The sequence below is a fragment of the Streptomyces sp. BE303 genome, from assembly GCF_036290945.1.
Classification (GTDB): domain Bacteria; phylum Actinomycetota; class Actinomycetes; order Streptomycetales; family Streptomycetaceae; genus Kitasatospora.
In genome coordinates this window covers 113,634-200,500 of sequence record NZ_JAQYWZ010000709.1, presented here as the reverse complement: position 1 = coordinate 200,500, position 86,867 = coordinate 113,634, and the positions used below count along the sequence as shown (strand labels likewise).

General features: G+C 73.3%; 76 protein-coding genes, 6 tRNA genes, 2 pseudogenes and 1 riboswitch (1 of these 85 only partly in view). Of the genes and pseudogenes, 19 read left to right on the top strand and 65 right to left on the bottom strand.

What is annotated here, in order from left to right; genetic code table 11:
* The 6 genes from PUR56_RS43510 to pyrR all read right to left on the bottom strand — a co-directional run.
* Nucleotides 1-168 (bottom strand): carbamoyl phosphate synthase preATP-grasp domain-containing protein (locus PUR56_RS43510; protein WP_443034531.1); only part of this gene is annotated, 168 nt, incomplete at its 3' end.
* Nucleotides 161-1,318, bottom strand: coding sequence for a glutamine-hydrolyzing carbamoyl-phosphate synthase small subunit (carA, locus tag PUR56_RS19410; RefSeq protein WP_329882215.1), 1,158 nt, complete (start codon nucleotides 1,316-1,318; stop codon nucleotides 161-163). The genes PUR56_RS43510 and carA, both read right to left, overlap by 8 nt.
* Nucleotides 1,315-1,878, bottom strand: a complete 564-nt coding sequence (locus tag PUR56_RS19405; protein ID WP_329882216.1) for a PH-like domain-containing protein — start codon at nucleotides 1,876-1,878, stop codon at nucleotides 1,315-1,317. Before PUR56_RS19405 ends, carA begins: the two co-directional genes overlap by 4 nt.
* A complete protein-coding gene (locus tag PUR56_RS19400) occupies nucleotides 1,875-3,179 on the bottom strand; it encodes a dihydroorotase (RefSeq protein ID WP_329882217.1) in 1,305 nt (434 codons plus the stop codon). The genes PUR56_RS19405 and PUR56_RS19400 overlap by 4 nt, the downstream gene beginning before the upstream one ends.
* Nucleotides 3,176-4,153 carry an aspartate carbamoyltransferase catalytic subunit gene (locus PUR56_RS19395; protein ID WP_329882218.1) on the bottom strand — a complete coding sequence of 326 codons (978 nt, stop codon included), beginning with the start codon at nucleotides 4,151-4,153 and terminating at the stop codon, nucleotides 3,176-3,178. Before PUR56_RS19395 ends, PUR56_RS19400 begins: the two co-directional genes overlap by 4 nt.
* A 5-nt stretch (nucleotides 4,154-4,158) precedes the next feature.
* Nucleotides 4,159-4,782 carry a bifunctional pyr operon transcriptional regulator/uracil phosphoribosyltransferase PyrR gene (gene pyrR / locus PUR56_RS19390; RefSeq protein WP_329949855.1) on the bottom strand — a complete coding sequence of 208 codons (624 nt, stop codon included), beginning with the start codon at nucleotides 4,780-4,782 and terminating at the stop codon, nucleotides 4,159-4,161.
* A 328-nt stretch (nucleotides 4,783-5,110) separates the two neighbouring features.
* Here pyrR and bldD point away from each other — a divergent pair, with 328 nt between their 5' ends.
* On the top strand, nucleotides 5,111-5,614 hold the full coding sequence (bldD, locus tag PUR56_RS19385) for a transcriptional regulator BldD (RefSeq protein ID WP_045692870.1): 504 nt from the start codon (nucleotides 5,111-5,113) through the stop codon (nucleotides 5,612-5,614).
* Between the two features lie 201 nt (nucleotides 5,615-5,815).
* On the opposite strand, the gene PUR56_RS19380 is transcribed toward bldD, so the two are convergent.
* The 6 genes from PUR56_RS19380 to PUR56_RS19355 all read right to left on the bottom strand — a co-directional run bounded on the left by PUR56_RS19380 (nucleotide 5,816) and on the right by PUR56_RS19355 (nucleotide 11,558).
* Nucleotides 5,816-6,775, bottom strand: a complete 960-nt coding sequence (locus PUR56_RS19380; RefSeq protein ID WP_329949854.1) for a hypothetical protein — start codon at nucleotides 6,773-6,775, stop codon at nucleotides 5,816-5,818.
* A gap of 329 nt (nucleotides 6,776-7,104) precedes the next feature.
* Nucleotides 7,105-7,950 carry a thioesterase family protein gene (locus PUR56_RS19375; RefSeq protein ID WP_329882221.1) on the bottom strand — a complete coding sequence of 282 codons (846 nt, stop codon included), beginning with the start codon at nucleotides 7,948-7,950 and terminating at the stop codon, nucleotides 7,105-7,107.
* A gap of 160 nt (nucleotides 7,951-8,110) precedes the next feature.
* A complete protein-coding gene (nusB, locus tag PUR56_RS19370; protein WP_329882223.1) occupies nucleotides 8,111-8,548 on the bottom strand; it encodes a transcription antitermination factor NusB in 438 nt (145 codons plus the stop codon).
* A 4-nt stretch (nucleotides 8,549-8,552) separates the two neighbouring features.
* On the bottom strand, nucleotides 8,553-9,116 hold the full coding sequence (efp, locus tag PUR56_RS19365; RefSeq protein ID WP_329882225.1) for an elongation factor P: 564 nt from the start codon (nucleotides 9,114-9,116) through the stop codon (nucleotides 8,553-8,555).
* A 55-nt stretch (nucleotides 9,117-9,171) separates the two neighbouring features.
* Entirely contained in the window at nucleotides 9,172-10,278 is a 1,107-nt protein-coding gene (locus PUR56_RS19360) for a M24 family metallopeptidase (protein WP_329949853.1), read from the bottom strand.
* Between the two features lie 119 nt (nucleotides 10,279-10,397).
* Nucleotides 10,398-11,558, bottom strand: coding sequence for a HoxN/HupN/NixA family nickel/cobalt transporter (locus PUR56_RS19355; protein ID WP_329949860.1), 1,161 nt, complete (start codon nucleotides 11,556-11,558; stop codon nucleotides 10,398-10,400).
* Nucleotides 11,559-11,590: 32 nt separating this feature from the next.
* Nucleotides 11,591-11,780, bottom strand: a riboswitch (cobalamin riboswitch).
* A gap of 81 nt (nucleotides 11,781-11,861) precedes the next feature.
* On the opposite strand from PUR56_RS19355, the gene PUR56_RS19350 reads away from it, so the two are divergent.
* Nucleotides 11,862-12,281: an ArsR/SmtB family transcription factor gene (locus PUR56_RS19350; protein WP_329949852.1), complete on the top strand. Its 420-nt coding sequence runs from the start codon at nucleotides 11,862-11,864 to the stop codon at nucleotides 12,279-12,281.
* Nucleotides 12,282-12,375: 94 nt separating this feature from the next.
* Here the strand turns inward: PUR56_RS19350 and PUR56_RS19345 are convergent, their stop codons facing one another.
* The 13 genes from PUR56_RS19345 to PUR56_RS19285 form a co-directional block, all read right to left on the bottom strand.
* Nucleotides 12,376-13,185 carry an Fpg/Nei family DNA glycosylase gene (locus PUR56_RS19345; protein WP_329949851.1) on the bottom strand — a complete coding sequence of 270 codons (810 nt, stop codon included), beginning with the start codon at nucleotides 13,183-13,185 and terminating at the stop codon, nucleotides 12,376-12,378.
* 125 nt (nucleotides 13,186-13,310) lie between these two features.
* Nucleotides 13,311-14,234, bottom strand: a complete 924-nt coding sequence (locus tag PUR56_RS19340) for an AAA family ATPase (RefSeq protein WP_443034530.1) — start codon at nucleotides 14,232-14,234, stop codon at nucleotides 13,311-13,313.
* 98 nt (nucleotides 14,235-14,332) lie between these two features.
* The gene (gene aroQ, locus PUR56_RS19335) at nucleotides 14,333-14,761 is read right to left on the bottom strand and encodes a type II 3-dehydroquinate dehydratase (protein WP_329882371.1); all 429 of its coding nucleotides are present in this window, start codon (nucleotides 14,759-14,761) and stop codon (nucleotides 14,333-14,335) included.
* An 8-nt stretch (nucleotides 14,762-14,769) separates the two neighbouring features.
* Nucleotides 14,770-15,858 (bottom strand): 3-dehydroquinate synthase, encoded by a 1,089-nt coding sequence (gene aroB, locus PUR56_RS19330; RefSeq protein ID WP_329882231.1) that lies wholly within the window; start codon nucleotides 15,856-15,858, stop codon nucleotides 14,770-14,772.
* Complete coding sequence (locus PUR56_RS19325) at nucleotides 15,851-16,372, bottom strand: shikimate kinase (RefSeq protein WP_329882232.1); 522 nt, start codon at nucleotides 16,370-16,372, stop codon at nucleotides 15,851-15,853. Before PUR56_RS19325 ends, aroB begins: the two co-directional genes overlap by 8 nt.
* Nucleotides 16,369-17,553, bottom strand: coding sequence for a chorismate synthase (aroC, locus tag PUR56_RS19320; protein ID WP_329882233.1), 1,185 nt, complete (start codon nucleotides 17,551-17,553; stop codon nucleotides 16,369-16,371). Before aroC ends, PUR56_RS19325 begins: the two co-directional genes overlap by 4 nt.
* Nucleotides 17,554-17,717: 164 nt before the next feature.
* Nucleotides 17,718-18,548, bottom strand: a complete 831-nt coding sequence (locus PUR56_RS19315) for a shikimate dehydrogenase (protein ID WP_329949850.1) — start codon at nucleotides 18,546-18,548, stop codon at nucleotides 17,718-17,720.
* Nucleotides 18,549-18,571: 23 nt separating this feature from the next.
* Nucleotides 18,572-20,365, bottom strand: coding sequence for an endolytic transglycosylase MltG (mltG, locus tag PUR56_RS19310; RefSeq protein WP_329949849.1), 1,794 nt, complete (start codon nucleotides 20,363-20,365; stop codon nucleotides 18,572-18,574).
* 285 nt (nucleotides 20,366-20,650) lie between these two features.
* Entirely contained in the window at nucleotides 20,651-21,892 is a 1,242-nt protein-coding gene (gene mltG / locus PUR56_RS19305; RefSeq protein ID WP_329949848.1) for an endolytic transglycosylase MltG, read from the bottom strand.
* A gap of 107 nt (nucleotides 21,893-21,999) precedes the next feature.
* Nucleotides 22,000-22,485 (bottom strand): Holliday junction resolvase RuvX, encoded by a 486-nt coding sequence (ruvX, locus tag PUR56_RS19300; protein WP_329949847.1) that lies wholly within the window; start codon nucleotides 22,483-22,485, stop codon nucleotides 22,000-22,002.
* Nucleotides 22,485-25,154, bottom strand: a complete 2,670-nt coding sequence (gene alaS / locus PUR56_RS19295) for an alanine--tRNA ligase (RefSeq protein WP_329882239.1) — start codon at nucleotides 25,152-25,154, stop codon at nucleotides 22,485-22,487. The genes ruvX and alaS overlap by 1 nt, the downstream gene beginning before the upstream one ends.
* The gene (locus PUR56_RS19290) at nucleotides 25,154-25,594 is read right to left on the bottom strand and encodes a DUF6167 family protein (protein ID WP_329949846.1); all 441 of its coding nucleotides are present in this window, start codon (nucleotides 25,592-25,594) and stop codon (nucleotides 25,154-25,156) included. The genes alaS and PUR56_RS19290 overlap by 1 nt, the downstream gene beginning before the upstream one ends.
* A gap of 4 nt (nucleotides 25,595-25,598) precedes the next feature.
* Nucleotides 25,599-26,075: a DUF948 domain-containing protein gene (locus tag PUR56_RS19285; protein WP_329882241.1), complete on the bottom strand. Its 477-nt coding sequence runs from the start codon at nucleotides 26,073-26,075 to the stop codon at nucleotides 25,599-25,601.
* Between the two features lie 229 nt (nucleotides 26,076-26,304).
* Between PUR56_RS19285 and PUR56_RS19280 the strand changes: the two genes are divergently transcribed.
* Together PUR56_RS19280 and PUR56_RS19275 are read left to right on the top strand one after the other, a co-directional pair.
* On the top strand, nucleotides 26,305-28,497 hold the full coding sequence (locus PUR56_RS19280; RefSeq protein ID WP_329949845.1) for an ATP-binding protein: 2,193 nt from the start codon (nucleotides 26,305-26,307) through the stop codon (nucleotides 28,495-28,497).
* A 190-nt stretch (nucleotides 28,498-28,687) separates the two neighbouring features.
* Nucleotides 28,688-28,981: a tetratricopeptide repeat protein gene (locus PUR56_RS19275; RefSeq protein WP_329882373.1), complete on the top strand. Its 294-nt coding sequence runs from the start codon at nucleotides 28,688-28,690 to the stop codon at nucleotides 28,979-28,981.
* 108 nt (nucleotides 28,982-29,089) lie between these two features.
* Here the strand turns inward: PUR56_RS19275 and rpsD are convergent, their stop codons facing one another.
* From rpsD to ppk2, 4 genes are all read right to left on the bottom strand, one after another.
* Entirely contained in the window at nucleotides 29,090-29,704 is a 615-nt protein-coding gene (rpsD, locus tag PUR56_RS19270; RefSeq protein WP_063346792.1) for a 30S ribosomal protein S4, read from the bottom strand.
* Between the two features lie 315 nt (nucleotides 29,705-30,019).
* A complete protein-coding gene (locus tag PUR56_RS19265; RefSeq protein ID WP_329882243.1) occupies nucleotides 30,020-31,369 on the bottom strand; it encodes a replication-associated recombination protein A in 1,350 nt (449 codons plus the stop codon).
* A 111-nt stretch (nucleotides 31,370-31,480) separates the two neighbouring features.
* The gene (locus PUR56_RS19260; RefSeq protein WP_329949844.1) at nucleotides 31,481-32,101 is read right to left on the bottom strand and encodes a hypothetical protein; all 621 of its coding nucleotides are present in this window, start codon (nucleotides 32,099-32,101) and stop codon (nucleotides 31,481-31,483) included.
* A 201-nt stretch (nucleotides 32,102-32,302) separates the two neighbouring features.
* On the bottom strand, nucleotides 32,303-33,091 hold the full coding sequence (gene ppk2, locus PUR56_RS19255) for a polyphosphate kinase 2 (protein WP_329882375.1): 789 nt from the start codon (nucleotides 33,089-33,091) through the stop codon (nucleotides 32,303-32,305).
* 295 nt (nucleotides 33,092-33,386) lie between these two features.
* Between ppk2 and PUR56_RS19250 the strand changes: the two genes are divergently transcribed.
* Nucleotides 33,387-34,292 (top strand): LysR family transcriptional regulator, encoded by a 906-nt coding sequence (locus PUR56_RS19250; protein ID WP_329949843.1) that lies wholly within the window; start codon nucleotides 33,387-33,389, stop codon nucleotides 34,290-34,292.
* 90 nt (nucleotides 34,293-34,382) lie between these two features.
* On the opposite strand, the gene PUR56_RS19245 is transcribed toward PUR56_RS19250, so the two are convergent.
* From PUR56_RS19245 to PUR56_RS19230, 4 genes are all read right to left on the bottom strand, one after another.
* Entirely contained in the window at nucleotides 34,383-34,889 is a 507-nt protein-coding gene (locus PUR56_RS19245) for a GNAT family N-acetyltransferase (protein WP_329882246.1), read from the bottom strand.
* A 102-nt stretch (nucleotides 34,890-34,991) separates the two neighbouring features.
* A complete protein-coding gene (gene aspS, locus PUR56_RS19240) occupies nucleotides 34,992-36,782 on the bottom strand; it encodes an aspartate--tRNA ligase (RefSeq protein ID WP_329949842.1) in 1,791 nt (596 codons plus the stop codon).
* Entirely contained in the window at nucleotides 36,779-38,041 is a 1,263-nt protein-coding gene (gene hisS / locus PUR56_RS19235) for a histidine--tRNA ligase (protein ID WP_329949841.1), read from the bottom strand. Before hisS ends, aspS begins: the two co-directional genes overlap by 4 nt.
* Before the next feature lie 11 nt (nucleotides 38,042-38,052).
* A complete protein-coding gene (locus tag PUR56_RS19230; protein ID WP_329949840.1) occupies nucleotides 38,053-38,760 on the bottom strand; it encodes an MBL fold metallo-hydrolase in 708 nt (235 codons plus the stop codon).
* 273 nt (nucleotides 38,761-39,033) lie between these two features.
* Between PUR56_RS19230 and PUR56_RS19225 the strand changes: the two genes are divergently transcribed.
* Nucleotides 39,034-39,870, top strand: coding sequence for a peptidylprolyl isomerase (locus PUR56_RS19225; RefSeq protein WP_329949839.1), 837 nt, complete (start codon nucleotides 39,034-39,036; stop codon nucleotides 39,868-39,870).
* A gap of 264 nt (nucleotides 39,871-40,134) precedes the next feature.
* Nucleotides 40,135-41,364, top strand: coding sequence for a DUF349 domain-containing protein (locus tag PUR56_RS19220; protein WP_329882253.1), 1,230 nt, complete (start codon nucleotides 40,135-40,137; stop codon nucleotides 41,362-41,364).
* Nucleotides 41,365-41,465: 101 nt separating this feature from the next.
* Here PUR56_RS19220 and PUR56_RS19215 read toward each other — a convergent pair.
* From PUR56_RS19215 to pgsA, 16 genes and pseudogenes are all read right to left on the bottom strand, one after another.
* A pseudogene (locus PUR56_RS19215) lies at nucleotides 41,466-43,790 on the bottom strand (RelA/SpoT family protein); the annotation flags it as partial.
* Between the two features lie 368 nt (nucleotides 43,791-44,158).
* Complete coding sequence (locus PUR56_RS19210) at nucleotides 44,159-44,710, bottom strand: adenine phosphoribosyltransferase (protein WP_329949838.1); 552 nt, start codon at nucleotides 44,708-44,710, stop codon at nucleotides 44,159-44,161.
* Between the two features lie 26 nt (nucleotides 44,711-44,736).
* Nucleotides 44,737-45,843: a protein translocase subunit SecF gene (gene secF / locus PUR56_RS19205; protein WP_329949837.1), complete on the bottom strand. Its 1,107-nt coding sequence runs from the start codon at nucleotides 45,841-45,843 to the stop codon at nucleotides 44,737-44,739.
* A gap of 4 nt (nucleotides 45,844-45,847) precedes the next feature.
* Nucleotides 45,848-47,677 carry a protein translocase subunit SecD gene (gene secD / locus PUR56_RS19200; RefSeq protein WP_380355381.1) on the bottom strand — a complete coding sequence of 610 codons (1,830 nt, stop codon included), beginning with the start codon at nucleotides 47,675-47,677 and terminating at the stop codon, nucleotides 45,848-45,850.
* Nucleotides 47,678-47,821: 144 nt separating this feature from the next.
* Nucleotides 47,822-48,229: a preprotein translocase subunit YajC gene (gene yajC / locus PUR56_RS19195; protein ID WP_329882256.1), complete on the bottom strand. Its 408-nt coding sequence runs from the start codon at nucleotides 48,227-48,229 to the stop codon at nucleotides 47,822-47,824.
* Between the two features lie 247 nt (nucleotides 48,230-48,476).
* Nucleotides 48,477-49,553 carry a Holliday junction branch migration DNA helicase RuvB gene (gene ruvB / locus PUR56_RS19190; RefSeq protein ID WP_329882258.1) on the bottom strand — a complete coding sequence of 359 codons (1,077 nt, stop codon included), beginning with the start codon at nucleotides 49,551-49,553 and terminating at the stop codon, nucleotides 48,477-48,479.
* A gap of 183 nt (nucleotides 49,554-49,736) precedes the next feature.
* On the bottom strand, nucleotides 49,737-50,348 hold the full coding sequence (ruvA, locus tag PUR56_RS19185) for a Holliday junction branch migration protein RuvA (RefSeq protein ID WP_329949836.1): 612 nt from the start codon (nucleotides 50,346-50,348) through the stop codon (nucleotides 49,737-49,739).
* The gene (ruvC, locus tag PUR56_RS19180) at nucleotides 50,345-50,944 is read right to left on the bottom strand and encodes a crossover junction endodeoxyribonuclease RuvC (RefSeq protein ID WP_329949835.1); all 600 of its coding nucleotides are present in this window, start codon (nucleotides 50,942-50,944) and stop codon (nucleotides 50,345-50,347) included. Before ruvC ends, ruvA begins: the two co-directional genes overlap by 4 nt.
* Before the next feature lie 157 nt (nucleotides 50,945-51,101).
* A complete protein-coding gene (locus PUR56_RS19175; protein WP_329949834.1) occupies nucleotides 51,102-51,860 on the bottom strand; it encodes a YebC/PmpR family DNA-binding transcriptional regulator in 759 nt (252 codons plus the stop codon).
* 107 nt (nucleotides 51,861-51,967) lie between these two features.
* Complete coding sequence (gene pdxT / locus PUR56_RS19170; RefSeq protein WP_329882262.1) at nucleotides 51,968-52,585, bottom strand: pyridoxal 5'-phosphate synthase glutaminase subunit PdxT; 618 nt, start codon at nucleotides 52,583-52,585, stop codon at nucleotides 51,968-51,970.
* Nucleotides 52,586-52,674: 89 nt separating this feature from the next.
* A complete protein-coding gene (gene pdxS, locus PUR56_RS19165) occupies nucleotides 52,675-53,586 on the bottom strand; it encodes a pyridoxal 5'-phosphate synthase lyase subunit PdxS (RefSeq protein WP_329882263.1) in 912 nt (303 codons plus the stop codon).
* A 323-nt stretch (nucleotides 53,587-53,909) separates the two neighbouring features.
* The gene (locus tag PUR56_RS19160) at nucleotides 53,910-54,455 is read right to left on the bottom strand and encodes a hypothetical protein (protein ID WP_329882264.1); all 546 of its coding nucleotides are present in this window, start codon (nucleotides 54,453-54,455) and stop codon (nucleotides 53,910-53,912) included.
* Between the two features lie 29 nt (nucleotides 54,456-54,484).
* Nucleotides 54,485-54,853 carry a 5-carboxymethyl-2-hydroxymuconate Delta-isomerase gene (locus PUR56_RS19155; RefSeq protein ID WP_329949833.1) on the bottom strand — a complete coding sequence of 123 codons (369 nt, stop codon included), beginning with the start codon at nucleotides 54,851-54,853 and terminating at the stop codon, nucleotides 54,485-54,487.
* Between the two features lie 103 nt (nucleotides 54,854-54,956).
* Entirely contained in the window at nucleotides 54,957-56,141 is a 1,185-nt protein-coding gene (locus PUR56_RS19150) for a glycosyltransferase family 4 protein (protein ID WP_329882381.1), read from the bottom strand.
* A gap of 42 nt (nucleotides 56,142-56,183) precedes the next feature.
* Entirely contained in the window at nucleotides 56,184-57,146 is a 963-nt protein-coding gene (locus PUR56_RS19145) for a phosphatidylinositol mannoside acyltransferase (protein WP_329949832.1), read from the bottom strand.
* Between the two features lie 15 nt (nucleotides 57,147-57,161).
* A complete protein-coding gene (gene pgsA / locus PUR56_RS19140; RefSeq protein ID WP_327683718.1) occupies nucleotides 57,162-57,809 on the bottom strand; it encodes a phosphatidylinositol phosphate synthase in 648 nt (215 codons plus the stop codon).
* A 257-nt stretch (nucleotides 57,810-58,066) separates the two neighbouring features.
* Here pgsA and PUR56_RS19135 point away from each other — a divergent pair, with 257 nt between their 5' ends.
* Entirely contained in the window at nucleotides 58,067-60,121 is a 2,055-nt protein-coding gene (locus PUR56_RS19135; protein WP_329949831.1) for an elongation factor G-like protein EF-G2, read from the top strand.
* Nucleotides 60,122-60,196: 75 nt separating this feature from the next.
* Here PUR56_RS19135 and PUR56_RS19130 read toward each other — a convergent pair whose 3' ends face one another.
* Nucleotides 60,197-60,664, bottom strand: coding sequence for a thiol-disulfide oxidoreductase DCC family protein (locus tag PUR56_RS19130; protein WP_329949830.1), 468 nt, complete (start codon nucleotides 60,662-60,664; stop codon nucleotides 60,197-60,199).
* A gap of 204 nt (nucleotides 60,665-60,868) precedes the next feature.
* Here PUR56_RS19130 and PUR56_RS19125 point away from each other — a divergent pair, with 204 nt between their 5' ends.
* Nucleotides 60,869-62,515 carry a hypothetical protein gene (locus tag PUR56_RS19125; RefSeq protein ID WP_329882270.1) on the top strand — a complete coding sequence of 549 codons (1,647 nt, stop codon included), beginning with the start codon at nucleotides 60,869-60,871 and terminating at the stop codon, nucleotides 62,513-62,515.
* A gap of 67 nt (nucleotides 62,516-62,582) precedes the next feature.
* Here PUR56_RS19125 and PUR56_RS19120 read toward each other — a convergent pair whose 3' ends face one another.
* The 4 genes from PUR56_RS19120 to PUR56_RS19105 form a co-directional block, all read right to left on the bottom strand.
* The gene (locus tag PUR56_RS19120; protein WP_329882271.1) at nucleotides 62,583-63,143 is read right to left on the bottom strand and encodes an HIT family protein; all 561 of its coding nucleotides are present in this window, start codon (nucleotides 63,141-63,143) and stop codon (nucleotides 62,583-62,585) included.
* Nucleotides 63,144-63,222: 79 nt separating this feature from the next.
* Entirely contained in the window at nucleotides 63,223-65,202 is a 1,980-nt protein-coding gene (gene thrS / locus PUR56_RS19115; protein ID WP_329949829.1) for a threonine--tRNA ligase, read from the bottom strand.
* 99 nt (nucleotides 65,203-65,301) lie between these two features.
* The gene (locus PUR56_RS19110; protein WP_329949828.1) at nucleotides 65,302-66,474 is read right to left on the bottom strand and encodes a hypothetical protein; all 1,173 of its coding nucleotides are present in this window, start codon (nucleotides 66,472-66,474) and stop codon (nucleotides 65,302-65,304) included.
* Nucleotides 66,475-66,506: 32 nt separating this feature from the next.
* Entirely contained in the window at nucleotides 66,507-67,061 is a 555-nt protein-coding gene (locus PUR56_RS19105; protein ID WP_329949827.1) for a DUF4365 domain-containing protein, read from the bottom strand.
* Between the two features lie 154 nt (nucleotides 67,062-67,215).
* Here PUR56_RS19105 and PUR56_RS19100 point away from each other — a divergent pair, with 154 nt between their 5' ends.
* Nucleotides 67,216-67,983 (top strand): exonuclease domain-containing protein, encoded by a 768-nt coding sequence (locus PUR56_RS19100; protein WP_329949826.1) that lies wholly within the window; start codon nucleotides 67,216-67,218, stop codon nucleotides 67,981-67,983.
* A gap of 94 nt (nucleotides 67,984-68,077) precedes the next feature.
* Here PUR56_RS19100 and PUR56_RS19095 read toward each other — a convergent pair.
* From PUR56_RS19095 to PUR56_RS19085, 3 genes are all read right to left on the bottom strand, one after another.
* Nucleotides 68,078-68,149, bottom strand: a tRNA-Val gene (locus PUR56_RS19095).
* 209 nt (nucleotides 68,150-68,358) lie between these two features.
* Nucleotides 68,359-68,430 (bottom strand) — tRNA-Val (locus PUR56_RS19090).
* A 156-nt stretch (nucleotides 68,431-68,586) separates the two neighbouring features.
* Nucleotides 68,587-69,111, bottom strand: coding sequence for a TIGR02611 family protein (locus PUR56_RS19085; protein WP_329949825.1), 525 nt, complete (start codon nucleotides 69,109-69,111; stop codon nucleotides 68,587-68,589).
* 194 nt (nucleotides 69,112-69,305) lie between these two features.
* Between PUR56_RS19085 and PUR56_RS19080 the strand changes: the two genes are divergently transcribed.
* Both PUR56_RS19080 and PUR56_RS19075 read left to right on the top strand, forming a co-directional pair.
* Nucleotides 69,306-69,719 carry an SsgA family sporulation/cell division regulator gene (locus tag PUR56_RS19080; RefSeq protein ID WP_030056266.1) on the top strand — a complete coding sequence of 138 codons (414 nt, stop codon included), beginning with the start codon at nucleotides 69,306-69,308 and terminating at the stop codon, nucleotides 69,717-69,719.
* Between the two features lie 411 nt (nucleotides 69,720-70,130).
* Nucleotides 70,131-70,700 carry a CGNR zinc finger domain-containing protein gene (locus PUR56_RS19075; protein WP_329882277.1) on the top strand — a complete coding sequence of 190 codons (570 nt, stop codon included), beginning with the start codon at nucleotides 70,131-70,133 and terminating at the stop codon, nucleotides 70,698-70,700.
* A 122-nt stretch (nucleotides 70,701-70,822) separates the two neighbouring features.
* Here the strand turns inward: PUR56_RS19075 and PUR56_RS19070 are convergent, their stop codons facing one another.
* The gene (locus tag PUR56_RS19070) at nucleotides 70,823-71,338 is read right to left on the bottom strand and encodes a hypothetical protein (RefSeq protein ID WP_329949824.1); all 516 of its coding nucleotides are present in this window, start codon (nucleotides 71,336-71,338) and stop codon (nucleotides 70,823-70,825) included.
* A 162-nt stretch (nucleotides 71,339-71,500) separates the two neighbouring features.
* Here PUR56_RS19070 and PUR56_RS19065 point away from each other — a divergent pair, with 162 nt between their 5' ends.
* Nucleotides 71,501-72,001, top strand: a complete 501-nt coding sequence (locus PUR56_RS19065) for a DsbA family protein (RefSeq protein WP_329949823.1) — start codon at nucleotides 71,501-71,503, stop codon at nucleotides 71,999-72,001.
* A 22-nt stretch (nucleotides 72,002-72,023) separates the two neighbouring features.
* On the opposite strand, the gene PUR56_RS19060 is transcribed toward PUR56_RS19065, so the two are convergent.
* The 3 genes from PUR56_RS19060 to PUR56_RS19050 all read right to left on the bottom strand — a co-directional run bounded on the left by PUR56_RS19060 (nucleotide 72,024) and on the right by PUR56_RS19050 (nucleotide 74,904).
* Nucleotides 72,024-72,866 (bottom strand): GNAT family N-acetyltransferase, encoded by an 843-nt coding sequence (locus PUR56_RS19060; RefSeq protein WP_329882280.1) that lies wholly within the window; start codon nucleotides 72,864-72,866, stop codon nucleotides 72,024-72,026.
* A gap of 70 nt (nucleotides 72,867-72,936) precedes the next feature.
* The gene (locus PUR56_RS19055) at nucleotides 72,937-73,767 is read right to left on the bottom strand and encodes an aminotransferase class IV (RefSeq protein WP_329949822.1); all 831 of its coding nucleotides are present in this window, start codon (nucleotides 73,765-73,767) and stop codon (nucleotides 72,937-72,939) included.
* Between the two features lie 81 nt (nucleotides 73,768-73,848).
* On the bottom strand, nucleotides 73,849-74,904 hold the full coding sequence (locus PUR56_RS19050) for a chorismate-binding protein (protein ID WP_329949821.1): 1,056 nt from the start codon (nucleotides 74,902-74,904) through the stop codon (nucleotides 73,849-73,851).
* Between the two features lie 298 nt (nucleotides 74,905-75,202).
* Between PUR56_RS19050 and PUR56_RS19045 the strand changes: the two genes are divergently transcribed.
* The 4 genes from PUR56_RS19045 to PUR56_RS19030 all read left to right on the top strand — a co-directional run bounded on the left by PUR56_RS19045 (nucleotide 75,203) and on the right by PUR56_RS19030 (nucleotide 75,607).
* Nucleotides 75,203-75,275 (top strand) — tRNA-Gly (locus PUR56_RS19045).
* Between the two features lie 40 nt (nucleotides 75,276-75,315).
* Nucleotides 75,316-75,389, top strand: a tRNA-Cys gene (locus PUR56_RS19040).
* Nucleotides 75,390-75,422: 33 nt separating this feature from the next.
* Nucleotides 75,423-75,494 (top strand) — tRNA-Val (locus PUR56_RS19035).
* A gap of 41 nt (nucleotides 75,495-75,535) precedes the next feature.
* Nucleotides 75,536-75,607 (top strand) — tRNA-Val (locus PUR56_RS19030).
* A 341-nt stretch (nucleotides 75,608-75,948) separates the two neighbouring features.
* Here PUR56_RS19030 and PUR56_RS19025 read toward each other — a convergent pair.
* Nucleotides 75,949-76,149 (bottom strand): hypothetical protein, encoded by a 201-nt coding sequence (locus PUR56_RS19025; protein ID WP_329882283.1) that lies wholly within the window; start codon nucleotides 76,147-76,149, stop codon nucleotides 75,949-75,951.
* Nucleotides 76,150-76,565: 416 nt separating this feature from the next.
* Here PUR56_RS19025 and PUR56_RS19020 point away from each other — a divergent pair.
* Nucleotides 76,566-78,032 (top strand): annotated as a pseudogene (locus tag PUR56_RS19020) (serine/threonine-protein kinase); the annotation flags it as partial.
* Nucleotides 78,033-78,818: 786 nt separating this feature from the next.
* Here the strand turns inward: PUR56_RS19020 and PUR56_RS19015 are convergent.
* On the bottom strand, nucleotides 78,819-79,625 hold the full coding sequence (locus PUR56_RS19015) for a TrmH family RNA methyltransferase (RefSeq protein WP_329949820.1): 807 nt from the start codon (nucleotides 79,623-79,625) through the stop codon (nucleotides 78,819-78,821).
* 98 nt (nucleotides 79,626-79,723) lie between these two features.
* On the opposite strand from PUR56_RS19015, the gene PUR56_RS19010 reads away from it, so the two are divergent.
* The gene (locus PUR56_RS19010) at nucleotides 79,724-82,492 is read left to right on the top strand and encodes a SpoIIE family protein phosphatase (RefSeq protein ID WP_329949819.1); all 2,769 of its coding nucleotides are present in this window, start codon (nucleotides 79,724-79,726) and stop codon (nucleotides 82,490-82,492) included.
* Nucleotides 82,493-82,550: 58 nt separating this feature from the next.
* On the opposite strand, the gene cobA is transcribed toward PUR56_RS19010, so the two are convergent.
* Both cobA and cobT read right to left on the bottom strand, forming a co-directional pair.
* Complete coding sequence (gene cobA, locus PUR56_RS19005) at nucleotides 82,551-83,813, bottom strand: uroporphyrinogen-III C-methyltransferase (protein ID WP_329949818.1); 1,263 nt, start codon at nucleotides 83,811-83,813, stop codon at nucleotides 82,551-82,553.
* A 104-nt stretch (nucleotides 83,814-83,917) separates the two neighbouring features.
* Nucleotides 83,918-86,867, bottom strand: the 3' portion of a protein-coding gene (gene cobT / locus PUR56_RS19000; protein WP_329949817.1) for a nicotinate-nucleotide--dimethylbenzimidazole phosphoribosyltransferase. Its footprint extends 884 nt past the window's final position; only the last 2,950 of its 3,834 coding nucleotides appear in the window; its start codon lies beyond the right edge, outside the window — the gene reads right to left on this strand; the stop codon is at nucleotides 83,918-83,920.

The following is an 86,867-nucleotide window of genomic DNA, read 5'->3' as shown; positions in this document are numbered from 1 at the left end:
CGTCATGATCGTCGCCGGGTTCGAGTTCACCAGCACCACCCGCAGACCCTCGGCCCGCAACACCCGGCACGCCTGCGTACCCGAGTAGTCGAACTCCGCCGCCTGACCGATCACGATCGGGCCGGAACCGATCACCAGAACGGACTTGATGTCACTGCGCTTAGGCACGCTGGCCCTCCATGAGCTTCACGAAGCGGTCGAACAGGTAGGCGGCGTCGTGCGGACCCGCTGCCGCTTCAGGGTGGTACTGCACGCTGAAGGCGGGGACGTCCAGGGCCTGGAGGCCCTCGACCACGTCGTCGTTGAGGCAGACGTGGGAGACCTCGACGCGCCCGAAGGGGGTGTCGCTCACCTTGTCCAGCGGTGCGTTCACGGCGAAGCCGTGGTTGTGCGCCGTGACCTCGACCTTGCCGGTGGTGCGGTCCTGCACCGGCTGGTTGATGCCGCGGTGGCCGTACTTGAGCTTGTACGTGCCGAAGCCCAGCGCGCGGCCGAGGATCTGGTTGCCGAAGCAGATCCCGAAGAACGGGGTCCTGCGCTCCAGCACCGCCTGCGCCACGGCGACCTGGTGGTCGGCGGTGGCCGGGTCGCCCGGGCCGTTGGAGAAGAAGACGCCGTCGGGGTTGACGGCGTAGACGTCCTCGACGGTCGAGTTCGCCGGCAGCACGTGCACCTCGATGCCGCGCTCGGCCATCCGCTGCGGGGTCATCGCCTTGATGCCGAGGTCCAGCGCGGCGACGGTGAAGCGCTTCTCACCGATCGCCGGGACCACGTACGACTCGGTCGTGGCGACCTCGGCGCACAGGTCGGCGCCCTTCATCTCGGCCGAGGACTGCACCCGGCCGAGCAGCTCGGCCTGGTCGGCCAGCGCCTCGCCGGAGAAGATCCCGCAGCGCATGGCGCCGCGCTCGCGCAGGTGGCGGGTGAGCGCCCGGGTGTCGATGCCGCTGATGCCGACGACGCCCTGTCGGACGAGCTCCTCGTCGAGCGGGCGGAGCGAGCGCCAGTTGGACGCGACGCGGGCGGGGTCGCGGACGACGTACCCGGCGACCCAGATCTGCTTGGACTCGTCGTCCTCGTCGTTCCAGCCGGTGTTGCCGATCTGCGGGGCGGTCATCACGACCACCTGGCGGTGGTACGACGGGTCGGTGAGGGTCTCCTGGTAGCCGGACATGCCGGTGTTGAAGACCGCCTCGCCGAAGGTCTCGCCGGTCGCACCGTAGGCCTCGCCGCGGAAGGTCCGGCCGTCCTCCAGGACGAGCACGGCGGGAATACGCTCCCGCCGTTGGCGCTGCGTGGTGGGGGCAGGTGCGGTCATTGCGCGGCCTCTTCCGTCTTCGTGGTCGTACGTGTGGCAAATCGAGCGATCGCCTCGACCCAGGCGGCGTGCTCGTCGGGGTGGTCGAACCGGAACCCGGAGTCCAGCTCGGTGCCCTCGTGCGTCCAGGAGACGACGAGGAGTCCGGACGGGACGACCTTGCCGGCTATCCCGGAGTCCGTACGGGCACCGGTCAGGTGGTCGGCGGGGATCCAGAAGTCGACGTCGCCGGGGCGCTGCACCAGCAGGCCGTTCGCGCCGAGGGTCAGGTCGGCGCGGCTGCGGGTGCCCAGGCCGTGCGCGACGACCCGGTCGAGCCAGTTCCCGGCGGTGGTGCTGCCGTGGTACCGGCCGCTGGTCTCCAGGATGGTCCGGCCGGCGCGCTCCGGCACGGCGGGCAGCGGCGGGATGCCGGACTGCAGCGTGCGGCGCCAGTTCCAGCCCTGGCGCATCAGCCAGTAGACGAGGCTGATCACCAGGAGCAGACCGATCGCCCAGCCGATGTAGCCGGGCCAGTTGGTGACCCTGGCCTGTTCCTGGGCCAGCAGGGCGGAGGTCACGCGAGCCCGCCCTGCTCGACCAGCTCGCCGGCCAGCACGGTCGCGGTGCCGCGCAGGAAGGTGGCGTGCACCCGTCCGGGCAGGTCGAGGCCCCGGTAGGGCGTGTTCCGGGAGCGGGTGGCGAAGCTGTCGGGATTCACGGCACCACGGTACGCGGGATCGAAGAGCACCAGGTTGGCGGGCTCACCCACCGAGATCGGCCGGCCGTGCCCGGCCAGACGGCCGATCCGGGCCGGGCGGTGCGACATCCGGTCGGCGACGCCCTCCCAGTTCAGCAGGCCGGTCTCGACCATGGTCTGCTGGACGACCGACAGCGCGGTCTCCAGGCCGACCATGCCCATCGCGGCCACGGCCCACTCGCAGTCCTTGTCCTCGGACGGGTGCGGCGCGTGGTCGGTGGCGACGGCGTCGATGGTGCCGTCGGCGAGCGCCTTGCGCAGCGCCTGGACGTCCTCGGCGGTGCGCAGCGGCGGGTTGACCTTGTACACCGGGTCGTAGGAGCGGACCAGCTCGTCGGTGAGCAGCAGGTGGTGCGGGGTCACCTCGGCGGTGACGTCCCAGCCCTTGGCCTTCGCCCAGCGGACGATCTCGACCGAGCCGGCGGTGGAGACGTGGCAGACGTGCAGCCGGGAGCCGACGTGCGCGGCGAGCAGCACGTCGCGGGCGATGATCGCCTCCTCGGCGACGGCGGGCCAGCCGCCCAGGCCGAGCTCGCCGGAGACCTGGCCCTCGTTCATCTGGGCGCCCTCGGTCAGGCGCGGCTCCTGGGCGTGCTGGGCGACGACGCCGTCGAAGGCCTTCACGTACTCCAGGGCGCGGCGCATGATCACGGCGTCGTCGACGCACTTGCCGTCGTCGGAGAAGACCCGGACACCGGCCGCGGAGTCGTGCATCGCGCCGAGCTCGGCGAGCTTCTTGCCCTCCAGGCCGACGGTGACGGCGCCGACCGGCTGCACGTCGCAGTAGCCGGACTCCTGGCCGAGCCGCCAGACCTGCTCGACCACGCCGGCGGTGTCGGCCACCGGGAAGGTGTTGGCCATGGCGTGGACGGCGGTGAAGCCGCCCTTGGCGGCGGCCTGGGTGCCGGTGAGGACGGTCTCGGCGTCCTCGCGGCCGGGCTCCCGCAGGTGGGTGTGCAGATCGACAAGGCCGGGCAGGACGATCAGCCCGCCGGCGTCGATCTCGATGTCGACCTCGGCGTCGAGGCCGGTGCCGATCGCCTGGACGATGCCGTCGGCGAGGTGGAGGTCCTGCGGGGCACCGCCGAGGATCTGGGCGTTGCGGATCAGGTAGGTGGTCACTGAGCAGTCTCCACGGAGTCGGTGCGGGGGGCGTCGTTGAGGGTGGCTCCGCCGAGCAGCAGGTAGAGCACGGCCATCCGGATGGAGACGCCGTTGGCGACCTGCTCGACGACGGTGCAGCGCGGCGAGTCGGCGACCTCGGCGGTGATCTCCATGCCGCGGACCATCGGGCCGGGGTGCATGACGATGGCGTGCCCGGGCAGCTGGGCCATCCGGGCTCCGTTGAGGCCGTAGCGGCGGCTGTACTCGCGCTCGGTCGGGAAGAAGGCGGCGTTCATCCGCTCGCGCTGCACCCGGAGCATCATCACGGCGTCCGACTTGGGGAGCACGCTCTCCAGGTCGTAGCTGACCTCGCAGGGCCAGTTCTCGATGCCGATCGGCAGCAGCGTCGGCGGGGCGACGAAGGTGACGTGGGCGCCGAGCGTGGTCAGCAGGTGCACGTTGGAGCGGGCGACCCGGCTGTGCAGGATGTCGCCGACGATGGTCACCCGGCGGCCCGCGAGGTCGTGGCCGTGGCCCGGGTTGAGGTGGCGGCGCATGGTGAACGCGTCGAGCAGCGCCTGGGTGGGGTGCTCGTGGGTGCCGTCACCGGCGTTGATCACGCTGCCGTGCAGCCAGTCGGACTGGGCGAGGCGGGCCGGCGCGCCGGAGGCGTGGTGCCGGATGACGACCGCGTCGGCGCCCATGGCCTGCAGGGTGAGCGCGGTGTCCTTGAGGCTCTCGCCCTTGGAGACGGACGAGCCCTTGGCGGAGAAGTTGATGACGTCGGCGGAGAGCCGCTTCTCGGCGGCCTCGAAGGAGGTCTTGGTCCGGGTCGAGTCCTCGAAGAAGAGGTTGACGACCGTCCGGCCGCGGAGCGTGGGCAGCTTCTTGACGGCCCGACCGGAGAGCTGGGCCAGCTCCTCGGCGGTGTCCAGAATGAGCAGCGCGTCGTCGCGGGTGAGATCGGCGGCGGAGACGAGGTGGCGCTTCACGCGGGCTACTCCGGGAGGTGCGGTGCGGACGGCTGGGCGGCCAGGGCCTGCGAGGAGCGGGCCGCGAAGTCGCGGTCCCCGACCAGGACGGCGTCCACGCCGTCGCGGTCGGCGAGCCGCACCTGGACGGCCTCGCGCAGCGAGGTGGGCAGGTTCTTGCCCACGTAGTCGGCGCGGATCGGCAGCTCGCGGTGGCCGCGGTCGACCAGGACGGCGAGCTGGACGGCGCGCGGCCGGCCGATGTCGTTGAGCGCGTCGAGCGCGGCCCGGATGGTGCGGCCGGAGAAGAGCACGTCGTCGACGAGGATGACGAGTCTGCCGTCGATGCCGCCGGGCGGGATCTCGGTGTGCTCCAGGGCGCGGGCGGGCTTCAGCCGCAGGTCGTCCCGGTACATGGTGATGTCCAGGGTGCCGAGCGGGATGTCGCGTCCGGTGATCTGGGCCAGCCGGGTGTGCAGGCGCTTGGCGAGGTGGACGCCCCTGGTGTGGATGCCGAGCAGCACGACGTCCTCGGCGCCCTTGGCGCGTTCGACGATCTCGTGCGCTATCCGGGTGACGACCCGGGCGATGTCCGTGCCGTCCAGCACCTGGTGCGGCGGTCGCGGAGCGGTCTCGTGGTGTGCGGTCATGCCGAAGCGGACCTCCTTCCCCGCCTCACGGGACGGGTCTTAAAGGATGTCTGGAAGGGCCCCGCCGACGCGGCGTGGCCTCGGTTCATCGTATCAGCGCGGCCGCCGGCTAACCGACGTCCATCATTCCGCTTCTCCGGGTTCACGCGCCGGACGCACGGCTGATGCGGGCCATTCGCACGACTGCCCCATTCGGCTTGACGCAACTACCTCACTCTACGTAACCTCACAGTGAGTTACGAGATGGGCGTCGAACCTACCGGTAGCGACGCCGGCAATCGCCCGTGACCCACCACTGAACGCGAAGCAATCTCGTCCGGGGAGATCAATGTCCAGCGACTACGCGAAGCAGCTCGGAGGCAAGCTCCGAGCCATCCGCACTCAGCAGGGGCTCTCCCTGCACGGTGTCGAGGAGAAGTCCCAGGGGCGCTGGAAGGCAGTCGTCGTCGGCTCGTACGAGCGCGGCGACCGTGCGGTCACCGTGCAGCGGCTGGCCGAACTGGCGGAGTTCTACGGGGTCCCGGTGCAGGAGCTGCTGCCCGGCGGGACGCCCGGCGGTGCGGCGGAGCCGCCGCCGCGCCTGGTCCTCGACCTGGAGAGACTGACCCAGGTCCCGTCCGAAAAGGCCGGTCCGCTGCAGCGTTACGCGGCGACCATCCAGAGCCAGCGCGGCGACTACAACGGCAAGGTGCTGTCGATCCGCCAGGACGATCTGCGCACCCTCGCCGTGATCTACGACCAGTCGCCGTCGATCCTCACCGAGCAGCTGATCTCCTGGGGTGTGCTCAACCCCGACGCGCGCCGCGCGGTGCGCGAGGAGGAGGCGGGCTGAGGCTGGCCGCACCGTCTCCCGCCGCCGCGGGAGACCGGAAGTACCCGAAGCAGCGGCCGGGTCAGTACCCAGCAGAAACGTCACGGCGCGGCTCCCCTTCCGGGAGCCGCGCCGCGGCGCGTCCTCGGCGACGCCGCACCGGCCGCCCCGGCTTCCGCCCCACCGGCCCGCCGCCCCCCGGCGGGCCGCTCGGCGGACCGCTCAGCAGACCGTCTCCAGCCGGTAGCCCGGCTCCGCGGCCACCCCGTCCAGCCGGACCGGGCCGCCCGCCGGCGCCCACACCCGGCCCTCGCTCGCCCAGGCCCAGGCCGTCGGCCGGTACTCCCCGCAGGACGCCGCAGAGCCCTGCGCGCCGTGCAGCACCGCCAGGGCCGGCAGCTCGCGGGCCAGCCCCGTGCAGAGCACCGCGCAGAGCAGCTCCAGGTCCTCGTCGTTGATCCGCACCACACCGTCCTCCCACTGGAGGACCCGGGCCGCCGCGGTGAGCCGTCCGCCCGGCGCGTCCACCGCGAGGCGCAGCTCGTAGACCCCGCTGCCGGCGCCGAGCAGCATCCGGCGGAACACCTCGGCGCCGCGCTCGTAGGCCGCCTGCACCGCCTCGTCGCGCTCCCCGTACAGCCCGCCGTCGAGCAGGAGGTCGGCATGGCGCAGCGTCAGCCCGTTCTCCCGGGCCCGGACCAGCCGGGGGACGTAGTCGCCGACCAGCTCCTCACCCTGGTAGGCCAGGAGCTGGGTCTGCAGCGGCGGGTTGACGAGGTACCGGTCGCGGGCGGCCGGCTCGGCCGGGTCGAGCCCGTGCAGCAGACAGAAGTCGGCGAAGTCCTGCGGGTGGAACATCCGGGCCCGGACGGTGTCGAAGCGGCGCCGGGCCTCGGCGAGCAGTTCGGCGGTCTCGTGCAGGTACTGCTCGTGGTCCGGGGCGTCGGAGAGCTGCCAGGCGCGGGCCCGCTCGAAGTCGGCCGCGCTGGCCAGCACGCCGATGACGAAGGCCTGGCCGCCGTTGTCGGCCCGGTGCCGGTCGCGTCCCTCGATCCGCTCGTGCCCCTCGGTCCGCTCCGCCCGGTCCGCCCGCTCGGCCCGCTCGTACCGGGAGCGCGCCCGCGGCCGGGGACCGGCGGCGGTGCAGTCGGGGGTGCGGCGGGCGCGGCCGTTGCGGCTCATCGGGACTCCTCGGGCGGGCGGGCGGCGGTCGGGTCGGCGGCGGGGGTCGCCGCCGACCGTTGTCCTCCCCAACCCCGCGTGGCGCACACGTACGGCGTGTCACAGGACTGTAACCGAGGGTGAATCGGGTGTTTGGAGTCACGCACGGTTGTGCGGACGGGCCGTCACGCCCCGCGCATCCGGCTCACGCGCCGTCGCTCGGTCACGCCTCGTACTGGCCCGATCACTCCGAGCTCAGGAGAACCGGCGCACTCGACCGGCCTCGCGCCGGCCTGCCCACTCCGCACGCCGGGCGCTCCGACACGACCGCGCGCCCGTCCCGTACAGCCTCACGCCTGGCGCGGCACCCGGGCCAACTGGCGGGACTGCGCGACCAGTCGGCCGGCCTCGTCCCAGACCTCGGCGTCCTCCTCGAAGTACCCGCCGGCCAGGTTCCGGGTGGCGTGCACGACCCGCAGCCACCCCGGAACGGGCTTGGCCCGCAGGTGCACGGTCAGTTCGACGGTCGGCGCCCAGCCCGGCATGCCGAGGTCGAAGGTGACCGGCGGCAGCGCGTCGGCGACCAGCAGGAGGAGCAGCGGGTCGGGCTCGCGCCCGTCGGCGAGCCGGAACCATCCCTGGATCCGCCCCTCCCCCGACGGCTGACCGAGCGCCCAGCCGATGGTGGACGGGTCGAGCCGCATGTCGAACCGCTCCAACAGGGCGGCCTGCGCGATGAGTTCCTTGGGCGCGTGCTCGACGCCGACGCACTGGTCCGGCGGCGGCAGCTGGGGCGGCCGGGCGCTGGTGCGCACCTCGCCCTCGACCGCGGCGAGGTCGCCGTGGGTGGCGATCACCCGCAGCCGCTCGACGCCGTCCTGGCTGAGCGAGGCGGTGCCGGTGGAGAGCGAGCGGCCGGTGCGGATCACCTCGGTCCGGACGGTGGCCGGGCCGGGCGTGGAGGCGGAGAGGTAGTAACCGCTGATCGAGACCGGGTCGGCGTGGTCGGCGCTCTCCGGGCGGGAGCCGTGCTCCAGCGCGAGCGCGTGGCCGGCCACCGCGAGAAGCAGTCCGCCGTTGACGCCGCCGCCGATCTGCCAGCCGGCGCCGAGTTCGCCGTCGTACCGGCCGGACTCGTCCGGATGCGGGGTCAGCGCGATGCCCTGGTCGAACTCGCTGCGGATCGCCGTGGTCATGGGGGTGGCCTGCCCTTCGCTGCGGGGTCGCCGACGGGCGTGGGCCGCCGGCGCACCGGGTTACTGGCGAGTAGGGCACCAACATACGCCACCACGGGAGAACGCACGACGGCCGTCGGACCGTTCCCGGTCCGACGGCCGTCGGTGACGTGGGGAGCCGCTACCGGCGGATGCCGGGCTTCAGCTCCATGAAGCGGGCGAGCAGGCCGTTGACGAAGGCCGGGGAGTCGTCCGTGGAGAACTCCTTGGCGATCTCGACCGCCTCGTCCAGGACGACCGCGTCAGGGACGCCGTCCTCCCAGATCAGCTCGTACGCGCCGAGCCGCAGGACGTTGCGGTCCACGATCGGCATCCGGTCGAGCGTCCAGCCGACCGAGTACTGCGAGATCAGCTCGTCGATGCGGCGGGCGTACTGGACGTAGCCCTCGACCAGCTCCATCGTGTACTCGCCCACCTGCGGGGTGCCCTCGTCCGGCTTGGGCTCCCGGGCCCGGGCCACCCAGTCGGCGAGGACCGTCAGCGGGTCGACCCCACGGTGGTCGGCCTCGAACAGGATCTGGAAGGCTCGCGTGCGGGCCTTGGTGCGTGCGGACGACACGGACTTACTTCACCCGGCCGAGGTAGCTGCCGTCGCGGGTGTCGACCTTGATCTTCTCGCCGGTGACGATGAAGAGCGGGACGGCGATCTCGGCGCCGGTCTCCAGCGTGGCCGGCTTGGAGCCACCGGTGGAGCGGTCGCCCTGCACGCCCGGCTCGGTGTGCGAGATGAGCAGCTCGACCGAGGCCGGCAGCTCGATGTACAGGGGGGCGCCCTCGTACATGGCGACCAGGGCCTCGAAGCCCTCCAGCAGGTACTTGGAGGCGTCGCCGACGACGGCCGGCTCGACCGGGATCTGGTCGTAGGTGTCCGTGTCCATGAACACGAAGTTCTCGCCGTCCTTGTACGAGAACTGCATGCCGCGCTTGTCGACGTTGGCGGTCTCGACCTTGGTACCGGCGTTGAAGGTCTTGTCGACGACCTTGCCCGTCAGGACCTCCTTGAGCTTGGTGCGCACGAAGGCCGGGCCCTTGCCGGGCTTGACGTGCTGGAACTCGACGACGGACCAGAGCTTGCCGCCCTCCAGCTTGAGGACCATGCCGTTCTTGAGATCGTTCGTGGAAGCCACGGGCGCACTTACTCCTGGATATAGCTGTCAAGGAACCAAGGGGTTGCGTCCTGGGTCACAGGGCGAGGAGCTCCTTGGTGGTGATGGTGAGCAGCTCGGGCCCGCCCTCCTCAAGGGGGCGCACCACGAGCGTGTCCTCGATCCGGACGCCTCCCCGGCCCGGGAGGTGGACTCCTGGACCGACGGTGACCGGCACGCGGCTGTCCAGTTTACCCATGTCCGAGGGACCGAGGCGCGGCGCCTCCCGGATCTCCAGACCGATGCCGTGACCGACCGGGCGCGGAGAGGTCTCGGTGTGCCCCGCCGCCTTGAGGATCTCCCGCACGGCCCGGTCGGGCACACACTGCTCGACGCCCGGTCCGAGCGCCTCCCGGCCGGCCCGCTGGGCGCGGAACACCAGCCGGTGCAGCTCCACCTGCCAGGGCGCGGGGGCCGCTCCGATCACGAAGGTCCGGGCCGTCGACACCCCGTACCCGCGGTACCGCGCGCCGAGCACCACGGTCAGGAAGTCGCCCTCCTCCACCCTCCGGTCGGTGGGCTGGTGCGCCTGCTGGCCCGAGTGGCTGCCGGTGCCGACCGAGACCGGGAAGGCCGCCCGGTCCGCGCCGTGGTCGATCATCCGGCGTTCGAGCTCCATCGCCAGGTGCCGCTCGGTCCGGCCGACCAGGATCGACTCCAGCAGCTCGCCGAGCGCCTGGTCGGCGATCTCGGCCGCGATCCGCAGGTCGGCGATCTCGTGCTCGTCCTTCACCACCCGCAGCCGCTCCACCGCCTGGCCCAGGTCACCGAGCCGCGCCCCCTCGGCCAGACCCGCCACCGCCCGGTGCCGGGCGACGGTCAGGTCGTGCTCCTCGACCGCCAGCCGTCCCACCCGCAGCCCCGCCACGGAGGCGGCGGCGGCCAGCGCGGTGTCGGCGCCCGCCGCGACCGGCACCTGGGTGACGTCCGGGGCGATCAGGTGCTCCCCCGTGTCGTCCGGCGGCAGGTCGTCCGGCAGTGTCAGCAGCACCTGATCCCGGGTGAGCAGCAGCGTCGCGCCGCACGGCGGGCACCCGGTCAGGTACCGCACGTTCGCCGCCCTGGTGATCAGCGCCGCGTCGGCCCCGGTCGCACTGCAGTGCTCCCGCAACCGCTCCCGCCGGCCCGCGTACGCATCAGACATGGGTCGAGCGTACGAACCCGCACCCCGATCCGCCCGCCGAACGCCCCCACCCGGGCACGCGGGCGGCGCCCGCCGGACCCGTGGAGGGGTCCGGCGGGCGCCGTCCGGTCCCGCGTCGGCTACGAGCCGTCGCCGGCCGGCTCGACGACCGGTCCGGCGGCCGGCACCGGCCGGACCGCCTGCGGGCTCCACTTCCGCTCGACACCCGCCAGCCGCCAGTACGCGATGGCCGCGGCCCAGACCACCACGAACAGCGCGACGATCGCGTAGCCGACGTTGTCCAGCGAGATCTCCGCGACCCAGCCGCTCACCGGGTCGGTGAGGTCGAGCTTCTCGTGCAGCACCCCGACCAGCTCGATCGTCCCGATGATGAACGCCACCGCGATCGACAGCCCGGTGATGGTCAGGTTGTAGTACACCTTCCGCACCGGGTTGGAGAACGCCCACTGGTAGGCGAAGTTCATGAACGTGCCGTCCAGCGTGTCGAACAGGCTCATCCCGGCCGCGAACAGCAGCGGCAGGCAGATGATCGCGTACCAGGGCAGGCCGGAGGCGGCGCCGGAGCCGGCCATCACCATCAGCGACACCTCGGTCGCGGTGTCGAAGCCCAGGCCCAGCACCATGCCGACCGGGAACATCTGCCCCGGCCGGGTGATCGAACGGGTCGCCCGGTTGAGCACCCGGGCCAGGAGGCCCCGCGCGTTCAGGTGCTCCTCCAGCTCGGCCTCGTCGTACCGCCCGGCGCGCATCGAGCGGAACACCTTGAGGATGCCGAACAGCGCGGCCAGGTTGAGCGCGCCGATCAGGTAGAGGAAGACGCCGGAGGCCGAGGTGCCGACCACGCCCAGCCACTGGTGGGTGGTGGACTCGTCGTCCATCAGCGTGCCGGCGAGCTGGGCGCCGCCCGCGACCAGGGCCGCCATCAGCACGACCATCGAGGAGTGCCCGAGGGCGAACCAGAAGCCCACCGAGACCGGCCGCTTGCCGTCCGCCATGAGCTTGCGGGTGGTGTTGTCGATCACCGCGATGTGGTCGGCGTCGAAGGCGTGCCGCATACCGAGGGTGTAGGCGGTGATGCCCAGGCCCACCCCGAAGACCTGGGTTCCGACCTCGTACTTCTCCGGCGCGACCAGGAAGATCAGGGTGCCGAAGGCCACCACGTGCATGGCCAGGATCACGCCCATCAGGCCGGCCGTGCGGAGGGTGTCCGCCCGTCTCCAGCGGAAGGTCGGCAGGGCGGCGGACACTGCGGGATCGGCGGCGGTCTCGGGCAGGGTCATCGTGGGATCACGCTCCAGCACCTCGTGGAAATACCTCGTGAGATGCCGTGGCCGGTCTCCTGGCTTACGGGCTTCCGTACCCGCCTTCCCAGGTGCGCGAGGCACCCAGTGGCGTCGTGGGCACGGACGACTCCCCCGATCACAGTGGCGAGGGCCGCTCCGGACTGGGACCTCTGGGGTCCTCCACCGGTCTTCCCGAGCACCACGGCGGGGATCAACGTAGAGGTCCCCGAACACCCGTGCAAGGCTGCGCACCTGCGCAGGTGTCAAGGATCACAGGTCGCCGGCTGCAAGAATGCGGGCATGCATCTCGTACCGGCCGACCGCGCGGGCCATCGCACCATCGACGGACACCGGGTCTGCGAGGCGATCGCGGCGATCGGCGACACCGGCCACGTCCGCGCCTGGGCCGAGCGGTTCTCCCTGCTCGCCGACCCCGGGCGGCTCTCCCTGCTGCTCGCCCTGCACCGGGCCGGTCCCCTGGCCGTCAGCGACCTGGCGGTCGCCACCGGCATGCGCGACCCGGCCGTCTCGCAGGCACTGCGCCTGCTGCGCACCGCCGCCGTGGTGGCCGGGGAGAAGGACGGACGTGTGGTGCGCTACCGGCTTGTGGACGAGGCCATGCGCCCCCTGCTCGACGAGTGCGCCGGTGACGAGCACGTCGAGTTCCCCGACCAGCCGGCCGACGGGGTGGAGCCCGGGAGCGCCGCCGCGGCCGGCTGACCGACCGGCCGGGCAGGGGGGCGACCCCGGGTCGGCACCCCGGTCGGCTGCCGGGCGGCTCCGCCCCGGAGCCCCCGTCAGCTGCCCGGAACGGCTACGCCCGCTGGCAGGACGGGCACCAGAAGAGGTTCCGCGCCGCGTGCTCCTCGGTCCGGACGTCGGTGCCGCAGACCAGACACGGCATCGCGGCCCGCCGGTACACGTAGACCTCGCCGCCGTGGTCGTCCACGCGCGGCGGGCGGCCCATCGCCTCCGGGGTGTGCTCCGGCCGGACGGTGTCGATCCGGCCCGCGCCGACACCCTCGTGCATCAGCGCGACCAGGTCCGTCCAGATCGCGTCCCACTCGGCGCGGCGAAGGTCGCGGCCGGCCCGGTGCGGGTCGATGCCGTGCCGGAACAGCACCTCGGCGCGGTAGACGTTGCCGACCCCCGCCAGCACCTTCTGGTCCATCAGCAGCGCCGCGACCGTCGTCCGGCTGCCGGATATCCGCCGCCAGGCGAGCTCCGGATCGGCATCGCCCCGCAGGGGGTCGGGGCCGAGCCGGGCGGCGACGGCCGCCTTCTCCGCACCGGTGATCAGCGCGCAGGTGTTGGGGCCGCGGAGGTCGGCGAAGTGGTCGTCGTTCTCCAGGCGCAGCCGGACCAGGCCGACCGGCACCGGAGCGGGCCCGTCGCCGAAGGTGAAGCCGCCGTACAGCCCGAGGTGGACGTGCACCCACGCGTCGTCCGCGAAGCCGAGGAACAGGTGCTTCCCGGTGGCCTCCGCCGCGACCAGCTCCTGGCCGTCGATCAGCGCGGCGCTGTCGGTGAACCGGCCCTGCGGGCTGCTGGCGCGGACCGGACGGCCGCCGAAGGCCCGGTGGTTCTCGGCGGCGAGACGGTGGATGATGTGGCCTTCCGGCACGGGCGCGGCTCCCCCCGGTGGTTCGATCAGGACCCGTCCATCATCGCAGTCGGCACCGACAGGCCGGCCGCGACGACGGAGGGCCGCACGGTCGGAGGGCCGCACGGACCGGCCGGACGGGCCGCTCAGCGCACCGGGATGCCCAGCAGCCGGGCCAGGATCACCCGGTCCAGCTCGGCGGCGGTCGCCGCGACGTCCAGGTGGGAGTTGTCGATGATCGGCAGCCCGGAGTTGTACCAGCCGGCCATCCGGCCGTGGATCCGTGCCACCTCCTCGTCCCCGAGCCGCCGGTTGCCGCCCCGCCGGGCGTTGCGGCTGAGCACCGAGTCCAGGCTGGGCAGCAGCACCACCGGGATCATGCCGGGTCCGATGTGCCGCTTCCAGCCGCCGAGGCCGATCGCCGGGCGGTCGGGGAAGACCGCGTCGTCGATGATGCAGGAGATGCCGTTGGCGAGGTAGTTGCGGCAGGCGAAGCCGCACGTCCGGCGGGCCAGCCGGTACTGCGCCTCGGAGGCGTTGTTCCAGCCGGACTGCGGGTTGGCGAAGCCGGACTGCACCCACTCGCGGACGTCGTCGAGGCTGATGTGCGCGGTCGGGCTGGGGCGCCGCTCGGCCCAGTGCCGCGCGACGGTGGTCTTGCCCGCCCCGGCAGGGCCGATCAGCAGGACCGCGATCGGGCCGGAGGGCGCGTGCGGCTGCGGCGGGTGCGCCGGGAGCTGGACGGGCGAGCCGGAGGGCAGCAGGAAGTGCCCGGTGGCGCCGGCCGGTACCGGGGACGGGGCGGGGGCCAGCCGCACGGGCGGCGGACCTGGGGGTCCCGGGGCGGGCACGGAGGCCGGGCCGGGCGCGGGCGGCACCGGGGGCGGACCGGCCGGCGGGCCCGTGGGCGGCCCGGGCCGGACCACCGGCACCGGTACGGTCGGCGGCCCCGACAGGGAGTCCTGCGAGGACGCGGACGCGACCGGCCCGGCGGCGCTACCGGGACCCGGCGGGACCGGCGGAGCGACGGGACGTGGGGGGAGCCCGCCATCCCCGGTGTACTGCGTCACGGTCACCTCCCGACTTCTTTTCAGCGGGGACACTACACGGCGGCCCGGCAGCTGACACAGTCCGCCGCCGGGCCGCCGACACGCGCGCCGTCCGCCCGTCAGCCCGTGGTGAGCTGCTCGGCGAGCGCGCGCAGGGCCAGCTCGTACGAGCCGAGCCCGAATCCGGCGATCGTGCCGGACGCCACCGCGGCGATCACCGAGGTGTGCCGGAAGGTCTCCCGGGCGTACGGGTTGGAGATGTGCACCTCGATCAGCGGCGCGGTCCGCTGCGCGGCGGCGTCCCGCATCGCGTACGAGTAGTGGGTGAACGCGCCAGGGTTGATCACCACCGGGACCCGGCCGTCGGCCGCCTCGTGCAGCCACTCGACCATCTGCTGCTCGGAGTTGGTCTCGTGCACCTCGACCTCGAAGCCCAGCTCCGTGCCGAGCGCGGTGCAGCGCTCGACCAGCCCGGTGTACGAGGTGGAGCCGTAGACGTCCGGCTCCCGGCTGCCGAGCCGCCCGAGGTTGGGGCCGTTGAGCACCATGACCCTGGTCACGAGGAGACCTCCGCGTAGGCCGCGACCAGCAGGGACGGGTCGGGGCCCTCCAGCACGGAGGTCTTGCCGAGGCCGTCCAGCACGATGAACCGGATCAGGTCGCCGCGGGACTTCTTGTCGATCTTCATCGCGTCCAGCAGCTTCGGCCAGGCGTCCGCGCGGTAGCTGAGCGGCAGACCGACCGAGGCCAGCACGCTGCGGTGCCGGTCGGCGGTCTCGTCGTCCAGCCGCCCGGCCAGCCGGCCCAGTTCGGCGGCGAACACCATGCCGATCGAGATCGCGGCGCCGTGCCGCCACTTGTACCGCTCGTTGCGCTCGATGGCGTGACCGAGGGTGTGCCCGTAGTTGAGGATCTCCCGCCGGCCGGACTCCTTGAGGTCGCCGGAGACCACGTCGGCCTTGACCTGGATGGCGCGCCGGATCAGCTCGACGGTGTGCGGCCCGGCGGGCGTCCTGGCGCCCTCCGGGTCGGCCTCGATCAGGTCGAGGATGGCCGGGTCGGCGATGAAGCCGCACTTGACGACCTCGGCGAGGCCGGACACGTAGTCGTGCTTCGGAACCGTCTCCAGGGTGCCGAGGTCGGCCAGCACGCCCACCGGCGGGTGGAAGGAGCCGACCATGTTCTTGCCCTCGGCGATGTTGATGCCGGTCTTGCCGCCGACCGCCGCGTCGACCATGCCGAGCAGCGTGGTGGGCATCGAGATCCAGCGGACCCCGCGCAGCCAGGTGGCGGCGACGAAGCCGGCCAGGTCGGTGGTGGCACCGCCGCCGAGGCCGACGACGACGTCGCTGCGGGTGAAGCCGGTCTGGCCGAGCACCGACCAGCAGTAGGCGGCGACCTCGGCGCTCTTGGCCTCCTCGGCGTTGGGCACCTGGAGGGCGATCGCCTCGTAGCCCTCACCGAGCAGGTCCTCCCGGACCGCCTCGGCGGTGGCCTCCAGCGCCTCCGGGTGGATGATCGCCACCCGCCGGGCCCGGCCGCCGATCAACGGCGCCAGCTCGCCGAGCAACTGGTGCCCGATCAGCACGTCGTACGGGTCGTGGCCGGCACTGCCGCCGACGTGGATCGTGACGATGTCAGTCATGGGGGGTCTTCAGCTCCAGTGCTTCCAGTACGGCGTCCGCGACCTGCCCGGGGGTGCGGCCGGCGGTGTCGACGACGGCGGTGGCCACCTCCAGGTAGAGGGGACGACGGGCCTCCATCAGCTCGCGCCAGCGGGCCCGCGGGTTGACGGCCAGCAGCGGGCGGGGGGCGTCGAGGCCGACCCGCTTGACCGCGTCGGCCAGCGGGACCTCCAGGAAGACCACCGGCAGCCCGCGCAGCAGGTCTCGGGTGGCGTCCGCCATCACCGCGCCGCCGCCGAGCGCGAGCACGCCGCCGTGGGTCGCGGCGGCGGCCCGCACGGCCGCCGCCTCCAGCGCGCGGAAGTGCGGCTCGCCCTCGTCGATGAAGATGTCGGGGATGGGCTTGCCCGCCTGTGCCTCGACGTCCGCGTCGGTGTCCCGGAACCCGACGCCGAGCCGCTCGGCGACGGTCTGCCCGACGGTGGACTTGCCACTGCCGGGCGGCCCGACCAGCACCACGACGGGTGCGGTCATCGGACGACCAGGTGGTCGAGGTAGCTCCGCACGTTGCGGCGGGTCTCCGACACGTGGTCACCGCCGAACTTCTCGCTCACCGCGTCGGCCAGCACCAGGGCGACCATCGCCTCCGCGACGATGCCGGCGGCCGGCACGGCGCAGACGTCGGAACGCTGGTGGTGCGCCTTGGCCGGCTCGCCGGTCCGCACGTCGATGGTGCGCAGCGCGCGCGGAACGGTCGCGATCGGCTTCATCGCGGCGCGCACCCGCAGCAGCTCGCCGGTGGAGAGGCCGCCCTCGGTGCCACCGGAACGCCCGGAGGTGCGCCGGGCGCCCTCGGGGGTCGGGACGATCTCGTCGTGCGCCTGGGAGCCGGGCACCCGGGCCAGGTCGAAGCCGTCGCCGACCTCGACGCCCTTGATCGCCTGGATGCCCATCAGCGCGGCGGCCAGACGGGCGTCCAGCCGGCGGTCCCAGTGCACGTGGGAGCCGAGGCCGACCGGCACGCCGTAGGCGAGGACCTCGACCACACCGCCGAGGGTGTCGCCGTCCTTGTGGGCCTGGTCGATCTCGGCGACCATCGCCTCGGAGGCGTCGGGGTCCAGGCAGCGGACCGGGTCCGCGTCCAGCCTCGCCTCGTCGGACGGCAGCGGCAGCACACCGGCCGGGGCCTTGGCGGCCGCCAGCTCGACCACGTGGCTGACGATCTCGATGCCGCAGGTCTCCTTGAGGAACGCGCGGGCGACGGCGCCGAGCGCGACCCGGGCGGCCGTCTCACGGGCGCTGGCGCGCTCCAGGATCGGGCGGGCCTCGTCGAGCGAGTACTTCTGCATGCCGGCCAGGTCGGCGTGGCCGGGGCGGGGGCGGGTGAGCGCCTCGTTGCGGCCGAGACCGGCCAGCACCTCGGGGTCGACCGGGTCGGCCGACATGACCTGCTCCCACTTCGGCCACTCGGTGTTGCCGACCATGATCGCCACCGGGCTGCCCATGGTCTCGCCGTGCCGGACGCCGCCGAGGAAGGTCACCTCGTCCTGCTCGAACTTCATCCGTGCGCCGCGGCCGTAGCCGAGCCGGCGACGCGCCAGCGCGTCGGCCACCACGGCCGTGGTGACCGGTACACCGGCGGGCAGGCCCTCCAGCGTCGCGACGAGTGCGGGGCCGTGCGACTCCCCCGCCGTCAGCCAGCGCAACGTACCCAACGGAGCTCCTTCATCAGCGGACCGGCCGCGCAGCCGCGACCCGCCCGGGCGTGCATGCCTTCTCCCCCGAATCCTTTCATGCCGCGGGACCACCCGGACGCACGGTCCGGGTGACGGACAGCGACCGGCCGAACGGCGGACGGGACGACCGGGGGAGGTCGGGCTCAGCGCCCGGCGAGCGCCGCCTCGCCCGCCGCGCGGACCGCCGCCAGCGGGCCGGGCACCCGCCCGGTGAAGAGCTCGTCCTGCAGCACCGCCTGGTGCACCAGCAGGTCCAGCCCGCCCAGCACGGTCGACCCGCGCTCCGCGCAGACCGCCGCCAGCTTCGTCGGCCACGGGTGGTAGAGCACGTCGAACAGCGCGCCCGGCTCGGCCGGCAGCGCGTCGGCGAAGCCGTCGGTGGCCCCGGCCGGCGTGGTGGAGACGGTCAGCGGTTCGGCCAGCGCCTCCGCACCGCGCGCCCAGTCGGCGGTCCGGACGACGACGCCGAGCCGCTCCCCCAGCTCCGCCATCTCCCGGGCCCGCTCGGGGCTGCGCACGTAGACGGTCACCTCGCGGGTGCCGATCAGGGCCAGCGCCGCCAGCGCGGAGGAGGCGGTGGCTCCGGCGCCGAGCACGGCCGCCGAGGGGACGTCGGTGACGCCGCGCTCGCGCAGTGCGTTGACCAGCCCGGGGATGTCGGTGTTGTCACCGGTCCGCCGCCCGTCGGCGGTGAACACCACGGTGTTCACCGCCTCGACCGCGCGGGCGGCGTCGCTGATCCCGTCGAGCAGCGGGATGACCGCGCGCTTGAGCGGCATCGTGAGCGAGAAGCCCGCCCACTGGGCCTCGTCCAGCCCGTCGAGGAAGGCGGGCAGGCCCTCCTCGTCGACCTCGAAGCGGTCGTAGCGCCAGCCGTCCAGCCCGAGCGCCGCGAAGGCCGCCCGGTGCAGGTCCGGCGAGAGCGAGTGGGCGATCGGCGAGCCGAGGACGGCGGCCCGGTGCTTGCTGGTCACGCTGGTGTCTCCCTGAGCAGCTGTCACTTCGTCGTGCAGTGGACGGCCACCTTGTCGAACTTCTGGCCGTTCGCCTTGCAGTACTGCTCGACGTTGGTCGCGTGCTCGGTGTCCGTGTCCGCGAACAGGGTCAGCTCCGGCGACATCGCGATGAAGTACAGCCACTTGCCGTCCGCCGGGTTCAGCGTCGCCTTGAGCGCGGCGTCGCCCGGGTTGGAGATCGGCCCGGGCGGCAGGCCCGGATTGTAGTAGGTGTTGTACTTGTTGGACGCGTCGTTGATGTCCTTCTTGTCGAGCACCTTGCGGCCCAGCGCGTACTGCAGCGTGGTGTCCATGCCGAGCTTGCCGTCGATCTTGCCCTTGTCGGCCAGCCGGTTCTGGATGGTCCGGGCCATCTTGGCGAAGTCCTGCGGGTTGTTGCCCTCGGCCTGGAGGATGCTCGCCTCGATGACCACCTCGTAGCCGTTCTTGAGGCCGATCTTGGGGGCCTCCGCGTCCAGGCTCGCATAGCGCTCGACGGCGTTCTTGACCATCTGCTTGAGCAGGTCCTCGGGCTTCATGCCCTCGGAGATCGAGTAGCGGGCCGGCCAGAGGAAGCCCTCGATGTTGCCGTTGGCGTACGCGGGCAGGCCGAGGCTGCCGACCTGGGCCTTGGCGACCTCGGCCGTGGTGCCCTTGGCCAGCTTCAGCTTGTCGTCGATCTTCACGAAGGTGGCGGTGGACGTCAGCCCCTCCTGGACGATCAGCTTCTCGCCGCCGTTCGCGTCCACGAGGGCCGCGACCGCGGCCTCGGCGGACATCTCGCGGGGGAGGGTGTAGGTGCCGTACTGGATGGTGGTGCACTTGGGGTTCTTCTCGCACGCCTTGCTGAAGGCGTCGACGCTCTTGACCACGCCGGCCGCCTTCAGCGCGGCGCCCATCTGGGCCCCCACGGCGCCCTGCTTGATCTCGACCGTCGTCGAGCCGGAACCCTGGCCGACGAAGTCCGGCGGCGGGCCGAAGTGGTCCTGGTAGAAGCCGTAGCCCCACCAGCCGGCGCCGCCCACGGCACCGACCAGCACCAGGGCGACCACCAGGCAGGCGCCGCCGTTGCGGCGCCCCGACTTCTTGCCCTTCTCCTTGCGCTTCTTCTTGGCCTCGCGGGACTGGTCCTGGTCGCCGAGGAACCCGTCCTGCTCGTCGGGCGCTTCGCCGGCGTCCTCGGAGTACTCCTCCTCGTGGCCGTCCCACTCGTCCTCGGCGTGCTCGGGGCCGGTCTCCGGCCCGTCGGCGCCGGCCTCCAGCGCGGCGGCCTCGGCCTCCCAGTCGATGCCGTCCGGGCCCGGGCCCGAGGGCTGCGCGGCGGCGGGCGCCTTCTGCTGCCGCGGTCCGGCCTGCGGGGCCCCGGCCTGCTGGGGTACGGGCTGCTGCGGTACGGGCTGCTGCGGCGTGCCCTGCGGCATCTGCTGCTGCGGGTAACCCTGCTGGCCGCCGGCGAACTGCTGCTGGCCCTGCCCCTGCGGCGGGTAGCCCTGCTGCTGACCCTGCTGCGAGTAGCCCTGCTGCTGATTCTGCTGCGGGTAACCCTGCTGCTGGTGCCCCTGCTGCTGACCCGGCTGGGGGTAACCCTGCTGCCCCATGCCCTGCTGGCCCGCGCCGGGCTGCATCTGCTGCTGCGGGTACCCCTGTTCACCGCCGCCGTACTGCGCCTGCTGGGAGTGCTGCTGCCACTGCCCGTCCTGCTGGCCGGGGACCGGCTGCTGACCGCCGTACCCGGGATCGTCCGGATTCCACGGCTCGGAGCCCTGGGGGCCGTAGCCCCGACCCAGATCGGTCATTGATCCCCTTATACCGACGGAGACGACCGGAGGATCGGCCCGGCCGTCCGGGACGGTGTCCCGGCTGATTCTCGAACCGGCGTGCTAGCGCAACACCTGGACGGAGACGCTACCGTACCGCAGACCGTCTCCCGGCCGAGCCGTCGGCCGTCGAAGGGGCCCTCCGTACGCGGCCGGTGGACCTCGGGGGAACGACCGCCGCGCCGGTCCGGCGGACCTTCACCGGACCGGCGCCGCACCACCCCCGAACCGTCACCTCACCCCCGCGGGGCAGGGACGACACCGTCAGTGCCCGGCCTCCCCGGACGGCGCCGACGCACCGGCCGACGCCGAGGAGGACTCGGACGCCGTGGCCGTCGGGCTCGCCGACACCCGGGTGGCGTTGAACTCCGCCACGTTCTTCTGCTGCACCTCGAAGCTGTCGGTGAACCGGGTGTCCCCGGGCTTCACCGTGACGAAGTAGAGCCAGTCCCCCGCCGTCGGGTCGACCGCCGCCATGATCGCCTGCCGCCCCGGGTTGGAGATCGGCGTCGGCGGCAGCCCGGCGTGCCGGTAGGTGTTGTACGGCGAGTCGAGCCGGGTGTCCGTGACGCTGGTGTTCAGCGTCGACCGCCCGAGCGCGTAGTTGATCGTCGAGTCCAGCTGGAGCGGCATGTTCTTCGCCAGCCGGTTGTAGATGACCCGGGAGACCTTGCCCATGTCCTCGGCGTTGTCGGCCTCGCCCTGGATCATGCTGGCGATGGTCACCAGCCCGTACAGGCTCTGGCCGAGGTTCTGCGCGACGACCTCCGCGTCGTCCCGGGCGAACTCCTTGCCGGCCCGCTCGACCATCTGCTGGAGCAGGTCGACCGCGTCGGTGCCCTCGGTGACGCTGTACGTCGCGGGGAAGAGGTACCCCTCGGGGCTGCCGTTGGTGAACTCCGGCAGGCCCAGTTCGGCGGCCTGCTCCTGCGCGGCCTTCTCGGTGCTGCCCTCGGGCAGCTGGAGCTTCCGGTCGATCGCCGCGTAGATCTGGCTGCCGCGCCACCCCTCGGGGATGGTCAGGCCGTTGGCGTTGGCCGGGTCGACCAGCACGGCGAGCGCGGCAGCCGCCGACATCTTCTGCCGGAGCGTGTAGGTGCCGGGCTGGATGCGCCCGGCGGCGGCGGCGCTGCCCTTGGCCGCCCGGGTGAAGGCGGTCGAGCTGGCGACGACGCCGTTGCGCACCAGCGCCGAGGCGATCTGGCTCAGCCCGGCGCCCTCCGGCACCGAGACCTGGACGGAACCGGATCCCGCGCCCGCGTAGTCCGCGGCGACCGACGGCTTGCGCTGCCCCTGGATCCAGCTGAACCCGGCCAGCCCGGCCCCGCCGAACACCGCGATCAGCGAGAGCGCGGTCAGCAGGCAGGCCAGCCCGTTGCGCCGGCGGTGCGGGTCCGGCGCGTCAGGTCTCGGGCGGGGCGCGCCCGGCGGGCGGCCCTCCGGTTCGAGCACCGGCGCACCGAGGTGGCCGGGGGTGAGTCCGGGCGTGAAGTCCAGGTCGGTCACTGCGCCCCCTCGGCGGGCCCGCGCGGAAAGCGCACGACGGCAACGGCAGAGGGGCCCGTGCGGACGCGTCCGCACGGGCCCCTCACCGGGACGTTAGACCAGGGCGGTCAGCCGTCCGCCCCGACGCTCTCACCGGGCGGGCGTCCGCTCACCCGTTCGGACTCAAGGGCGGTCTGCAGGATCACCACGGCGGCGGCCTGGTCGACCACCGAGCGGCCCTTCTTCGCCTTGACCCCGGAGGCGCGCAGCCCGTGGGTCGCGGTGACGGTGGACATCCGCTCGTCGACCAGCCGGACCGGTACCGGCCAGAGCCGGTTGGCCAGCCGGGCCGCGTAGCCCCGGACCTTCTCCGCCGCCGGCCCCTCCTTGCCGCTGAGCGAGCGCGGCAGTCCGACGATCACCTCGACCGCCTCGTACTCCTCGACGATCGCGGCGATCCTGGCCTGCGACTTCGCCCCGGCCGGGACGGTCTCGACCGGCGTGGCGAGCACCCCGTCGGGGTCGCAGGACGCGACCCCGATCCGGGCGTCCCCGACGTCGACGGCGATCCGCCGCCCGCGCCGGAAGGGCCGCTCCTCGACCTGCTCGTCCATCAGGAGGCGCGCTCCGCGACCAGGCCGCGCACGGCCGCGATGGCCGCGTCGACCGCGGCCGGGTCGGTGCCGCCGCCCTGGGCGACGTCGTCCTTGCCGCCACCGCCGCCGCCGAGGGTCTTGGCCGCGGTGCGGACCAGCTCGCCGGCCTTGATGCCGCGCCCGCGGGCGTCCTCGTTGGTGGCGATCACGGTCAGCGGGCGGCCGTTCGCCACGGTGAACGCGGCGACCACGGCCGGGCGCGAGCCCAGCCGGCCGCGCACGTCCAGGACCAGCTTGCGCAGCTCGTCCGCGCCGGTGCCGTCGCCGATCCTGGCGGCCACCACGGCGATGCCGCGCACGTCCTCGGCCGAGTCGGCGAGGCCCGCGGCAGCCGCGAGCACCTTCTCGGCGCGGAAGCGGTCGATCTCCTTCTCGGCGTCCTTGAGCTTGGCGAGCATGCCGGAGATCTTCTCCGGCAGCTCCTCCGGGCGACCCTTGACCAGCTCGGTGAGCTGGGCGACCACGGTGTGCTCACGGGCCAGGAAGCGGTACGCGTCGGCGCCGACCAGCGCCTCGACGCGGCGCACGCCGGAGCCGATCGAGGACTCGCCGAGCAGCTTCACCAGGCCCAGCTGGGCGGTGTTGCCGACGTGCGTGCCGCCGCACAGCTCCTTGGAGAAGTCGCCGATGGTGACGACCCGGACCTCGTCGCCGTACTTCTCGCCGAACATGGCGATGGCGCCGGCCTTGCGGGCCTGGTCCATCGTCATGACCTCGGCGGTGACCTCCAGCTCGCGGGTCAGCACGTCGTTGATCTTCTGCTCGACGTCGACCAGCACGCTGCCGGGCACGGCGGCGGGCGAGCCGAAGTCGAAGCGGAAGCGGCCCGGCGCGTTCTCCGAACCGGCCTGGGCGGCCGTCGGGCCGAGCGCGTCGCGCAGCGCCTGGTGGGTCAGGTGGGTGGCCGAGTGGGCGCGGGCGATGGCCCGGCGGCGCTCGACGTCGATCGTGGCGTACGCGGCGGAGCCGAGCACGACCTCACCGAACAGCACGCCGCCGGAGTGCACGACCACGCCCGGGACGGGCTGCTGCACGTCACGGATCTCGACGACCGCGCCGGAGTCCAGCCGGATCCGGCCGTGGTCGGCGAGCTGGCCGCCGCCCTCGGCGTAGAACGGGGTGCGGTCGAGGATGATCTCGACCTCGTCGCCCTCGGACGCGGCCGGCGACGGCACGCCGTCCACCAGCAGGCCGACCACGGTGGCCTCGCCCTCGGTGCGCGTGTAGCCGGTGAAGATGCTGGCACCGGAGCTGTCGGCGACCTCGCGGTAGGCGGCGACGTCGGCGTGGCCCATCTTCTTGGCCCTGGCGTCCGCCTTGGCGCGGTCCCGCTGCTCCTGCATCAGGCGGCGGAAGCCGCTCTCGTCGACCTGGAGGCCCTGCTCCTCGGCCATCTCCAGGGTGAGGTCGATCGGGAAGCCGTAGGTGTCGTGCAGCTTGAAGGCCTGGTCGCCGGAGAGCACCGCGCCGCCGGCCTGCTTGGTCTCGGTGACCGCGGCGTCCAGCAGGCTGGTACCGGCCTTCAGGGTCTGCAGGAAGGCCGCCTCCTCGCCGACGACGACCGTCTCGATGCGCTTGCGGTCGGCCTCCAGCTCCGGGTACTGCGGGGCCATCGCCTTGATGGCGACGTCGGTGAGGTCCTTGGCGACCACACCGGTGGCGCCCAGCAGCCGCATGTTGCGGATGGCGCGGCGCAGGATGCGGCGCAGCACGTAGCCGCGGCCCTCGTTGCCGGGGGTGACGCCGTCGCCGATCAGCATCAGGGCGGTGCGGATGTGGTCGGTGACCACGCGCAGCGAGACGTCCGAGCGGCGGTCCGCCCCGTAGGTGTGGCCGGTCAGCTCGGCCGCCCGGTCCAGGATCATCCGGCTGGTGTCGATCTCGAAGAGGTTGTCGACGCCCTGGAGGATGGCGGCGAGGCGCTCCAGGCCGAGGCCGGTGTCGATGTTCTTGCTCGGCAGGTCGCCGAGGATCTCGAAACCGTCCTTGCCGTCGCCGTGGCCGCGCTCGTACTGCATGAAGACCAGGTTCCAGATCTCCAGGTAGCGCTCGCCGTTGACGGCCGGGCCGCCCTCCTCGCCGTACGCGGGGCCGCGGTCGTAGTTGATCTCCGAGCACGGGCCGCACGGGCCGGGGACGCCCATCGACCAGAAGTTGTCCTTCATGCCGAGCCGCTGGATGCGCTCGGACGGGACGCCGATGACGTCACGCCAGATCTGCTCGGCCTCGTCGTCGTCCTGGTAGACGGTGATCCAGAGCTTCTCCTTCTCCAGGCCGTAGCCGCCGTCCGCGACGGAGCCGGTGAGCAGCTCCCACGCGAACTTGATGGCGCCTTCCTTGAAGTAGTCGCCGAAGGAGAAGTTGCCGCACATCTGGAAGAAGGAGCCGTGCCGGGTGGTCTTCCCGACCTCCTCGATGTCCAGGGTGCGGACGCACTTCTGCACGCTGGTCGCGCGCGAGAACTGCGGCTTGACCTCGCCCAGGAAGTACGGCTTGAACGGCACCATGCCGGCGTTGACCAGCAGCAGGGTGGGGTCGTCGGCGACCAGGGACGCCGACGGAACGACGGTGTGGCCGCGCTCCTCGAAGAAGCGCAGCCAGCGGCGGCGGATCTCTGCCGACTCCATTAGTGGTCCTTCCGGTCAGTACCGCCCCGCGGCGGAAGCGCACGTCGGGGCGTCTTTTCGATGGCTTGGGGGGTGGTGCGGGCACCGTCGGACGGTGCGCGGGCGCTGCTGGACGGAGGCAGGGCGGCGGCCGGGCTGCCGGGCGCCGCCGAGATAGCTCGGTACTGGGGCTCGCCGCGCAGGACGCGGCGGTGACGGGGCTCCACGACGGCGGTGCCGTCCAGTCCGAGGTCCTCGCGCAGCTGCTCCTCGCGCTCGGCCATCCCGGCCTTCACGTCCAGCGCGAACCGCTTGGCCGCGTCACCCAGGTTCAGCGCGCCGCGCGCGGCGGTGCCGGAGAGGCTGTCCGGGGTGATCCGGTGGACCGCCTCGTTGGCCTTGTTCATGGCCCAGACGGTGGCACCGGCGCCGACCGCCATCCAGAAGATGCGTCGCACCATGCCGTCAGCTCCTCACCGCACGCCGGACCCGCGCGAGCAGGCCGCTCTTGGGGACGGTCGCGGCGCGCACCTCGGCCCGGATCAGCCGGGCCAGCTCCTCGCGCTCGGACGGCTGGGTGGGCAGGACCGGTCCGCCCTGCTGCTTGGCGACGGCCTTGCGCACGCCGTAGCTGAAGGCGGCGACCTTGACGAGCGGCCCGCCCAGGGTGGCCGCGACGGTGGAGGAGAGCGCGTTGGCGTTGGCGGCGGCGTCCTGCACGTTGGCGGTGATCTCGTCCACCCGCTCCAGCTGCTCGTTGGCGCTGCGCACGGCCGCTCCGGCGTCGGTCAGCAGCGGCACGGCCTGCTCGGTGACGGCGGAGACCAGGACGGTGGCCTCCTTGAGCACCCGCGAGAGCCGGACCAGCACGACCGCGAGCAGGGTGACCAGGACCGCCCAGAACACGGCGACGAGCAGACCGGCCAGCTCTCCCACGGACACTTCGACGCGCTCCCTCGCCTTGCGGTTCTCCAGGGGAACCCTATCGCGACCACGCCCGGTTTCCGGACCGGGTTGCCGGGACGGGACCGCCCGGCGATCCGGTCGGGTGTGCGATCCGCGCGCGTAACCTACCCGCCGGTCACCTCGTTCTGCCAGGCAGGCCGCCATCCACGCGGCCCGACGGACGCCCGGACCGCAGGCCCGGGCCGGGACACACGGGGAGCAGCGCTTGGACGGGGAATCCACACCGCGGCCCGGGGCGACCGCACCGGGGCGGCTGCCGGCGGAGGTCACCAGCTTCGTCGGCCGGCAGCCGGAGCTGACCGAACTCGCCCGGCTGCTGGCCGGGCAGCGGCTGGTGACGGTGACCGGCCCGGGCGGGGTCGGCAAGAGCCGGCTGGCGCTCCGCGCGGCGGCCCGGGCGGGCGGGGCGTTCCCGGACGGCACCTGGCTGGTCGAGGTCGCGCCCGTCCAGGACCGGCAGTTGCTCGGGCACGCCGTCCTGGAGGCGCTGCGGCTGACGGACGGCACCGCACGGTCACCGCTGGACGTGCTGACCGAGCAGCTGGTCGGCCGCCGGCTGCTGCTGGTGCTGGACGGCTGCGAGCACCTGGCGGAGGCCTGTGCGGAGCTCGTCCGGGCGCTGCTGCGGGCGCTGCCCGGCCTGCGTGTGCTGACCACGAGCCGGGTGGCGCTGCGGACGGCCGGCGAGCACCTGCTGACCCTGGCGCCGCTGCCGGTCGGCCCGGTGCACCCGGGGGCGCTGCCGGACGCGGTGCAGTTGTTCGAGGACCGGGCCCGGGCGGTGGTGCCGTCCTTCGAGGTCACGGCCGAGAGCGCGGAGACGATCGCCCAGCTCTGCCGGCGGCTGGACGGCATCCCGCTGGCGGTGGAGCTGGCCGCCGGACGGCTGCGGACGCTGTCGGTGGCGCAGATCGGCGCCCGGCTGGACGACCGGTTCCGGCTGCTGACCGGGGGCGACCGGACGGCGCTCGCGCGCCATCAGACCTTACGCACGACGATCGGCTGGAGTCACGAGCTCTGCACGGTGCAGGAACGTTTACTCTGGGCCCGCCTCTCCGTCTTCGCCGGCGGTTTCGACCTGGACGCCGCCGAGTACGTCTGCGCCGGCGGCGGCGTCGATCCGGACGAGCTGCTCGACCTGCTGACCGAGCTGGTCGCCAAGTCCGTGGTGCTCCGCGAGGACTGCGCCTTCGGTGTCCGGTTCCGGCTCCTGGACACCGTCCGCGAGTACGGGCTGCAGTGGCTGCGCGCGGCCGGCGAGGAGCAGCGGCTGCTGCGCCGGCACCGTGACTGGTACCTGGGCGTGGCCACCTGGGGCGAGGTCGAGTGGTTCGGCCCCCGACAGGCGGAGACCGCCGAACGCACCGAGCTGGCGCACGCCAACCTGCGGGCCGCGCTGGAGTTCTGCCTGGCCGAGCCCGGGGAGGAGCAGCTCGCGCTGCTGCTGGCCGGCACCCTCTGGTTCTACTGGGTCGGCTGCGGCCACCTCGGCGAGGGGCGGCACTGGCTGGACCGGGCGCTGGCGCTGGACCCGGAACCGACCGAGGCCCGGGCCAAGGCGCTCTGGGTCACCGGCTACACGGCCACCCTCCAGGGGGACCTGGTCGCCGCCCGCCCCGCGCTGGAGCAGTGCCGCCGGCAGGCGCTGGCCACCGGGGACGACCGGGCGCTCGCCTACGCCGTGCACCGGCAGGGCTGCGCGGCGCTGATCGGCGACGAGCCGGTCCGCGCGGCCGAGCTGTTCGAGGAGGCGCTCTGGCACTACCGGACCATCGGCGAGCTGAACAGCAACGTGCTGATGGCGATGTTCGAGCTGGGCATCGCCTACCTCTTCCAGGGCGACCGCGAGAGCGGCGAGCTCTGGCTGGCGCAGGTCCGCGAGCTGTGCGAGGACCACGGCGAGCAGTGGGCGTACGCGTACGCGCTCTACGCCCTCGCGTACTCGCACTGGCTGAACGGCGAGGTGCGGCCGGCCCGGGCCCTGGCCCGCGAGAGCGTCCGGCTCAACCACCTGTTCAACGACCTGCTGGGGATCGTGCTGGCGATCGACCTGCTGGCGCTGCTGGAGACGGAGCCGGGCGGCCCGGGCGAGCCCGGCGACCTGCGGGAGGCCCGGGTGCTGCAGGGCGCGGCGCACCGGATCTGGCAGACGGTGGGCAAGCCCTTCTTCGGCTCGCGGACCTTCAACGGTCCGCACAGGGCCTGCGAGGAGCGGGCCGGCGCGGGGCTGACCGAGCAGGAGTTCACCGACTTCTTCGCCAGCGGCGCCCGGCTGGACCTGGACGCGGCCGTGCGCCGGGCCCTCGGCGGCGGGCGTCCGGAGGGCCCGGGGCCGAGCCCGGGGCCGGGTCCCGGGCCGATGCCGCCGACGCCGCGGCCGTCACCGGTCTGGCGCTGAGCCCGCGGCGGCCGGGACGGCGGGGGCCGGCGACCGCACCGCCGCCGGGCCGGGCAGGGCGCCGCCGTCGGCTGCGGGCGAGGATCCGGGCGGGAATAGTTGAATCCTGTCCATTGCTGGAGCGGCCAGAGACACCCGGCCCGTACGGAAGGAGCACCCCGTGACCACCCACACCGCCGACGACTACCGCATGGCGACGTTCTACTTCGACTCCAAGGCGTACACGGACGCCGCCCGGATGCTGGAGGACGTGCTGGCCGAGGAGCCGGCCAACCTCTCGGTCCGGCTGCTCCTGGCCCGCAGCTACTTCCACTCCGCCCAGCTGTCCCGGGCCGAGGCGGAGCTGCGCCGGGTGCTCGACGCGAACCCCGCCGAGGACTACGCCCGGCTGATGCTCGGGCGCACCCTGGAGCGCCAGAACCGCGCCGAGGAGGCCCGCCCGCACCTGCGGCTCGTCGCCGCGATGACCGGCGAGGAGTACTGAACCGGTCCGGGTGACGCACCGTCCCCGGGGCACCGGAAAAGGGGCGAGCCCCCGTCGCCACGAAGGCGACGGGGGCTCGCTGGGTACGACAGGCGTACCGCTCGCGGGTCAGCGCGAGTAGTACTCGACCACCAGCTGCTCGTCACAGATCACCGGGACCTCCTTGCGCTGCGGCGCACGGTCCAGGCGGAAGGCCAGGGCCTTCAGGTTGACCTCGAGGTACTTCGGGGTCTGGCCCTCACCCGCGTAGCCACCCTCACGGGCGACCTGGAACGGGACCTTCTCCTTGCTGCGCTCGCGGACGGTGACCACGAAGCCCGGCTTCATCTGGTACGACGGCTTGTTGACCTTGCCGCCGTTGACCTCGATGTGGCCGTGGACGACCATCTGGCGGGCCTGGTAGATGGTGCGGGCGATGCCCGAACGCAGCACCAGCGAGTCCAGACGGGTCTCCAGCTCGGCGACGAGCGCCTCACCGGTCTTGCCCTCGGCCTTCTTCGCGCGGTCGAACGCGCGCGCCATCTGCTTCTCGCTCAGGTCGTACTGGGCGCGCAGACGCTGCTTCTCCAGCAGACGGACCTTGTAGTCCGAGTTCTGCTTGCGGCCACGGCCGTGCTGGCCGGGCGGGTACGGGCGGGCCTCGAAGTACTTGACGGACTTCGGGGTCAGCGGCACGCCGAGCGCACGCGCGATCTTGACCTTGGGACGCTTCTGGTTCGCCATGAACCAAACCTTCCTTGCTTCCGACTACGGCTTCACCAGGTGTTGACGGAGGTCGCTCGTCGCGACCCGGAGACAACCCCACCGCCCTGAAGGCAGTGCGATCAGCCGCTCTCCGGAGCCGGGCACGGAAGTGCTTGCACACGAGTGGCCCACCACGGTGCTCTGGTGGGCTGCACGCGACACCGAAACGGTGCGCGACGCTCCTGGGCCCTCCGAGGAGGGCCGTGGCCGGTGTCCCGCTGGTGCGGCCGGTCGGTCAGGGTCTCCCCTGCCGCCGTCCCGGGACATGGCACTTCGCACGAGTATACCCGGGGATCACTCTCCCCTGAGCCGCCCCCTGGTCCACTCCACGACGTCCGCGTACCGGGCCTCGCCGCCGCGCCGGGTCGGCCGGTAGTACTCCTTGCCGTGCACCGCGTCCGGCGCGTACTGCTGCGTCGCGATGCCCTCCGGCAGGTCGTGCGGGTACTGGTACCCCTGGCCGTGCCCCAGCTTGCCGGCGCCGCCGTAGTGCGCGTCCCGCAGGTGCGGCGGGACGGACCCGGCCATCCCCTGCCGGACGTCCGCCAGCGCCGCGTCGATCGCCAGGTAGGCGGCGTTGGACTTGGGCGCCAGCGCCAGCGCGATCGCCGCCTGGGAGAGGATGATCCGCGCCTCCGGGAACCCGATCAGGGCCACCGCCTGGGCCGCCGCCACCGCCGTCTGGAGCGCCGTCGGATCGGCGAGGCCGACGTCCTCGCTCGCCGAGATCATCAGCCGGCGGGCGATGAACCGCGGGTCCTCCCCCGCCTCGATCATCCGGGCCAGGTAGTGCAGCGTGGCGTCCACGTCGCTGCCCCGGATCGACTTGATCAGCGCGCTGGCCACGTCGTAGTGCTGGTCGCCGTCCCGGTCGTACCGGACGGCGGCCTGGTTGACGGCGGTCTCGGTGGTGGCCAGCGTGATCGCGGCCTCCTCCTTCTCCAGCGCCGCCCCGGCCGCGGCCTCCAGCGTCGTGAGCGCCTTCCGGGCGTCCCCGCCGGCCAGCCGGACCAGGTGGTCCTCCGCCTCGGCGGTCAGCTCCACCGCGCCCGCCAGCCCGCGCTCGTCGGCCACCGCGCGGTGCAGCAGGGCCCGGACGTCGTCGTCGGTCAGCGACTCCAGGGTGAGCAGCAGCGAGCGGGAGAGCAGCGGGGAGATCACCGAGAAGTACGGGTTCTCGGTGGTCGCGGCGATCAGGGTGACCCAGCGGTTCTCCACGGCGGGCAGCAGCGAGTCCTGCTGGGCCTTGGAGAAGCGGTGGATCTCGTCCAGGAAGAGCACCGTCTCCCGGCCGGTCATGCCGACGGCGCGGCGGGCGCCGTCGATGACCGCGCGGACCTCCTTCACCCCGGCGGTGATCGCGGACAGCTCGACGAAGCGGCCCTCGACGGCCTGGCTGATCACGTGCGCCAGCGTGGTCTTGCCGGTGCCGGGCGGGCCCCAGAGGATCACCGAGCTGGTCGCGGCCGGGCCGCGCGAGCCGGAGACCAGGCGGCGCAGCGGCGAGCCGGGCTTCAGCAGCTGCCGCTGGCCGGCCACCTCGTCGAGGGTGCGCGGGCGCATCCGCACGGCGAGCGGGGCCCGGCCGGGCTCCTTGGCCTGGCGTTCCTCGGCGGCGGCGGTGAAGAGGTCCGGTTCGTCCACACCGGAAGCCTATGCGAGCCCGCCGACAGCCCGGCCCGCCCGCCGCCCGCGGGCGCCCCGGCCACGACGACGGCCTACGACCACGACCACGACCACGACCGCGGCGTACGACTACGGCGACGACTGCTTCGGCAGGTCGAGCAGGATCACCTCGAACTCCTCCAGCGAGCGCAGCCTCACCCCGCCGCCGGCCACCGCCCGGGCCCGGGCCTCCGCGACCGCGCCGCGGGAGGCCACCAGCGCGGCCCGGTCCGCGAAGAGCCCGCCCACCGAACCACGCTCGTCCTCGACGGCGAACAGCATGGAGCCGCCGAGGAACCCGTCGATCCGCTGCATCGCGGGCAGCGCCCGCTCGCGGAAGGCGGCGGCGATCCGGTCGCCCTGCACCCGGTCGAAGTCGAACCGGGCCAGCCGGAACCAGGCCCCCGGACCGGCCTGCACGGGCCGGGCGGCGACCACCGCCTGCCAGAGGTCCGTGGTCACCGTCCCGGCGAACGGCGCCAGCAGTTCGGCCCGCCGTCCGCGCAGCCGCTCGTCGCTCTCGCGTTCCGCCCGGGCGCTCTCCCACCAGGAGCCCATGGTGAGGATGCCGAGCTCCCGGTCGGCGAACAGTCCGAAGCCGCGGTAGCCGGGCTGCGGGGCGAGCAGCCCGACGGCCTCGGCGCGGAGGCCGTCGAGGGTCCGGTCCAGTGCGGCCGGGTCGCCCGTGGCGTAGACCGTGCGAACGAACATGGGCGGGTCTCCTGACCTCCGGCGGGCGCCGTGCCGGCCGCCCGCGCCTTCCCGAGCACGTCCATCGCACGCCGGGGGCGGGAGTCCGGCAACGCCGCGGAGCCGTTCGGAGCAGTACGCCCCCTCCCGGCCCCTCCCCGTTCCCGGAGCGGTCCCCGGCCGGGGCCCGGGCGGGCACGGCGGTCCCCGGCCGGGCGAGCCCTACGACCGGCCGAGGCCCGCCGCGTGGTCCGGGACGTACTTCTGCAGGTCGCGCGGGGGCCGCTGGTAGCCGCGCGAGGCGGGCCGGGGCGGCAGGACGATCTCCCGGGGGCTGACCTCCCGGTAGGGGACGGTGGAGAGCAGGTGGGCGATCATGTTGATCCGGGCCCGCCGCTTGTCGTCGCTCTCCACCACGTGCCAGGGCGACTCAGGGGTGTCGGTGTGGAGGAACATCTCGTCCTTGGCCCGCGAGTAGTCCTCCCAGTGGGCGACCGACTCGACGTCCATCGGCGAGAGCTTCCACCGCTTCATCGGGTCCGCCAGCCGGTCCCGGAAGCGCCGCTCCTGCTCGGTGTCGCTGACCGAGAACCAGTACTTGCGCAGCAGCAGGCCGGACTCGGCGAGCATCCGCTCGAAGATCGGGCACTGGTGCAGGAACTGCCAGTACTCCTCGTCGGTGCAGAAGCCCATCACCTTCTCCACCCCGGCCCGGTTGTACCAGCTGCGGTCGAACAGCACGATCTCCCCGGCGGCCGGCAGGTGCTCGACGTACCGCTGGAAGTACCACTGGGTGCGCTGGCGCTCGGTGGGCGTGGGCAGGGCGACGACCCTGGCGATGCGGGGGTTCAGATACTCCGTCACGCGCTTGATCGCGCCGCCCTTGCCGGCCGCGTCCCGCCCCTCGAAGACCACGACCAGCCGGGCGCCCTCGGCCCGCACCCACTCCTGGAGCTTCACCAGCTCCTCCTGGAGCCGGAGCAGCTCCCGCTCGTAGGGCTTCCGCTCCAGCCGCCCGGCCGCCGGAGCGTCCGGCCGCCCGCCGCTGTCGGCCCTCCCGCCCTGACCGGTCTGCTCGCGCTGGGCCTTGGCTGCCACCTGGGTGCCTCCGTTCGGCGGGGTGCTGATGACCCCTCACGGTAGGCGGTGAACGCGGCTCCCGCAGGTCCGGGTGCCCGGCGCGGCAGCGGCGGCCCCCTGAACCGCCGCTGCCGGGCTCCCCCGTGGGCCGGCCCGGAGGCCGGACGGTCAACCTTGACCCAGACCTGCCGGACGGGTCCAATTTCCGGTTCCATAACCTTGGGGCATGGATGTGGACACCCGGCTGCTGCGCAGCTTCGCCGCGGTCTGCGAGGAGGGCCAGCTGACCGCAGCCGCGGCCCGGCTGTTCGTCTCCCAGCCGACGCTGACCAAGCAGATCCGCCAGCTGGAGGCCCTGCTCGGGGTGGAGCTGTTCGAACGGTCGAGGCGCGGCATGGCGCCCACCCGGGCGGGCCGGGCGCTGGCCGCGCACACCGGCGCGATCATGTCCGGGTGGGACGAGGCGCTGCGCGCGACCCGGGCGGCCTCGGCGGAGCAGGGCTCGACGCTGCGGGTGGGGTTCGAGGGCGGCATCATCAACCTGATGACCCAGCGCACGGTCGCCGACTTCACCCGGCGGATGCCGGGCTGGCAGGTGGAGCTGCGGCAGAACAACTGGTTCGACCCCACCTCGGGCCTGGCGACCGGCGAGATCGACCTGACGCTCTGGCACGCCCCGCCGTCGCTGTCCGAGCGGTACAACGTCGCCGTGCTGGGCGAGGAGCCGCGCTGTGCGGCGCTGCCCGCCGGGCACCGGCTGGCCGACCGTGCGGTCATCGACTTCGAGGAGCTGCTCGACGAGCCCTTCGTGGCGATTCCGCACGAGTCCGGGCACTGGCGGGACTACTGGCTGGCGGTCCGGGAGCGGGGCGGGCGACCTGTGCGGATCGGCGCGGTGGCGCACAACACCGACGAGTGGCTGACCGCGGTGGTGTGCGGCCAGGGCATCGGTTTCGCCCCGGGAACGATGAGCCGGCTGGCACCGCGTGAGGATGTCGCGTACCGGCCGGTGCGGGGACTCAGCCCGAGCCAGGTCGGGCTGTACTGGCCGAAGGACCGGAGGCTGACGCCCGCCATGGCCGCGTTCGTCCGCAGCTGCCGGGCGACGGTCGGCTTCGGCGCCAGGCCCTAGCACCGTCGGCGCCGGGCCCCGGGCGTCGGACCGTCGGCAGCGGCCCGCAGGCATCGGGACCCAGGCGTCAGGCCCTGGGCGGCCGGGAGGCTAGACGGCCACGAAGGGCTCCGGGTACCGGCACAGGCCCCGCGGAGACCCGTCGTACCCGGACAGGGCGAGCACCTGGAAGTACGCGTCCGGCACCTCGAAGGGGCCGGTGACCTCGTGCCGCTGGGCCGGGAGGAAGCCGAACCGCGCGTAGTACTCCGGGTCGCCGAGGACGACGACCAGGGTCTCGCCGGCCTCCTCGGCTGCGGTCAGCGCCGCCTTGACCACCAGCTCGCCGACTCCCTTGCGCTGCCACTCCGGGGCGACCGCGACCGGCGCGAGCGCGAGGCCCTCGCCCTCGCCGACCCGCAGCCGGGTGAGCAGCGCGTGCCCGACCACGAGCCCGGAGCCGTCGACCGCGACCACGGACAGGCCGGGCAGCCAGGCGGGATCGCGGCGCAGCGCGTCCACCAGGTCGGCCTCGTCCGGGCCGGGGAACGCGGCCATGTGGACGCGTCTGGTGGCGGGTGCGTCCTCGGGACACTCGACTCTGGTACTGACCTTCATGGGGGAACCCTCTCTCTGTCACACACCGTTGTGGACCGGCCCCGGACGACGGTGATGCCGTCCGGGGCCGTGAAAGGTTAGCCGATGTCGGCGGATGCGGCGTCAGGCCTTCGGCTGGGCCTCGGACTTGGCGTCCTCACGGACCTTCGGCTGGGCGTCGACGCCGGCCTCGCGACGCTGCGCCGGGGTGATCGGGGTGGGCGCACCGGTCAGCGGGTCGCCGCCGGTGGACGTCTTCGGGAACGCGATGACGTCCCGGATCGTGTCGTACCCACCGAGCAGGGTGACGATCCGGTCCAGGCCGAAGGCGACGCCGCCGTGCGGCGGCGGGCCGTAGTTGAAGGCGTCCAGCAGGAAGCCGAACTGCGAGGCGGTCTCCTCCTCGGAGAGGCCGATCGCGTCGAACGCCCGCTTCTGGACGTCCCGCTGGTGGATACGGATCGAACCGCCGCCCAGCTCCGAACCGTTGAGCACCAGGTCGTAGGCGTTGGAGAGCGCCGAGCCCGGGTCGGTGTCGAAGGTGGCCAGCGACTCCGCGGTCGGGGCGGTGAACGGGTGGTGCACCGCGTGCCAGCCCTGGAACTCGCCCTTGTCGTCCTCGATGGGCTCGAACATCGGGAAGTCGACGACCCAGAGGAAGGCCCACTGGGACTCGTCGATCAGCTCGCAGCGGCGGCCGATCTCCAGACGGGCGGCGCCGAGCAGCTCCTGCGAGGGGCGCTGCTTGCCGGCCGCGAAGAAGATCGCGTCGCCGTTCTTGGCGCCCGCGGCGGCGGCCAGGCCGGCCAGGTGCTCCTCGGACAGGTTCTTGGCGACCGGGCCGCGCAGCTCGCCGGTCTCGGCGTCGATGAGCACGTAGGCGAGGCCCTTGGCGCCGCGCGCCTTGGCCCAGTCCTGCCACGCGTCGAGCTGCTTGCGCGGCTGCGAGGCGCCGCCCGGCATGACCACGGCGCCGACGTACGGGGCCTGGAAGACCCGGAACGAGGTGCCCTGGAAGTACTCGGTGAGGTCGGTGAGTTCCTGGCCGAAGCGGACGTCCGGCTTGTCCGAGCCGAAGCGGCCCATGGCGTCGGCGTAGGTCATCCGCGGCAGCGGGTTCGGGACCTCGTAGCCGTGCACCTCGCGCCAGATCGAGCCGATGATCTTCTCGCCGAGGGCCAGGATGTCCTCCTGGTCGACGAACGAGGCCTCGATGTCCAGCTGGGTGAACTCCGGCTGACGGTCCGCGCGGAAGTCCTCGTCGCGGAAGCAGCGGGCGATCTGGTAGTAGCGCTCCATGCCGGCCACCATCAGCAGCTGCTTGAACAGCTGGGGCGACTGCGGCAGCGCGTACCAGTGGCCGGGCTGGAGGCGGACCGGGACGAGGAAGTCGCGGGCGCCCTCGGGGGTGGAGCGGGTGAGGTACGGCGTCTCGATGTCGAGGTAGTCGTTGTCCTCCATCACCCGGCGGATGATGTTGTTGACCTTGGAGCGCAGGCGCAGGCCCTTGGCCGGGCCCTCGCGGCGCAGGTCGAGGTAGCGGTACCGGAGGCGGACCTCCTCGTTGACCGTGCCGGGCTCGTACTCGGCGACCGGGAAGGGCAGCGGCGCGGCCTCGGAGAGGACCTCGATCCCGCTGACCACGACCTCGACGGCGCCGGTCGGGATGTCCGGGTTCTCGTTGCCCTCGGGCCGCACGCGGACGTCGCCGACCACCTTGACGCAGTACTCGGCGCGCAGGCCGTGCACCGAGTCGAGGTCGCGGACCACGATCTGCACGGTGCCGGAGGCGTCGCGCAGATCGATGAAGGCCACGCCGCCGTGGTCGCGGCGGCGGGCGACCCAGCCGGCCAGGGTGACGGTGGTGCCTGCGTGCTCCGGGCGGAGCGTGCCCGCGTCGTGCGTGCGGATCACAGCTGCTTCTCCTTCAGGGTGGTGACGAGTGCGTCGAGGGCGACGGGGTTCTGCTCGCCGGTGGTCAGGTCCTTGAGCTGGACGACGCCTTCGGCGAGGTCCCGGTCCCCGGCGACGAGCGCGAAGCGGGCGCCGGACCGGTCGGCGGACTTCATGGCGTTCTTGATGCTCTTGACGCCGAAGGCGAGGTCGGTGGCGACGCCGGCCCGGCGCAGCTCGACCACCTTGGCGAAGAGGACGTTCTTGGCCTCCTCGCCGAGCGCGACGGCGTAGACGGAGGTCGCGGCGGGCAGGTCGAGGGCGACGCCCTCGGCCTCCAGCGCGAGGAAGGTGCGGTCCACGCCCAGGGCCCAGCCGACGGACGGCAGCGCGGGGCCGCCGATCATCTCGGAGAGGCCGTCGTACCGGCCGCCGCCGCCGATCGCGGACTGGGCGCCGAGGCCGTTGTGCACGAACTCGAAGGTGGTGCGGGTGTAGTAGTCCAGGCCGCGGACCAGCTTGGGGTCGTCGGTGAAGGCCACGCCGTTGGCGGTGAGCAGCTCGCGCACCTTCTCGTCGTACGCCTTGCAGTCCTCGCAGAGGAAGTCGCGCAGCATCGGGGCGCCGACGAGCTGGGCCTGCACCGACTCGCGCTTGTCGTCCAGGACGCGCAGCGGGTTGATCCCGGCGCGGCGGCGGGTGTCCTCGTCGAGGTCCAGGCCGTCCAGGAACTCGATCAGCGCGGTGCGGTAGACCGGGCGGCACTGCTTGTCGCCGAGGCTGTTGAGCAGCAGCGCGTAGTCGCTCAGGCCCAGCGACCGGAAGGCGTCGTCGGCCAGGATGATCAACTCGGCGTCCAGCGCCGGGTCCTCCGCGCCGATCGCCTCGGCGCCGACCTGCGAGAACTGGCGGTAGCGGCCCTTCTGCGCGCGCTCGTAGCGGTAGTACGAGCCGGAGTACCAGAGCTTGACCGGGAGGTTGCCCTGCTTGTGCAGGTTCGCCTGGAGCGCGGCGCGGAGCACCGAGGCCGTGCCCTCGGGGCGCAGCGCGAGCTCGTCGCCGCCCTTGGTGGTGAGGCTGTACATCTCCTTGGAGACGATGTCGGTGGACTCGCCGACGCCGCGGGAGAAGAGCTTCACGTCCTCGAAGACCGGGGTCTCGACGTAGCCGTAGCCGGCCCGGCGGGCGGGCGCGGCGATCGCCTCGCGGATCGCCAGGAAGGTCGCGGAGCTGGGGGGCAGCAGGTCGTAGGTGCCCTTGGGGGCGGTGAAGGTGCTCAACTTCTCTTCCGTCACATTCCTCGTCGCGGGAAGGCCGGGGCGCCGGACGCCCCCGCTGCCTGTCGGAGGTAGGGGTTGGTGGCGCGCTCACGGCCGATGGTGGTCTGTCCGCCGTGGCCGGAGAGGACCACGGTGGCGTCGTCGAGGGGCAGGCACACCCGGGCCAGCGAGCGCATGATCGCCTCGCCGTCCCCGCCCGGGAGGTCGGTTCGCCCTATGGAGCCGGCGAAGAGCAGGTCACCCGAGAAGAGCACCGGAGGGAGGTCCTCGGCGCCGGGTGTCCGGAACGTCACCGACCCCCCGGTATGGCCGGGGGCGTGGTCGACGGTGAGGGCGAGGCCGGCCAGCTCCAGCACGCTGCCGTCGGTCAGCTCGCGCACGTCGTCGGGCTCGCCGACGGTGAGTTCGCCCATCAGCTGGGTGCCGAGCGAGCGGCCGAGCGCCTTCTCCGGGTCGCTCATCATGTAGCGGTCCTCGGGGTGGATCCAGGCCGGGACGCCCTTGGCGCCGCAGACCGGGACCACCGAGGCGACGTGGTCGATGTGGCCGTGGGTGAGCAGGACCGCGACCGGCTTCAGGCGGTGCTCGCGGATCAGCTCCTCGACACCCTGCGCGGCCTGGTGGCCGGGGTCGACGATGACGCACTCCTCGCCCGGCGCCGGAGCGACCAGGTAGCAGTTGGTGCCCCAGGCTCCAGCGGGGAATCCGGCGATGAACACGCGCGCGTCCTTCGGGTGTCGGTCTTCGGGCGTCGGTCGCAGCGGCGGCTACGGGATGCGGCTACGAACTGTGATGTAGGGGCAGCCTACCGGCGGGGCGGGCCCGGTTGCGAACCAGATCCGCGTGACAGGTTCACCTCGACCTGACAGGTTCACCCCGTTCTTACGGTCGCGGTCCCTACACTTGGCCGCCGATGGATGCGATGATCCGCATCGACATCCGCACACGAAGCCCCCACGTCCGAGACCGCACATCCGTAGGAGACTGAGCCGGTGGTCAGCAGCGAACAGCGGCGGCGGCAGCTCGCCCGCGACAAGTACGAGCGCCAGATGGAGCGCCGGGTCGCCGAGAGGGCCGCGCGCAAGCGCCGCAACACGATTCTGGGCGCCTCGCTCGCCGTGGTCGTGCTGGCCGGCGGCGGCACGCTCATCGCGACCGGCGCCTTCGACTCGGACGACAAGAAGGACTCGGCCTCCGCCCAGGCCGCTCCCACCTCGACCCCGACCGAGCCCACCGTCCCGACCCGCAAGCCGGTCGAGGGGTGCGCGGACCCGGCGCCGGGCGCGCCGAACGGCAAGCAGTGGCAGGCCGAGCCGGCCATGAGCATCGACACCGCGGCCACCTACACCACGACGCTGGACACCAACTGCGGCAAGGTGACGCTCACCCTGGACGCGGCCAAGGCCCCGCACACGGTGAACTCCTTCGCCTTCCTCTCCGGCGAGCAGTTCTTCGACCACACCAAGTGCCACCGCCTGACCACGAGCGGCATCTTCGTGCTGCAGTGCGGCGACCCGACCGCCAGCGCCACCACGCCCGGCGGCACCGGCAGCCCGGGCTACAAGTTCGCCGACGAGAACCTGACCGGCGCCACCTACCCGGCGGGCACCGTGGCCATGGCCAACTCCGGCCCGGGGACCAACGGCAGCCAGTTCTTCCTCGTCTACAAGGACACCCAGCTCGGCCCGAACTACACGCCGTTCGGCAAGATCACCGGCGGTCTGGACGTGGTCCAGAAGATCGCCGCCGCGGGCACCCTGGAGGGCGGCGGGGACGGCCACCCGATGGCCGACGTCACCTTCAACACGGTGACGACCGCGAAGGGTTGACCGGTCCCGGGACCGCCCGGCGCCGCCCGTGAGGGGCGCGCCGGCGCGGTCCCGGCCCGAAATCGCCCGGCCCGGATGCGGACAGCACCGGGACTGGTCGCCTATGTTGGCTTTGTATAGGGTGCCCAGACCCGCCGGCCGTCACCCTCGGCAGCAGTACTCGGCGGACGGGGACGGCGGACTCATCGGTCCGCCGCACATCAACTGTGGACGACGGATGCGGACCGCCCCGGCGCGGACGCGACGTCATGTGGAGGACGCGCTATGAGCAGCGACCCGTGGGGCCGTGTCGACGAGCAGGGCACGGTCTACGTCAGGACGGCCGACGGCGAACGCGTCGTGGGTTCCTGGCAGGCCGGCTCGCCCGAGGAGGCGCTCGCCTACTTCGAGCGCAAGTACCAGGGCATCGAGGTGGAGATCGGCCTGCTGGAGAAGCGGGTGCGCACCACCGACCTGGCCGCCAAGGACGCCCAGGCCGCGCTGGAGCACCTGCGCGAGCAGGTCACCGAGGCGCACGCGGTCGGTGACCTGGCGGCGCTGGCCAAGCGGCTGGACACGCTCACGGGCGAGATCGAGAGCCGCCGCGAGGAGCGCAAGGCCGCCCGGGCCAAGGCCCAGGACGAGACCCGCACCGCCAAGGAGGCGCTGGTCGCCGAGGCCGAGCAGCTCGCCGAGTCCACCCAGTGGCGGGAGGCCGGCGACCGCCTGCGCGCCCTGGTCGACACCTGGAAGGGCCTGCCCCGGCTGGACCGCAAGAGCGACGACGAGCTGTGGCACCGCTTCTCGCACGCCCGCTCGGTGTTCTCCAAGCACCGCAAGTCGCACTTCGCGTCCCTGGACGCCGAGCGCGACCAGGCCCGGGCCACCAAGGAGGCGCTGGCCGTCGAGGCCGAGTCGCTCTCCTCCTCCACCGAGTGGGGCGACACCGCGGCCCGCTACCGCGATCTGATGGCGCGCTGGAAGGCCGCCGGCCGCGCCCAGCGCGACGTCGAGGACGAGCTGTGGGCGCGGTTCCGCGGCGCCCAGGACGTCTTCTTCCAGGCGCGCTCGGCGGTGTTCAGCGAGCGTGACGCCGAGCAGGTCGCCAACCAGAAGCTCAAGGAGGCCCTGGCCTCCGAGGCCGAGGCGATCCTGCCGATCACCGACCTCAAGGCCGCCAAGGCGGCCCTGCGCGAGATCAACGAGCGCTGGGAGGCGATCGGTCACGTGCCGCGCGACGCCCGGCCGAAGCTGGACGGCCGGCTGAACACGGTCGAGCGGGCGATCCGCGAGGTCGAGGACTCCGAGTGGAAGCGCTCCAACCCGGAGGCCAAGGCCCGTGCCGCCGGCATGGTCGGCCTCTTCCAGGCCAAGGCGGACAAGATCCAGGCCGACCTGGACAAGGCCCGCGCGGCCGGCAACGCCGGCCGGACCGCCAAGCTGGAGTCCGAGCTGTCGGGCGTCCGGACCCTGCTGGAGCAGGCGCACAAGAGCCAGGAGGAGTTCAGCGGCTGATCCGAGGCCGCCGGACACGAGGAAGGCCCCCGGGAACTCGCCAGTTCCCGGGGGCCTTTCCGTCGCCGCCGACCGTGCGGCGGCTGCCGCCGCGCGTACCGCTACTTGCGGGCCGAGGTGACCCGGTAGACGTCGTAGACGCCCTCGACGCCGCGGACCGCCTTGAGCACGTGGCCCAGGTGCTTCGGGTCGCCCATCTCGAAGGTGAACCGGCTCATCGCCACCCGGTCGCGGGAGGTCTGCACCGCCGCCGACAGGATGTTGACGTGCTGGTCCGAGAGGACCCTCGTGACGTCCGAGAGCAGCCGGGAGCGGTCCAACGCCTCGACCTGGATGGCCACCAGGAAGACCGAGGACTGGGTGGCCGCCCACTCGACGTCGATCATCCGCTCGGGCTGCTGGCTGAGCGCCTCCACGTTGACGCAGTCGGCGCGGTGCACCGAGACACCGTTGCCGCGGGTGACGAAGCCGACGATGGTGTCGCCCGGTACCGGGGTGCAGCAGCGCGACAGCTTGACCCAGACGTCCTCGACGCCCTTGACGATCACGCCGGGGTCGCCCTTGGCCCGGCGGCGCGCCGCCCGGCGGTTGTCGTGGGTCGGCGTCGCCGTCTCGGCGAGGTCCTCGGTCGCGCCCTCCTCGCCGCCCAGCGCCTGCACCAGCTTCTGGACGATGTTCTGCGCCGCGACGTGGCCCTCGCCGATCGCCGCGTAGAGCGAGGAGATGTCCGGGTAGCGCATCTCGTGGGCCAGGGTGACCAGCGAGTCGCCGGTCAGGATCCGCTGGATCGGCAGGCCCTGCTTGCGCATCGCCCGGGCGATGGCGTCCTTGCCCTGCTCGATCGCCTCCTCGCGGCGCTCCTTGGAGAACCAGGCGCGGATCTTGTTGCGGGCCCGCGGCGACTTGACGAAGCCGAGCCAGTCCCGCGAGGGGCCGGCGTTCTCCGCCTTGGAGGTGAAGACCTCGACGGCGTCGCCGTTCTCCAGGGTCGACTCCAGCGGCACCAGCCGCCCGTTCACCCGGGCCCCTATGGTCCGGTAGCCGACCTCGGTGTGCACCGCGAAGGCGAAGTCCACCGGGGTGGCGCCGGCCGGCAGCGCTATGACGTCGCCCTTGGGCGTGAAGACGAAGACCTCGTTGCTGGCCAGGTCGAAGCGGAGCGACTCCAGGAACTCGCTCGGGTCCGCGGTCTCCTTCTGCCAGTCCAGCAGCTGCCGCAGCCAGGCCATCTCGTTGACGGCGCCGGCCTTGTCGTCCTTGCGGGTCTGGGTCGGGGTGTCGGTGCGGACCTTGGAGGCGCCGGCCACCGCGCGCTGCTTGTACTTCCAGTGCGCCGCGATGCCGTACTCGGCCCGGCGGTGCATGTCGAAGGTGCGGATCTGCAGCTCGACGGGCTTGCCCCCGGGACCGATCACCGTGGTGTGCAGCGACTGGTACATGTTGAACTTGGGCATCGCGATGTAGTCCTTGAACCGCCCCGGTACCGGGTTCCACCGCGCGTGGATGGTGCCCAGCGCCGCGTAGCAGTCGCGGACGGTGTCGACCAGGACCCGGATGCCCACCAGGTCGTAGATCTCGGCGAAGTCCCGGCCCCGGACGATCATCTTCTGGTAGACCGAGTAGTAGTGCTTCGGCCGGCCGGTGACGGAGGCGGTGATCCGGGCACCGCGCAGGTCGCCCTGGACCTGGTCGATGACGGTGGCCAGGTACTCGTCCCGCTTGGGGGCGCGCTCGGCGACCAGCCGGACGATCTCGTCGTACATCTTGGGGTAGAGGATCGCGAAGGCGAGGTCCTCCAGCTCCCACTTGATGGTGTTCATGCCCAGCCGGTGCGCCAGCGGGGCGTAGATCTCCAGCGTCTCGCGGGCCTTCTTCTCCTGCTTCTCCCGCTTGAGGTAGCGCATGGTGCGCATGTTGTGCAGGCGGTCGGCCAGCTTGATCACCAGGACCCGGGGGTCCTTGGCCATCGCGACGACCATCTTGCGGACCGTCTCGGCCTGCGCGGCCTCGCCGAACTTCACCCGGTCCAGCTTGGTGACGCCGTCCACCAGCAGGGCCACCGAGTCGCCGAAGTCCTTGCGCAGGGTCTCCAGCCCGTAGTCGGTGTCCTCGACGGTGTCGTGCAGCAGCCCGGCCATCAGGGTCGGGGCGTCCATGCCCAGCTCGGCCAGGATGGTGGCCACGGCCAGCGGGTGGGTGATGTACGGGTCGCCGCTCTTGCGCTTCTGCCCCCGGTGCCACTTCTCGGCGACCGCGTACGCCTTCTCGATGTCGCGCAGCAGCGCCGGGTCGGCCTTCGGGTCGTTGGCCCGGATGGACCGGAAGAGCGGCTCCAGCACCGGGTTGAGCACGCTGGAGCGCTGGCCGCCGAGCCGGGCGAGGCGCGCGCGCATGCCACCGGCGGTGGACGGGCGACCCGCCGGGGCGACCTGGCGGGACGGGGTCGACGCCGGGCGTGCCGGGGTGGCCCCCGAGGGCGTGGGCCGGTTCTCGGGGGCGGCCGCAGCGGCCGTGGGCACAACCTCGTCGGGCAAGGACACTCCTCGGGGCGCTCGGCCTGCCCCTCCGCGCGGATCGCGCGACTCGCACAACCGGGAGGGGATGAATCTTCATGGTACCGAGCCGGGCGCCGGGGCGTTCGGTCGGCCGCCCCCGGACACGCACCGGACACACGACCGACACGAACGGCCCGGTCCTGTCCGGTCCTGTCCGGTCCTGCCCGGCCCGGAACGCCGACGGGCGGCGGCCGGATGATTCCGACCGCCGCCCGTCGCAGCGTTGACCGAGGAGGACCTCAGACCGTGACCAGCGTCTCCAGCGGAGCGCCGCCCAGGTGCGGGGCCAACCGCTCGCGCCCGTCCAGGAAGCCCAGCTCCATCAGGACCACGACGCCCACGAGCTCGGCGCCGGCCTCCTTCACCAGGTCCAGCGAGGCACTGATCGTCCCGCCGGTGGCCAGCACGTCGTCCACCACCAGCACCCGCTCGCCGGGCGCGAAGGCGTCGCACTGCACCTCCAGCGTCGCCGAGCCGTACTCCAGCTCGTACGAGCGGCGGTACACCTCGCCGGGGAGCTTGCCCTGCTTGCGGATCGGCACGAAGCCGAGCCCGGCCGCGAAGGCCGCCGGGGCCGCCAGCACGAAACCGCGCGCCTCCAGGCCGACCACCTTGGTCGCCCCGAGCTCCCTGGCCCGGTCCGCCAGCGCCCGGGTGAGCGCCGCGAAGGCCTCGGCGTCGGCGAGCAGCGGCGCGATGTCCTTGAACAGCACGCCCGGCTTCGGGTAGTCCGGGACGTCCCTGATCCGGCTGTTCAACAGCTCGGCCAGTGCGGTGTCGGCGGTGGTCACGAAGGGTCCTTAGGGGTCAGCGGGGATCAGCGCTTGGTGGACGGACGGCCCTTGGCACGCGTGGTGCCGGCCGCCCGGCCGCGCTGACCGACCATACCCGCCGGCTGGTCCTCGTCGGAGAAGGGCTCCCCGTCCTCGACGACGGCGTCCTTGGCCGCCTCCGCCTTGGCCTCCGCGGCGCGCCGCTGGGCGACCCGCTTGGCGAGGGCCTTCATCTCCGGCTGCTCCTCCTTCAGCTGCGCCAGCAGCGGAGTGGCGACGCAGATCGAGGAGTAGGCACCGGCCGCGAGGCCGATGAACAGCGCGAGCGAGATGTCGTTCAGCGTGCCGGCCCCGAGGAAGCCGCCGCCGATGAACAGCAGCGCCGCCACCGGGAGCAGGGCGACCACCGTGGTGTTGAGCGAGCGGACCAGGGTCTGGTTGAGGCCCGCGTTGGCCGCCTCGCTGTAGGTGATCTTGTTCTGCTTCGTGAGGTCCTTGGTGTTCTCCTTCACGGTGTCGAAGACGACGACCGTGTCGTAGAGGGAGTACCCGAGGATGGTCAGGAAGCCGATCACGGTGCCCGGGGTGACCTCGAAGCCGACCAGGGCGTAGACGCCGATGGTGATCAGGAGGTCGTGGATGAGGGCGACCAGGGCGGCCACCGCCATCCGCCACTCGAAGGCGATCGCCAGGTAGATCGTCACCAGGATCATGAAGATGACCAGACCGGTGAGGGCCTTGTTGGAGATCTGCTCACCCCAGCTGGGGCCGATCACCTGGGCCTCGATCTCCTGGACCGGGACACCGAGTTCCTTCGCCAGGCTCTCGGTGATGACCGAGGAGCTGACCTTCTCCTCGGAGGAGACCTGGATGCGGATCTTGCCGTTCTCGGTCGACTGCACCAGCGGGTGCGACTCGACGATCTTGTCGACCGACTCCTGAGCCTGCGAGACCGAGAGCCCGGGCTTGGACACGGTGTAGACCGAGCCGCCCTTGAACTCGATGCCGAGGTGGAGGCCCATCGCCAGGCCGATCGCGGCGACCAGGACGATCACCCCGGAGATGCTGTACCAGAGCTTGCGGCGCCCGACGAAGTCGAAGCTGACCTCGCCCTGGTAGAGCTTGTGGCCCAGATTGGAGAAGCGTGACACGGTGTCAGGCCCCCTTCACGGCGGCGGAGGACGAGGGGGTGCGACGACGGGTGCTGCGCAGCGGCGGGCGGGCACCCAGCCGCTTCGGGTCCAGGCCGGACCACGGGTGGCCGTCGGAGAAGAACTTCCGGCGCGCCAGCAGCGTGATCAGCGGCTTGGTGAAGAGGAAGATCACCACGACGTCGAGCGCGGTGGTCAGGCCCAGCGTGAACGCGAAGCCCTGCACCTTGCCGACCGAGACCACGTAGAGCACGGCGGCACAGAGGAACGAGACGAAGTCCGACACCAGGATGGTGCGCCGGGCGCGCGGCCAGGCACGCTGGACGGCCGGCCGCAGCGGGGCCCCCTCGCGGACCTCGTCACGGATGCGCTCGAAGTACACGATGAAGGAGTCGGCGGTGATGCCGATCGCGACGATCGCACCGCAGATCGCCGGCAGGTTCAGCGCGAAGCCGATCCCGGCGCCGAGCAGGCTCATGATCGAGTAGGTCAGGGCCGCCGAGACGAGCAGGCCGGCGATCGAGACCAGGCCCAGACCCCGGTAGTAGACCAGCGAGTAGAGGACCACCAGGACCATGCCGATCAGGCCCGCGACCAGACCGGCCTTCAGCTGGTCGCCGCCGAGCTGCGGGGAGACGGTGGTGACGTCGCTGGTGGCGAACTCCAGCGGCAGTGCGCCGAAGCTCAGCTGGTTGGCGAGGCCCTGCGCCTCGGACTGGGTGAAGCTGCCCGAGATCACGGCCGAGCCGCCGGGGATGGCGCTGCGCACGTACGGGTGGGAGACGACCTGGCCGTCCAGCACGATGGCGAACTGGTTGGTCGGGTCGGGCTGGGTGGCCAGCTGGCCGGTGACGGCGGTGAACGCGTCGGTGCCCTTGCCGTTGAACTGCAGCTGGACCTGCCAGCCGCCGCCCTGCTGGGTGTCGATGCTGGCCTGCGCCTTGGAGACGTCCGCGCCGAAGACCGCGACCGGGCCGAGAGCGAGCTTGTAGAAGATCCCGTTCTCGTCCTTCTGGGTGCAGGCGACGGCCGGCGCACCCTCGGACTTCTGGTGGTTCTGGCGCTGCTCGGGCTTGGTGCAGTCGAGCGCGGCGAACTCGGCGGCCAGCTCCGGCGGCACCGTGCCCGAGGTCATCGCGGCGGAGAGGTCCGGCGTGACGGGGGCGGTGGCGGGGGCACTCGGGGTACCGGTCGCGGCGGCGCCCGTGGCGGCCGCGGACGGGGTACCGGTGGCCGCGGCGCCGGTGGCGGCAGCGGTCGGGGTGGCGTCGGCCGCGAGGGCCTCGCCGACCGGCCGGCCCTGCTTGGTGGCGCTCGCGCTGGGCGCGGCCGCGGTGGTTCCGGCCGAGGCCGACGCGGCGGCGCTCGGGGTTCCCGTGGCGCTCGGGGCGGCGCTGCCGCTCGCCGAGGGGGTCGCGGACGGCGCCGGGGCCTGGAGGCCGCTCGGAGCGAGGGCGAGGACCGGGCGGAAGTACAGCTTCGCGGTGGATCCGACCTGGTCGGCCGCGGTCTGCTTGTCACCGCCCTTGGGGATGTTGACGATGATGTTCTGGTCGCCCTGGGTCTGGACCTCCGCCTCGGAGACACCCATCCCGTTGACCCGCTGCTCGATGATCCCGGTGGCGATGTCCATGTTGGACTTGTTGATCGCCTTGGGGTCGGTCGACTTCGCGCTCAGCGTGATGCTGGTGCCGCCTGCGAGGTCGATCCCGAGGCGGGGCTTGGTGTGACCCGTCCCGAACATGAGGGCGACCAGTCCGACGGTGACGACCAGGATGAGGGCCAGCGCCCTCCCTGGGTAGCCGTCGCGCGGGCGCGACTTGGGTGTTGCCACCTTGCTCGTTTCTCCCTGTCCATGCCACTTCCCCCCACCGGACCCCGCCCTGCGCGTGGCTGGACGGGGTGTGGCGGAACTGCGGCCCTGAGTCCTGTGGGCTCGCGGCGATTCGCCGCGCGACCGGGCGGGTGCCCGACCGTACTACTTGCTCGCGGGAGCCCCGCCCTCGGCCTCGGCCTTCTCGGCGCCGTCCTTGCTGAGCGACAGCGGCTTCTCGTCCGCCGGCTCGATCTCGGCGTCCTCGTCGGAGGCCTCGGACAGCTCGTCGTCGACCGGGCGGCCGTTGATGATCGCGTCGTACTCCGCGGGGTCCAGCACGGCGGCGATCGCGCTCTTGGTGAAGTAGGCGACCACGCCGGGCGCGATCTCCAGCTCGACGGTCTCGTCGTTGACCGCCTTCACCTGGGCGTACAGGCCGCCGATGGTGCGCACCCCCGCCCCTGGCTCCAGCGCGGTCTGCATCTTCTGCATCTGCTGCTGGCGCTTCTTCTGCGACCGGAACATGAGCACGATCGCGATGATCGGGAGGAGAAGGATGATGAGGTTCACTGCAGCCAGGGTCCTTAGCGGGCCGCCGGCCGGCGGCCTGTGTGGTATTGGTCGTCCCGTCGGGTGAGAGGGGCGGTCCGGCGGAGTCTAGGCGACCCCGAACTGATCGGACAACGCCAAGCATCGCATCCTGCCGCCGAAAGTGGCGACCCTCCGCCTGCACTGTTTCCCGGGACTTCCCTCACGACTTCTCCGACTGCCCCCGGCGCGGGCGTGCACGGTGCACACACGCTCCGACCTCACCCGTTCAGCCCTGTTCCGGCCGGAAAAGGTCCGGTTGTGCCGGTACGGCCCCCCGGGTGGTCTGGACCGGCGGGGTGAGACCGAGGTGCTGCCAGGCGGCGGCGGTGGCGATCCGACCGCGCGGCGTCCGGGCCAGCAGACCCTCGCGGACCAGGAAGGGTTCGGCCACCTCCTCGACCGTCTCGGACTCCTCCCCCACCGCGACGGCCAGGGTCGACAGCCCGACCGGGCCGCCGCCGAACAGCCGCAGCAGCGCGTCCAGCACCGCACGGTCAAGCCGGTCCAGCCCGCGGGCGTCGACCTCGTAGACGTCCAGCGCGTGGCGGGCGATCTCCACGGTGACGACGCCGTCGTGCCGGACCTGGGCGTAGTCGCGGACCCGGCGCAGCAGCCGGTTGGCGATGCGCGGGGTGCCCCGGGAGCGGCCGGCGATCTCGGCGGCGCCGGCCGTGTCGATCTCGACGTCCAGCAGGGCGGCCGAGCGGTGCACCACGCGCTGGAGCTCGGCCGGGGCGTAGAACTCCATGTGCCCGGTGAAGCCGAACCGGTCGCGCAGCGGCGGCGGCAGCAGTCCGGCCCGGGTGGTGGCGCCGACCAGGGTGAAGGGCGGCAGCTCCAGCGGGATGGCGGTGGCGCCCGGGCCCTTGCCGACGATCACGTCGACCCGGAAGTCCTCCATCGCCATGTAGAGCATCTCCTCGGCGGGCCGGGACATCCGGTGGATCTCGTCGAGGAAGAGCACCTCGCCCTCGGTCAGCGAGGAGAGGATCGCCGCGAGGTCGCCGGCGTGCTGGATCGCCGGGCCGGAGGTGATCCGGATCGGCGCGCCCAGCTCGGCGGCGATGATCATCGACAGGGTGGTCTTGCCCAGCCCGGGCGGACCGCTGAGCAGCACGTGGTCAGGGGCGGCGCCACGCTGACGGGCGGCCTGGAGCACCAGTGACAGCTGCTCGCGCACCCGCTCCTGGCCGATGAACTCGTCGAGCTGCCGGGGCCGCAGCGCCGCCTCGACGGCCTGGTCCTCGCCGTCGGCGGCGCCCGCCACGAGCCGGTCGGTCGGGTCGGAGTCGTACGGGCTCATGCCCTCTCCCCGCTCCGCTCGCCGGCGGTGTCACCGGCGCCCCTCTGGGTGGTTCGCGCGCTCACTTGGTGCGGGCTCCAATGTCGACAAGGTGACAGGCGGTCAGATCGGTAGGGCGGTAGGGCAGTAGGGCGGCAGGACGACCGCGGGTCCCCGGTCGGCACCCCCGGTCGGCGTCCCCGGTCAGCGCGCCCGGTTGAGCGAGCGCAGGGCGGACCGCAGCAGGGTGCCGACGTCCGGGACGGCCTGCGCCTCGGCCTCCGGGGTGACGACGATGACCGCCTCGTCCGCCTCGCGCGGCGCGTAGCCGAGGCCGACCAAGGCCGCGTGCAGCTGCTCGCCCCACGGCGCGGGCCCGGTGGCGATCGGCTTCTGCGCCGGGACGCTGCCGTGCGGGGCGCCAAGCTTGTCCTTGTACTCCAGCAGCAGCTTGGCGGCCTTGGCCTTGCCGATACCGGGGACGGCGATCAGCGCCTTCTCGTTGCCCGCGGCGACGGCGGTGCGCAGCGCGTCCGGGCTGTGCACGCCGAGCATCGCCTGGGCGAGCCGGGGTCCGACACCGGGCGCGGCCTGGAGGATCTCGAAGACCGCGCGCTCGTCGTCGTCGGCGAAGCCGTAGAGGGTGAGCGAGTCCTCCCGGACGACCAGCGAGGTGGCGAGCCGTGCGGGCTCCCCGGGACGCAGTCCGGCTGCGGTGGCCGGGGTGACCTGGACGGCCATCCCCACGCCGCCGACCTCGACGACGACGGTGGAGCCGCTGATCACGGCCACCGGTCCCTGGACGAAGGCGATCATCGGGCGGCTCCTCGGGTGGGACGGGCGGAGTACGGGCGGGCGGCGGGCGCCTTCGCGGGCGCCGCCCCGGCGGCGGGCGCCTTCGGGGCCGCCTTGGCGAGCGCGGCGGCGATCCGGTCGGTGGCGCCGCCGCGCCAGATGTGGCAGATGGCCAGCGCCAGCGCGTCGGCGGCGTCGGCCGGTTTGGGCGGGGCGTCCAACCGCAGCAGCCGCTGCACCATGGCCGTGACCTGGGCCTTGTCGGCCCGGCCGGAGCCGGTCACGGCGGCCTTGACCTCGCTCGGCGTGTGCAGGGTGACCGGTATGCCGCGCCGGGTGGCGCAGAGCATGGCGACCGCGCTGGCCTGCGCGGTGCCCATCACGGTGCGCACGTTGTGCTGGGCGAAGACCCGCTCGACGGCGACCAGGTCGGGCCGGTGCTCGTCGAGCCAGCTCTCGATGCCCTGCTCGACCAGCAGCAACCGGTGCCCGATCTCGGCGTCGGCCGGCGTGCGCACCACCCCGACCCCGACCATCCGCAGCGGCCGGCCGGGCGCGCCGTCGACCACGCCGACCCCGCACCTGGTCAGCCCCGGGTCCACACCCAGTACCCGCACTCCTGCCCCGCCTCTCGCTAACCCGCCGCTCGTCCGCGGGCACTGCGACCCGCCGCGACCGGCGGCAACCTGCGAAGGCTACCGCCCGGGTCGGACAACGGCTCGAACGACACCGGCCCGGTGGTCGTGGGACCACCGGGCCGGGACGTGGGTCCGATCACTCGGCGTCGAGCTGCGCACCGACCTCGTCGCTGATGTCGAAGTTGGCGAAGACGTTCTGCACGTCGTCGCTGTCCTCCAGGGCGTCGATCAGCTTCAGGATCTTGCGGGCGCCCTCGATGTCCACCTCGACCTGCATGCTCGGGAGGAAGTTGGCCTCGGCCGAGTCGTAGTCGACGCCCGCGTCCACCAGGGCGGTGCGGACGGCGACCATCTTGGAGGCCTCGGAGACGATCTCGAAGGAGTCGCCGAGGTCGTTGATCTCCTCGGGCTCCTGGTCGAGGACGACCTCGAAGAGCTTGTCCTCGTCCACGCCGTCCGCCTTGGGGACGATCACGACGCCCTTGCGGGTGAACAGGTAGGACACCGAGTTCGGGTCGGCCATCGAGCCGCCGTTGCGGGTCATCGCCACGCGCACGTCGGAGGCGGCACGGTTGCGGTTGTCGGTGAGGCACTCGATGAGCACCGCGACGCCGTTCGGGCCATAGCCCTCGTACATGATCGTCTGGTAGTCGGCGCCGCCGGCCTCCAGGCCACCGCCGCGCTTGACGGCGCGGTTGATGTTGTCGATCGGGACCGAGCTCTTCTTGGCCTTCTGGATGGCGTCGTAGAGCGTCGGGTTGCCGGCCGGGTCGGGACCGCCGGTGCGCGCCGCCACCTCGATGTTCTTGATCATCTTGGCGAAGAGCTTGCCGCGCTTGGCGTCGATCACGGCCTTCTTGTGCTTGGTGGTAGCCCACTTAGAGTGGCCGGACATCGCCAGCTCCTTTACGTCGCCAAAGGGAAATGAACAGATGAGATCTTACCGGTGCCGCCACCGGTCCCTCGCACACGGTCACCGGCGGACCGTCACGCGGCGGGCGGTCACGCGGCGGCGAGGTGCTCCTCGACCATCCGCACGAAGTAGGCGTGCACCCGGTGGTCGCCGGTGAGCTCGGGGTGGAACGAGGTGGCCAGCAGGTTGCCCTGGCGCACCGCCACGATCCGGCTCTCCGGGCCGTCGGCGGCGGGCAGCTCGGCCAGGACCTGAACGCCGGCGCCGACCCCCTCCACCCAGGGGGCGCGGATGAAGACGCCGTGCACCGGCGCGTCGTCCAGGCCCTGGAAGACGACACCCGACTCGAAGGACTCGTTCTGCCGCCCGAAGGCGTTGCGGCGCACGGTCATGTCGATGCCGCCCACCGTCTCCTGGTCCTCGCGCCCGTCCAGGATCTTGTCGGCCAGCATGATCATGCCCGCGCAGGTGCCGTACACCGGCATGCCGGCGGCCACGCGCTCGCGCAGCGGGTCCATCACGCCGAACAGCAGCGCCAGCTTGGACATCGTGGTGGACTCCCCACCGGGGATCACCAGGGCGTCGACCCCGGCCAGCTCCTCGGCACGGCGGACCGGGCGGGCCAGCGCGTCGGCCTCGGCCAGCGCGACCAGGTGCTCGCGGACGTCACCCTGCAGGGCGAGGACGCCGATCACTGGAGTGGACACTCTCACTACCTCTTCAGACTCTCGTTCGGACGACGCGCAGCGGCCCGCCGCGCAGATGGTCACACCGCGCGGCGGGCCGTCCGGCGGGACTACCAGCCGCGGTTGGCGTAGCGCTCGCTCTCCGGCAGGGTGTCGCAGTTGATGCCGACCATGGCCTCGCCCAGGTTGCGGGAGGCGTCGGCGATGATCTTCGGGTCGTCGAAGAAGGTGGTCGCCTTGACGATCGCGGCGGCACGCTTCGCCGGGTCACCCGACTTGAAGATGCCGGAGCCGACGAAGACGCCCTCGGCGCCCAGCTGACGCATCAGCGCGGCGTCGGCCGGGGTGGCCACACCACCGGCGGAGAACAGCACGACCGGCAGCTTGCCGAGCTCGGCGACCTCCTTGACCAGCTCGTACGGGGCGCGCAGGTCCTTGGCGGCGGCGAACAGCTCGTTGTTGTCGAAGCCGCGGAGCCTGGCGATCTCGTTCTTGATCTGGCGCAGGTGGCGAACGGCCTCGACGACGTTGCCGGTACCGGCCTCACCCTTGGAGCGGATCATGGCCGCGCCCTCGGCGATGCGGCGCAGCGCCTCGCCCAGGTTGGTGGCACCACAGACGAAGGGGGTCGTGAAGGCCCACTTGTCGGAGTGGTTGACCTCGTCGGCCGGGGTCAGCACCTCGGACTCGTCGATGTAGTCGACACCGAGCGACTGCAGGACCTGGGCCTCGACGAAGTGGCCGATCCGGGACTTGGCCATGACCGGGATGGAGACCGCCTCGATGATCTCCTCGATCATGTTCGGGTCCGACATCCGCGCGACGCCGCCGTCCTTGCGGATGTCCGCCGGGACCCGCTCGAGCGCCATGACGGCGACAGCGCCGGCGTCCTCGGCGATCTTGGCCTGCTCGGCGTTGACCACGTCCATGATCACACCGCCCTTGAGCTGCTCGGCCATGCCGCGCTTGACCCGGGCGGTACCGATCTGCGGCTGGTCTGCGGTGGTGGGGGTGGTGGACACGTGAGACCTCACTCGAAGATGAACCAGTGCTATCGCCCTATGGTAGGCGGAAGAAACGGCGCCTCCATGCGCCACCCGGTCCAGCCCGACCGTCGGGTTACGACAAACAGGCCGGATCCGGCCCCCCGCTCCGACGGGCTAAAGAGCGGACACCCGGACGTGTCCGACACGCCCCGCAAAGAACCCTCCGGGAAGAGGTGTCCGGAAAGGGACACCCCTAGGAGCCCCCCTGCGGGGTGCCTTCCCGAGGGCGCCCCGAGGCCCCGGCCCCGCGGGAACCGGCCCCGGAAGGCCCGCGCGAGGACCCCCGCCGACGGCCCGCCCTACGAGGGCGAGCCCTCCGGCGTCAGCGCCGCCGGCGGCGCGTCGTCCATCTCGAAGGCCATCGGGAACGGGGCCTTGCCCGCGAGCCGGAAGTACCTCACCAGCCGGTGCTCGCGCACCGCCCGGGCCGCCCGCACCGCGTCGTTGTGGAACCGCCGCGCCATCGGCACCCGCCGCGCCGCCGCCGTCAGGTCCTTGACCGCCTCCTCGCCGCCCGGTTCGGCCACCAGCACGGCGACCTGCTCCGGGTCGGCGAACACCGCCCGCAGCGCCAGACTCAACTGGCTCTCCGCCACCTCGCGCTGCTCGTCCTCCGCCTGCCGGGCCGCGTGCGCGGCGTCCAGCAGCAGCAACGAGGCCGCCGGGTCCAGCAGCGAGGACGTGGCCAGCTCGACCGCCACCGACGCCCGGCGGACCAGCTGCGCGTCCAGCGCCGCGCGGGCGGCGTCGATCCGGGCGTGCAGCCGGTCCAGCCGGCCGGCCGTCCAACTCAGATACATGCCGAACAGCACCACGGCCACGCCGGCCCAGATCCAGGTAGTCACGGGGCGCTACGCTACCGGGTGCTCCCGGTTCACCCCTCGATCGCCGTGTTGCGGTACACCTCGCGGTCCATGTCCCGGACGTCCACCGCCAGGTGCAGCCGCTCCCCCGACGCCGGCGCGACGTGCTCGGCCAGCAGCGCCAGCACCCCCTCGGTGAGCGCCGTCTTCGCCTCCGGGCTGCGCCCCGGGAAGATCGCGAACTGCACGAACACCTGTACCTCGGGGCGCTCGCTCTCCCCCACCACGACCTCCGGCTCGTTCCGGCGGAAGATCGTCTTGCACCCCTCGGGCTTCGCGGCGATCGTCTCCACCGCCAGCCGGTTGATCGCCAGGCCCAGCGCCCGGCGGTCGAAGGAGCCGTCCAGGCTCGGCGAGTAGTCGACGGAGATCTGCGGCATCGGATGCCTCCAGTACGCGGGAACGGGTCTGGCAGACCCTAACCGCGGCAGGCCCCCGGGCAATCCCCGCACCGGGCCCGGGACCGGCCCCGGCGCCCCGGGCTCAGTCCCGGGCCAGCCCGAACCGGCCCCACCGGCCGCCGCGCTCGTCCGCCTCGACCACCGCCGCGGCCCCCGACGCCACCGTCTCGTACACGGCCAGGATGTCCGCGCCCACCGTCGACCAGTCGAACCGCCGCACGTGCCGGGACGCCGCCCCGCTCAGCTCCCGCAGCCGCTGCGGATCCGCCAGCAGCCGCAGCGCCGACCGGGCCAGCGCGTCCGCGTCCTCCACCGGGAACAGCTCGCCGGCGTCCCCGCCGTCCAGCACCTGCTTGAACGCGTCCAGGTCGCTGGCGAGCACCGGCGCACCCGCCGACATCGCCTCGACCAGGATGATCCCGAAGCTCTCGCCGCCGGTGTTCGGCGCCACGTACAGGTCGACGCTGCGCAGCAGCCGGGCCTTCTCCCGGTCGCTCACCATGCCGAGGAACTCCACCTGCGCCCGGACCTCCGGCGCCAGGCCCGCGGCCGCCTCCTCCTCGTCGCCCTTGCCCGCCACCAGCAGCCGCACCCCCGGCCGCTCGGCCAGGATCCGCGGCATCGCCGCCAGCAGGGTCGGCAGGCCCTTGCGCGGCTCGTTGATCCGGCCGACGAACCCGATCGTGCCGGGCTCCCCGCGCTCCGCACCGCCGGTCCAGCGGTCGTCCGGCTCCGCCTCGGCGAAGAACCCCACGTCCACGCCGTTCGGGATCACCACCGCGTCGCCGCCCAGGTGCTCCACCAGCGTCCGGCGCGCGTACTCGCTCACCGCGATCCGGGCCCGCATCTTCTCCAGCCCGGGCTGGAGGATCGGCGAGGCCGCGATCATCGCCCGCGACCGCGGGTTCGACGTGTGGAAGGTGCCCACCATCGGCCCGGACGCCGACCAGGCGGCCAGCATCGACAGGCTCGGCGCGGCCGGCTCGTGCACGTGCAGGATGTCGAACCGCTCCTCGTGCAGCCACCGCCGCACCCGGGCCGCCGACAGCAGGCCGAAGCTCAGCCGCGCCACCGAGCCGTTGTACGGCACCGCCATCGCCCGACCCGCCGAGACCACGTACGGCGGCAGCGCCTCGTCGTCCTCGGCCGGGGCCAGCACCGACACCGCGTGGCCCAGGCCGATCAGGTGCTCGGCGAGGTCCCGGATGTGGAACTGCACCCCGCCGGGGACGTCCCAGTCGTACGGGCAGACGATGCCGATCTTCACAGGTCTCCTCATGCTCCTTCGGGCGGGCCTCCGGGCGGGCCGTCAGGCCCCGGAGGCCTCGGCGGTGGGCTCCTCGACGGGACGACCCGCCGGACGGGCCGGTGCCCCCACCGTCTCACGGACGGGCAGGTCGGCCAGCCAGAACCGTTGCAGCATGTGCCAGTCCTCGGGGTGCTCGCGGATCGCGTCCTCCCAGACCGCCGCCATCGCCTGCGTCATCACCCGGGTCTTCTCCTTGCGGTCGCCCTCGGCGGGCACCGCGATCTCCGGGTGGATCTGCGCCCGGAGCATCGTGCCCTCGTACCAGAGCGACACCGGCATCAGCGCCGCACCGGTCCGCTGGCAGAGCGCCGCCGGGCCCGCCGGCATCCTGGTCGCCTCGCCGAAGAACGACACCTCGACGCCGGCCTCGGACAGGTCGCGGTCCCCCACCAGACAGACCAGCTTCCCCTCCCGCAGCCGCCGCGCCAGCGTGCCGACCACGTTCACCGAGCCGCCGGTCAGCGCCAGCACCTCCATGCCCAGGCTCTCGCGGAACGCCACGAACCGGTCGAACAGCCGCTCCGGCTCCAACCGCTCCGCGACCGTCGTGAACGGGAAGCCCTCCAGCGCCACCCAGGCGCCCGCCAGGTCCCAGTTGCCCATGTGCGGCAGCGTGATCACCGCGCCGCGCCCCGACTCCAGCGTCTCCCGCAGCTGGTCGAAGCCGTCCACCCGGACGTCCCGGGCCACCCGCGGCCGGCTCCACACCGGCAGCCGGAAGGACTCCAGCCAGTACCGCATGTACGAGCGCATCCCCGCCCGCGACAGCTCCCGCAGCTGCGCCTCGTCCGCCCCCGGGCGCACCCGCAGCAGATTCGCCTCCAGCTGCAGCACCCGCGGGCCGCGCCGCCGCCACGCGTAGTCCGCCAGCCGGTCGAACAGCCCTCGCGCCACCGGCTCGGGCAGGTGCTTGAGCACGCCCCAGCCCGTCGCGTACGCCGCGTACACCAGTCGGTCCTTCACCGCAGGCCCGCCCCTTCAGCTCCCGGCCGCCACGCGGTCCGCCTCGAACGCCTCACGGCGCACGGTCACCATCCGCTGGACCACCGTCACCAGGCTGCCGGCCGCCACCAGCCACAGCGCCACCGGCAGCAGCCACTCCACGTACGGCACCCCGAACGTGGCCAGACCCGCCACACCGGCCGCCACCAGACTGATCACCAGTCGCTCGGCCCGCTCCACCAGTCCCGAGACGTCACAGGGCAGCCCCTGGCTCTCGGCCCGGGCCTTGGTGTACGACACCACCAGCCCGCTCGCCAGGCAGAACACCGCCACCGCACAGAGCAGGTCGTTGTCACCCTTGCCCGCGTACCACATGGCCAGACCGCCGAAGACCGCCGCATCGGCGACCCGGTCCAGCGTCGAGTCCAGGAACGCCCCCCACTTGGTGGACCGCCCCAGCTGCCGGGCCATGTTCCCGTCGACCAGGTCCGAGAAGATGAACAGCGTGATCGTGACGGTGCCCCAGAAGAACTCCCCCCGCGGGAAGAACACCAGCGCACCCGTCACCGAACCGGCCGTACCGACCAGCGTCACCGTGTCGGGACTCACACCCAGCCGGATCAGGAACGCGGCGAACGGGGTCAGGACACGTGTGAAGAAGGCACGCGCGTATTTGTTCAGCATGGCCTTCCGGACCGCTCCGATCTGCCTGGTACCCGCCTGCGGCCAGAGTGCGCGGCAGACGACCGAATGGATCAGCCCACCCGGCGCACCCATGGTAGCCACGCCGGGGAACCGACCCCGCCCACGCACCGCCCGACCGGCCCCCGCGTGCCCCCGGCACCGGCCGTCCCGGCGCCCGCACCCCGCCGACCCGGCGCGCGCGGACCGTCGCACCTAGACTTTCACCGTCAGTCTCGGCGCGACGGGAGGAGACCCCGATGCCCGACCGCAGCACCGCCCGAGCCGGCCAGGCACCCGCCGTGACCGGACCTCGCGACCTGCGCAACGTCGTCCTCATCGGCTGCGCCGGCGTGGGCAAGACCACCCTCGCCGAATCCCTCGCCCACGCCGCGGGCTCCGTCGGGCGCCCCGGCCGCGTCGCCGACGGCACCACCGTCGCCGACCACGAGCCCGTCGAGCACCAGCAGCAGCGCTCCGTCCAGCTCTCGGTCCTCCCCCTCGCCTGGAACGGCGTCAAGATCAATCTGATCGACCCGCCCGGCCACCCCGACTTCGCCGCCGAGCTGCACGCCGCCGTGCACGCGGCCGACGCCGCCGTGTTCGTCGTCTCCGCCACCGACCCGGTCACCGCCCCCACCCGCGCCCTCTGGCGCGAGTGCGCCGCCGAGGGCATCCCCCGCGCCATCGCCGTCGCCAAGCTCGACGTCGCCCGCAGCAGCTTCGAGGACATCCTCGCCGCCTGCCACAACGCCTTCGGTCTCGGACCCGACACCCTCCGGCCGCTCTTCCTTCCCGTCCACCACGACGGGCACCCCGACGGCAGCGTCGACCTGCTCACCGGCCACACCTACGGACGGACCGAGCCGCTGCCGGACACCGCCCCGGCCCGCGAGAGCCTCGTCGAGGCCATCTCCGGCCAGGACGACACCCTCATGGAGCGCTACCTCTCCGGCGACCCCCTCGACACCGACGCCCTCGAAGCGGGCCTGCGCCGCGAAGTCCTCGCGTGCGCCCTCCACCCCGCCGTCCCCACCAGCGAGAACGGCCTCGGTGCCACCGAACTCCTGGACCTGATCGCCGCGTCCTTCCCGGACCCCACCGAACGCACCCGCCCCGCCCCCGAGTGCGACCCCGACGCCCCCCTCGCCGCCCAGGTCGTCCGCGTCACCGGCGACGCCTACGTCGGCCGGATCAGCCTCCTCCGGCTCTACGCCGGCACCCTGCGCCCCGACACCCGGATCCACCTCGCCGGCCCCGACCACCCCGCCGACCAGGACACCGAGGAACGCGTCACCGCCCTCACCAGCCCCTTCGGCAAACTCCAGCGCCCCGTCCCGCACGCCGTCGCCGGGGACCTCGTCTGCGCCGCCAAGCTGACCACCGCCCGGGCCGGCGACACCGCCCACGACCCCGGCCACCCCGTGAAGCTCGACGGCTGGACCCTCCCCGAGCCGCTGCTCCCGATCGCCGTCGAGGCCCACAGCAAGGCCGACGACGACAAGCTCTCCCAGGCGCTCACCCGGCTCGCCGCCGAGGACCAGGCCCTCCGGCTGGAGCAGAACCCCGACACCCACCAGCTCGTCCTCTGGTGCACCGGCGAGGCCCACGCCGAGGTCGTCCTCGACCGCCTCCGCACCCGGCACAACGTCCACGTCGACACCGTGGAACACCGGGTGGCCCTGCGCGAGACCTTCGGCACCGCCGCCGCCGGCCACGGCCGCCTCGTCAAGCAGTCCGGCGGCCACGGCCAGTACGCCATCTGCGAGCTGGAGGTCGAACCCCTGCCGGCCGGTTCCGGCTTCGAGTTCAAGGAGCACGTCGTCGGCGGCGCCGTCCCCCGGCACTTCATCCCCTCCGTGGAGAAGGGCGTCCGCGCCCAGCTCGCCAAGGGCGTCTCCACCGGACACCCGCTCGTCGACATCCGGGTCACCCTCACCGACGGCAAGGCGCACTCCGTCGACTCCTCCGACTCGGCCTTCCAGACCGCCGCCGCCCTCGCCCTGCGCGACGCCGCCGAGCACGCCGTCATCCGGCTGCTCGAACCCGTCGCCGCGGTCGGCATCCTGCTCCCCGACGACTACCTCGGCGCCGTCCTCGGCGACCTCTCGGCCCGCCGCGGCCGCGTCCTCGGCACCGAGACCGCGGGCCCCGGCGTCACCCTGCTCCGCGCCGAGGTCCCCGAGCTCGAACTCGCCCGCTACCCCGTCGACCTGCGCTCGCTCACCCACGGCACCGCCGGGTTCAGCCGCGCCCACCTGCGCCACGAACCGATGCCCGCCGCGCTCGCCGCCCGCTTCACCGGGAAGGACTGACCACCGGAACGCGCCGGTCGCCCCGGCGGGCCGAGCGCCGGGGCGGGCCGCCCCGGTCCGCCGGCCGTCGGCCCGTCAGGCGTCGGTGTCGCCCCGCCCGTCGGGCGCGGCGGCGGCCGGGCGCTGCGGCAGTGCGCAGGCCGGCGTCCCGCCCGGCATCCGGTGCCGGTTCCTCGCCACCCACCGGTAGGCCAGCGCCGCGACCGGCCGCACCGGCGCCGACGCCAGGACTCCGCCCAGGTAGGCCCACGCCCCGCCCGAGCGCAGCAGCAGCCGCGCCACCGCCTGCGCCCCGCCGTAGACGCGGCCGGCCGGGGTCACCCAGAGCAGCTCGCGCTCCGCGCGCTCCCAGGACACCTCCCCGCGCCCCCCGGCCGCCCCGTCCAGGCCGGCGAGGTCCGCGAACTGGAACGGCACCGCGTCCCAGCCGCCCGACGCCAGGGTCTGCCGCAGGTACCGCTCGGCCCAGTTCTTGCAGGTCGTGCAGAACGCGCAGTCCCCGTCGAAGACCAGCACCGGATCCCTCACCACCACGTTGTCCATACCGTCATCGTGCACCATCCGACGCCGCCGCCGGCGGACAGGGCAGCCGGGGTCCGCCCCGGCGCATCGCGCTCCCGAAACCTGGGCATCATGCCCCACAGGTCCACCGTGGCCCGATCGTGACGGCACTTCAGACGATCATCCACACAGCGGCACCACGGCACGGTAATCTGCCGCAGGACAAGGGGAGGAGGGGACGCCACCGTGACGACACTCGACATGACCCCGGGTGCGCAGATACCCCGGACCGACGTCGGCCCGCAGACCGCCGGCACGCAGGCACTCTCCTCGGCCGCGTACCGCGACGGCAAGCTCGCCGACGACGCCGGCAAGCTCGACGGAGCCACCGCGAAGAAGGGCCGCTTCGCCCTCTTCGCCCCCAACTTCGGCGAGGCCTTCAGCAAGGCGCTCATCTCCCGCGCGCTCGGCGGCGACCGCAAGCCCCTGGTCCCCGCCTTCGGCGTCGAGACCCGCCAGGTCGTCGAGCACTGCCTCGCCGCCGAGGAGATCCGCCGCAACCGCGACCGGCAGCTGTCCACCATCTCCGTCGTCACCGGCGTGCTCTGCCTGCCCGGCGCCCTCGTCTGGCTGGGCGCCTTCCAGCTCCGTGCCTGGCTCCGGCGCGACAACCCCAAGAACGCCGGCGTGTACGGGGCCGTCGTCCTCGTCCTCGTCGCCGCCCTCGCCGCCCTGCTCGCGATCAAGCCCCCGGTCGGCGGCGTCCTCGGCATCTACCTGCGCCTGGTCATGCTCGCCCCGGTCATCGGCTGGTACCTCGCGAAGCGCATCGTCGAACGCACCGCCGTCGACCTGCGCGCCCGCTGGCTGCAGCTGGTCGAGGGCAACGCCGTCGCCGCGACCGTCCCGATGGCCGTCCCGCGCGACGACCTCGACAAGAAGGCCGCCGACCTGCGGGCCAAGCTCGGCCGGCTGGACTCCGAGCAGGAGACCAACATCCAGCACTACGCCGGCCCCAAGGGCATCCTCGGCGTCGGCCGCCGCTGGGGCGAGTGGAAGCTCATCGACACCCTGCGCCCCGCCGAGGGCCAGATCGACTTCCGCCAGTTCCACCCCTGGGACCTCGTCCGGAAGATCTCCGGACACCTCAAGTCGCTCGGCATCAGCGAGGTCGCCAACAGCGGGATGCCCGGCGTCCGGGTCAAGCAGTGGGTCGTCTTCGAGGTCGGCGAGAGCGCGGACGAGATCAGCCGCCCCGGCGGCGCCGACATGGACGGCGACCACATGCGCGACTTCGCCGTCCAGGCGGTCGCCGACAAGCAGACCTTCGGCGGCGGCCCCCGCCACTACCTCGCCACCCAGTTCATCACCCACGACGGCAAGCTCGTCCTGACCTTCACCGTCACCGTGGTGCTGCTCGCCAACACCCTCAACATCACCGTCGCCGGCTACGCCCTCGGCCCGATCAACGGCTTCTTCTTCGACAAGCCCAAGGCCAAGGAGAAGTCGGTCGCCAAGACCGTGCGGTTCTGGGAGGAGCGCACGGTCAAGCTCCCGCTGATCGACAACGACGAGGTCGTCCGGCAGGCCGTCCGCGCGCCCTTCTACCGGATGCCCGCCCTGCTCGGCTGGCTCGGCGGCGGCCTCGGCCTGCCCGAGCCCTTCGGCCTGCGGCACATCTGGGCCGGCCTGCCGTGGGGCACCCGCACCATGGCCGACAACGCGCTCAACTCGGCCCACCCGGTGCTCGGCGCCGTCCACACCGCCACCCTGGAGTTCCTCGCCGAGCACGACCTGGACACCGACCGCGCCTTCAAGGGCCGCGCCGCCGGGCTCAAGGCCGAGGCCCAGGGCAGCCGCCCGTTCAAGGTCGACCACTACGACGCCGGCTGACGGCCGCACCGGGCACGACGGGGCCCCTGCCGACACACGGTCGGCAGGGGCCCCGGTCCGTCCCGGCTCAGTCCTGCGGCCAGGCCTCCGCCAGCATCTTGCGGGTGTCCGCCAGCAGTTGCGGCAGCACCTTGGTGTGGCCGACCACCGGCATGAAGTTGGTGTCCCCGCCCCAGCGGGGCACCACGTGCTGGTGCAGGTGCGCCGCGATCCCGGCACCTGCCGCCGTCCCCTGGTTCATCCCGATGTTGAAGCCGTGCGCGCCCGAGGCCGCGCGCAGCGCCGTCATCGCCTTCTTGGTGAACACCGCCAGCTCGGCCGTCTCCGCCTCGTCCAGCTCGGTGTAGTCCGCCGCGTGCCGGTACGGGACCACCATCAGGTGACCGCCGTTGTACGGGTAGAGGTTGAGCACCGCGTACACGGAGCCGCCGCGTGCGACGACCAGCCCGTCCTCGTCACTCAGCGACGGAATCGAGCAGAACGGGCAACCGTCGTCCGGAGCCGGGCCGGTGGGCTTGTTCTCGCCCTGGATGTAGGCCATCCGATGGGGGGTCCACAGGCGGCGGAAGCCGTCCGGCTCGCCGACGCCCCGCTGCAGTTCCGGCTCAGTCGTCATGCTGATCAGCATATTCGCCCGGCCGTTCTTGCAAAGCAGCGCGGGGCAGACTCCCGAGGAGCCCGCCCCGCGCTCACGCGTGACCGTGGTGTCACACCTGGATGCGGCGCTCCACGGCGTCCACGATCTCGGCGACCGCGTCGGCCACCGGGACGCCGTTCTTCTGCTCGCCGTTGCGGTAGCGGAAGGACACCGCACCCGCCTCGACGTCGTCGTTGCCGGCGATCAGCATGAACGGGGTCTTGCTCTTCTGGGCGTTGCGGATCTTCTTCTGCATCCGGTCGTCCGAGGTGTCGACCTCGACCCGGATGCCGCGCTGCTTCAGCTCGGCCGCGACCTCCAGCAGGTACGGCACGTGCTCGTCGGTGATCGGGATGCCGGTCACCGTGACCGGGGCCAGCCACGGCGGCATGGCACCGGCGTAGTGCTCCAGCAGCACCGCGAAGAACCGCTCGATCGAGCCGAACAGCGCCCGGTGGATCATGACCGGCCGCTGGCGCGAGCCGTCCGCCGCGGTGAACTCCAGGTCGAAGCGGTCGGGCAGGTTGAAGTCCAGCTGGATGGTGCTCATCTGCCAGGTGCGGCCGATGGCGTCCTTCGCCTGCACCGAGATCTTCGGGCCGTAGAAGGCCGCGCCGCCCGGGTCCGGCACCAGCGGCAGGCCCTGCTTCTCGGCCACGGCGGCGAGGACGGCGGTGGCCTCCTCCCACGCGTCGTCCGAGCCGACGAACTTCTCCGGGTCCTTGGTGGACAGCTCCAGGTAGAAGTCGTTCAGGCCGTAGTCGCGCAGCAGGTTGAGCACGAAGGTGAGCGTCGAGTCGAGCTCGTCGGCCATCTGCTCACGGGTGCAGTAGATGTGCGCGTCGTCCTGGGTGAAGCCGCGGGCGCGGGTCAGGCCGTGCACCACGCCGGACTTCTCGTACCGGTACACCGTGCCGAACTCGAAGAGACGCAGCGGCAGTTCGCGGTACGAGCGGCCACGCGCGTCGAAGATCAGGTTGTGCATCGGGCAGTTCATCGGCTTGAGGTAGTAGTCCACGCCCTCGTCGAGCTGCATGGGCGGGTACATGCCGTCCGCGTACCAGTCGAGGTGGCCGCTCTTCTCGAAGAGCTTCCCCTTGGTGGCGTGCGGGGTGTAGACGAACTCGTAGCCCTCCTCCTCGTGCCGGCGGCGCGAGTAGTCCTCCATGGCGCGGCGGATGATGCCGCCCCTGGGGTGGAAGACCGCGAGGCCGGAGCCGATCTCCTCGGGGATGGAGAAGAGGTCGAGCTCGCTGCCGAGCTTGCGGTGGTCGCGCTTGGCGGCCTCCTCCAGGAACTCCAGGTGCGCCTTGAGCGCGTCCTTGGTCGGCCAGGCGGTGCCGTAGAGGCGCTGGAGCATGGGGTTCTTCTCGCTGCCGCGCCAGTAGGCGGCGGCCGAGCGCATGATCTTGAACGCCGGGATCATCCGGGTCGACGGCAGGTGCGGGCCGCGGCAGAGGTCGCCCCAGCACAGCTCGCCGGACTTCGGGTCCAGGTTGTCGTAGATGCTCAGCTCGCCGGCGCCGACCTCGACGTCGGCACCCTCGCCGGCGGTGGCGGCGGAGCCCTTGAGGCCGATCAGCTCCAGCTTGTACGGCTCGCCGGCCAGCTCCTCGCGGGCGGCCTCGTCGGTGACCACCCGGCGGGAGAACTTCTGCCCGCGCTTGATGATCTCCTGCATCTTCTTCTCGACGGCCTTGAGGTCGTCGGGGTGGAACGGCTTCTCGACGTCGAAGTCGTAGTAGAAGCCGTCCTTGACCGGCGGGCCGATGCCGAGCTTGGCCTCCGGGAAGAGCTGCTGCACGGCCTGGGCCATGACGTGCGCGGTGGAGTGGCGCAGGATGTCGAGGCCGTCCTTGCTGCCGATCTCGACCGGCTCGACCTCGTCGCCGTCCTGGACGGCGTACGCGAGGTCCTTGAGCTGGCCGCCGACGCGGGCGGCGATGATCGAACGGTCGTCGGCGAAGAGCTCGGCGGCCGTGGTGCCCGTGGTCACCACGCGCTCTTCCCGATCGGGTTCGCGGCTGATGATTACCCGGACGTCCGTCACCGGTCTCTCCTGACGTGCTGGATTCGTAGGACGCAACACTTCGCTGCGCGTGACGATGGTACCGAGACCGGTGGCCCCGCCGTCACCTCCGTATCCTCCCTACCCGTCGCCCAGGGTCTTGAGCAGCCGCTCCCGCTCCGCCTCCTCCAGCCCGCAGGGCTCCAGGCCGGTGGGCCGGGTGAGCCGGCGGAAGCCGCCGCGCCGTTCGAGCCGGCCGCTGACCTTGACCGGGGTGCCGGCCAGGTGGGCCTCGGCGGCCAGCCGGTAGGCGGGATCGGGCAGGCGGACCTTGACCTCGTCGACCTCGGCGCCGCCGAGCACCCGCAGGCGGACGCTGCCGGGGCCCGCCGGGTCGGCGCGCTTGAGCCGGACGACGACGCCGACGACGGTGACGGCGACGGCGGGCTCGATGCGTTCGAGCAGCTCCGCGGCCTCCGCGAGGGCGGGCAGGTCGCCGGGCGAGAACTCCAGGGCGATCCGGCGGTCGCCGAAACCGCCGGGGGTCCCGGCGACGGCCGACCAGGCGACGGTGAGCCGGCTCGCGGTGGCGCCGCGCACCAGCTCCTCGACGGATTCGACCAGCTCGCGGCTGACGCCGGACTGGACGGCGTTCTCGAAGGCCTCCGCACCGCCGCTGACCCGGCGGTAGTCGACGGCGTCGCGCAGCGCCTCCAGGGCGCGGACCAGGGTGGTGACCGCGGCCCGGCCCTCGGGGGCGGGGGTGTAGGCGGTGAGGCCGGGGCCGCCGGAGACCACCAGGACGCGGTCGAGGAAGTCCCCGGCCCAGCTGTCGAGGCGGGCTCCGAAGTACGCGGCCCGGGTGCGGCCGGCCTTGGCGCCGGCCGCGAGCATGGCGCGCGCCGCCCGCTGAAGCCGTTCGGTGTCGTCCCAGGGCACCGTCGCGGGAGCGGAGCCCGGCGGGCCGGCGAGGTCGCGGCGCCACTGGAGCTCGTCGCCGGGGACGGCCAGGGCGAGCAGGATCGCGCGGGCGGAGGGGCTGGCGGAGCGGGAGAGCGCGGTGACGGCGTCGGCGAGGAGGTCGACGGCGTCGTCGAAGCCGTCACCGGCGGGGACGATCAGGCTGGTGCCGGGGTCGGTGCCGTCGGGGGGCGTCCAGCGGCCGTACCGGGCGGAGGGCCCGCCGCGCCGGACCCAGCCGTGCCGGGCCAGCAGGGTGGCGAGCACCGCGGGGTCGACGGCGGCCGGGTCGGGCAGCGCCCGGGCCTGCGGCTCGCGGGGACCGGGGCGCAGTGGCCCGTGGGGCAGTGTCATGGTGCGGCTCCTCCCGGCCGGGGGCCGGGCCGTCACGGGCTGCCGCCCGCGCCGACCCTGGCCATGATGTCGCACAGTGCGCGGTCGTCGAAGACCTTCGCGGTGGGTACCCGGACGTTGGTCCGGCGCTGCCCGGTGACCGGGTGGCCGGCCAGGTTGACCCAGTAGCAGCAGTGCCGCAGCTCCAGCGCGTCCGGCCGGGCCGCGAGCCAGTGGTCGACCCGGCGGGGCAGCAGCATGACGACGAGGATGCGGGGCACCGCGACCCGGGGGCGGGCGAGCTTGCGCAGGTGGTCGTTGTCGAGGGTGAAGCTGAAGTACGGGCCGCGCGGATGGGGGGCGATCTGCTGGGTGGCCTTCAGCTGGATCTTGACGGTCACCTCGTCGTCGATCTCGTGGACCCGGGAGCCGTGACTGACCTGCCAGTCGATGCCGTTGTCGGGGAACGGCTGGGAGAGCGAGCAGCCGGCCGCGGCGGCGACCGCGTGCAGGTAGCCGACCTGCAGGGTCTCCATGCAGGCGGTCACCGCCAGGTTGCCCCGCAGGGCGGCCTCCGCCTCGTCGGGCTGCGGCTGGGTCAGTGCCATCGCCGGGTTCCTCCCCCCGTCCCCCCCGGGCCCGTCCCGATTCGAACAGGGCACCTGTCGGCAGGGTGCCCGGCCGGTGGTGCGCCAAACGGTTGAGGGGACGTCAGGAGCGGGTATCACCAGGGCGGGAACGCGCTGTATCCGAGGGGCAGTCATGCAGCAGCACTGGTTCACCGGCCCGATCGCCTCCTTCGACACCGAGACCACCGGCGTGGACGTCGAGACCGACCGCATCGTGTCGGCCGCCCTGGTGGTCCAACTCGCCCCGGGCGCCGCCCCGCAGGCGACCACCTGGCTGGCCGACCCCGGCGTGCCGATACCGGACGGTGCCCGCGCCGTGCACGGCATCACCGACGAACGGGTCCGGGCGTTCGGCCGCCCGGCGCGGACGGTGGTGGCGGAGATCGCCGCCGCGCTGGCGGCGCAGGCCCGGGCCGGCCGCCCGGTCGCGGTGATGAACGCGCCCTACGATCTGACCCTGCTCGACCGGGAGTTGCGCCGGCACCGCGGGGTCACGCTGACGGACGCGGTGGGCCCGGCCGGCCTGCTGATACTGGATCCACGGGTGCTGGACAAGCACGTGGACCGGTACCGCAAGGGCCGCCGGACGCTGACCGACCTGTGCGCGCACTACGGGGTGCAGCTGGCCGGGGCGCACGACGCGGCGGCGGACGCGGCGGCGACGCTGGCGGTGGTCCGGACGATCGGTGCGCGCCATCCGGCCGCGCTGGGCGGGCTGACGGTGGCGGAGCTGCACCTGCGGCAGGCGGTCTGGCACGCGGCACAGGCCCGGGGGTTGCAGGCGTGGTTCGACCGGTCGGGGGCGGACGAGCGGGTGGACCTGTCCTGGCCGCTGCGGCCGGCCCGGTGCGGATGCGGGCGACGGCTGTCCCCGGACCACAGGTGCGAGATGGCGGCGTAGCGCGGCGGGGCCGTTCCGGGCGCCCGGCGTTCGGTGTGCGCGCGAACGCCGCAGGCCCCGACCGGTCTCCGGTCGGGGCCTGCATGCTGTCCGGTGGGCGATACTGGGATCGAACCAGTGACCCCTTCGGTGTGAACGAAGTGCTCTCCCGCTGAGCTAATCGCCCGGGCAACGAGAAGAACTGTAGCACCATTCGGGGGGTGCGGTACAACTCGCTTCCCCGGGGTGCCGGTCGACACATCCGCAGAACTCGCACTCCGCACGGAAGATGACTGGGCCTCAGTTCATTCCCGGGCGATGTTCACCGGATTGTGGAAATACATGTGAGGCCCAGCCGATTATCGGCTGGGCCTCACATATCACAATGCATTCCGGTGGGCGATACTGGGATCGAACCAGTGACCCCTTCGGTGTGAACGAAGTGCTCTCCCGCTGAGCTAATCGCCCGGGTGCAGGGAAAACATTACCGCATCCCACGGGGTGGTCCGAACACGCTCACCCCGGCCCCCGGAACGGCCGCCTCACCCGGACGGCGCACCGGCCGGCCCCCGCTCCCCGGCCGGACCGCACACGGTCCGTACCCGGTCCGCGACGGACCCCCGCTCAGTCCTCGTCGATCTTCCAGGGCATGACCAGCCCGTACTTCCACAGGTACCAGCCGCCGATCCCGGCGATCACCGTCAGGCCGATCACCGTGAGCGTGATGTTGCGGCGGCGGACCCGCGGGTCCAGGGCCTTCTGGGCCGCCTCGGCCACCTTCCGCCGGGTCCAGCGCAGCGCCAGCTGGGCCCAGACGAACTCGGTCGCCCAGATGCCCATGCCCAGGAAGATGACCACCCAGCCGGGCCCGGGCAGCGGCAGCATGATCACGCCGAGCACCACCACCGCCAGGCCGATCAGGAAGACGGCCACCTGCCAGCTCAGGTGCAGCGGGCGGGAGCGGCGGATGAAGTGCGGCGCGCGTGAGCCCAGCGGCCGGCCACCGTCCGTGTCCGCCCCCGTACCCCCACCGTCGCCGTCGTCGTTCCCCGGCCCCGTCGGCACCCCCGTGTCGTCCGGCACGATCACATCCCCCGTTCCCGTGTTCCCGCCCGCGTCACCGCGTGCCTTGTCGCTTCGCACAGTCATGCCAGGAAACTAACCGAGAAGCGGGCCGGTAATGCCCTGCGGGGCACTCTGTGGCGATTCCGCAATGCGCCGTAAGGGGTACGACTCGCGCCCGAATCGGGACAGAGGGGTTTACATCGGTCTTGGAGGTGGGATGGTCCGTTCGCCGACGTGCGATTCCCCGAGCGCACACTGAGCGAAAGGCCATGGCGCTTATGAACACCACGGTCAGCTGCGAGCTGCACCTGCGCCTCATCGTGTCCAGCGAGTCCTCACTGCCCGTCCCCGCGGGTCTGCGCTACGACACCGCCGACCCCTATGCCGTGCACGCCACGTTCCACACCGGCGCCGACGAGACCGTGGAGTGGGTGTTCGCCCGAGATCTCCTTGCGGAGGGGCTGCACCGACCCACGGGTACCGGCGACGTCCGGGTCTGGCCGTCGCGCAGCCACGGGCAAGGGGTGGTCTGCATCGCGCTGAGCTCTCCGGAAGGAGAAGCCCTGCTGGAGGCCCCGGCCCGAGCGCTTGAGTCGTTCCTCAAGCGGACGGACGCCGCCGTACCCCCCGGCACCGAACACCGTCACTTCGACCTCGACCGGGAGCTGTCCCACATCCTCGCCGAAAGCTGACCCCGACCGGAGGCGGTCACGCCCCGCTGTCGGCGGGGTCGTACCTCCTGCCGTCACCGCAGCCGTCCTACTCGGGGGCACGGCAGCAAACTCAGCCGCGCACGACGCGGTCTCGGGGCCGGTGAAACGATTCGCCCCCATCAGGGGCGGGCCGGAGCACCGAAGGCGCCCGGCAGTGAGGCCGGCCACCCGCAGGGGTGGCCGGCCTCACTGCCGGGCGCAGGCGTCTTCCGGGCGGGCCGGCCGCCGGTCGCTCCCGGCCCCCTCCCGCCCGCCCTCTCCGCCCGTACTGACGAGATCCGTACGCACCTTCGAAGGAAGCCGGCACCGTGTGCGGCGCGGCCCGGTAAGGTCTGGGAGTGACCGTAGTCGCGGGGCGCCGACGGCCCCCTCCGCGCGAGGAGCCCCCACGTGCTGATCACCCATGACACCGAGTGCGCGCTGAGCATCCTCGTCGAGCTGCTCAACACCGCACCCGAGGTGTGCGGCACCGAGCTGCTGCCCGACGTGGCCGCGCTAGACGCCTTCGTGATCCGCCAGGAGATCAGCGAGGTCGACTCCCTCACCGACGGCGACCTGCGCCGGGTGCACGAGCTGCGGACGCAGCTGCGCGAGGTCTTCGGGACGGAGTCCACCGAGGAGGCCGCCGAGCTGGTGAACGCCCTGGTCGCCGCCGCCGGCACGACACCCCGGCTCACCAACCACGACCACCACGGGTGGCACATCCACTACTTCGCGCCGCACGCCGCGCTCGGTGACCACCTGGCCGCCGAGCTGGGCATGGCGCTGGCCTTCATCCTCACCGCCGGCGAACGCGAGCGGCTGCGCCGCTGCGAGGCACCGGACTGCGCACGGGTCTTCGTCGACCTCTCGCGCAACCGCTCGCGGCGCTACTGCGACAGCCGGACCTGCGGGAACCGGCTGCACGTCGCCGCCTACCGGGCGCGCCAGCGGTCCGCCGAGTCGGTGCCCTCGGCCTGACCGCCGGTCCCGGCCCCGAACGGGGCGGGCGGGGGTTCGGGCCGTCGTTCGGGCGACGGGCCCGACGGCAGGCCGAAACCGCCGGACCGGGTCCCGGTCCGGCGCGGGCGGGCCGCTTCGGCTCAGATCCCGCGGCGGCGCAGGATCTCCTCGATGTCGGAGAAGTCCCCGAGCCCGTCGTCCCGCTTGGCCTGTTTCGCCGGCTTCTGCTGCTTCGCCGGCTTCTGCGGCTCGGCCTGCCTCGCCGGATCGAACGGCGCGGTGCCCGTGACACCGCCGGGATCCGCGCCGACGGCCGGGCGTGCGGGAGCCGGACCGGCCGCCGGACGCGCCCCGCCCCCGGCGACGGCGCCGCGACGGCCCGCCCAACGGGTGGTGGCCAGCAGCGCGGCCGAGACGCCCAGCAGCACGATGCCGGTCCAGACCCGGGGGTCGAAGACCAGCTTCGTCGCCCAGTCCGCCAGCTCGCTGCCGATGGTCCGGGCCACCGGGAAGAGGCCGGTCAGGTAGAGACCGGCCGGCACCAGCGCGAACGCGAACCAACGGGTCGCGGAGAGGAAGCGCCGGCGGTACGCGCGCAGGCCCGCGACGGCCACCCCGGCCGCCGTCAGCGCGAAGCTCACCGCCGCCGTCAGCACGGCCGCGTCCCGTCGTCGGCCGCCGCCCGCGCACCGCGCGCCGCTCGGCCGGTCGGCCTGTCAGTCGAACTGGTCATCTCGTCGGACCTCCCGTCGCTCCGGTCTGGCCGGGCCCGACCGCCGCCGGGACGGCACGGAGCCCACTAGTGGAACACTGGGGGCATGATCGAAGGTTCCCTCCCCCGTCTCGAGTTCTGGTGCGAGCTCCAGTGTCCGGACTGCCGCACCGCCCTGGACGACGTCCGGACGCTGCGCGCCCGGTACGGCGACGCGCTCCCCGTCGAGCTGCGCCACTTCCCGCTGGAGAAGCACAAGCACGCCTACGCCGCGGCGGAGGCCGCCGAGGAGGCGTTCGCGCAGGGCTTGGGGTGGCCGTACGTCGAGGCGCTGCTGGACCGCGTCGAGGAGCTGGAGTCGCGCGGCACCGAGGTGCTGCTGGAGGTGGCGCGGGAGGTCGGGGTGGACGCCGAGGAGGTGGACACCGCGCTGGTGGACGGGCGGCACATGCTGATCGTCGACGCCGACCAGGCCGAGGGCAAGGCGATCGGCGTGCAGGGCACGCCGACCTACGTGATCGCCGGACAGCGACTGGACGGCGGACGGAGCCAGGACGGCCTGCTGGACCGGATCGTCGCCGTCATCGAGGCGGCGCAGCGCTCCTGACGGCCCGTCGGCGGATCCGGCGTCAGATCAGCGTCTTGCCGTAGACGCGGTTGGTCACCCGGTAGCCGAGCGACTCGTAGAGCCGGATCGCGACCTCGTTGCCGCTGAAGACGTTCAGCCCCAGGTCGCGGACCCCGGCGGCCAGGCACTCCCGTTCCGCGAGCAGCATCAGCGCCCGGCCGTGGCCGTGGCCCCGGTGGGCCTCGGCCACCTCGACCACCATCACCCAGGCCAGCGGCGCGCCGTCGGACAGGTCGCGGACCCGCAGGGCCAGCCAGAGCGAGCCCAGCGGGTCCGGCCCGGCACCCCTCAGCCGGCGCAGCGCGACACCGGGGGTGCCGGCCCCCAGGGGCAGCAGGTTCAGGTGGTCGGCGTCGGACTTGGCGCGGGCCTGCTCCTCCGCGAGACCGGACGAGACCAGGTCGCGCAGATAGCCCTCCTTGGCGTCCGCGAGCCAGTCCGGGAACTCCTCCGCGCCGATCGGGTGCGCGGTGAGGCCGGGCGGCAGCGCGGGCGGCGCGGTGAGGCGCTTGGCCATGTTCCGCATCCGCTCGCTGTAGCCGAGGGTGACCGCGAGCGAGCGCGCGAGCTGCGAGGACTCGGGGATGTCGGCGTCCACCCGGGTACAGCCCCAGCCGCGCAGCACCTCCTCGGCCGCCAGGGCGCCGAACGTTCCGCGCCCCCGCCCGCGCCCTTCGTGCACCTCCAACTCGGCTATCTCGCCCCAGAGTTGCCCGCCGCGCGGAACGAGGCTGGTGCGCAGGGCGCCGACCGGCCGGCCGTTGGCGCAGATCCGCCAGCGTCTGGTGCGGCCGCCGGCGGCGGTGGGTGTCTCCGGGCCCTCTGGGCGCAGCGTGGTGGTCATGCCGGGGTCCCTTCCCGCCGCCCGGGTGTTCTACCCGCCGGGGTGGGGGGGCCGGGAGCCCCGGCGGCGCTCAGGGGTCCAGGTCGTCGGCGCTGCGCTCGGCGAAGACCGCCATGGCCTTGGTCGTCACCGGACCGGGCCCGGCCAGTTCGTGGCCGTCGACGCGGGTGACGGCCTGGACGTCGCGCAGGGTGGAGGTCAGGAAGACCTCCTCGGCCCGCTGGAGCGCGTCGAGCGGCAGGTCGGCCTCCTGGGCGCCGCACCAGTCGATGACGAGCCGGCGGGTGATGCCGGCCAGGCAGCCGGAGGAGAGCTGCGGGGTGAGCAGGGTTCCGTCGAGCACGACGAAGACGTTGGACCCGGTGCCCTCGCAGAGCCGGCCGGCGGTGTTGGCGAGGATCGCCTCGGAGGCGCGGGCCCGGTGGGCGGCGGCGAGGGCGACGACGTTCTCGGCGTACGAGGTGGTCTTCAGACCGGCGACGGCGCTGTGCTCGTTGCGGCGCCAGGGGACGACCGCGACGGCGGTGGTGTCGGGGCGGCGGGCGGCGGTGCCGAGGGAGACGACCAGGGTGGGGGCGTCGTCGCCGCGTTCGGAGCCGAGCGGGGCGACGCCACCGGTGTAGGTGACGCGCAGCCGGCCGAGCGGCACGGGGTTGGCGTCGAGGACCTGGGCGCAGGCCTCGCGGACCCGGTCGTGGTCGGGATCGGGCAGGCCGAGGCCGCGGGCCGAGCGGGTGAGCCGGTCGAGGTGGCGGGTGAGCGCGAAGGCCCGGCCGTCGACGGCCTTCAGGGTCTCGAAGACTCCGTCGCCGGTGGTGAGTCCGTGGTCGAGGACGGACAGGGCGGGGTCGGCGGAGTCGACGAGGGACCCGTTGACCCAGCTGGTGGTGGGGTGCTGCATCGAGGGCTGCTCCTCGTGGGTGGGGCGTGGGCGGGTCGGTTCCGGCCGGGGTCCGGAGACCGCGCCGGGGCGTTCCGGCTCTCAGTCGGTGGGGGTGTCGGTGCCCGACGCTATCGCGACCAGGCGGGCGGCCTTCAGTTCGGTTTCCGCCCACTCGCGGTCGGGGTCGGATCCCCAGGTGATGCCGGCACCGGTGCCGAAGCGGAGCTCGGGGGCGGCCGGGTCGGTCCGGTCGATCCAGAAGGTGCGGATGCCGACGGCGAGTTCGCCCTCGCCGCGGTCGGCGTCGACCCAGCCGACGGCCCCGCAGTAGGGGCCGCGCGGGGCGGTCTCCAGCGCCTCGATGATGCGCAGGGCGCTGGACTTGGGGGCCCCGGTCACCGAGCCGGGCGGGAAGGCGGCGGAGAGCAGTTCGGGCCAGCCGGCGTCCTCGCGCAGGGTCCCTTCGACGGTGGAGACCAGGTGGACCAGGCCGGGGTGCTTCTCGACGGCGCAGAGGTCCGGGACGCTGACGCTGCCGGTGGCGCAGACCCGTCCGAGGTCGTTGCGGACCAGGTCGACGATCATCACGTTCTCGGCGTGGTCCTTGTCGAGGAGGTCGTCCTCGGTGCGGCCGGTGCCCTTGATCGGGCCGGAGGAGACGGTGCGGCCGGTACGGCGCAGGTACAGCTCGGGCGAGGCGGTGGCGATCTCCACGCCGTGGCCGGGCAGCCGGACGGTGCCGGCGTAGGGCGCGGGGTTGCCGTGCGCGAGCAGGCCGGTGAGGGCGTCGACGTCGGTGCGGTCCGGGTCCGGCAGCGGCGCGGACAGCACGCGGCAGAGGTTCGCCTGGTAGACCTCGCCGGCCGCGATGTGCTCCCTGATCCGGCGGACGCCCGCGGTGTAGGAGGCGTGGTCGAGCGAGCTGCGCCAGCGGTCGGCGGCCGGTCCCCGCCAGCCCGCGCCGGACGGGGGCGCGGGGGCCGGGCGGACGTCGTCGAAGCGGGCACAGGTGAGCCGGCCCTCGAAGTCGTGGACGACGGCCCAGTAGCCGGCGGAGTCGAGGGCCGCCGGATCCGAGGTGACGTCGCGCAGCCCGGTCGCGAGGCGGCCGCCGAAGCGGGCGAGGGGGATGTGGGGGGCGGGGTGGCCGGACACGGGTCTCCTGCACGGGCTTGCTCGGTTGCGGTGCCTGAAGTGTAGGTCGGGGGGCGTGAGCAGAGTCGGGCATCGCGCGGGCGTGCGCCGGATGACCTGCGGGTGTCACTCAGGGTGCCGTTCGCCTCCCGACGGGGCCGTCCCGCGGGGTCGGCGCGGGCCCGGCCCGCGGCCGCCCGGCGGGCACCCCGGCGGCACGCTGCGGGAACGGATTTTTAGCTGGCCCGGGAATCCGCTAGAGTTCAACACGTCGCCAGGGAGCGCAGCCGGGAAAAACGGTGAAGATCCCGGGAGACAGGCGGACGTGGCTCAGTTGGTAGAGCATCACCTTGCCAAGGTGAGGGTCGCGAGTTCGAATCTCGTCGTCCGCTCGATGGAGAACAGTGTAAGATCGTTCTTCGAGTGTTGCCTGGTGGAGTGGCCGAGAGGCGAGGCAACGGCCTGCAAAGCCGTCTACACGGGTTCAAATCCCGTCTCCACCTCCAAGAGGACTCCCGGTTCCACCGGGTGACCTCCCCGCGCGATTAGCTCAGCGGGAGAGCACTACCTTGACACGGTAGGGGTCACTGGTTCAATCCCAGTATCGCGCACGTCGGATCCTCCGGGGTCTGCTGCAGGACCGCCGCACCAGGCGCGATTAGCTCAGCGGGAGAGCACTACCTTGACACGGTAGGGGTCACTGGTTCAATCCCAGTATCGCGCACAGTAACGGCCGGGGCCGCGACTCTGAAGAGTCGCGGCCCCGGCCTTTTGCGTGCTCCGAACCGCCCGAACCACGTGCCCGGCTGCGGGTCCCGTGCGGACGCGGGGGAAGCGTCGGGGGGTCGGCCGACAGCCTCGAAAGACAGAAGAGCCGCGTACGGTCGCCCTCACCGACGACCGTACGCGGCATCTCCTCCTGCCGGGGTGCTCTGCGCACCGCTCTCGCCCGTCCGCGTGTCAACGCGGTCGCGGCCTCCCCGGCGGCACCGGCTCCCCGTCCCCAGGGGATCCAGTGCCCGTTCTGTGGGCCGGCCCGGAGGCCGACCGGTCCCGGCCGGTGGGTCAGTGGCCGATCAGATCGGCGACCGCCTGAGCCTGGGTCGCCATCTGCTCCCAGCCCCCGAACAGGCTGACCAGCAGCACCGCGCAGGGCAGTGCCATGGCCACCGCCACGGCCGGGTGCCTGGTGGGCTCCGCGGCCTGGGGCTGAGTGAAGGCCGGCCGACGGCGGCGGGAGGTCGTTCCCGTGAGCTGCGCTGCCATGCCCTGACTCCTGATTCGTGAGCAGTTCTGTGTGAAGGTGGACGCGGTGGACGGCTTACCTCGGGGGACGAGCTCCCCGTCCACCGCTGAGGACAACGCTATGGCCCGAGGGGTTCGGTGGGCGTCATGCCGTCGTACTGTTCTCCGGGCCTCCCGGAGGATGACGCTCGGACCTGGGGACTACTACCGCAGGGGGAGACGTCCTCCGTCGCACCCCCGGGGGAACCCTGAGGGGCGACCCCGAGAAACGTTTCAGCAGCCGCGTCCCGAGGTCAGTCCAAGATCGGACTATCGGACGGTGGCTTGAGGTGTTGCGTATCAGCACACCGCAGCAGGCAGTCCGTAAGCTGTGCCAGACAGGAACTGACGACGCCCCAACCGACGGGGCCTCACCCACGGTCTGACGGGGAACGAAGATGGCGATGATGCGGCTGAGGCGTGAGGACCCCCGCATCGTCGGGCCGTACCGCCTGCACCGGCGGCTGGGAGCCGGTGGGATGGGGGTGGTCTATCTCGGCTCGGACCGCCGGGGGCAGCGCGTCGCACTCAAGCTGATCCGGGCCGAACTGGCCGAGGACATCGAGTTCCGCACCCGCTTCGCCCGCGAGATCGCCGCCGCCTCCAAGATCCGGGGCGCCTGCACCGCCCGCGTGATGGGCTCCGACATCGAGGCCGACCGCCCCTGGCTGGCCACCGCGTACGTCCCCGGGCCGTCGCTGTACAAGCGGGTCGGCGACGACGGACCGCTGAGCTGGCCCGAAGCGGCCCGGATCGGAGCCGCGCTCGCCGACGGGCTGGTCAAGGTGCACGAGGCCGGGGTCGTCCACCGGGACCTCAAGCCGTCCAACATCCTGCTCTCGCCACGCGGCCCGCGCATCATCGACTTCGGTATCGCCTGGTCCCGCGGGGCCAGCACCCTGACCCACGTCGGCACGGCGGTCGGCTCCCCGGGCTTCCTCGCGCCCGAGCAGGTCCGGGGGGCCGCCGTCACGCCCGCGACCGACGTCTTCGCCTTCGGGGCCACCCTGGCGTACGCGCTCACCGGCGACACCCCGTTCGGTTCGGGCGCCTCCTCGGAGGTCATGCTCTACCGGGTCGTCCACGAGGAACCCGACCTCACCGCGGTACCGCCCCAGCTGGCACCGCTGATCCGGGCCTGCCTGGCCAAGGAGCCCGCCGAACGGCCCGGCGCCGCCGCCCTGCACGAGCGGCTGAGCGAGCTGGCCGCGCGCGGCACCGCGGCGGGCGGAGCCTCCGGCGGGACGTTCGGACGGAACCGCGGCTCCTCCGACGGCAGTACGGCACGCGACGCCGCGGCGGAGCGGAACGGGGCGGCCCCGGGTGGCGCCGCCGCAGCCGCCCCCGGGGCGACCCGGCCGCTCACCGCGCGCGGCACCGAGGGGCGGCCCGGAGCCGCCGTCCGGCCGGCCGGCAGCGTCCCGCCGGGACCACCGGCCGCCGCCCCGCGCGGTGTCCCGGCCCCCGGGCGGGCAGCGGACCCGGCAGCGGCCTCGCGCGCCCGCGCCGGAGCGGTGGGCCGGCCCGCCGGACCCCCCGGCGGGCCGCCGCGACGTGCCCCCGGCCAGGGCGGGCAGGCGGCCACCGCACCGCTCCCCCGGCCCGACGCGGCCCAGGCCACCCGGCCGATGCGCGAACGCCAGCAGACCCCTCCGCCCGGCCGCCCCGGTGCGCCCGGCGGCGCGCGGGAGCGGGACCGGCGGCCGGCCCGGCCGCGCGGGCGGGCCCAGGACCGGCAGCACACACCCGTACCGGGCGGCCGTCCGGGTGCGGCCCGGCAGCGACTGCTCCGGCAGCGCCTCGTGGTCTTCGTCACCGTGACGGTCGGGGTCGCGCTCGCCATCGCCGCGGCGCAGGGGTGCGAGAACCGGGAGAACCAGGGGATGCGGCCCTCGGCCTCGGCCCCGGCGGCGCCGGGTGCGGGCGAGCAGCAGGGTGGCGCGGCCCCGCCGTCGACCCCCGCCCAGGGCCCGGCGGGCTCGGCCGGCACCGGCCTCTCCGCCGACGGCATCGCCCAGTCCGCCTCTCCGCTCACCGCTGCGGCGCGCGCGAGCGCGGTGGCCGGCGAGGGCGCGCTGGGCCCGGCACAGGGCGCCGGGCCCGCCGTGGACTGGCCGAACCGCGCCTACCCCGATCCGGCGAGCGGAGCGGCCGTCACCCTGCGCGACGGCCGCTCCGCGGGGACCGGACCCCAGGTCGTCCTGAGCGCCGTACTCCCGGCGCGGTACAAGGGGGCTCCGGCGGCCCTGGTGGTGCTGCGCCGCTCCGAGGGCTCGGTGCCGGTCGACCTCGTCCAGCTGTTCTCCTTCAACGGGGACGCGCCGGTCGCGCTGGCCTCCCGTTCCTCGGCCGCGGATCCGCAGGCCACGGCGACCTGGCGGCTGGAGAACGGTGCGCTGGTCCGGGAGGAGCGGGTCGCCCAGACGGGTTCGGCCACCTCGACCCGGTACACGGTGCGCGCGGACGGCACCCTGGAGGAGTCCTGGCCGGGCTCCGGCTCCACCACGCCGGCCGTCACCGCTCCGCCCGCCGCGGCTCCCGCCCCGCCCACCGCCCCGACGGGCTGAGGGCCACCGGGCCGAGGGCCCGCCCGGATCGGGCCCGGCGCACCGGACGTCGGACCGGCCGACGTCCCGTGCGCACCGGATCCGTCAGGCCGCGGTGACGGCGTAGAAGGCGACGGCCGCCGCCGCACCGACGTTGAGCGAGTCGATGCCGTGCGCCATCGGGATGCGGACCGCGTGGTCGGCGGCCCCGACGGCGGCCCGGGTGAGGCCGTCGCCCTCCGCGCCGAGCATCAGGGCGGCCTTGGGCAGGCGGTGGGGCGCCAGGCCGGCGAGGTCGACGGCGCTCTCGGCGGGGGTGAGGGCCAGCAGGCTGAACCCGGCGGCGCGGACCGCGTCCAGCGCGGCCGGCCACGGGTCCAGGCGGGCGTACGGCACGGCGAAGACGGCGCCCATCGAGACCTTGACCGCACGCCGGTAGAGCGGGTCGGCGCAGTCGGGCGAGAGCAGGACGGCGTCCATGCCGAGCGCCGCGGCGCTGCGGAAGATCGCGCCGAGGTTGGTGTGGTCGACCAGGCCTTCGAGGACGGCCACCCGGCGGGCTCCGGCCAGCACCTCGGCGGCGTCCGGCAGCGGTCGGCGTTCCATCGAGGCGAGGGCCCCGCGGTGGACGTGGTACCCGGTGACGGCCTCGGCCAGCGCGGGCTCGACGACGTGGACGGGGGCGTCGGCGTCCGCGATGACGTCGGCCATCACGTCCAGCCACCTGGCGGTCAGCAGCATCGACCGCATCCGGTAGCCGGCCGCCAGCGCGCGGCGGATGACCTTCTCGCCCTCGGCGATGAAGAGGCCCTCGGCGGGTTCGCGGCGGCGGCGGAGTTCGACGTCGGTCAGGCCGGTGTAGTCGGCGAGGCGCGGGTCGGCGGGGTCGGTGATGGTGCTGGGTTCGGACACCCTGCGATCTTGCCAAGCCGGGCCGGGGAAGGCCAAACGGCCCAAGGGTCGGGGGTGGTGCCCTTGGCCCCCTGCCGGGCGGAGTGCAAATATGACGTATGGCCCGTTTTCCGGGCCGATCCTGGGCTCCGTCGGCCGCTGGTGCATCCGGTTCCACCACCTCGCCCCGATCCACCGGTACCGCCGGCTCCGCCGGTGGGCGCCCACACGGTCGGCACCAGCAACCCCGAGCGGCCCGACAGGGGCCGGCGAAGAGCCGGTCGGTGGCGGGACAGGTGTTCGCGCTGCAGGTCGTGGTGGTCCTGCTGCTGGTGGCCGCGGCCGTCGTCGCACTGGTCGTCCAGTCCCGCAACGACGCCCGGCAGGAGGCGACCAACCGGTCGGTGGCGGTCGCCCAGACCTTCGCCAACTCGCCCGGCATGGTCGAGGCGCTGCGCTCCCCCGACCCGACCGCGATCCTCCAGCCCAAGGCGCAGTCGGTGGCGGTCAACGCGGGTGTGGACTTCGTCGTCGTGCTCAACACCGACGGCATCCGCTTCACCCACCCCAACCCGGACCGGATCGGTCAGAAGTTCGTGGGGACCTACCAGCCCGCCCTCCAGGGACAGGTCGTGGTCGAGCAGGTCGTCGGCACCATCGGACCCCTGGTGCAGGCGATCGTGCCGGTGCACGCGCCGGACGGCCAGGTGGTCGGGATGGTGTCCGCCGGCATCACGATCGCCAATGTGAGCAGCGCGAGCGAACGGCAGCTGCCGGTGGTGCTGGGCGCGGCCGCCATCGCGCTCGGGCTGGCCACCTGCGGCACGGCGCTGGTCAGCCGCCGGCTGCGGCGGCAGACGCACGGGCTCGGGCCGGCCGAGATGACGCGGATGTACGAGCACCACGCGGCGGTGCTGCACGCGGTGCGCGAGGGCGTGCTGATCATCGGCGGTGACGGGCTGCTGCTGCTCTGCAACGACGAGGCACGCCGGTTGCTGGACCTCCCGGCGGACGCCGAGGGCCGGCCGGTCGCCGAACTGGGGCTCGACCGGGCGCCCGCGGAGCTGCTGACCGCCGGGCGGGCGGTCACCGACGAGGTCGTGCTCGCCGGTGAGCGGCTGCTCGCGGTGAACGTCCGGCCGACCGACCAGGACGGCGGGCCGCCCGGCTCGGTCGCCACGCTGCGCGACTCGACCGAGCTGATGGCCCTGACCGGGCGGGCCGAGGTCGCGCAACGACGGCTGCGGCTGCTGTACGACGCCGGGGTGGCGGTCGGCAGCACGCTGGACGTCGAACGGACCGCGGAGGAACTGGCGCAGGTCACGGTGGGGCGGTTCGCGGACTACGTCACCATCGACCTCGCCGAACAGGTGCTGGCGGGCGAGGAACCGCCGCCCGGTCCGGACCTGGGGCGGATGCGCCGGGCGGCGTTCGCCGGGGTGCGGGACGACTCGCCGTTCTACCCGGTGGGAACGGTGCTGGAGGTGGTGCCGTCGACGCCGCTGGCGGGCGCCCTGCACAGCGGACTGCCGGCGGTCGAGCCGCGGCTCGCGGAGGCGTCGGCCTGGCGGGACCAGGACCCGGAGCGGGCGGCGCAGGTGCTCGCGTACGGGGTGCACTCGCTGGTGCGGGTCCCGGTGAAGGCCCGCGGCGTGCTGCTGGGAGTGGCCCGGTTCTGGCGCTCGGAGCGGACGGACGCCTTCGAGGAGGACGACCTGGCGCTCGCCGAGGAGCTGGTCGCGCACGCGGCCGTCTGCATCGACAACGCGCGCCGCTACACCCGGGAGCACGCGATGGCGGTGACCCTGCAGCACAGCCTCCTGCCGCGGAGCCTGCCGGACCAGAACGCGCTGGACGTGGCGCACCGGTACCTGCCGGCGCAGGCCGGGGTGGGCGGGGACTGGTTCGACGTGATCCCGCTGCCCGGCGCGCGGGTGGCGCTGGTGGTCGGCGACGTGGTGGGGCACGGGCTGCACGCGGCGGCGACCATGGGCCGGCTGCGGACGGCGATCCACAACTTCTCGACCCTCGACCTGCCGCCGGACGAACTGCTCGGGCACCTGGACGAGCTGGTCAACCGGATCGACCAGGAGGAGTCGGCGACCGGCGGCCCGGCGGCGGTGACGGGTGCCACCTGCCTGTACCTGATCTACGACCCGGTGTCCCGGCGGTGCACGCTGGCCAGTGCCGGGCACCCGCCGCCGGCGCTCGTCGGGCCGGACGGGCACGTGGTCTACCCGGAGCTGCCGACCGGGCCGCCGCTGGGGCTGGCGGTACTGCCCTTCGAGACGGTCGAGCTGGAGGTCGCCGAGGGCAGTCGGCTGGTGCTGTACACCGACGGGCTGGTGGAGGACCGCGAGCGGGACATCGACGAGGGGCTGGAGCTGCTGCGGGCCGCACTCGCCGGGCCGCCGAGGACGCCGGAGCAGACCTGTGCGGACGTGCTGGGGGCGCTGCTGCCGGCGCGGCCGCAGGACGACATCGCGCTGCTCGTGGCGCGGACCCACGTGCTGTCGCCGGACCGGGTGGCGGAGTGGGAGGTGCCGTCCGACCCGGCGGCGGTGGGCGGGGTGCGGGCGGCGGTGGCCGAACGGCTGGAGGAGTGGGGGCTGGAGGAGGCGGCGTTCGTCACCGAGCTGATCCTGAGCGAGCTGGTCACCAACGCGATCCGCTACGGGACGGGGCCGATCCGGGTCCGGCTGCTCCGTGACCGGTCGCTGATCTGCGAGGTGTCGGACACCAGCAGCACCTCGCCGCACCTGAAGTACGCGGCCACCACGGACGAGGGCGGGCGCGGGCTCTTCCTGGTCGCCCAGTTCGCCGACCGGTGGGGCACGCGGTACACGGCCACCGGGAAGGTGATCTGGACGGAGCAGCCGCTGGAGTAGCGGCCGGCGGGGGCGCCGCCCGGCCCCGGGCCCGTGGGCCCGGGGCCGGAGCCGGAGGTCAGGACCGGGCGGGGGCGGTGCCGGACGCGGCGGCCAGGACGTCCACGACGTCGCCGACGACGATGACCGCGGGGGGCTTGATCTGCTCGGCCTCGACGGTGGCGGCGACGGTGGCCAGGGTCGCGTCCACCCGGCGCTGGGCGGCGGTCGTGCCCTCCTGGACGACGGCCACCGGGGTGTCCGCGGGGCGCCCGCCCTCGATCAGCCGGGCCGCGATCGCGCCGATCTTGTCGACCGCCATCAGCAGCACCAGCGTCCCGGTCATCCCGGCGAGCGCGTCCCAGTTGGTCAGCGAGCGCTCGTCGTCCGGGCCGACGTGACCGGAGACCACGGTGAACTCGTGCGTCATCCCCCGGTGGGTGACCGGCACGCCGACCGCCGCCGGCACGCTGATCGAGCTGGAGATGCCGGGCACCACCGTCACCGGCAGCCCGGCCTCCGCGCAGGCGAGCAGCTCCTCGCCGCCGCGCCCGAACACGTACGGGTCGCCGCCCTTCAGGCGGACGACGAACTTCCCGGCCTTGGCGTGCTCGACGAGCGTCCGGTTGATCGCCTCCTGGGCCATGAACCGGCCGTACGGGATCTTCGAGGCGTCGATCACCTCGACGTGCTCCGGCAGCTCGGCGAGCAGCTCGCGCGGCGCCAGCCGGTCGGCCACCACGACGTCGGCGTCGGCGAGCAGCCGGCGGCCCCGGACGGTGATCAGGTCCGGGTCGCCCGGACCGCCGCCGACCAGCGCCACCCCCGCACCGTGCGCACGGTACTGGCGGGCGGCGAGGGAGCCGTCCCGCAGCCCCTCCACGATCGAGTCGCGCAGGGCCGCTGAGTGGCGCGGATCCCCGGTGAGGACCGCGACCGTGGCACCCGCGTCACGCCCGCTGGCCGGCGTCCACGCCGTGGCCGCGGCCGCGTCGTCGCTGCGGGCGCAGAAGACCCGCTCGCGCTCGGCCTCCGCGCTGACCGCGGTGTTCACCGCCGGGTCGTCGGTGGCGACCAGCGCGTACCAGGTGTCGGCCAGGTCGCCGTCCCGGTAGCGCCGCTCGTGCCAGGCCAGCTCGCCCGCGTCGGCCATCGCCTGGACCGCCGGGGTGGTGACCGGGGATATCAGGTGCACGTCCGCGCCGGTGGCGAGCAGGGCGGGCAGCCGGCGCTGGGCGACGTGACCGCCGCCGACGACCACCACGCGGCGGCCGGCGAGCAGCAGGCCGACCGGGTACGGGGTGCGGCCCTCGGTGCTGGGGTGAGGGGTGGGCGCGGTCATCGGCGGTGCTCCTGGATCGGGTGAGGGTGGTGGGGGTACGCCGCCGCACCGCTCCGCGTCACGGCGCGCCCTCGGGCCGGTACGCGGAGCGGTGCGGGAGGGCGTCAGGCCTTCTCGGTGACCCCGGCGGAGTCGAACGTGGCTACATCGTGCATCGCCCGGGCCGCACTCTGCACCAGCGGCAGGGCCAGCAGGGCACCGGTGCCCTCACCGAGCCGCAGGTCGAGGTCGATCAGCGGACGCAGGCCCAGCTTGGTCAGCGCGGCCTGGTGGCCGGGCTCGGCCGAGCGGTGACCGGCGATGCAGGCAGCCAGCACCTCGGGGGCGATCGCCTTGGCGGCGAGCGCGGCCGAACCGGCGATCACACCGTCCAGGATCACCGGGGTGCGCAGCGAGGCGGCGCCGAGCAGGAAGCCGGCGATCGCCGCGTGCTCCAGACCGCCGACAGCGGCGAGGACGCCGATCGGGTCGGCCGGGTCCGGCTGGTGCAGGGCCAGCGCGGTGCGGATGACCTCGATCTTGCGGGCGTGCGTCGCGTCGTCGATGCCGGTGCCGCGCCCGGTGACCTCGGCCGGGTCCAGGCCGGTGAAGACCGAGATCAGGGCGGCGGAGGCGGTCGTGTTGGCGATCCCCATGTCACCGGTGACCAGGGCCTTGTTACCGGCCGCGACGAGGTCGCGGGCCGTCTCGATGCCGACCTCGATGGCCTTCAGGGCCTCCTCGCGGGTCATCGCGGGGCCCTTGGTCATGTCGTCGGTGCCGGGCTTGACCTTGCGCGGCAGCAGACCGGTGGTGCGGCCCTGCTGGATCGCGTCCGGCAGCTCGGCGGCCACGCCGACGTCGACCACACAGACCTCGGTGCCGATCTGGCGGGCGAAGGCGTTGACCACCGCTCCCCCGGCCAGGAAGTTGCCGACCATCTGGGCGGTCACCTCCTGCGGCCAGGGGCTGACCCCCTGGGCGTGCACGCCGTGGTCGCCTGCGAAGACCGCGACGCAGGCGGGCTCCGGGATCGGCGGCGGGCACTTGCGGGAGAGTCCGGAGAGCTGGGCGGAGATGATCTCCAGCATGCCGAGCGAGCCGGCCGGCTTGGTCATCCGCTTCTGCCGGTCCCAGGCCTCGCCGAGCGCCTTGGCGTCCAGCGGGCGGATACCGCGCAGGGTCTCGGAGAGCAGGCTGTGCGGCTCCTCGCCGGGCAGGGCGCGGTTGCCGTACTGCTCCTCGTGGACCACCCAGGAGAGCGGGCGCTTCTTGGCCCAGCCCTGCTGCTGGAGCTCGGGCTCGTCCGGGAAGGCGTCGACGAAGCCGACGCACAGGTAGGCGACGACCTCAAGGTGCTCCGGCAGGCCGAGCTCGCGGACCAGCTCCTCCTCGTCGAAGAAGCTCACCCAGCCGACGCCGAGGCCCTCGGCGCGGGCGGCCAGCCAGAGGTTCTCGACGGCGAGGGCCGCCGAGTAGGGGGCCATCTGCGGCTGGGTGTGCCGGCCCAGGGTGTGCCGGCCGCCGCGGGTGCGGTCGGCGGTGACCACGATGTTCACGGGCGTCTCGAGGATCGCCTCGATCTTGATTTCCTTGAACTGCTTGGCGCGGCCCTTGGGGAGCGAGTCGGCGTACGCCTCGCGCTGCCGCTCGGCCAGCCCGTGCATCTTGCGGCGGGTCTTGGCGGAGCGGATGACCACGAAGTCCCAGGGCTGCGAGTAGCCGACGCTGGGCGCGGTGTGGGCGGCCTCCAGGACCCGGATCAGCACCTCGTGCGGGATCGGGTCCGGGCGGAAGCCGTTGCGGATGTCGCGGCGCTCGCGGATCACCTGGTGGACGGCCTCGCGACCGGCCTCGTCGTAGCCGGGGGCCGCCGGGCCGCGCGGCTCGGCGGGTTCGGCCGGCTCGGCGGGTTCGGCGGCCTCCGCGAGGACCTCGGCGGGCACCGTGGCCTCAGCGGCTTCGGTGGCCTCCGTGGTCTCGGCGGGCTCGGCGGGCACCGTGGCATCGGCCGGGGCGGTGGCGTCGGTGCCGGGCTCGGCGGGCCGGACGGTCCCGGGCTCGACCGGGGCGGGGGCCTCGGCGGGCGACGGCTCCTCGGCGGGGGCCGGCTCGGCCGCGGCCGGAACCTCGGTGACCGGGGCCTCGGCAACCGGAACCCCGGCGGCCCGGAGGTCGGCGACGGGGGCCTCGGTGGCAGGGGTCTCGACGACGGGGGTCTCGGGTGCGGCCTGGGCCGCCTCGGCGGTCTCCCCGGCCTCCGGGGCCTGCACGACGGGCTGTCCGGCGGCGTCCACCGGCTCGGCGGGAACGGCCGGCTGGACCGCGTCGGCGGCACCGCCGTCCGCGGCCTCGACGGGCGCGGCGGCCTCGACGGGCGCGGCGGCCTCGACGGGCGCGATGGCCTCGACGGGCGCGACCGCGTCGGCCGGAGCGGTGTCCGCCGGGGCAGGCTCGGCGGCCGGGCCGGCGACGGACCGGCCGGAGGGCATCTCGCCGGTGCCCACGGCGGTCGCGGCGGCGGCCTCCGCGTTCTCGACGGGGCCGTCCACCGTCTCGGACACAGCGACGGCCGTCGGCTCGGCCGGGGCCGGCTCGGCGGCCGGGACGGCCTCGGGCGCCGGGGCGGTGGCCTCCGCCGCAGGCTGCCCGGCGAGCGCTATGGGCGCGGACTGCTGCGCCGCGTCCTCGGCGACGGCCGGCGCCGGCTCCACCGCCTCCACCTGGGGCAGACCGTGCGGCGTCGGGGCGGCGAGGAAGGCGGAGATCCGGCGGGGCTGTCCGGCCGGGGCGACGGGCTGCGCGACGGCGACCGGGGCCTCGACGGCGACCGGCTGCTCGGCGGACGGCTCCTCGGAGCTCGGCGCGTCGGTGCCCGGAGCCTCTCCCGCGGGCACGGCGGGGGCGGCCTCGGCCTGCACCGCCTCGGCCTGCGCGGGCTCGGTCGCCTCGACAGGCTGGGCAACGGGCTGGGCGACGGGCTCGGTGGCCGCGACGGCCTCAGGGGCCACCGGGACCTCGACGGCGGGGGCCTGCTGGACGTCGCCGTCCACGGGCTGCGGCACGGGCACGGCG

Bases quoted from the DNA above. Each gene is read 5' to 3' on its own strand.
- alaS (WP_329882239.1), bottom strand. From the start codon at position 25,154: ATGGAGTCGGCAGAGATCCGCCGCCGCTGGCTGCGCTTCTTCGAGGAG.
- ruvX (WP_329949847.1), bottom strand. From the start codon at position 22,485: ATGGACGAGCAGGTCGAGGAGCGGCCCTTCCGGCGCGGGCGGCGGATC.
- PUR56_RS19220 (WP_329882253.1), top strand. From the start codon at position 40,135: ATGAGCAGCGACCCGTGGGGCCGTGTCGACGAGCAGGGCACGGTCTAC.
- PUR56_RS19325 (WP_329882232.1), bottom strand. From the start codon at position 16,372: ATGACCGCACCCGTCGTGGTGCTGGTCGGGCCGCCCGGCAGTGGCAAG.
- PUR56_RS19275 (WP_329882373.1), top strand. From the start codon at position 28,688: ATGGCGACGTTCTACTTCGACTCCAAGGCGTACACGGACGCCGCCCGG.
- ruvA (WP_329949836.1), bottom strand. From the start codon at position 50,348: ATGATCGCCTTCGTCCAGGGACCGGTGGCCGTGATCAGCGGCTCCACC.
- aroQ (WP_329882371.1), bottom strand. From the start codon at position 14,761: ATGGTGCTCAACGGCCCCAACCTCGGGCGGCTCGGCAGCCGGGAGCCG.
- PUR56_RS19085 (WP_329949825.1), bottom strand. From the start codon at position 69,111: ATGACTGTGCGAAGCGACAAGGCACGCGGTGACGCGGGCGGGAACACG.
- PUR56_RS19060 (WP_329882280.1), bottom strand. From the start codon at position 72,866: ATGACCACCACGCTGCGCCCAGAGGGCCCGGAGACACCCACCGCCGCC.
- carA (WP_329882215.1), bottom strand. From the start codon at position 1,318: ATGACCGCACCTGCCCCCACCACGCAGCGCCAACGGCGGGAGCGTATT.
- cobA (WP_329949818.1), bottom strand. From the start codon at position 83,813: ATGACCGCGCCCACCCCTCACCCCAGCACCGAGGGCCGCACCCCGTAC.
- PUR56_RS19380 (WP_329949854.1), bottom strand. From the start codon at position 6,775: ATGAGCCGCAACGGCCGCGCCCGCCGCACCCCCGACTGCACCGCCGCC.
- PUR56_RS19245 (WP_329882246.1), bottom strand. From the start codon at position 34,889: ATGAAGGTCAGTACCAGAGTCGAGTGTCCCGAGGACGCACCCGCCACC.
- pgsA (WP_327683718.1), bottom strand. From the start codon at position 57,809: ATGCTGAACAAATACGCGCGTGCCTTCTTCACACGTGTCCTGACCCCG.
- PUR56_RS19080 (WP_030056266.1), top strand. From the start codon at position 69,306: ATGAACACCACGGTCAGCTGCGAGCTGCACCTGCGCCTCATCGTGTCC.
- PUR56_RS19130 (WP_329949830.1), bottom strand. From the start codon at position 60,664: ATGGACAACGTGGTGGTGAGGGATCCGGTGCTGGTCTTCGACGGGGAC.
- PUR56_RS19250 (WP_329949843.1), top strand. From the start codon at position 33,387: ATGGATGTGGACACCCGGCTGCTGCGCAGCTTCGCCGCGGTCTGCGAG.
- ruvB (WP_329882258.1), bottom strand. From the start codon at position 49,553: ATGAGCCCGTACGACTCCGACCCGACCGACCGGCTCGTGGCGGGCGCC.
- PUR56_RS19260 (WP_329949844.1), bottom strand. From the start codon at position 32,101: ATGTTCGTTCGCACGGTCTACGCCACGGGCGACCCGGCCGCACTGGAC.
- pyrR (WP_329949855.1), bottom strand. From the start codon at position 4,782: ATGACCGCACACCACGAGACCGCTCCGCGACCGCCGCACCAGGTGCTG.
- PUR56_RS19355 (WP_329949860.1), bottom strand. From the start codon at position 11,558: ATGACCCTGCCCGAGACCGCCGCCGATCCCGCAGTGTCCGCCGCCCTG.
- bldD (WP_045692870.1), top strand. From the start codon at position 5,111: ATGTCCAGCGACTACGCGAAGCAGCTCGGAGGCAAGCTCCGAGCCATC.
- PUR56_RS19105 (WP_329949827.1), bottom strand. From the start codon at position 67,061: ATGGCACTGACCCAGCCGCAGCCCGACGAGGCGGAGGCCGCCCTGCGG.
- PUR56_RS19055 (WP_329949822.1), bottom strand. From the start codon at position 73,767: ATGCAGCACCCCACCACCAGCTGGGTCAACGGGTCCCTCGTCGACTCC.
- PUR56_RS19100 (WP_329949826.1), top strand. From the start codon at position 67,216: ATGCAGCAGCACTGGTTCACCGGCCCGATCGCCTCCTTCGACACCGAG.
- PUR56_RS19350 (WP_329949852.1), top strand. From the start codon at position 11,862: ATGCATCTCGTACCGGCCGACCGCGCGGGCCATCGCACCATCGACGGA.
- PUR56_RS19155 (WP_329949833.1), bottom strand. From the start codon at position 54,853: ATGCCGCAGATCTCCGTCGACTACTCGCCGAGCCTGGACGGCTCCTTC.
- PUR56_RS19135 (WP_329949831.1), top strand. From the start codon at position 58,067: ATGCCCGACCGCAGCACCGCCCGAGCCGGCCAGGCACCCGCCGTGACC.
- PUR56_RS19290 (WP_329949846.1), bottom strand. From the start codon at position 25,594: ATGGTGCGACGCATCTTCTGGATGGCGGTCGGCGCCGGTGCCACCGTC.
- PUR56_RS19175 (WP_329949834.1), bottom strand. From the start codon at position 51,860: ATGTCCGGCCACTCTAAGTGGGCTACCACCAAGCACAAGAAGGCCGTG.
- PUR56_RS19065 (WP_329949823.1), top strand. From the start codon at position 71,501: ATGATCGAAGGTTCCCTCCCCCGTCTCGAGTTCTGGTGCGAGCTCCAG.
- PUR56_RS19360 (WP_329949853.1), bottom strand. From the start codon at position 10,278: ATGTCTGATGCGTACGCGGGCCGGCGGGAGCGGTTGCGGGAGCACTGC.
- PUR56_RS19110 (WP_329949828.1), bottom strand. From the start codon at position 66,474: ATGACACTGCCCCACGGGCCACTGCGCCCCGGTCCCCGCGAGCCGCAG.
- aroB (WP_329882231.1), bottom strand. From the start codon at position 15,858: ATGACTGACATCGTCACGATCCACGTCGGCGGCAGTGCCGGCCACGAC.
- PUR56_RS19025 (WP_329882283.1), bottom strand. From the start codon at position 76,149: ATGGCAGCGCAGCTCACGGGAACGACCTCCCGCCGCCGTCGGCCGGCC.
- PUR56_RS19010 (WP_329949819.1), top strand. From the start codon at position 79,724: ATGGCCCGTTTTCCGGGCCGATCCTGGGCTCCGTCGGCCGCTGGTGCA.
- rpsD (WP_063346792.1), bottom strand. From the start codon at position 29,704: ATGGCGAACCAGAAGCGTCCCAAGGTCAAGATCGCGCGTGCGCTCGGC.
- PUR56_RS19120 (WP_329882271.1), bottom strand. From the start codon at position 63,143: ATGCTGATCAGCATGACGACTGAGCCGGAACTGCAGCGGGGCGTCGGC.
- PUR56_RS19375 (WP_329882221.1), bottom strand. From the start codon at position 7,950: ATGACCACGGCGATCCGCAGCGAGTTCGACCAGGGCATCGCGCTGACC.
- mltG (WP_329949849.1), bottom strand. From the start codon at position 20,365: ATGACCGATCTGGGTCGGGGCTACGGCCCCCAGGGCTCCGAGCCGTGG.